The 113,198-nt window shown below is 64.4% G+C and carries 111 protein-coding genes and 1 tRNA gene (2 of these 112 running past the window's edge); 42 read left to right on the forward strand and 70 right to left on the reverse strand.

Translation table 11 applies throughout. The features are described from left to right. Positions 1–601: the 5' portion of a DNA-binding transcriptional regulator CsiR gene (gene csiR / locus GFD32_RS06270; RefSeq protein ID WP_163575701.1), read on the reverse strand. 86 nt of this gene lie to the left of the window's left edge; the window shows 601 of its 687 coding nt (coding positions 1–601); it begins with the start codon at positions 599–601; its stop codon lies beyond the left edge, outside the window. Positions 602–685: 84 nt separating this feature from the next. Beyond that, positions 686–2,398, reverse strand: a complete 1,713-nt coding sequence (locus GFD32_RS06275) for a SulP family inorganic anion transporter (RefSeq protein WP_163575702.1) — start codon at positions 2,396–2,398, stop codon at positions 686–688. A 125-nt stretch (positions 2,399–2,523) separates the two neighbouring features. Between GFD32_RS06275 and GFD32_RS06280 the strand changes: the two genes are divergently transcribed. Next, on the forward strand, positions 2,524–3,798 hold the full coding sequence (locus GFD32_RS06280; RefSeq protein ID WP_163575703.1) for an O-acetylhomoserine aminocarboxypropyltransferase/cysteine synthase family protein: 1,275 nt from the start codon (positions 2,524–2,526) through the stop codon (positions 3,796–3,798). A 177-nt stretch (positions 3,799–3,975) separates the two neighbouring features. Continuing rightward, entirely contained in the window at positions 3,976–5,568 is a 1,593-nt protein-coding gene (locus tag GFD32_RS06285; RefSeq protein WP_240455561.1) for a methyl-accepting chemotaxis protein, read from the forward strand. A gap of 67 nt (positions 5,569–5,635) precedes the next feature. On the opposite strand, the gene rarD is transcribed toward GFD32_RS06285, so the two are convergent. Beyond that, a complete protein-coding gene (rarD, locus tag GFD32_RS06290; protein WP_163575704.1) occupies positions 5,636–6,598 on the reverse strand; it encodes an EamA family transporter RarD in 963 nt (320 codons plus the stop codon). Between the two features lie 140 nt (positions 6,599–6,738). Between rarD and GFD32_RS06295 the strand changes: the two genes are divergently transcribed. Together GFD32_RS06295 and GFD32_RS06300 are read left to right on the forward strand one after the other, a co-directional pair. Then, positions 6,739–7,554, forward strand: a complete 816-nt coding sequence (locus GFD32_RS06295; protein ID WP_163575705.1) for an amidohydrolase — start codon at positions 6,739–6,741, stop codon at positions 7,552–7,554. Beyond that, positions 7,554–8,252, forward strand: coding sequence for a pseudouridine synthase (locus GFD32_RS06300; protein ID WP_163575706.1), 699 nt, complete (start codon positions 7,554–7,556; stop codon positions 8,250–8,252). Before GFD32_RS06295 ends, GFD32_RS06300 begins: the two co-directional genes overlap by 1 nt. Positions 8,253–8,603: 351 nt before the next feature. Here GFD32_RS06300 and GFD32_RS06305 read toward each other — a convergent pair whose 3' ends face one another. From GFD32_RS06305 to gloB, 6 genes are all read right to left on the reverse strand, one after another. Beyond that, positions 8,604–10,217: an ABC transporter ATP-binding protein gene (locus tag GFD32_RS06305; protein WP_163575707.1), complete on the reverse strand. Its 1,614-nt coding sequence runs from the start codon at positions 10,215–10,217 to the stop codon at positions 8,604–8,606. Next, entirely contained in the window at positions 10,210–11,289 is a 1,080-nt protein-coding gene (locus GFD32_RS06310; RefSeq protein ID WP_163575708.1) for an ABC transporter permease, read from the reverse strand. Before GFD32_RS06310 ends, GFD32_RS06305 begins: the two co-directional genes overlap by 8 nt. A gap of 3 nt (positions 11,290–11,292) precedes the next feature. Further along, entirely contained in the window at positions 11,293–12,366 is a 1,074-nt protein-coding gene (locus tag GFD32_RS06315) for a microcin C ABC transporter permease YejB (protein WP_163575709.1), read from the reverse strand. A 21-nt stretch (positions 12,367–12,387) separates the two neighbouring features. Continuing rightward, positions 12,388–14,235: an extracellular solute-binding protein gene (locus tag GFD32_RS06320; protein ID WP_163575710.1), complete on the reverse strand. Its 1,848-nt coding sequence runs from the start codon at positions 14,233–14,235 to the stop codon at positions 12,388–12,390. A 95-nt stretch (positions 14,236–14,330) separates the two neighbouring features. After that, positions 14,331–15,491 (reverse strand): transglycosylase SLT domain-containing protein, encoded by a 1,161-nt coding sequence (locus tag GFD32_RS06325; RefSeq protein WP_163575711.1) that lies wholly within the window; start codon positions 15,489–15,491, stop codon positions 14,331–14,333. A 46-nt stretch (positions 15,492–15,537) separates the two neighbouring features. Beyond that, a complete protein-coding gene (gloB, locus tag GFD32_RS06330) occupies positions 15,538–16,305 on the reverse strand; it encodes a hydroxyacylglutathione hydrolase (RefSeq protein ID WP_163575712.1) in 768 nt (255 codons plus the stop codon). Positions 16,306–16,439: 134 nt separating this feature from the next. On the opposite strand from gloB, the gene GFD32_RS06335 reads away from it, so the two are divergent. Genes GFD32_RS06335 through nudC form a run of 4 tightly spaced genes read left to right on the forward strand, consistent with a single transcriptional unit; the run spans position 16,440 to position 19,234 of the window. Further along, positions 16,440–17,213, forward strand: coding sequence for a class I SAM-dependent methyltransferase (locus GFD32_RS06335; RefSeq protein ID WP_163575713.1), 774 nt, complete (start codon positions 16,440–16,442; stop codon positions 17,211–17,213). Then, positions 17,206–17,694, forward strand: a complete 489-nt coding sequence (gene rnhA, locus GFD32_RS06340; RefSeq protein WP_240455578.1) for a ribonuclease HI — start codon at positions 17,206–17,208, stop codon at positions 17,692–17,694. Before GFD32_RS06335 ends, rnhA begins: the two co-directional genes overlap by 8 nt. A 5-nt stretch (positions 17,695–17,699) precedes the next feature. Then, positions 17,700–18,458, forward strand: coding sequence for a DNA polymerase III subunit epsilon (gene dnaQ / locus GFD32_RS06345; RefSeq protein WP_163575715.1), 759 nt, complete (start codon positions 17,700–17,702; stop codon positions 18,456–18,458). Beyond that, a complete protein-coding gene (nudC, locus tag GFD32_RS06350) occupies positions 18,458–19,234 on the forward strand; it encodes an NAD(+) diphosphatase (protein WP_163575716.1) in 777 nt (258 codons plus the stop codon). Before dnaQ ends, nudC begins: the two co-directional genes overlap by 1 nt. Positions 19,235–19,255: 21 nt before the next feature. Here nudC and GFD32_RS06355 read toward each other — a convergent pair whose 3' ends face one another. Next, entirely contained in the window at positions 19,256–19,567 is a 312-nt protein-coding gene (locus GFD32_RS06355; protein WP_163575717.1) for an SCP2 sterol-binding domain-containing protein, read from the reverse strand. 169 nt (positions 19,568–19,736) lie between these two features. Here GFD32_RS06355 and sohB point away from each other — a divergent pair, with 169 nt between their 5' ends. Next, positions 19,737–20,777: a protease SohB gene (gene sohB, locus GFD32_RS06360; RefSeq protein ID WP_163575718.1), complete on the forward strand. Its 1,041-nt coding sequence runs from the start codon at positions 19,737–19,739 to the stop codon at positions 20,775–20,777. Positions 20,778–20,787: 10 nt separating this feature from the next. Here sohB and GFD32_RS06365 read toward each other — a convergent pair whose 3' ends face one another. Beyond that, positions 20,788–21,108: an ArsR/SmtB family transcription factor gene (locus GFD32_RS06365; protein ID WP_163575719.1), complete on the reverse strand. Its 321-nt coding sequence runs from the start codon at positions 21,106–21,108 to the stop codon at positions 20,788–20,790. A 317-nt stretch (positions 21,109–21,425) separates the two neighbouring features. On the opposite strand from GFD32_RS06365, the gene GFD32_RS06370 reads away from it, so the two are divergent. The 3 genes from GFD32_RS06370 to GFD32_RS06380 all read left to right on the forward strand — a co-directional run bounded on the left by GFD32_RS06370 (position 21,426) and on the right by GFD32_RS06380 (position 25,006). Then, the gene (locus GFD32_RS06370; RefSeq protein WP_276208792.1) at positions 21,426–23,366 is read left to right on the forward strand and encodes a propionyl-CoA synthetase; all 1,941 of its coding nucleotides are present in this window, start codon (positions 21,426–21,428) and stop codon (positions 23,364–23,366) included. Positions 23,367–23,527: 161 nt separating this feature from the next. Then, positions 23,528–24,199, forward strand: coding sequence for a 7-cyano-7-deazaguanine/7-aminomethyl-7-deazaguanine transporter (locus GFD32_RS06375; RefSeq protein WP_163575721.1), 672 nt, complete (start codon positions 23,528–23,530; stop codon positions 24,197–24,199). 24 nt (positions 24,200–24,223) lie between these two features. Continuing rightward, on the forward strand, positions 24,224–25,006 hold the full coding sequence (locus tag GFD32_RS06380) for an alpha/beta fold hydrolase (RefSeq protein ID WP_163575722.1): 783 nt from the start codon (positions 24,224–24,226) through the stop codon (positions 25,004–25,006). Between the two features lies 1 nt (position 25,007). Here GFD32_RS06380 and GFD32_RS06385 read toward each other — a convergent pair whose 3' ends face one another. Next, complete coding sequence (locus GFD32_RS06385; RefSeq protein WP_163575723.1) at positions 25,008–26,276, reverse strand: ABC transporter substrate-binding protein; 1,269 nt, start codon at positions 26,274–26,276, stop codon at positions 25,008–25,010. A gap of 127 nt (positions 26,277–26,403) precedes the next feature. On the opposite strand from GFD32_RS06385, the gene GFD32_RS06390 reads away from it, so the two are divergent. The 9 genes from GFD32_RS06390 to GFD32_RS06430 all read left to right on the forward strand — a co-directional run bounded on the left by GFD32_RS06390 (position 26,404) and on the right by GFD32_RS06430 (position 31,730). Further along, positions 26,404–28,110 carry a potassium/proton antiporter gene (locus GFD32_RS06390; RefSeq protein ID WP_163575724.1) on the forward strand — a complete coding sequence of 569 codons (1,707 nt, stop codon included), beginning with the start codon at positions 26,404–26,406 and terminating at the stop codon, positions 28,108–28,110. Positions 28,111–28,183: 73 nt separating this feature from the next. After that, positions 28,184–28,273: transfer RNA gene (locus GFD32_RS06395), tRNA-Ser, on the forward strand. Between the two features lie 109 nt (positions 28,274–28,382). Beyond that, a complete protein-coding gene (locus GFD32_RS06400) occupies positions 28,383–28,850 on the forward strand; it encodes an NUDIX hydrolase (RefSeq protein ID WP_276208793.1) in 468 nt (155 codons plus the stop codon). A gap of 92 nt (positions 28,851–28,942) precedes the next feature. After that, complete coding sequence (locus GFD32_RS06405; RefSeq protein ID WP_163575726.1) at positions 28,943–29,611, forward strand: Bax inhibitor-1/YccA family protein; 669 nt, start codon at positions 28,943–28,945, stop codon at positions 29,609–29,611. A gap of 70 nt (positions 29,612–29,681) precedes the next feature. Further along, positions 29,682–30,074: a sulfurtransferase complex subunit TusD gene (gene tusD, locus GFD32_RS06410; protein ID WP_163575727.1), complete on the forward strand. Its 393-nt coding sequence runs from the start codon at positions 29,682–29,684 to the stop codon at positions 30,072–30,074. Between the two features lie 12 nt (positions 30,075–30,086). Beyond that, on the forward strand, positions 30,087–30,464 hold the full coding sequence (gene tusC / locus GFD32_RS06415) for a sulfurtransferase complex subunit TusC (protein ID WP_163575728.1): 378 nt from the start codon (positions 30,087–30,089) through the stop codon (positions 30,462–30,464). A 21-nt stretch (positions 30,465–30,485) separates the two neighbouring features. After that, entirely contained in the window at positions 30,486–30,776 is a 291-nt protein-coding gene (gene tusB, locus GFD32_RS06420) for a sulfurtransferase complex subunit TusB (RefSeq protein ID WP_089686022.1), read from the forward strand. Then, entirely contained in the window at positions 30,776–31,129 is a 354-nt protein-coding gene (locus tag GFD32_RS06425; protein WP_163575729.1) for a TusE/DsrC/DsvC family sulfur relay protein, read from the forward strand. The genes tusB and GFD32_RS06425 overlap by 1 nt, the downstream gene beginning before the upstream one ends. 34 nt (positions 31,130–31,163) lie before the next feature. Beyond that, positions 31,164–31,730: an acyl carrier protein phosphodiesterase gene (locus GFD32_RS06430; RefSeq protein ID WP_163575730.1), complete on the forward strand. Its 567-nt coding sequence runs from the start codon at positions 31,164–31,166 to the stop codon at positions 31,728–31,730. Between the two features lie 18 nt (positions 31,731–31,748). On the opposite strand, the gene GFD32_RS06435 is transcribed toward GFD32_RS06430, so the two are convergent. The 11 genes from GFD32_RS06435 to GFD32_RS06485 form a co-directional block, all read right to left on the reverse strand. Beyond that, on the reverse strand, positions 31,749–32,969 hold the full coding sequence (locus GFD32_RS06435) for a molybdopterin molybdotransferase MoeA (RefSeq protein ID WP_163575731.1): 1,221 nt from the start codon (positions 32,967–32,969) through the stop codon (positions 31,749–31,751). After that, a complete protein-coding gene (moaB, locus tag GFD32_RS06440) occupies positions 32,962–33,483 on the reverse strand; it encodes a molybdenum cofactor biosynthesis protein B (RefSeq protein WP_163575732.1) in 522 nt (173 codons plus the stop codon). Before moaB ends, GFD32_RS06435 begins: the two co-directional genes overlap by 8 nt. Further along, positions 33,480–33,803, reverse strand: a complete 324-nt coding sequence (locus GFD32_RS06445) for a DUF1244 domain-containing protein (RefSeq protein WP_163575733.1) — start codon at positions 33,801–33,803, stop codon at positions 33,480–33,482. The genes moaB and GFD32_RS06445 overlap by 4 nt, the downstream gene beginning before the upstream one ends. A gap of 97 nt (positions 33,804–33,900) precedes the next feature. Then, complete coding sequence (locus GFD32_RS06450) at positions 33,901–34,959, reverse strand: formate dehydrogenase subunit gamma (protein ID WP_163575734.1); 1,059 nt, start codon at positions 34,957–34,959, stop codon at positions 33,901–33,903. Between the two features lie 11 nt (positions 34,960–34,970). After that, positions 34,971–35,621: a formate dehydrogenase FDH3 subunit beta gene (fdh3B, locus tag GFD32_RS06455; protein WP_163575735.1), complete on the reverse strand. Its 651-nt coding sequence runs from the start codon at positions 35,619–35,621 to the stop codon at positions 34,971–34,973. 25 nt (positions 35,622–35,646) lie between these two features. Then, positions 35,647–38,502 (reverse strand): formate dehydrogenase subunit alpha, encoded by a 2,856-nt coding sequence (locus tag GFD32_RS06460; protein WP_163575736.1) that lies wholly within the window; start codon positions 38,500–38,502, stop codon positions 35,647–35,649. A 24-nt stretch (positions 38,503–38,526) separates the two neighbouring features. Next, positions 38,527–38,730 (reverse strand): twin-arginine translocation signal domain-containing protein, encoded by a 204-nt coding sequence (locus GFD32_RS06465; RefSeq protein ID WP_089686005.1) that lies wholly within the window; start codon positions 38,728–38,730, stop codon positions 38,527–38,529. A 28-nt stretch (positions 38,731–38,758) separates the two neighbouring features. Continuing rightward, the gene (locus tag GFD32_RS06470; RefSeq protein ID WP_163575737.1) at positions 38,759–39,367 is read right to left on the reverse strand and encodes a TorD/DmsD family molecular chaperone; all 609 of its coding nucleotides are present in this window, start codon (positions 39,365–39,367) and stop codon (positions 38,759–38,761) included. Between the two features lie 4 nt (positions 39,368–39,371). Continuing rightward, the gene (locus GFD32_RS06475; RefSeq protein ID WP_163575738.1) at positions 39,372–41,084 is read right to left on the reverse strand and encodes a 4Fe-4S binding protein; all 1,713 of its coding nucleotides are present in this window, start codon (positions 41,082–41,084) and stop codon (positions 39,372–39,374) included. Positions 41,085–41,157: 73 nt separating this feature from the next. After that, positions 41,158–41,733, reverse strand: a complete 576-nt coding sequence (locus GFD32_RS06480) for a DUF3306 domain-containing protein (RefSeq protein ID WP_163575739.1) — start codon at positions 41,731–41,733, stop codon at positions 41,158–41,160. After that, on the reverse strand, positions 41,730–42,161 hold the full coding sequence (locus GFD32_RS06485) for a DUF3305 domain-containing protein (RefSeq protein WP_163575740.1): 432 nt from the start codon (positions 42,159–42,161) through the stop codon (positions 41,730–41,732). The genes GFD32_RS06480 and GFD32_RS06485 overlap by 4 nt, the downstream gene beginning before the upstream one ends. A gap of 99 nt (positions 42,162–42,260) precedes the next feature. On the opposite strand from GFD32_RS06485, the gene GFD32_RS06490 reads away from it, so the two are divergent. Then, positions 42,261–43,127 carry a formate dehydrogenase accessory sulfurtransferase FdhD gene (locus tag GFD32_RS06490; RefSeq protein WP_163575741.1) on the forward strand — a complete coding sequence of 289 codons (867 nt, stop codon included), beginning with the start codon at positions 42,261–42,263 and terminating at the stop codon, positions 43,125–43,127. Positions 43,128–43,135: 8 nt separating this feature from the next. Here the strand turns inward: GFD32_RS06490 and GFD32_RS06495 are convergent, their stop codons facing one another. After that, positions 43,136–43,765, reverse strand: a complete 630-nt coding sequence (locus tag GFD32_RS06495; protein ID WP_163575742.1) for a helix-turn-helix domain-containing protein — start codon at positions 43,763–43,765, stop codon at positions 43,136–43,138. 101 nt (positions 43,766–43,866) lie between these two features. Further along, the gene (locus GFD32_RS06500) at positions 43,867–44,802 is read right to left on the reverse strand and encodes a histone deacetylase family protein (RefSeq protein ID WP_163575743.1); all 936 of its coding nucleotides are present in this window, start codon (positions 44,800–44,802) and stop codon (positions 43,867–43,869) included. Between the two features lie 109 nt (positions 44,803–44,911). On the opposite strand from GFD32_RS06500, the gene GFD32_RS06505 reads away from it, so the two are divergent. Next, complete coding sequence (locus GFD32_RS06505; RefSeq protein WP_163575744.1) at positions 44,912–47,659, forward strand: bifunctional acetate--CoA ligase family protein/GNAT family N-acetyltransferase; 2,748 nt, start codon at positions 44,912–44,914, stop codon at positions 47,657–47,659. 84 nt (positions 47,660–47,743) lie between these two features. Here the strand turns inward: GFD32_RS06505 and pdxH are convergent, their stop codons facing one another. The 5 genes from pdxH to GFD32_RS06530 all read right to left on the reverse strand — a co-directional run bounded on the left by pdxH (position 47,744) and on the right by GFD32_RS06530 (position 50,442). Next, positions 47,744–48,385: a pyridoxamine 5'-phosphate oxidase gene (gene pdxH, locus GFD32_RS06510; RefSeq protein ID WP_163575745.1), complete on the reverse strand. Its 642-nt coding sequence runs from the start codon at positions 48,383–48,385 to the stop codon at positions 47,744–47,746. 10 nt (positions 48,386–48,395) lie between these two features. Further along, complete coding sequence (locus GFD32_RS06515) at positions 48,396–48,818, reverse strand: DUF2069 domain-containing protein (protein ID WP_163575746.1); 423 nt, start codon at positions 48,816–48,818, stop codon at positions 48,396–48,398. After that, entirely contained in the window at positions 48,815–49,435 is a 621-nt protein-coding gene (gene wrbA / locus GFD32_RS06520) for an NAD(P)H:quinone oxidoreductase (protein WP_163575747.1), read from the reverse strand. The genes GFD32_RS06515 and wrbA overlap by 4 nt, the downstream gene beginning before the upstream one ends. A 98-nt stretch (positions 49,436–49,533) precedes the next feature. Beyond that, positions 49,534–49,995: an MgtC/SapB family protein gene (locus GFD32_RS06525; protein ID WP_163575748.1), complete on the reverse strand. Its 462-nt coding sequence runs from the start codon at positions 49,993–49,995 to the stop codon at positions 49,534–49,536. Between the two features lie 30 nt (positions 49,996–50,025). Continuing rightward, entirely contained in the window at positions 50,026–50,442 is a 417-nt protein-coding gene (locus GFD32_RS06530) for a gamma-glutamylcyclotransferase family protein (protein ID WP_163575749.1), read from the reverse strand. A 132-nt stretch (positions 50,443–50,574) separates the two neighbouring features. Between GFD32_RS06530 and smrA the strand changes: the two genes are divergently transcribed. Next, positions 50,575–51,168: a DNA endonuclease SmrA gene (gene smrA, locus GFD32_RS06535; RefSeq protein ID WP_163575750.1), complete on the forward strand. Its 594-nt coding sequence runs from the start codon at positions 50,575–50,577 to the stop codon at positions 51,166–51,168. Positions 51,169–51,372: 204 nt separating this feature from the next. Here smrA and GFD32_RS06540 read toward each other — a convergent pair whose 3' ends face one another. The 4 genes from GFD32_RS06540 to metH form a co-directional block, all read right to left on the reverse strand. Continuing rightward, positions 51,373–51,906 carry a DUF934 domain-containing protein gene (locus GFD32_RS06540; protein ID WP_163575751.1) on the reverse strand — a complete coding sequence of 178 codons (534 nt, stop codon included), beginning with the start codon at positions 51,904–51,906 and terminating at the stop codon, positions 51,373–51,375. Then, positions 51,899–53,551 (reverse strand): nitrite/sulfite reductase, encoded by a 1,653-nt coding sequence (locus tag GFD32_RS06545; protein WP_163575752.1) that lies wholly within the window; start codon positions 53,549–53,551, stop codon positions 51,899–51,901. Before GFD32_RS06545 ends, GFD32_RS06540 begins: the two co-directional genes overlap by 8 nt. A gap of 139 nt (positions 53,552–53,690) precedes the next feature. After that, the gene (locus tag GFD32_RS06550; RefSeq protein ID WP_276208794.1) at positions 53,691–55,019 is read right to left on the reverse strand and encodes an MATE family efflux transporter; all 1,329 of its coding nucleotides are present in this window, start codon (positions 55,017–55,019) and stop codon (positions 53,691–53,693) included. 32 nt (positions 55,020–55,051) lie between these two features. After that, a complete protein-coding gene (metH, locus tag GFD32_RS06555; RefSeq protein WP_163575753.1) occupies positions 55,052–58,759 on the reverse strand; it encodes a methionine synthase in 3,708 nt (1,235 codons plus the stop codon). Between the two features lie 249 nt (positions 58,760–59,008). Here metH and nfuA point away from each other — a divergent pair, with 249 nt between their 5' ends. Then, positions 59,009–59,599: a Fe-S biogenesis protein NfuA gene (gene nfuA / locus GFD32_RS06560; RefSeq protein ID WP_163575754.1), complete on the forward strand. Its 591-nt coding sequence runs from the start codon at positions 59,009–59,011 to the stop codon at positions 59,597–59,599. A gap of 117 nt (positions 59,600–59,716) precedes the next feature. Here nfuA and GFD32_RS06565 read toward each other — a convergent pair whose 3' ends face one another. Beyond that, on the reverse strand, positions 59,717–60,715 hold the full coding sequence (locus GFD32_RS06565; protein ID WP_163575755.1) for a DNA-binding protein: 999 nt from the start codon (positions 60,713–60,715) through the stop codon (positions 59,717–59,719). Positions 60,716–60,938: 223 nt separating this feature from the next. Between GFD32_RS06565 and GFD32_RS06570 the strand changes: the two genes are divergently transcribed. Next, positions 60,939–62,135: a tyrosine-type recombinase/integrase gene (locus GFD32_RS06570; protein WP_163575756.1), complete on the forward strand. Its 1,197-nt coding sequence runs from the start codon at positions 60,939–60,941 to the stop codon at positions 62,133–62,135. A 27-nt stretch (positions 62,136–62,162) separates the two neighbouring features. Next, entirely contained in the window at positions 62,163–62,588 is a 426-nt protein-coding gene (locus tag GFD32_RS06575; protein WP_163575757.1) for a SufE family protein, read from the forward strand. A 27-nt stretch (positions 62,589–62,615) separates the two neighbouring features. Here the strand turns inward: GFD32_RS06575 and yidD are convergent, their stop codons facing one another. The 10 genes from yidD to gorA form a co-directional block, all read right to left on the reverse strand. Beyond that, entirely contained in the window at positions 62,616–62,891 is a 276-nt protein-coding gene (yidD, locus tag GFD32_RS06580; RefSeq protein WP_407081075.1) for a membrane protein insertion efficiency factor YidD, read from the reverse strand. A 69-nt stretch (positions 62,892–62,960) separates the two neighbouring features. Beyond that, on the reverse strand, positions 62,961–63,404 hold the full coding sequence (gene hisI, locus GFD32_RS06585; protein WP_163575759.1) for a phosphoribosyl-AMP cyclohydrolase: 444 nt from the start codon (positions 63,402–63,404) through the stop codon (positions 62,961–62,963). Positions 63,405–63,423: 19 nt separating this feature from the next. Continuing rightward, positions 63,424–63,876, reverse strand: coding sequence for a Fur family transcriptional regulator (locus GFD32_RS06590; RefSeq protein WP_163575760.1), 453 nt, complete (start codon positions 63,874–63,876; stop codon positions 63,424–63,426). Positions 63,877–63,910: 34 nt separating this feature from the next. Further along, on the reverse strand, positions 63,911–64,909 hold the full coding sequence (locus GFD32_RS06595; protein WP_163575761.1) for an alpha-L-glutamate ligase-like protein: 999 nt from the start codon (positions 64,907–64,909) through the stop codon (positions 63,911–63,913). Between the two features lie 4 nt (positions 64,910–64,913). Beyond that, complete coding sequence (locus tag GFD32_RS06600) at positions 64,914–66,419, reverse strand: UUP1 family membrane protein (protein WP_163575762.1); 1,506 nt, start codon at positions 66,417–66,419, stop codon at positions 64,914–64,916. A gap of 33 nt (positions 66,420–66,452) precedes the next feature. Continuing rightward, a complete protein-coding gene (locus GFD32_RS06605) occupies positions 66,453–67,244 on the reverse strand; it encodes an ATP-dependent zinc protease family protein (RefSeq protein WP_163575763.1) in 792 nt (263 codons plus the stop codon). 271 nt (positions 67,245–67,515) lie between these two features. Then, positions 67,516–67,935, reverse strand: coding sequence for an ectoine synthase (locus GFD32_RS06610; RefSeq protein WP_163575764.1), 420 nt, complete (start codon positions 67,933–67,935; stop codon positions 67,516–67,518). Positions 67,936–68,027: 92 nt separating this feature from the next. Beyond that, positions 68,028–69,293 (reverse strand): diaminobutyrate--2-oxoglutarate transaminase, encoded by a 1,266-nt coding sequence (gene ectB, locus GFD32_RS06615; protein WP_163575765.1) that lies wholly within the window; start codon positions 69,291–69,293, stop codon positions 68,028–68,030. Between the two features lie 84 nt (positions 69,294–69,377). Continuing rightward, a complete protein-coding gene (gene ectA, locus GFD32_RS06620; RefSeq protein ID WP_163575766.1) occupies positions 69,378–69,956 on the reverse strand; it encodes a diaminobutyrate acetyltransferase in 579 nt (192 codons plus the stop codon). Between the two features lie 231 nt (positions 69,957–70,187). Further along, a complete protein-coding gene (gene gorA / locus GFD32_RS06625) occupies positions 70,188–71,549 on the reverse strand; it encodes a glutathione-disulfide reductase (RefSeq protein ID WP_163575767.1) in 1,362 nt (453 codons plus the stop codon). Positions 71,550–71,708: 159 nt separating this feature from the next. Here gorA and can point away from each other — a divergent pair, with 159 nt between their 5' ends. The 9 genes from can (at position 71,709) to GFD32_RS06670 (ending at position 81,753) form a co-directional block, all read left to right on the forward strand. Next, on the forward strand, positions 71,709–72,362 hold the full coding sequence (can, locus tag GFD32_RS06630; protein WP_163575768.1) for a carbonate dehydratase: 654 nt from the start codon (positions 71,709–71,711) through the stop codon (positions 72,360–72,362). Between the two features lie 160 nt (positions 72,363–72,522). After that, the gene (locus GFD32_RS06635) at positions 72,523–74,100 is read left to right on the forward strand and encodes an ABC transporter substrate-binding protein (protein ID WP_163575769.1); all 1,578 of its coding nucleotides are present in this window, start codon (positions 72,523–72,525) and stop codon (positions 74,098–74,100) included. Between the two features lie 98 nt (positions 74,101–74,198). Further along, on the forward strand, positions 74,199–75,245 hold the full coding sequence (locus GFD32_RS06640) for an ABC transporter permease (protein ID WP_163575770.1): 1,047 nt from the start codon (positions 74,199–74,201) through the stop codon (positions 75,243–75,245). Then, complete coding sequence (locus GFD32_RS06645; protein ID WP_163575771.1) at positions 75,242–76,198, forward strand: ABC transporter permease; 957 nt, start codon at positions 75,242–75,244, stop codon at positions 76,196–76,198. The genes GFD32_RS06640 and GFD32_RS06645 overlap by 4 nt, the downstream gene beginning before the upstream one ends. Positions 76,199–76,308: 110 nt before the next feature. Then, positions 76,309–77,331, forward strand: coding sequence for an ABC transporter ATP-binding protein (locus tag GFD32_RS06650; protein WP_163575772.1), 1,023 nt, complete (start codon positions 76,309–76,311; stop codon positions 77,329–77,331). After that, complete coding sequence (locus tag GFD32_RS06655; protein WP_163575773.1) at positions 77,328–78,380, forward strand: ABC transporter ATP-binding protein; 1,053 nt, start codon at positions 77,328–77,330, stop codon at positions 78,378–78,380. Before GFD32_RS06650 ends, GFD32_RS06655 begins: the two co-directional genes overlap by 4 nt. Positions 78,381–78,439: 59 nt before the next feature. After that, positions 78,440–79,345, forward strand: a complete 906-nt coding sequence (locus tag GFD32_RS06660; RefSeq protein ID WP_163575774.1) for a LysR family transcriptional regulator — start codon at positions 78,440–78,442, stop codon at positions 79,343–79,345. A gap of 20 nt (positions 79,346–79,365) precedes the next feature. Further along, positions 79,366–80,673 carry a Xaa-Pro dipeptidase gene (gene pepQ / locus GFD32_RS06665; protein WP_163575775.1) on the forward strand — a complete coding sequence of 436 codons (1,308 nt, stop codon included), beginning with the start codon at positions 79,366–79,368 and terminating at the stop codon, positions 80,671–80,673. A gap of 42 nt (positions 80,674–80,715) precedes the next feature. Next, positions 80,716–81,753 carry a hydrolase gene (locus GFD32_RS06670; protein ID WP_163575776.1) on the forward strand — a complete coding sequence of 346 codons (1,038 nt, stop codon included), beginning with the start codon at positions 80,716–80,718 and terminating at the stop codon, positions 81,751–81,753. Here GFD32_RS06670 and msrA read toward each other — a convergent pair. The 6 genes from msrA to GFD32_RS06700 all read right to left on the reverse strand — a co-directional run bounded on the left by msrA (position 81,737) and on the right by GFD32_RS06700 (position 91,499). Further along, positions 81,737–82,348: a peptide-methionine (S)-S-oxide reductase MsrA gene (gene msrA / locus GFD32_RS06675; RefSeq protein ID WP_163575777.1), complete on the reverse strand. Its 612-nt coding sequence runs from the start codon at positions 82,346–82,348 to the stop codon at positions 81,737–81,739. The genes GFD32_RS06670 and msrA overlap by 17 nt on opposite strands. A 71-nt stretch (positions 82,349–82,419) precedes the next feature. Then, positions 82,420–86,436 (reverse strand): autotransporter assembly complex protein TamB, encoded by a 4,017-nt coding sequence (tamB, locus tag GFD32_RS06680; RefSeq protein ID WP_163575778.1) that lies wholly within the window; start codon positions 86,434–86,436, stop codon positions 82,420–82,422. Next, positions 86,436–88,307: an autotransporter assembly complex protein TamA gene (gene tamA / locus GFD32_RS06685; protein ID WP_163575779.1), complete on the reverse strand. Its 1,872-nt coding sequence runs from the start codon at positions 88,305–88,307 to the stop codon at positions 86,436–86,438. The genes tamB and tamA overlap by 1 nt, the downstream gene beginning before the upstream one ends. 61 nt (positions 88,308–88,368) lie before the next feature. Next, positions 88,369–89,223, reverse strand: a complete 855-nt coding sequence (locus GFD32_RS06690) for a hypothetical protein (RefSeq protein ID WP_163575780.1) — start codon at positions 89,221–89,223, stop codon at positions 88,369–88,371. Between the two features lie 75 nt (positions 89,224–89,298). Then, complete coding sequence (locus tag GFD32_RS06695; RefSeq protein ID WP_163575781.1) at positions 89,299–90,603, reverse strand: UDP-glucose/GDP-mannose dehydrogenase family protein; 1,305 nt, start codon at positions 90,601–90,603, stop codon at positions 89,299–89,301. Between the two features lie 5 nt (positions 90,604–90,608). After that, positions 90,609–91,499 (reverse strand): UTP--glucose-1-phosphate uridylyltransferase, encoded by an 891-nt coding sequence (locus GFD32_RS06700; protein WP_163575782.1) that lies wholly within the window; start codon positions 91,497–91,499, stop codon positions 90,609–90,611. Positions 91,500–91,653: 154 nt separating this feature from the next. Here GFD32_RS06700 and ubiG point away from each other — a divergent pair, with 154 nt between their 5' ends. Further along, complete coding sequence (ubiG, locus tag GFD32_RS06705; protein WP_163575783.1) at positions 91,654–92,376, forward strand: bifunctional 2-polyprenyl-6-hydroxyphenol methylase/3-demethylubiquinol 3-O-methyltransferase UbiG; 723 nt, start codon at positions 91,654–91,656, stop codon at positions 92,374–92,376. After that, positions 92,373–93,035: an HAD-IA family hydrolase gene (locus tag GFD32_RS06710; RefSeq protein WP_163575784.1), complete on the forward strand. Its 663-nt coding sequence runs from the start codon at positions 92,373–92,375 to the stop codon at positions 93,033–93,035. The genes ubiG and GFD32_RS06710 overlap by 4 nt, the downstream gene beginning before the upstream one ends. Positions 93,036–93,061: 26 nt before the next feature. On the opposite strand, the gene GFD32_RS06715 is transcribed toward GFD32_RS06710, so the two are convergent. The 14 genes from GFD32_RS06715 to GFD32_RS06780 form a co-directional block, all read right to left on the reverse strand. Next, complete coding sequence (locus GFD32_RS06715) at positions 93,062–93,820, reverse strand: YciK family oxidoreductase (RefSeq protein WP_163575785.1); 759 nt, start codon at positions 93,818–93,820, stop codon at positions 93,062–93,064. A gap of 25 nt (positions 93,821–93,845) precedes the next feature. Further along, positions 93,846–94,613, reverse strand: a complete 768-nt coding sequence (gene ybgF, locus GFD32_RS06720; RefSeq protein ID WP_163575786.1) for a tol-pal system protein YbgF — start codon at positions 94,611–94,613, stop codon at positions 93,846–93,848. A 33-nt stretch (positions 94,614–94,646) separates the two neighbouring features. Further along, complete coding sequence (pal, locus tag GFD32_RS06725) at positions 94,647–95,183, reverse strand: peptidoglycan-associated lipoprotein Pal (RefSeq protein ID WP_163575787.1); 537 nt, start codon at positions 95,181–95,183, stop codon at positions 94,647–94,649. A 22-nt stretch (positions 95,184–95,205) separates the two neighbouring features. Next, positions 95,206–96,495 (reverse strand): Tol-Pal system beta propeller repeat protein TolB, encoded by a 1,290-nt coding sequence (gene tolB, locus GFD32_RS06730; RefSeq protein ID WP_163575788.1) that lies wholly within the window; start codon positions 96,493–96,495, stop codon positions 95,206–95,208. After that, positions 96,495–97,661, reverse strand: a complete 1,167-nt coding sequence (gene tolA / locus GFD32_RS06735; protein WP_163575789.1) for a cell envelope integrity protein TolA — start codon at positions 97,659–97,661, stop codon at positions 96,495–96,497. The genes tolB and tolA overlap by 1 nt, the downstream gene beginning before the upstream one ends. Positions 97,662–97,677: 16 nt before the next feature. After that, complete coding sequence (tolR, locus tag GFD32_RS06740) at positions 97,678–98,115, reverse strand: protein TolR (protein ID WP_163575790.1); 438 nt, start codon at positions 98,113–98,115, stop codon at positions 97,678–97,680. A 12-nt stretch (positions 98,116–98,127) separates the two neighbouring features. Beyond that, on the reverse strand, positions 98,128–98,817 hold the full coding sequence (gene tolQ, locus GFD32_RS06745) for a protein TolQ (protein ID WP_163575791.1): 690 nt from the start codon (positions 98,815–98,817) through the stop codon (positions 98,128–98,130). Positions 98,818–98,828: 11 nt separating this feature from the next. Beyond that, on the reverse strand, positions 98,829–99,236 hold the full coding sequence (gene ybgC / locus GFD32_RS06750) for a tol-pal system-associated acyl-CoA thioesterase (protein ID WP_163575792.1): 408 nt from the start codon (positions 99,234–99,236) through the stop codon (positions 98,829–98,831). After that, positions 99,233–100,270 carry a Holliday junction branch migration DNA helicase RuvB gene (gene ruvB, locus GFD32_RS06755; RefSeq protein ID WP_163575793.1) on the reverse strand — a complete coding sequence of 346 codons (1,038 nt, stop codon included), beginning with the start codon at positions 100,268–100,270 and terminating at the stop codon, positions 99,233–99,235. The genes ybgC and ruvB overlap by 4 nt, the downstream gene beginning before the upstream one ends. A 67-nt stretch (positions 100,271–100,337) precedes the next feature. Beyond that, positions 100,338–100,952: a Holliday junction branch migration protein RuvA gene (gene ruvA, locus GFD32_RS06760; RefSeq protein ID WP_163575794.1), complete on the reverse strand. Its 615-nt coding sequence runs from the start codon at positions 100,950–100,952 to the stop codon at positions 100,338–100,340. 157 nt (positions 100,953–101,109) lie between these two features. Beyond that, on the reverse strand, positions 101,110–101,649 hold the full coding sequence (gene ruvC, locus GFD32_RS06765) for a crossover junction endodeoxyribonuclease RuvC (RefSeq protein WP_163576066.1): 540 nt from the start codon (positions 101,647–101,649) through the stop codon (positions 101,110–101,112). A 9-nt stretch (positions 101,650–101,658) separates the two neighbouring features. Continuing rightward, positions 101,659–102,408 (reverse strand): YebC/PmpR family DNA-binding transcriptional regulator, encoded by a 750-nt coding sequence (locus tag GFD32_RS06770; RefSeq protein ID WP_163575795.1) that lies wholly within the window; start codon positions 102,406–102,408, stop codon positions 101,659–101,661. Between the two features lie 81 nt (positions 102,409–102,489). Continuing rightward, positions 102,490–104,271 carry an aspartate--tRNA ligase gene (gene aspS, locus GFD32_RS06775; RefSeq protein WP_163575796.1) on the reverse strand — a complete coding sequence of 594 codons (1,782 nt, stop codon included), beginning with the start codon at positions 104,269–104,271 and terminating at the stop codon, positions 102,490–102,492. 56 nt (positions 104,272–104,327) lie between these two features. Beyond that, positions 104,328–104,594, reverse strand: a complete 267-nt coding sequence (locus GFD32_RS06780) for an FmdB family zinc ribbon protein (RefSeq protein ID WP_163575797.1) — start codon at positions 104,592–104,594, stop codon at positions 104,328–104,330. Positions 104,595–104,751: 157 nt separating this feature from the next. Here GFD32_RS06780 and GFD32_RS06785 point away from each other — a divergent pair, with 157 nt between their 5' ends. The 3 genes from GFD32_RS06785 to GFD32_RS06795 all read left to right on the forward strand — a co-directional run bounded on the left by GFD32_RS06785 (position 104,752) and on the right by GFD32_RS06795 (position 107,721). Next, positions 104,752–105,687: an NAD(P)-dependent oxidoreductase gene (locus tag GFD32_RS06785; RefSeq protein ID WP_163575798.1), complete on the forward strand. Its 936-nt coding sequence runs from the start codon at positions 104,752–104,754 to the stop codon at positions 105,685–105,687. A gap of 138 nt (positions 105,688–105,825) precedes the next feature. Next, on the forward strand, positions 105,826–106,731 hold the full coding sequence (locus tag GFD32_RS06790; protein WP_163575799.1) for a ribokinase: 906 nt from the start codon (positions 105,826–105,828) through the stop codon (positions 106,729–106,731). 45 nt (positions 106,732–106,776) lie between these two features. After that, on the forward strand, positions 106,777–107,721 hold the full coding sequence (locus GFD32_RS06795) for a nucleoside hydrolase (RefSeq protein WP_163575800.1): 945 nt from the start codon (positions 106,777–106,779) through the stop codon (positions 107,719–107,721). 10 nt (positions 107,722–107,731) lie between these two features. Here the strand turns inward: GFD32_RS06795 and yccX are convergent, their stop codons facing one another. Together yccX and GFD32_RS06805 are read right to left on the reverse strand one after the other, a co-directional pair. Next, positions 107,732–108,004, reverse strand: a complete 273-nt coding sequence (gene yccX, locus GFD32_RS06800) for an acylphosphatase (RefSeq protein ID WP_163575801.1) — start codon at positions 108,002–108,004, stop codon at positions 107,732–107,734. Positions 108,005–108,125: 121 nt separating this feature from the next. Next, on the reverse strand, positions 108,126–109,025 hold the full coding sequence (locus GFD32_RS06805; RefSeq protein WP_163575802.1) for a YihY/virulence factor BrkB family protein: 900 nt from the start codon (positions 109,023–109,025) through the stop codon (positions 108,126–108,128). 133 nt (positions 109,026–109,158) lie between these two features. Here GFD32_RS06805 and GFD32_RS06810 point away from each other — a divergent pair, with 133 nt between their 5' ends. Beyond that, positions 109,159–110,235: a bifunctional nicotinamide-nucleotide adenylyltransferase/Nudix hydroxylase gene (locus GFD32_RS06810; protein WP_163575803.1), complete on the forward strand. Its 1,077-nt coding sequence runs from the start codon at positions 109,159–109,161 to the stop codon at positions 110,233–110,235. Positions 110,236–110,274: 39 nt separating this feature from the next. Here the strand turns inward: GFD32_RS06810 and GFD32_RS06815 are convergent, their stop codons facing one another. The 3 genes from GFD32_RS06815 to GFD32_RS06825 all read right to left on the reverse strand — a co-directional run. Further along, positions 110,275–111,192 carry a LysR substrate-binding domain-containing protein gene (locus tag GFD32_RS06815; RefSeq protein ID WP_163575804.1) on the reverse strand — a complete coding sequence of 306 codons (918 nt, stop codon included), beginning with the start codon at positions 111,190–111,192 and terminating at the stop codon, positions 110,275–110,277. A 97-nt stretch (positions 111,193–111,289) separates the two neighbouring features. Next, positions 111,290–112,708: a cardiolipin synthase gene (gene cls / locus GFD32_RS06820; protein ID WP_163575805.1), complete on the reverse strand. Its 1,419-nt coding sequence runs from the start codon at positions 112,706–112,708 to the stop codon at positions 111,290–111,292. 104 nt (positions 112,709–112,812) lie between these two features. After that, positions 112,813–113,198, reverse strand: partial view of a fumarate hydratase gene (locus tag GFD32_RS06825; protein WP_163575806.1) — the 3' portion only. Its footprint extends 1,120 nt past the window's final position; 386 of the gene's 1,506 nt are visible here — the last part of the coding sequence; the start codon falls outside the window, past its right edge; the stop codon is at positions 112,813–112,815.

The following is a 113,198-nucleotide window of genomic DNA, read 5'->3' on the forward strand; positions in this document are numbered from 1 at the left end:
CGGCATCGCGGCGGAGGATGATGTCGACCAGAGCTGCGTGTTCGCGGCGCTTGCCTTCCAGTGCTGCTTCGGAGAGGGCGGTTTCCCGTAACCACAGATGGCGATAGCGCTCGACCTGATCGAACAGGCTCTGGCGCAGCTGAAGCAGATGCGGCGATTCGCAGCCACTGGCGATGGCCGTATGGAAGGCCTTGTGGCGCGTGTCCCAGACGTCGAGGCGTTCGTCGGACGTATTGACCTCCACCACCTTGGCGAGTGTGTGTGCGGTGGCAAGAATTGCCGCTTCCCAGGCATCGTCACCGCGTTCGATGGCCAGCCGCAGAATCAGCCCTTCCAGTTGGGCGCGGGCATCGTAGAGATCGGCCAGCTCGGCCAGCGACATCGGAGCCACTCGGTAGCCACGCTGACTGATCGCGACGACGAGCCGTTCGGCAACCAGTTGCGACAAGGCTTCACGAAGTGGGCCGATGCCCAGCTCGTAGCGCTCCTTCAACCGGCTCATTAGAAGCTTCTGGCCGGGCTGGAAGACGCCGCGAATGATGTCGCGTTTCAACGAGTGATAGGCGCTGATGCCCAGGTTCTGGCGCGGGGCGTGATCCATGGGGATGCCATCCTTTGTCGACATTCCTGATATTTGTCGAACAGCATAACCAAAGTCGGGTACTGACGTCATTGCCGGCGCAGCTCATTGCGACGGGTTGGCCAGCTCACGCCATGCGGCATAGGTGCTGAGAAAGACGCGTCCCGTCATGGCATCCAGAAAATCACTGCGTTTCAGTTGGTCCATCACCGGCCCTTTCACCTCGGCCAGGTGCAGGGTGACGCCGGAATCCTTGAGTCGGGCATTGATGGCATCGAGGCTTTCCAGGGCCGAGGCATCGACCAAGTTGACGGCAGAGCAGATCACGACGACGTGTTCCAGCTCGGGGTGCGTGGCCACCAGGTCGTAGACGGTGTCTTCCAGGTAGCGGGCATTGGCGAAATACAGGCTTTCGTCGATGCGCAGCAGTGCCAGGTGAGAGCTGGTCTCGGTGTCGTGGCGTACCACGTTGCGAAAGTGCTCGGTGCCGGGGATTCGGCCCACCAGGGCACTGTGAGGGCGGCTGGTTCGGTACAGAAACAGGCCGATGGAGAGAGCGACGCCCCCTATGATGCCGGCTTCGACGCCCTCTCCCAGGGTCAGCACGATGGTCACGGCCATGGCGGAAAAATCGCTACGCGAATAGCGCCAGGTCTGGCGGATCATCGGCATGTCCACCAGTGTCAGGATCGATACGGTGATGGTGGCTGCCAGGGTCGCGATGGGCAGATGATACAGCAGCGGCGTGAAGAACAGCGTGACCAGGGCAATGCCCGCCGCCGCGAACATTCCCGCCATGGGAGAGCGAGCGCCAGCATCGTAGTTGATGACGGTGCGTGACAGCCCACCGGTGACCGGCATGCCTGCTGAGAAGGCTGCTGCCAGGTTGGCGCCTCCCAGGCCGAGGAGCTCCTGGTTGGGCGAGATACGTTCGCGCCGTCGGGCAGCCAGCATCTGACCCATGGACACGGACTCGACGAACCCCACCACGCTGATCAGGAAGGCAGGCACGAGCAGGCCCCGCCATAGCGACGCATCGAACTGCGGCAGGGTGATCGGAGGCAAGCCGCGGGGAATGTCACCGATGACGGCTACGCCATGCCGGGCAAGATCGAACTGCCAAGCGAGCGACGTGGTGACGGTCACCGCTAGCACGGGCCCGGCCCGGGTGAGCAGCTCCGCCAGCCGGGTCGGGACCCCGAGCTTCTGCTGTAACGGTGAGCCGTAGCGTCGCATGAACAGCAGAAACAGCAGGGTGCCGATACCGATGGCGAAGGTCGGAGCGTGCAGTTGGGGCAAATCCCGGCCGATCTCGGCAAGGTGCGGCAACAAGCCAGCAGCATCGACGTCGATGCCGAACAGGTGGCCGGCCTGACTGGCCGCAATGAGGATGCCGGACGCCGAGAGAAAGCCGCCGATCACCGGGTGGCTGAGGAAGTTGGCCAGAAAGCCCATGCGCAGGAGTCCCATGGCGATGAGCATCAGCCCGGAGAGCAGCGACAGTACCAGCGCCGCGTGCAGGTATTCGGGCGTGCCCGGTGTTGCTACCTTTGCCAGGGCCGTCCCGGTCATCAGCGCGACGATGGCGACCGGACCCACGGCCAGCGTTCGACTGGTGCCGAGCAGAGCGTAGGCGAGCAACGGGAGCAGGCTGGCATAGAGCCCGACCTCAGCGGGCAGACCGGCCAGGATGGCGTACGCCAGCGACTGAGGGATGACCATCACGGTGACGATGACACCGGCCAGCAGGTCGGCGCCGCACAATCGGCGATTGTAATGGGGTAGCCAGCTCAGAATCGGCAGGTGGCGTTTCAGCATCCGCGTTCGTCGGTGGTAGAAAGGGAGGGGCGTCATGGCCCGCGAGACCTTACCAGACTAAACGATATTGGTCTGCGGGTTGAGACTTGGCTAGCATCGAAGCGACCGATCAACGAGGATTTTCCATGAGACCCGAAACCATCGCCTTGCACCACGGCTATGCCCCCGACGAGCAGAAGGCCGTTGCGGTGCCCATCCACCAGACCACGTCATTCGCTTTCGATGATGCCCAGCATGCGGCGGATCTCTTTGATCTCAAGGTCGAGGGCAACATCTATTCGCGCATCATGAATCCCACCTGTGCGGTACTCGAACAGCGTGTGGCGGCGCTGGAGGGAGGTATCGCGGGCCTGGCGGTGGCTTCGGGGATGGCGGCCATCACCTATGCCATCCAGACGATTGCCGAAGCCGGCGACAATATCGTCTCGATCAGCGAGCTCTACGGCGGTACCTACAACCTCTTCGCCCATACCTTGCCGCGCCAGGGCATCGACGTGCGGTTTGCCGACAAGGACGACCCGGCCGGTATCGAGGCGCTCATCGACGAGCGAACCAAAGCGGTATTCTGCGAGACAGTCGGCAACCCTTCGGGCGGCGTCGTCGATCTAGAACGCCTGGCCGAAATCGCTCATCGGCATGGCGTGCCGGTCATCGTCGACAATACCGTGCCGACACCTTTTCTGTGGCGTCCCATCGAGCACGGTGCCGATATCGTCATTCATTCGGCCACCAAGTACATCGGCGGTCACGGTACCACCGTGGGCGGTGTGATCGTCGATTCCGGCCGGTTTCCCTGGGCCGACCACCCCGAACGTTTCCCGCTGCTCAACGAGCCGGACGTGTCCTATCACGGTGTCTGTTACACGCGTGATTTGGGGGAGGCCGCTTTCATCGGCCGAGCCAGGGTGGTGCCGCTGCGCAACATGGGAGCCGCGCTCTCGGCTCAGGCGGCGTGGAACCTGTTGCAGGGGCTGGAGACGCTATCGCTGCGCATCGAGCGCATCAGCGACAATACCCGCCGCGTGGCCGACTTTCTCGACTCGCATCCGTCCGTCACCTGGGTACAGTATGCCGGCCTGTCCAGTCACAAGGACCACGAGCTGGCACGCAAGTACATGGGCGGTCATGCCTCCGGGATTCTCAGCTTCGGCATCAAGGGCGGCAGAGAGGCGGGTGCAAGGTTCTACGATGCGCTGAACATGATTCTACGCCTGGTCAATATCGGCGATGCCAAGACCTGTTCCTCCATACCCGCGGCTACCACGCACCGTCAGCTCAACGATCAGGAGCTCAAGGCTGCCGGTGTGACGCCCGATATGGTTCGCCTGTCGATCGGCATCGAACACATCGATGACATCCTCGCTGACCTCGATCAAGCATTGCTTGCCAGCCAGCGCTGATCGCAGGACTCCCTGTCATGGCCGGCCGGTCGATGGCCATGGCAGGGAGTCGGGAATGCCTTATCTTTCAGACGCCTAAGTCAGACTAGGCTTTGGTCTGACAGTCCAAAGTGCTAAGGGGGTCATCGTTCTGACACGGTAAGCTTGTCGCGACATCGACAACAAAAGAGACGTGTCATGCAGATTCTGATCGCACTGGCCGGCCTGGTACTGCTGGGTATCGGCTCGATTCTCCTTGTCATTGCCGAAGCGGGCGTTGTGGGGGCCATCATGCTTGCCATAGGGGGCGCTGCCGGGGCGCTACTGGCACTCACCGGAATGATGACCATCTTCTCCGCCAGTGCAGAGCGCCTGGAAAGCGGGCGCATTTCGGCCTGGTTGCCCATGACCCGCGACTATCTTTCCCTACGTCGCATGGCCCATGGCCTGATCGAACAAGCGAGCAACACCGCCATTGCCTCGGCGGAAGTCTCCCACCATGCCGATCAGATGGACCGCCGCCTGGATCGCCAGGAAGAGATCGTGCGTGAGGCTTCCTCGAGCATGGCGGCCATCACCTCGGCGATCGAGCAGGTGGCTTCCAGCGCCGGCAATGTCGCGGCGCTGGCGAGCCGTTCGCGCGACGCCAGCCACGTCAGTCGCGAATCGCTGGACCAGGTGATTCAGGAAATGCAGGCCTTGGCGGATCGTTCCGAGGAAGCCCTGGAGCTGCTCAATCTACTGGGCGAGAAAGCCGACCGGGTGCGCCATGTGACGTCGTTGATCGAGGAGATCGCCGAGCAGACCAATTTGCTCTCGCTCAATGCGTCCATCGAGGCGGCGCGAGCCGGCGAGCACGGGCGTGGCTTTGCCGTGGTGGCCGGCGAGGTGCGCGAACTGGCCGGGCGAACGTCGGACGCCACGCGCAACGTGGAGGAACTGGTCGGAGATATTGGGGACAGCAGCCATCGTGTGGTGGATACCATCGGCCACCTGATGCAGCGGGTCGGTGACCGTGCCAAGGAAATGGGCAAGGTGGGCGAGCAGCTCACCAGCATGACCGGCGACTTCGATCGGGTCGAGAGCGAGATCCGCTCCATCGCCGATGGCATGGAGGACACCAACCGGCATACCCAGCGCGTCGCCGGAACGCTGACCACCCTGGAAGACGAGACCGAACAGGGCAATCGCGACATGCACGGCCTGGCGGGACAAGCCCGCTCGCTAATGCAAGCGGCCGAGGGGGTCGACGGCGCTCTGGCGCAGCAACGCCTGGAGGGCCGTCACCAGCAGGTGCTGGTCGCCGCACGTCAGGCCGCGGCGCAGGTCGGCAAGCTGCTCGAAGCGGGCGTGCAGCGCGGCGAGATCGATGCGCGTGGCTTGTTCGACCCCGACTACCGGCCAGTGCCGGGCACCAATCCCGTGCAGTATCGTACCGCATTCGACGATTACACCGATCGGCACTTTCCCGACGTGCAGGAGCCGTTGCTCACCGCTCAGGGGCTCGCCTACGCGATCAGCACCGACCGCCGAGGGTACGTACCGACGCACAATCGCCATGTCAGCGAACCGCCCAACGGGGATTACGAGCACGACCTGAAGCTGAGCCGCAGCAAGCGCATCTACGACGATCCCACCGGCAGCCGTTGCGGGGCGCACGAGAAGCCGCTGCTGTTGCAGACCTACAAGCGCGATACCGGAGAGATCATGCATGATCTTTCCGTACCGGTGTACGTCAATGGCAAGCATTGGGGAGGCTTTCGCGTAGGGTACAAGCCCGAGATCGCATGAGCGCGTATGGTTCCGTCCTGTGCGATCGGCAGTGAGAGCGGCTTATTAGCGTCGTGGCAGGCGTCCCTCATGGGTCGGCCTGGCGATGGCGACGGGGTTTCGTTGAAGATGTCGCTCCTCGTCGTGACGAGATCTCCGAGCGTGACCTGTCGTGCCAGGCCGACCAGGAATAGAGGGCGAGCCCCGTCCAGATCAATAGGAAGGTGGCCAGTTGAGACGGCGCCAGAGGCTCTTGGAAGACCAGCAGGGCTAGGAAGAACTGGATGGAAGGGTTTAGGTACATCAAAAAGCCCAGCGTTGCCAGTTTCAGTCGTCGCGCCGCGCCAGCGAAGGCGAGTAGCGGCAGGGCCGTGATGATGCCGCTGGCGATCAATAGTGCCGTGGTGCGCGGCGTGTCGTGGAAGTGCGACTCGTCCACCGCGCTCAGCCAACTCAACGTCATCAGCCCGAACGGCAGAAGCAGCAGCGTTTCGACGAACAGCCCCGACAGGCCATCCAGCGGCACCTGCTTGCGCAACAGTCCGTAGGTGCCGAATGAGAAAGCAAGCACCAGGCTGATCCAGGGAAGCTCGCCCAGCGTCATCAGTTGGATGGCAATGGCCACACCGGCGATCGCCACGGCGATGCCCTGCAGCATGGCCATGCGTTCACGCAGTACCAGCATGCCCAGAGCCACGTTGACCAGGGGGGTGAGGAAATAACCGAGGCTTGCCTGGAACACTCGGTGGCTCTCCACGGCATAGATGTAAAGCCCCCAGTTGGTGGCGATCAGCAAGGCACAGCCGAGTACGCGACCCAGTCTTCGCGGTTCGGACAGCGCTTGGCGAATCGGTTGCCAGCGGCGCATCAGCGTGATCAGCCCGGCCAGGAACACGCATGACCAGATGACGCGGTGGGTGAGAATCTCGAAGGCCGGCACACCCTGGAAGAGTGCAAAGAAAAGAGGAAAACAGCCCCAACTGACGTAGGCGGCGAGCCCGAAGGCGATCCCTCGTGAGATTTCACGGTCCATCGTGGGTTGGCGGGTCATGCCGTGCTCCTGGCAAAACGTTCAACTTAGCAACCTATTGGTTTTCTCGCCATGCCCGGGCCGAGCCTTTGATGCCGGCTGACGTGTCCGGCTGCCTGCGTTACGCTGATGACGTTGGCCACCCGCGATAGGATCCCGAGATGAGTGAACTGAGAACCACCCTGGTGCAGTGCGACCTGCGCTGGGAAGACCCCGAAGCCAACTGTCGTATGCTCGAGGACACCCTGGGAGCGCTCGGAAACGACGATACCGACCTGATCGTGCTGCCGGAGATGTTCGCTACGGGGTTCACCATGAACTCCCGAGAAATGGCCGAACCCATGGCAGAAAGCCGCACGGTGGCTTGGCTTCGCGACCAGGCTCGGCAACGCGGCTGCGTGGTGACCGGCAGTGTCGCCGTGGTGGAAGAGGGCAACTACTACAATCGTCTGATCTGGGCGCGCCCCGATGGCAGTCTCGTTCACTACGACAAGCGCCACCTGTTCCGCATGGCCGGCGAGCACGAGCGCTATGCCATGGGGCACGAGCGCGTCATCGTCACTCTGAAGGGCTTTCGTATCCTGTTGAGTGTCTGTTACGACCTGCGGTTTCCAGTGTGGCTGCGTCAGCAGCCGGGCCCCGACGAACACTTCGAGTACGATGCGCTGTTGTGCGTGGCCAACTGGCCGGCGCCGCGGCGCCATCCCTGGCGTATCCTGCTTCAGGCACGGGCCATCGAGAACCTCTGCCCGGTGATCGGTGTCAATCGCGTCGGCGAAGACGCCAAGGGGCTGGGCTATGCCGGAGACTCCATGCTCGTCGACTTCAAGGGCGAAGCCCTGATCGACGAACCCCGCGACCAGCGCTTCGTCAAGACCGGCCGACTGTTGCGGGACGAACTCGAGGCCTTCCGTGAGAAGTTTCCCGCCTGGCGCGATGCCGATCACTTCAGCGTTGCCGATGGCGTCGGCTTCTGATGCGTCTCGATCGTTTTCTGGCCGAAACCACGCCGTTGTCGCGTAGCCAGGCCAAGAAGGCACTCGCCCAGGGCGAAGTGACCCTCGACGGCGATGTCGTGAAGCAGGCGGCGTCGCAGGTGGCCGATGACGCGCGGGTGGCCTGGCGCGGCGAGCGCCTGATGTTGGTGGGATTGCGTTACGTCATGTTGCACAAGCCGGCCGGCGTGGAGTGCAGCGCGCGACGCGGACTCTATGCGCGTGCCGTGGATCTCATCGACCTGCCCAAGGCGGAGCGACTCCACCCGGTGGGAAGGCTCGATGTCGATACGACGGGGCTAGTGCTGCTCAGCGACGACGGTCAATGGGCGCATCGTGTCACGTCACCTCGGCGGGGCTGCCCCAAGACCTATCGAGCCAATCTGGGGCGGCCCCTGGCGGGCGAGGCTCTCGCCAATGCGGTCGCAGCCTTTCGCGAAGGGATTCTTCTCGATGGCGAGACGACCCCGACCCGGCCGGCCGAGCTGAAGTCCCTGGGCCCGCAAGACGTGCGCCTGACGATTCACGAAGGACGCTATCATCAGGTTCGTCGCATGTTCGCCGCCATCGGCAACCATGTCGCAGCGTTGCACCGTGAGACGGTGGGACCGCTCACCCTGGGCGACTTACCCGAGGGGGGCTGGCGGGAGCTTACCGAGGCTGAGGTCGCGGCCTTCTGAGGTTCACGTCCAGGACCAGGTGATGCTGCGGTCGCGGCCGTGGTGTTTGGCGTGATATAGCGCCTGGGTGGGTTGGAGGGAAAGCGATGGTCCGCCAGGCAGAGTCGTCCCAGCGGTATTCCCATCCGGTCAGGTCCAGTGGCGAAGCAGCCAGGAGGGACGGTGCCATGCCAAAGCCGAGCAGAAGCCCTAACAAGAGCTGGATGGTCGGTAAGCGCATGGGGCTCGCTGGTCAGGGAGAGTCAGACGCAGTATAGACCAATGCCGAGTAGCATCGTTGGCGATCGCCAAATAGTTATACCGTTATCTTATAGTCTGTAATTCAACACAAACCAATCTGACACTTTACCGTCAATCAGTTCCACTGAACCGGGAATTCTGGAAGGATAGGCCAGCGGCAGTGACCAGTCGGCGCGTGTAATCGGTACGAGGCTCTTCCAGTACTGCCCGACAATCGCCCTGTTCCACGACCTCACCATCCTTCAAGACCATCACGCGGTGTGCCATGGCCCGCACTACCGCCAGATCGTGACTGATGAAGAGGTAGCTGATGCCCCGCAGTCTCTGCAACTCGCGGAGCAGCTCGACGAGCTGTTTCTGCACGGTACGGTCAAGCGCGGAGGTGGGCTCGTCGAGGACCAACAGTTCGGGCTCCAGGATGATGGCACGCGCCACGGCAATCCGCTGGCGCTGCCCACCGGAGAATTCGTGAGGATAGCGCGCCGCGCAATCCTCGGGCAGGCCGACTACGCGCAGTGTATCGACGACACGTCGCTCGACCTCGGCGGTATCCAGCTCGGGATAATGAAACTTCAGCCCCTCGCTCACGATCTCCGAAACGGGTAATCGGGGCGACAGTGAGCCGTAAGGATCCTGAAAGACGACTTGGAAACGCCGCCGTCGGCGACGTAGAGCGGCACCACTCAGTCGATCGATCCGCTCGCCGGAAAAATCGATCTCTCCTCGGCTTTCGGTCAGGCGCAGCAGAGCATGGGCGAGGGTGGTCTTGCCGGAGCCGGATTCGCCGACGATCCCCAACGTTTCCCCCGGGGCCACCGAGAGGTCGAGCGGGCACAGCGCCTCGAAGGCAGGAGGGCGCTTGGCCAGCAGGCGTCGTGGCCGTGCATAGCTTACCGCCAGGCCTCGCGTCTGGAGCAGTGGCGAGCCCGCCGGCACCGGCGCCGGACGACCGCGGGGCTCGGCGTCCAGCAGGGTACGAGTGTAGCTGCTCTGCGGTGTCTGGAAGACGTCGGCGACTCGCCCCGTCTCCTGCGCGCGGCCGTTGTAGAGCACGCAGACCCGGTCGGCGTGGCGGCGTACCAAGTTGAGGTCATGGGTGATGAACAGCATGCCCATGCCGTGGCGGTCACGCAGTTCGGCGAGAAGAGCGAGAATGTCCTGTTGCACGGTGACATCGAGCGCCGTCGTCGGCTCGTCGGCGATCAGCAACTCCGGATCGTTGGCGATGGCCATGGCGATCATGACGCGTTGGCGTTGCCCGCCGGAGAGCTGGTGCGGCCAAGCGTCGAGCAGCTCGTCGGGCCGCGGCAGCTTGACCTGGCCGAGCAGCTCGCGGCTGCGTTCGCGGGCATCGCGTCCAGAGAGCCCCTGGTGCAGCCGCAGCGTCTCGGCGATCTGCTTGGCCACCGTGTGGAGTGGATTGAGCGAGGTCATCGGCTCCTGGAAGATGAAGCCGACGCGCCCGCCACGTAGCCCTTGCCACTCGCGTGGCCGAAGCCGGGCAAGATCGGTGTCACCCAGGAAACGCCCCCCCTCGACCCGGGCGTTGGGTGGCAGCAAGCTCATGGCGCCGAGCGCGGAGACCGACTTCCCGGAGCCGGACTCGCCGACCAGGGCCAGGGTTTCTCCACGCCGGACAGCGAGCGACAGGTTGTCGACCACGGTCACGCCGTCGAAGGCGACGGAGAGCGAATCGAAGCGCAGCAGCGGGCTGGCGTCAGGCATCGGTCTGTCTCCTCGGCGGTGTGGCGGCGCCGTGCTGCACATGGCGTGGGTCGAAGGCGTCACGCAGCCCCTCGCCGATGAACACCAGCAGCGAGAGCATCAGCGACAGGCTGACGAAGGCAGTGATGCCCAGCCAGGGGGCGTGAAGGTTGTTCTTGCCCTGGGCCACCAGCTCGCCCAACGAGGGCGAGCCTGGGGGTAGGCCGAAGCCGAGGAAGTCCAGGGCGGTGAGGGTGGTGATAGCCCCGGTGAACAGGAAGGGCACGAAGGTGAGGGTCGCGACCATGGCGTTGGGCAGCACGTGACGCCACATGATCAGACGTGGCGGCAGGCCCATCGCCTTGGCGGCGCGCACGTACTCGAGGTTGCGTGCGCGCAGGAATTCGGCGCGCACCACGTCGACCAGGCCCAGCCAGGAGAAGAGCAGCATGATGCCAAGCAGCCACCAGAAGCCCGGCTGCACGAAACTCGCCAGGATGATCAGCAGGAAGAGCACCGGCAGCCCCGACCAGATCTCGGTGAGGCGCTGGCCGATGAGGTCGGTCTTGCCGCCGAAGTAGCCCTGGATGCCACCGATGAGCACGCCCAGCATCAGTGAACCGGCGGTCAGTACCAGGGCGAAGGCGACCGAAAGTCGAAAGCCGTAGATCACCCGCGCCAGGACATCGCGCCCCTGGTCGTCAGTGCCGAGCCAGTGGCGTCCATCCGGTGGGGCCGGAGACGGGTGCATCATCTGCATGTCGAGCGTCTGGTAGGAGAAGGGAATCGGCGGCCACAGCGCCCAGCCGTTCTCCGCCAGCTGCTCGCCAATGAAAGGGTCGTGGTAGTCGGTGCCGGTCGGCAGGAAACCGCCGAACTCGGTCTCGGGGTAGTCCACGAGCAGTGGGACGTACCACTGGCCGTCGTAGCGCATCACGAGCGGCTTGTCGTTGGCGATCAGCTCGGCGGCAAGACTCACTGCAAAGAGCGCCAGGAAGACCCACAGCGAAACCCAGGCGCGCCGGTTGCCGCGAAATACTGCCAGACGGCGCCGGGTAATGGGCGACAGACGCGAGGTGACAGCAAGGTCCATGGCTCAGGACTCCCGGGTGTCGAAGTCGATGCGCGGATCGACCCACACGTAGGTGAGGTCGGAGACGAGTTTGAGGAGCAGCCCGATCAAGGTGTAGAGGTAGAGCGTGCCGAAGATCACCGGATAGTCGCGCTGCATGACGGCCTCGAAACCGAGCAGACCCAGCCCCTCCAGCGAGAAGATTACCTCGATCAACAGCGACCCGGTGAAGAAGATGGTCACCAGCGCGCCGGGCAGGCCGGCGATGATGATCAGCATGGCGTTGCGGAACACGTGGCCGTAGAGGATACGCTGATCGCTGGCCCCCTTGGACCGAGCGGTGAGCACGTACTGCTTGTGAATCTCGTCGAGGAAGCTGTTCTTGGTCAGCATCGTCAAGGTGGCGAAGCTGCCGATGGTCATGGCGATAACCGGTAGGGTGATGTGCCAGAGATAATCCTTGACCTTGCCCCAGGCGCTGAGCTGGTCGAAGTCTGGCGATGTCAGGCCGCGTAGCGGAAAGAGATCCCAGTAGCTGCCACCGGCGAAGAGTACGATCAGCAGGATGGCGAAGAGGAAGCCGGGAATGGCGTAGCCGACGATGACTAGCCCCGAGGTCCAGACATCGAAGCGCGAGCCATGGTGCAGCGCCTTGCGAATGCCCAGTGGGATGGAGATCAGGTAGACGAGCAGCGTGGTCCACAGACCGAGCGAGATGGACACCGGCAGCCGCTCGATCATCAGTGCGACCACGGGGCGGTCGCGAAAGAAACTGTTGCCGAAATCGAAGGTGGCGTAGTCGGCCAACATCCCCAGGAAGCGCTCATGAGCCGGTTTGTCGAAGCCGAACTGCTGCTCGAGCTGTTCGATGAAGCGCGGATCGATACCGCGGGCACCGCGCGACTCGTCACGCACCACCACCTCGCCACCGCCGGTGTCTAGCCGGGTGCTGGCCATGCTGTCGGCGCCTTCGAAGCGGGCCAGCATCTGGTCGATGGGCCCACCGGGGGCGGCCTGAACGATGATGAAATTGAGCAACATGATGCCCACCAGGGTGGGAATCATCAGCAGCAGTCGGCGAAGAACGTAGCGGCTCACGGGCGGATCCTCGTGCTGGAGTCAGCGACCATGCAGACGCTGGTCGATTACGGCTTCGCGTTGGGTGTCGACCCACCAGGCGGACAGGTCGAAACCATACTCGGGAAACGGCTCGGGATAGCCGAATTTGTCCCAGAGTCCGAGGCGGGTCTCGCCAGAATGGTAGTGGGGGATGGTCACGAACTGCCAGCGCAGCACTCGATCCAGGGCGCGGGTCGCCGCATTGAGTTCCGAGCGGCTGTCGGCACGGATCAACTGGCCTACCAGGTCGTCGACGGCGGGGTGGCTCAACCCCATGAGGTTACGGCTCTGCGGAGCCTCGGCATAGTCGCTGGTCCAGTATTCGCGCTGTTCGTTGCCTGGGTTGTTGGACTGCGGAAACTGGCTTACCACCATGTCGAAGTCGAAGCGGCGCAGTCGGTTGAGGTACTGGTTGATGTCGACGATGCGAATGCTGCCCGCGATGCCCAGACGCGACATGTTGCGCAGCATCGGCTGCACCACGCGCTCCATGCCGGTGTCGTGAAGCAGAACTTCGAGGGTCAGGGGCTGCTCCGTCTCCGCATCGATAAGGCGCCCCTCCTCGACGACATAGCCCGCTTCGAGCAGCAGGTCGTAGGCGCGACGCAGGCGCTGGCGAAGATCTTCGGGATGGTCGATGGGGAGCGGCTTCGTGAAGACCTCTGACGGCAGCTCGTCGCGGTGCGGCTCCAGCAGTTCCAGTTGAGCCTCGCCCGGCAGGCCATCGGCGGCCATTTCGGAGTTCTGGAAATAGCTTCGCGTGCGACGATAACTGTCGTAGAAGAGATTGGCGTTGAGCCAGGGAAAGTCGAAGGCCAGCGAGAGCGCCTCGCGTACGCGGCGGTCCTGGAACTTGTCACGGCGCAGGTTGAAAACGAAACCCTGCATCGTCGCCGGTGCACCGTCGGGGACCGTGAGGCGCTTGACCAGGCCGTTGTGGTAGGCGGGAAAGTCGTAGCCGATGGCCCAGGTGGCGGCCCGGGCATCGGTGCGATAGTCGATGATGCCTGCCTTGAAGGCCTCCCAGGCGATGTCGCGATCGCGATAGTAGTCGTGTACCAGGCGGTCGATGTTGTGGCGTCCGCGGTTGACCGGCAGGTCGCGGCCCCAGTAGTCGGGGTCGCGCTCGTAGACGATGCGCCGCCCCGGATCCACCTCGGCGATGCGGTAAGGGCCGGAGCCCGGGTGTTTTTCCAGAGTCGGAGCACTGAAGTCGCGCTTGGCCCAATAGTGCTGGGGCAGGATCGGTAGCTGGCCGACGATCAGCGGAAGCTCGCGCGATTCGTTGGAGCTGAAGCTGAAGCGCACGGTGTGGTCATCCAGCGCTTCGACCGCCGACACCTCGGCGTAGTAGCTGCGGTAGAAGGGATTGCCCTCTTCGATCAGCAGGTCGAAGCTGTAGACCACATCCTCTGCGGTGACCGGTTCCCCGTCATGAAAGCGGGCCTCCGGGCGCAGATCGAACTCGATCCAGTGACGCTTGGGATCGAGCCGGACGCCCTCGGCAAGCAGTCCGTAAACGCTGAACGGTTCGTCGAGGTTGTTCTCGAGCAGAGTGTCGTAGATCGCACTGACGCCGGCCGCCGGGGTGCCCCGTATGATGAAGGGATTGGTCGAGTCGAAGCTGGACCCGACGGCAGCTCGTGTCAGGCTGCCGCCCTTGGGCGCCTGAGGATTGACGTAGGGGAAGTGCGTGAAGTCAGCGGGCAATGCGGGGTCATCATAGAGTGCCAGGCCATGCTGGGTGGCTACCGGCTCATCCGCGATAGTAACGGTGGCGACCAGCAGAGCCGCCAAGCTCAGAAGGCGTTTTTGTAGGCCACGGGTGATGATAGAACTGGCTGACATCCTTGACGGAATCCTGTGCTTCCTGGGAAGGCGACCGTCATAAGGTGTCAGGCGCGCTGCACCTTGTAAACTGCCATGAGCGTTTTTACCGAACGTCAGCGATATGCGAGGCTCTGCCCCGGCATATCGAGATTCTGGCCGACCTGGATGATGTCGCCCTGCAAGCCATTCTGGCGACGCAGTTCGTCGACGCTGACGCCGTGGTGCCTGGCAATGCGTGAAAGGGTATCGCCTCGTTGCACCACGTACTCGGTGACGTCACCTTCAGTCGGCTGAGGGGCGGAGTCGCTCAGGCGGGCCTGAATCATTGATTCATGCTCGCGGGGAACCAGTACGACGTCGGCGGTACCCGGATGCACCCGGCCGCCGGTGAGCCCCGGATTGAGTGCCGTCAGCTCGGACTGAGGGAGACCTGCCATGTCGGCCAGCCGGGCAAGATCGATGGTCTGCTCCACTGGCACCTCGGCAATGGCCGGAGAGACATCGATGGCCGGCAGTTCGATGTTGTGCGCCTCCGGGGCGGCGATGATGGCTGCGAGAGCATGCAGCTTGGGAAGGTATTGCATGGTTTCGCCGGGGAGGTCGAGGTTCCAGTAATCTCCCCGCTCGCCACGACCCAAGGCGGCATTGCGTGCCCGATTGACGGTGCCGGCGCCGGCATTGTAGGCGGCCAACGACAATTCGATGTCACCGTTGTACCACTGTTCCGCCTGAAGCTCGATGTAATCCAGCGCTGCACGCGTCGAGGCGGCCACGTCCAGTCGTCCGTCATACCCTTGCTGACGCAGGAGTCCTAGTGCGTCGGCAGTGCCCGGCATGAATTGCCACATGCCCGCTGCTCCCCGGTGGCTGCGAGCCTGCGGATCGAAAGAGCTTTCGATGAAAGGCACCAGGGCGATCTCGCCGGGTAAATCTCGCTGCTGGAGTTGAGCATTGATCCATGCCAGCCAGGGGCGGGCGCGTTCGGTGATCTCGCGCACATTGTGAGGGCTGGCGCGGTAGTGCTCGATCCAGCGCTGAACGCGGGGATCATCGGTATGGTGATCCCACTGCATCAGTCCACGCAATTGCTCCCAGGCGTCTGCAGCCTGCGGCTCGAGCTGCAATGCGTCCCAGAAAGAGTGAATCCTGGGCGTTCCGGAATGGGGCGATATGGTGGTTGCCTGACTGGTGGTGGTGGCCAGCGCCAAGGCGCCTGTCAGAGCGAAGCTACTGACCAGACCGATTGCCTGTCGTCGCGCCGTTCGATGGATCATGCGTTCTCCTTCTGGTTGCTGCGTTCGCAACATGCCGTGTCGTCGATCAGAAGCGATCTTTCCAGGCGCGCAGGGTGGTAAAGGTGGCTAGATCCGTGTCGGTATCCCCATGTGCAGCGGCGGCGGCGCGCACTTCGGGGTCCGCGCAGCGCAAGAAGGGGTTGATGCGTCGTTCTCGACCCAGATGGCTGGGCAGGGTGGGGCGGCCCAGTTCGCGAGCGCGCTCGGTCTCGACCAGTACCGATGCCACATCGGGATTGTGGGGGTCGGCGGCGCTGGCAAAGCGCAGGTTGGCCTGGGTGTATTCGTGGCCGGCAAAGACCAGCGTGTCGTCGGGCAGTTCGGCCAGGCGTTGCAGCGACTGGTGCATCTGTTCGGGCGTTCCTTCGAACAGTCGGCCGCAGCCGGCCGAGAACAACGCATCGCCACTGAACAGCAGTGGTGGTATGCCTGGCGTGAAGAAGGCGATATGGTCGAGAGTATGCCCGGGAACCGCCAGAACGTCGAAGCGGCGCCCCATGACGCGGCAGGTATCCCCGTCGCCCACGGCCTCGTCGATGCCCTTGATGTGGGGATTGTGAGGCCCTATGACGTGGGGTGAATAGCGCTGTATGAGCTCTTCCAGACCGCCGGTATGATCGTGATGGTGGTGGGTGATCAGCACTCTGGTCAGTTTCAACCCCTCACGCTCCAGCACCTGTATGACGGGGTCGGCATCGCCAGGATCCACGACGCAGACGTCGGGGCTCGTATCCTGGCGTAGAAGCCAGATATAGTTATCGCCAAAAGCGGGAATCGGTGTCACGCTCAGCATGGGCAGGATGTCCTCGTCGCGTCGTCAACCGAATGAGCACAATGGCGCCGGCCTGGCTCGCTGGCCTGCACGCTGTGTGAGCGCGGTGTGCCCGTGGCTTGCAAAACCCACAATCCTGGAGGCGACGCTCGACGATGTCAAACGCGCAGGACGCGATCACCCTCGCACGACTCTTCAGGGAAGGGCGACGCTACTGGGCAAGTGCCGACGGCACTGCGCACTGGCGCACCGAGAGAGCTTGCCTTGGCCCGATCTGCGAGCGCCTGCATGGCGGCCATCGCCTGGAACTGAGCATGGCACCGACTCTCACCGATATGTGTCCGATACGCCATGGCTTGCGTTGGGCGCCCACGGCCGAACTCGCCGAGTCTGCATCGACCTTGGTGTGTCCTCCCGATGCCCTGGCGCTACCCGACGAATGCCTGCATCTGGTGGTCATCCACCATCTGCTCGAGGTGGTACCCAATCCCCATCACTTGCTTCAGGAAGCGGCACGGGTCACGGCGGATGATGGGCGCCTGATCATCTTCGGCTGGGCACCGCTGGGCACGGCAGGACTGGGGCGCCTGTGGCCCGGTCGCCGCCAGAGGTTGCCGTGGCGCGGACGATGGCGTACGCCTGCCGGGTTGCGTGACTGGCTGGCGTTTGTCGACTTCCAGATCGAGCGGGTAGACTACTGCGGCTTTCATCTGCCCGGCAGCCTGCCGAGCAACGCGACGCTGGAAACCCTCGGCAGACGGCATAACCTGCCATTGGGCGACAGTTACATCATCCGCGCACGACGCCGGAGCCGGCTGGTCCATGTCCAGCGCCCTCAGTTGAGCCTCGGCGGCGCGCTCGGTGGCAATGCGCTGGGACATGCTTCTCGCGTCGGCCGCCAAAGTGAAAGGGCTCGTGACGTTGTCTGATGTTCACCAAGAAGGTTCGCTGCCCCGGGTCGTCGTCTACACCGATGGCGCCTGTCGTGGCAACCCGGGACCGGGCGGCTGGGGGGCCGTTCTCCGGAGCGGTCATCACGAGAAGACCCTGAACGGCTTCGAGATGCGGACAACCAACAACCGCATGGAATTGATGGCGGCCATCATGGCGTTGCGCGCTCTGAAGCGTCCTTGCGACGTCGCGCTGTGGACCGATTCCGAGTATCTGCGCCGCGGCATCACCGAATGGATCTACGGCTGGCAGAAGCGCGGCTGGAAAACGGCCAACCGCCAGCCGGTCAAGAATGCCGAGCTGTGGCGGGAGTTGCTGGAAGAGACCCATCGCCACCACATCCAATGGCAATGGGTGAAAGGACATAGTGGCCACCCCGGTAACGAGCGCGCCGACGCCCTGGCCAACGCCGCTATCGATGCACGGGCGGCAACCGCCGTCCCCGCCAACCACGAGTGAGTTTCATGCGACAGATCGTTCTGGATACCGAAACGACCGGCATCGATCCACGTGAAGGACATCGGCTCATCGAGATCGGTGCCGTGGAACTGATGAACCGTCGTCTTACCGGCAATAATTACCATCAGTTCATCAATCCCGAACGCGAGATCGAGGCCGAGGCGATCGAGATTCATGGCATCACCAACGAGCGGGTCGCCGCAGAGCCACGCTTCGCCGAGATAGCCGATGACTTCTGGAGCTTCATCCAGGGCGCTGAGTTGGTGATCCACAATGCCGCCTTCGACGTCGGTTTCATCGATCACGAATTTCAGCGGCTGGCCGAGCACGGAGGCGCTCGGCTCGGGCCGGTGGCCGAGCATTGCCGCATTCTCGACACCCTGAAGCTGGCACGTGACCGTCATCCTGGCCAGCGCAACAACCTGGATGCGCTGTGCAAGCGTTATGACATCGACAACGGCCACCGGGTACTGCATGGCGCGTTGCTCGATGCGGAAATTCTCGCCGATGTCTACCTGGCCATGACCGGCGGGCAGACCGCCTTGACGTTGGATGCCGACGAGGCCAGCAGCAACGAGGCGGTGGCGGGGGGGCTGGCCATTCGCCGACTGTCGCTCGCCCCCGGCAGCCTGCGCGTCGCCGTGCCGAGCGATTCCGAGCTGGAATCGCATCGCGCCAAGCTCGAGCGAATCCGCCACGCGGCAGGCCACTGTCTGTGGGATGGCCACGACGAACCGTCGGTCAGTCTTTCGGGGAACGAGTGATGCTGCGCCGTGAGCTGCCCATCGGTGCGACAGCGGGAAGGGTGGTGCGCATCGCCGAAGGGCGGATCGCACCGGCAGCTGACGGCACCCCGTTGCAACCTTCGCAGCCATGGCGCGATGCCTGGCAACCGCTGGGCTACTGGAATGACGAGGCCGTTGCTCTGGCCATGGATGAGAGGCCGGATGCTGACTGGCCGGACGGCCGTCACTGGCTGTCCGCGCTTCCCGAATACTGGTTTCCGTTGCTTTCCACCGCCCTGCAAGTGGCTGCCTGGCTCCGCAACCACCGCTTCTGCGGACGCTGCGGCGCACCCGCCACGCGACTCGATACGGAGTTCGCCATGGTCTGCAAGGGCTGTGGCCACCGCAACTATCCGCGCATCTCGCCGTGCATCATCACCTTGGTGACCCACGGCGAAGCGCTGTTGCTGGCTCGTAGCCCACGCTTCCCGCCTGGACGCTACTCGACTCTGGCCGGCTTCATCGAGCCCGGTGAGTCGGCCGAGGATGCCGTACGGCGCGAAATATACGAAGAAGTGGGTCTGACGGTCGGGAGAGTGCGCTATTATCGCAGCCAGGCGTGGCCGTTCCCGCACTCGTTGATGCTGGGCTTCTTCGCTGAGGCAGCGAGCGAGACGCTGAACATCGACGGCGTCGAGATCGTCGATGCCGCCTGGTTCCGGGCGGGCGAACTCCCTAGGCTGCCCCCTCTGTATTCGATTTCCCGTGCGCTGATCGAGACGCACCTGGCCGACGTGGCAACGGCCGGCCGTTAGAGAGCATTGCCGGCGTGACGATCAGTGGGAGGGAAACAGGCTGGTGAGCTTGGTGGCCAGCATGACGTTTCCGGTAGCCTTTAGCTTGCCCGTCATGAAGGCGCTCATGCCATTGATGTCGCCGTTCATGACGCCCTTTAGGGTCTCGCTGCTCATGCTCAGGGTTACCGTGGGGTCATCGTGCTCCCCTTCGTGAACGCCCAGCGTGCCATCCTTGACGATCAGGTAGTGGCTACCGGCATCGTCGAAGTGGAATTGGAAGACGTCGTCCATGCCCTTGGCGGCTTGGGGGTCGAAACGTTGCTGCAGTTTCTGGAGCGTGGTACTGGACATGGAGAATCCTCCTGCGGTGTCGTTGGGGAGCTGGTGTCATGGGGGCGGCAGGCAATGCCCGAACCTGGGCCATGAGCGTATTTCGAACGATTGTTTTAATCAAGGGCATTGTACCGATTCCTACCCAGGGGCAGGATATTAGCATCAATCGGGCAGCGGAGATTTCAGGGTGGAGGAGTGGGTGACCGAGCTAGGGCTGTTCGTGGCCCGACTGGCGATTCTGGCACTGGTGATCGGCCTGGCACTGGCGCTGATCGCTCGTTTACGAAACGATGATGGCAGCCGTTTGCGCTTGCGTCTCGAAGCGCTCAATGACCGCTACGAATATCGTCGTCGGCGTCTGGCACTGGCCGCCAGCGAGCCCGGCGCGCGCAAGCGCATGCTCAAGGCCTTCCGACGTGATGACAAGGCACGTGGGCGTCGCGAACGGCAGGCATCGCCGACGAAGAACCAGACCGTCTGGGTGCTCGACTTTCATGGCGACATCCGGGCCAGTGGCACCGGCCGCCTGGCGGAAGAGATATCGGCGGTTCTGGCAAGTGCCGAAGATGGCGATGAAGTGGTGCTGCGGTTGGAGTCCGCCGGCGGACTGGTTCATGCCTATGGCCTGGCAGCCGCGCAGATGGATCGACTGCGCGAGGCCGGCCTGACGACCACCGTGTGCGTCGACAAGGTCGCGGCCAGTGGCGGCTATCTGATGGCCTGTGCCGCCGACCGCTTGCAGGCTGCCCCCTTCGCCGTGGTCGGCTCGATCGGCGTCGTGGCCCAACTGCCCAATCTCCATCGCTTGCTCAAGCGCCATGACGTCGACGTGGAACTGCTCACCGCCGGCGAGTACAAGCGCACCCTGACCGTATTCGGCGAGAACACGCCGGAAGGACGCGACAAGTTTCAGTCCGACCTCGACAATACCCACCGCCTTTTCAAGTCGCATGTTGCCGAGCGGCGACCGACTCTGGACATCGAGGCCGTGGCCACCGGCGAGATCTGGTACGGCCGGGATGCCCTGTCGCGTGGCTTGGTCGACTCGCTGGGTACCAGCGAGTCCTACCTCGTCTCGCGCATGGATGAGGCACGGGTCATCAGCGTTCGTCTGGAACCACGACGCTCCATGGGCGAGCGCCTCGGCATGGCCGTCTCCTTCGGCGTAGAGCGCAGCGTCGACCGGTTGCTCGAACGTCTCGATGCCGGCCGCTGGGAAAAGCGCTGAGCCAATACGTTCACAGACGCTGCAAGCGAGCCAGCGTCTCGACCAGTGCGCGGGCCTGTTCGCCGTGAAGCGAGTAGAAGATGGTCTGGGAGGCGCGCCGCGTCGTCACCAGTTCTTCTCGTCGCAAGATGGCCAGGTGTTGCGAAAGTGCGGACTGGCTCAGCGCAAGACGGCGGTTGAGCTCGGTGACGGACAGTTCGGTGTCATCGAGCAGGCAGAGAATCCTCAGTCGATTGTCGTTGGCGACGGCCTTGAGCAGGGCCGTCGCTTCGTCTATGGCCTCATCGCCTGCCGAGAGCAGGCGTGCGGCGGCACTCTGTAAGGTGCTCATCTCGGTCTCCCCGTATTGGCTCGCCGGGCGCGTCGTATTGGGTCGTCGTCAGGGGCCTCGGGAGCCTGGTCGAGCGGCCGCACGAAAGGTGCGGAGCGACTCACAGCCAATATCGGTCTTCGTGGCATTGCTCATTTAGTCATCTTTGATAGTGGCTGAACTTCTGTCAAACGCCGAGTCAACGCAACTTCTGCGGTCGTCGCCATGCAGTAGCCATTTTGTCGACAATATGGACGCCCACGACTATCGATCCAGCATCGTTAGCCGATGGTATGAAGGAAATTCACTAGAAAACCTCTAAAGTGTCAACAATTACCGTGGCAACTCGGACGTCGGACAGCAATCACATGACCACCTACAAGACCGAATTCCAGCGCTCCATCGAACAGCCCGATGCCTTTTGGGCAGAACAGGCTCGCCGCATTCCTTGGTTCACGCCGCCTTCGACCATTCTCGAATACGACGAGCAAGATCATGCCCGCTGGTTCGTCGATGGCGAGCTGAACATCTGTCATGCCGCTCTCGATCACCACGTGGCTGACGGCCGCGGCGACCAGCCAGCCGTGTTCTGGGACTCGCCGGTTACCGGCAGCAAGCGCACGCTGAGCTACCGCGAGATGCGCGACGAGGTCGCTCGTGTGGCGGGAGCCTTGCGCGATCTGGGTGTCGAAAAAGGCGACAGGGTCGTCATCTACATGCCCATGGTGCCCGAGGCACTGATGGCCATGTACGCCTGCGCTCGGCTGGGGGCGGTGCACTCGGTGGTGTTCGGCGGCTTCGCGCCCCACGAGCTGGCCGTGCGCATCGACGACGCCAAGCCCAAGGTCGTGATGGCGGCTTCCTGTGGCATCGAGATCGATCGCGTGATTCCCTACAAGCCGATACTCGACGAAGCCGTTGTCCAGAGCGAGCACCAACCCGATGCCTGCATGATTCTGCAGCGCGAACGTCAACCAGCGACGCTGGGCCCCCGCGACCATGACTGGTCGGCGTTGGTGGCCAAGGCCGAGCCGGCCGACTGCGTACCCGTCAAGGGCAGTGATCCGCTGTACGTGCTCTATACCTCGGGTACCACCGGCAAGCCCAAGGGCGTGGTCCGCGATACCGGAGGCTACGCGGTGGCCCTGCACTACTCCATGGAGACGGTCTACGACGTGGCGCCGGGCGACGTGTTCTTCTCCGCCTCGGACGTGGGCTGGGTCGTTGGCCACTCCTATATCGTCTACGCGCCGCTGCTGCGCGGTTGCACGACGGTGGTGTACGAAGGCAAGCCGGTGAAGACGCCCGATGCCGGTGCCTTCTGGCGTCTGATCAGCGAATACCGCGTCAAGAGCTTCTTCACGGCCCCCACGGCTTTTCGTGCCATCAAGAAGGAGGACCCAGACGGCAAGCTGCTCGATCAGTACGACATCTCCTGCCTCAAGGCACTGTTCCTGGCGGGGGAGCGCCTCGACCCGCCGACCTTCCATTGGCTGGACGATCTGCTCGACGTGCCGGTCATCGACCACTGGTGGCAAACCGAGACCGGTTGGCCGATCGCGGCCAACCTCCAGGGGCTCGAACCCATGCCCACCAAGGCCGGCAGTGCCACCGTGCCAGTACCGGGCTTCGACGTGCGAATCCTCGACCGGGAAGGAGAACGCGCCAAGTCGATGGAGCAGGGCAGCGTGGTCATCAAGCAGCCTTTGCCGCCGGGCTGCCTGACCGGCATCTGGGGCGATGCGCAACGCTTCCACAGTGCCTACATGGCGGCGTTCCCCGGTTACTACCTCACCGGTGACGGGGGTTATTTCGACGAAGACGGCTATCTCTTCATCATGGGGCGCACCGATGACGTGATCAATGTCGCTGGGCATCGCCTCTCTACCGGCGAGATGGAAGAGGTGGTCGGCGCCCATCCCGCGGTTGCCGAGTGTGCCGTCATCGGCATTCACGATGCACTCAAGGGCCAGGTACCCGTGGGCCTGGTGATACCCAAGGACGGGTTCGAGGGCGACGAAGTCGCCTTGGAAGAGGAACTGATCGATCGGGTCCGGCGGCAAATCGGCCCCGTTGCCTGTTTCAAGCAGGTATTGGTCGTCAACCGCTTGCCGAAAACCCGTTCCGGCAAGATCCTGCGCAAGTTGCTGCGCAATATCGCCGACGGCAAGGAGTACGGCGTGCCATCGACCATCGACGATCCGGCCAGCCTGGAGGACGTCCACGAGGCCATGAAAGAGCGCTCGGTGGGTGCTTCCCATGATGCCCGACAGCTCTGAATCATAACAAGGCACTAGCCATTGCGACGCCGCCTCCGGGCGGCGTCGCGTCGTTCGCTGCCTTGGCCTGGCGGCGACGCCTGCGTATACTACGCCACTTCCATTCACGAGGGTTCCCTCACCCCTCCTGCGCCGCCGGGCGCCTGAAAAAGGATCCATCGATGTTCGCGCTTTCCCCTGCCCAGTATCGCCGTTGCCTCGTCCTGCTGGTGAGCTTCCACATCTTGGTGATCACCGCCAGCAACTATCTGGTACAGATACCTTTCACTCTCTTCGGTTTTCATACCACCTGGGGGGCCTTCAGTTTCCCCTTCATCTTCCTGGCGACGGACCTCACCGTACGGCTGGTCGGCAAGGAGCCGGCGCGCGCCATCATCTTCCGCGTCATGCTGCCGGCGCTGGTGATTTCCTACTTGGTTTCGGTGATCTTTCCGCGCGGCAGCTTCGCCGGACTCGAAGCACTCGCCGAACTCAACCTGTTCGTCGCCCGCATCGCCGTGGCCAGTTTCATGGCCTACGTGCTGGGGCAACTGCTCGATGTCCAGGTGTTCGATCGGCTGCGCAGGCTGCGCGCCTGGTGGGGCGCGCCAGCCGTCTCGACCCTCTTCGGCAACCTGGCCGATACGGCGGCGTTCTTTTCCGTGGCATTCCATAACAGCCCGGATCCCTTCATGGCTGCCAACTGGATCGAGATTGCCTGGGTCGACTACGCGATCAAGCTGACCATCAGCCTGCTTTTCTTCCTGCCGCTGTACGGGGTTCTGCTTGCCTGGCTGAGTCGCCGTCTGGTGGCACTCACCGGGCAGCAGGATCTGGCGCCACAGCGAGCCTGACATGCCACCGATACGGGAGGTCCGATGACCGTCGATCTCAACCATGTGGACACGGGCGGGGAGGGCATTCCCCTCGTCGTGATACACGGGCTGCTGGGTAGCGCCGACAATTGGCGCTCCCACGTCAAGCAGTGGCAGCAACGGTGCCGCGTCGTCGCCGTCGATCTGCGCAACCACGGTCGCTCGCCCCATGCCGATGGCATGAGCTATGCCGCCATGGCCGCTGATCTGGAGGCGCTCCTCGATCGGCTGGGTATCGAGCGTGCCCATTTGCTGGGGCACTCCATGGGCGGCAAGGTCGCGATCAGCGTGGCGCGGCTCCACCCCCAGCGGGTTGCCTCATTGATCATCGCCGATATCGCTCCACAAGCGTACGGACACGACCATGACGCGGTATTCGCCGGCCTGCGACGCGTCGAGCAGGGGCAGCCCGGCAATCGCCGCGAAGCCGATGCGCTGTTGGCAGAGCACGTGGAAGAACGCGCCGTTCGGCTGTTTCTCGCCACCAACCTGGAGCGCGATGACGATGGCATATTGCGGCTGCGAATCGGGCTCGATGAAATCGAAGGTGACTACGACGCCATCATGCAGGCGCCGGCAGGAGAGGGCAGCTATGACGGCCCGGTCTTGGTGCTGCGCGGCGACCGCTCGCCCTATGTGACCGACGCCATGCTGCCAAGGCTTCACCAGGTGTTGCCGCAAGCGCAGCTGGTGGCCTTGGAAAATGCCGGGCACTGGCTGCATGCCGAGCAGCCCGAGGCATTCCAGACTGCCGTCAACGATTTCCTCGGCTCCCTCGAGGCGTGAATCAAGGAGCGGGAGCGCCCAGATCGACGGCTAGGCGCTCCACGGGGCTCGCGCTGTCGATCAATCCCGCTTCCAACAACATTTCCTCGAATCGAGCATACCGCCCTTGGTCCACGGCGGCAGGTCGCTGAGCGAGACGTGGAAAGACATCCTTCCACGCTTCATGCATGACGGGGTCATCCAGGGCCGGCTCGGCTTCCGTCATTAGCTCCCAGGCTTCCTCGCGGTGATTGACGATCCAAAGCGTGGCTTTTTCGAGTGCGGTTACGAGCTCTCGAATGGCTTCGCGCTTGCTGCTCAAACGGTCGCGATTGGCCATCAGGATCAAGCCATCATGGCCCAGCAATCCATGCTCTTCGAGGCGCAGCATGCGCGTAGGAATGCCCTCATCGGCAAGTTGACGCGGCACCAGGTGACGCTGGTGGACTACCACGCCATCCAGGCTGCCCTCGCGCATGGCATCCATTACCGCGTAGCTCACATCCTCGAGCTCCATGCCATCCGGGAGGCCATTGGTCGTCGCGAGCGGGGAATTCAGCAGGGTGGCGCTGTCTTGCACGGTATAACCGAGGTGTAGCTGCGGCAGAGCCCGTGGCGAATCCTGGCTTTCGTTTTCACCTTCGGCTTCCGTCTCGAATAGCGCTTGTCGCAGTACGATGCCCGTGACGGGGGAGTCGATCAGCGTGGCCACGCGCACCAACGGCATCCCCTGATCGACCAGTAGATGTAGCAGGGGCTGACGTCCGAGTGCCAGGTCGGTACGCCCGGCGGCCAACAACTTGGCGGGCACGTTAGGATCGGCAGGGTTGATCAGTGTCACCTCCAGCCCCTGGCGCTTGAAGAACCCTTTCTCGCGAGCCACCAGCAGGGCGGCGTGCTGCGGGTTGAGATACCAGTCGAGGGTGATGGTGAGCGGTGTCACCGGCGGTGGCGCAATGGGTTCAGCCGGCTCGAACGCCACCGAGGGCACTTCCGGAATGAGCGTATCGGGCGACACGGCATCGGTAACGGGGGCATCCAGAAACGAGGGTCCCTCGACGACGGGGGGAACTTCAACGATGGCTGGTGCCTCGATCAGTGGCGTGCCGGCTGCCGCAGGCTCATCGGGCATGCCGACATGCGGCGGTGGCAAAATCGCTGCTGAATCCTGTGGCTGCGGCATGGCGTTCTCGCCGTCAGCCGGCGCGGCGAGGGTCGGTGGCAAGGCCAGGAAAATCAGGGCCGCAACGAGCCAGGAAGCGAAAGCGAAGGAAGTACGAGCCTTGATCATGGGTGGGGCAGTGCTCCAGCCAGTGGTGAGGCGCCAGTTTATCCTCGCCCCCTTGGCGAAGCCAGCCGGCCCACCAACGCGAAGCCCGCGAGCATGGCATAATGGCTCCCCCGGCTGAGAGGAGCCTATGGAGACCATCAACACGCTTTTTCTGCTCAGCGGTTTTCTGATCGCGCTGAGCGTCGTCGCCAGTCGTCTTTCCAGCATGGTAGGGCTACCTCTGCTGCTGATCTTCCTCGCCCTGGGCATGCTGGCGGGCGAGGAAGGCGTGCTGGGCATCCAGTTCGACGATTACTCGCTGGCGTTCTTGATCGGTCACCTCGCGCTGGCCATGATCCTGCTCGACGGCGGCTTGCGCACGCGCCTCAAGACCTTCCGGGTTGGCTTCAGACCGGCACTCTCGCTGGCCACGCTGGGCGTCTTCGTGACCAGCGCGCTGGTCGGCGTGATTGCCATGTGGGTCTTCGACCTGACGATCGTGCAGGGGCTGCTGGTCGGTGCCATCGTCGGTTCCACGGATGCCGCAGCGGTATTCTCCATGCTCAGTGGTCGCGGCGTGCATCTCAACGAGCGGGTCAGTGCCACCCTGGAAATCGAGTCGGGAACCAACGACCCGATGGCCATCTTCCTCACGCTGTTGCTGGTCGAACTGCTGGTCGGCGACCTGGGCGGCGTGCCCGAGACGCTGATGTTCCTGGTCAGCCAATTCGGTCTGGCAATGGTCATCGGGCTGGGCGGGGGATGGCTCAGCGCACGGTTGATTCGTTGGCTGGACCTGGCGCCGGGTCTCTACTCGCTGCTGGCCCTGGCGCTTGGTTTCGCGGTGTTCGGGTTGACGGGATTCCTGGGAGGCAGCGGCTTTCTGGCCATCTATCTGACAGGACTGATGATCGGCAACCAGCCGGGCCGTCATCTCAACTTCATCCTTCCCGTGCATGACGGCCTTGCCTGGCTCAGCCAGATCGGCCTCTTTCTGATTCTCGGGCTACTGGTGTCACCCTCCGAGCTTCTCAATTACGCACTACCTGCCACCTTGGTCGCCATGGCGCTGATTCTCGTGGCACGCCCTGTGGCGGTACTCGTCAGCGTCAAGCCGTTCTTCAAGTTTCGCTGGCGGGAGCTCTTTTTCATTGCCTGGGTCGGGCTGCGTGGTGCCGTTCCCATCGTGCTGGCCATCTTCCCGGTGATCGGGGGGGTGGACAACGCTTCGCTCTATTTCAACGTCGCCTTTGCCGTGGTACTGCTTTCTTTGCTCATCCAGGGCGGCAGCCTGCCGCTGATGGCGCGCTGGATGAAAGTGGAAATCCCCAAGGGGGTGACGCCAAATCACCGCGGTCCGCTGGGCATCCTCCCGGAGAACGATTACGAAATGTTCGTCTACCAGGTCGACAACAGCGACCTGGATGACGTACCCATTCGTCTGTTGCGCTTTCCTTCCGGTGCAGTGATCTCGGCGCTGTTTCGCGAGCACGCCATGCTGCACCCCAAGGGCAGCACCCGCCTCAAGCTGGGCGATGTGATCTGCGTGATCGGTCGCGCCGACGACCTGCCAGCGCTCAATCGTCTGTTCAGTGGCGATACCAAGCTCAAGCAGGAACGTGCCTTCTTCGGTACCTTCACCTTCGACGGCGATGCGCGGATGGGCGACATCGCCAGTGCCTACGGTCTGACGTTGAGCCCTGGCGAAACCGACATGACACTGGGTGAATTCGTCTCGCTGCGCGTGGGGGGGCATCCCGTGGTCGGCGACGACGTCGACTGGCACGGCATTCATTGGGTAGTGAGCCAGATGGAGGGCAACAAGGTCACGCGCGTTGGCTTGCGGCTCTACTGACCGTGGTAAGGCCTTGATCGCACACTGCTCTTGACCTTGGCGGAAAAGCTGATAAGATGCATCGCCGTGAGCCGGAGGGATGGCAGAGCGGTTGAATGCACCGGTCTTGAAAACCGGCGAAGGTGAGAGCCTTCCCTGGGTTCGAATCCCAGTCCCTCCGCCACTCACTCGAATTGCCAAGCACCCCGCACGTTCTTGCCGTTGGCAAGCAACCTGCGGGGTGTTTTCGTAGGTGACCGTGTAGCGTTGCCCAAGCATGGTAGAATAATGCAATGAACACTAACGTGAACCATGCCCATGGGGTTCGCCCGATCGCTTCGGTATCCGCTGTGGTGGTCCGTGATTCCCGAATTCTGATGGTTCGCCGTCGCAACCCGCCCAATGCCGGTCGGCTGGCGTTGCCGGGCGGCAAGGTCGAACCGGGAGAAACCCTGCGAGCCGCAGCGGCGCGCGAACTCCGCGAGGAAACCGGCGTAGAGGCCGAGCCTCGCGAGGTATTGACCGCCATCGACGTGCTCAGCCACGACGCGGAAGGGGAGTTGCTCTCGCATTACGTGATCGTCGTGATTCGTCTGCTGTGGCGTGGTGGTGAAGAGGCCGCTGCCGACGATGCCAGTGAACTGGTATGGCTGGACCTGGCGGATCTGGAGGAAGCTGGTGACGATGTCTGCGTGACTGCCGCCCGCGTGGCATGGGAGACCTTGCACGCGGGTGAGAAGGGAAAAGTAGCGTTGAAGTGAGGTCGAACGACACCTTGCGTGGGGAACCCGGAGTGGGCATTCTAGGTCAATTCCAAGGTCAACCCAGATCAATCATAGGGAGCTCTGCACCAATGGCCTATCAAGAGACTCATGTAACGCAGCGGACGTCTCAGGCGGTCAGCACCAACAAAGTGCTCCGCAACACCTACGGCCTGCTGGCCATGACGCTGCTGTTCTCTGCAGCGACCGCTGGCGCCGCCATGGCCATGGGTATCGAACGGATGAACATCCTGGTGTTCTTCATCGGTGCCTACGGTCTGATGTTCCTGGTACACAAGACTGCCAACTCCGCCATGGGGCTGCTGTCGACCTTCGCTTTCACCGGTTTCATGGGCTTCACACTGGGGCCGATCCTCAGTGCCTATCTCGCCATGCCGAATGGCGCGGCGCTGATCATGAACGCCCTGGCCATGACGGGCGCGACCTTCGTGGGCCTCTCCGCGGTGGCCTTGGTGACCAAGAAGGACTTCGGTTTTCTAGCCAACTTCCTGATGGCCGGTGCCATCGTGCTGATCCTGGCCATGGTGGCCGGGCTGATCTTCCAGATTCCCTCGTTGATGCTGATGGTTTCCGCCGGCTTCGTGCTCTTCGCCTCGGCGGCGATTCTCTACCAGACCAGCGAGATCGTGCACCGTGCCGGAGAAACCAACTATATCCTGGCCACCATCACGCTCTACGTCTCCATCTACAACCTGTTCGTCAGCCTGCTTTCGCTGCTCGGCATCATGAGCAGCGACTGACACGGCCTGAACGTATCGGTAGACGGGCCCCGCCAAGGCGGGGCCCTTGCATTTGAGGCAGCGGACATCCATGCGCTACGCACTGCTCGTCCAGGGAGCCCCCTACAGCCACCAGGCTTCGCACTCCGCGCTGCGTTTCGCCCAGGCCGTGGTAGCACGCGGCCATACCCTCGACAGCGTCTTCTTCTACCACGATGGCGTCTACAATGCCGCACGCCTGGCAGCCCCCCCCCAGGACGAGCCGCATCTGCCGGACGCTTGGTGCGATCTGCATGCTCAGCACGCCACGGCGCTTCTGGTATGCATTGCCTCTGCCTTGCGCCGCGGTTTGCTCGACGAGCGCGAGGCGGTGCGGCATGGCAAGGTGGGGCACAGCCTCGAGCCTCCCTTCGAGCTGACCGGCCTTGGCCAGTTGATCGACCTGGGCCAACGCTGCGATCGCCTGGTGACGTTTTCACCCTGAGGAGATCATCCCATGGAGCCGCAAGCTGCATCTCGGGACGACCTCTTGGTCATCCTGCGCCACTCCCCCCACGGCACCAGCTGGTTGCGCGATGGGCTCGATGCCGCTCTGGTCGCTGCCGCATTCGGCCAAACGGTGAGCCTCTTGTTCCAGGGCGACGGTGTCCTGGCTCTTCTGAGGGGGCAGGGCAGCGGTGCGCTGGGCCAGAAAGGCACGGCGGCGACCCTCGAGATGCTTTCCCTGTATGATATCGATGCGCTGTTCGTCGACGCCGAAGCCCTTGCCCGGCTAGGGTTCGCAGCCAACGAGCTGATGCTCCCCACCGACTCCGTCGATGCGGCACGGACCGCGGCATTGCTCGCCTCACACCGGCAAGTGCTGGTCTTCTGACGAAAATTCCGAGGTCACTTGATGATCCTGCACATACTCAATCGCGCGCCGGGCACCAGCCTGGTCTACCGCGAAGCGCTGGCCGGCATGGGACCCGAGGACCGCCTGTTGCTGATCGAGGACGGCGTCAACGGTGCGCTACCTTCCCAAGTACGCCATTTCGAGCCGGTGTCGAATCGACTTTTCGCCCTGCGAGAGGATCTGGCTTCGCGAGGCCTGGTGGGCCGCTGCGACGAAACCGTCCAGGTGGTGGACATCGACGGCTTCGTCGAGCTGACGGAAGAAGCGGACAAGACAGTGAGCTGGTTCTGATGGCAACCACGGAGATTCACCGTTATCTCAGCGTGGGCGAGCGCCGTATCGCACTCGATCCCGAAGGCTATCTGGTGACGCTCGATGACTGGACGCCCGAGGTGGCCTCGGCACTGGCCCAGGAAGAAGGCCGCACACTTACCGAGGAACACTGGGAAGTCATCGCAGTACTGCGCGATTTCTATGCCCGCTTCGAGCATGTCCCTGCCATGCGCCCGCTGGTCAAGGCCGTCGGTCTGACGCTCGGGCCGGAGAAGGGGTGTTCGCTGCACTTGATGAAGCTCTTCCCCGACAGCCCGGCCAAGGTCGCCGCGCGCCTGGCCGGGCTGCCCAAACCCACCCACTGCCTGTGAGCGGACTTTCGCAAGGCATGCAGGGATTCTTCGCGTGAATTTTCTCGCCCATGCCTGGCTGGCTCGCGGCGGCAGCGACGACTTTCTCTACGGCAACCTGATCGCCGACGGGGTGAAGGGGAGCGACCTCTCGGCCTGGCCGACGGCGATCGCCCACGGCATTCGTCACCACCGGCGCGTCGATGCTTTCGTAGACCGCCATCCAGCGGTCGTCTCGGCACGGCGACGCGCCCCGGCGGGGCTGCGTCGCTATTCTGGCATCGCGCTGGATCTGGTGTGGGACCACTTCCTCGCCGTTACGCTGTGGCGAGAGGGGCAGGATGTGATGCTGATTCCGCGCTGCTATCGGCTGCTCGCCTCACGGCCCGCGCCGGCACGGCTGGCGGCGATGATGCCGCTGCTGGTCGAGCAGGACTGGCTGCGCCGCTATCGCGACTTCGACTTCACCTGCCAGGCCGTGAAGGGGATCGGTCGACGTCTGTCCGGGGCCAATCGACTGGCCGAGCTGACGCCCTGGCTGGCAGATGACTACTCCCGCCTGGCGATCGACTTCCAGCGGCTGTGGCCGGAACTGGAAGCGGCACTGGGCGATGAGTCCTGACCTGGGGCGGAGAGAGCCTCACGGCATCTGCAGCCACAGGCAACGCACCGGTTCTCCCTCGTTCACGCGACCGCGCTCCGGGATGACGGCCAGGGCATCCGCCTCGATGCAGGACGTGAGCACCGCCGAGTTCTGGTCGCGAAAGGCGTGCGCCATGATGCCTTCGCTACCGAACTCGAGGCGCACGCGCATGAAGTGACGGCGTGGGCCGGTCTCGGCAGCGAAGGCGGCCCGGGCGGTGAGCGCCGGCAGTTCGGCTAGCTTCGGACAGTCGAGCAGGGCGCCCAGCAGCGGCCTCAGAAAGAGCCAGCCGCCTACGAAGGTCGAGACAGGGTTGCCGGGCAGTCCCACGAACCGTGCTTCGCCAGTTGGGTGGACGCGTGGCAGTCGCCCGAGTGCCAGTGGCTTGCCGGGACGCATGGCGATGCGCCACAGGTCCAGTTGGCCCAGCTCGCCCACCGCTGCCTTGACGTGATCCGCCTCGCCCACGCTGACGCCGCCGGTGGTCACCACCACGTCGGCCGTTTCGGCCGCCTCGCCAAGCAGACGGCGCGTTTCGCCGGCGTTGTCGGGCACCGTCACGGGTGGCAGTACCTCGGCACCAAAGCGTGTGAGCAGGCGCGCCAGCATGGGCCGGTTGGAGTTGTAGATCTGCCCCGGTCCCAGCGGCTCGCCAGGGGCCACGATCTCATCGCCAGTTGAAAGCAGTGCCACCCGAGGCCGGCGTCTCACCGCCACTTCGGTGATGCCTTGGCCGGCGAGATGGCCGAGAGCTGCCGCCTCCAGCCACTGGCCGGCCGGTAGCAGAGGCGTACCCGATGCCACGTCGCGACCGCGCCGGCGCACGTTGTTGCCTTCGGCCACCTCAGCGGGAAACTGCACGTCCCGCTCGGTAAGCGTGACGGCCTCCTGCATGACGACGCAGTCGGCGCCGGGCGGTATCTCTCCGCCAGTGAAGATGCGCGCGCACTCGCCGCGCTTCAGCGGGGCCGGCGAGGCGCCGGCGGTGATGCGCTGGGCAACCGGCAGCACCCGGCCGGCATCGGCGTGATGCAGGGCGTAGCCGTCCATGGCGCTGTTGTCGAAGGGCGGCACGTCCAGCGTGGCCGTCACCGTCTCGGCCAGGACGCGGCCAGCGGCGCAGTCGCACTCGATGCGCTCGGCCTCCAGGGGGGCGACATCGGCCAGCATGGCAGCGAGCGCCGCTTCCACGCTCTGTAGAGGATGGCTGTCAGCCATGCTGACCTCTCTCGGGGATTACCAGGTTGGCAAAGTTGCATGGCTTGTGACGGCTGTCGAGCTGCTCGACGAGCAGACCGTCCCAGGCGGTACGGCAGGCGCCGCTGGAGCCCGGCAGGCAGAACACCACGGTCGCGTTGGCCAACCCACCGAGGCAACGGCTCTGAATGGTGGAGCTACCGATCTCGGAGAAGGAGAGCTGACGGAACTGCTCGCCGAACCCCTCGATGCGCTTGTCGAGCAGCACCGACACCGCCTCGGGGGTGGAGTCGCGGCCGGTAAAGCCCGTGCCGCCGGTGGTGAGGATCACCTGGATCGCCGGATCGGCGATCCAGGCGGACACCGCGGCGCGGATGTGGTAGATGTCATCAATGACGATCCGCCGTTCGGCCAGGCGATGCCCGGCAGCGGTCAGCCGCTCGGTGAGCAGGGCACCGCTGCGGTCGGTGCTTTCGTCACGGGTGTCGGAGATGGTCAGCACCGCGATGCTGAGCGGAATCATGCTTTCGTTCATCGGGCATTACGCTCCTGCTTCTCCGCCTGGCGGGCGGCGAAGGCAGCTTGCTGCTCCGGCGTCGCCTCCTGCTGGTACTTCGTCTTCCACTCAGCGTAGGGCATCCCGTAGACGTACTCCCGGGCGCTCTCGTAGTCGAGTTCGGCACCGCGTTCCTCGGCAGCGGCCACCAGCCACTTGGAGAGGCAGTTCCGGCAGAAGTCGGCCAGGATCATCAGATCGATGTTCTGCACGTCCTTGTGGGCATCGAGGTGATCGAGCAAACGGCGAAATGCTGCCGCTTCCAGTTCGGTGCGGGTCGTTTCGTCGAGGTGTTGCATGGCGTCGCTTCCTGGGTCAGCAGAGTGGAACCTATGCGGGCAGCATAACAAAAGACACCGCCTCACGGCGGTGTCGAATGGCATGATGGAAAAGCGTTCAACTGGAGCGGGTTGGCGCGGCATCGCCGCTGTCGCTCTCCTTCTCGCGGGCAAGCTGCTCCTCGGTCACGGCTTCGTCCTTCACTGCCTCGTACCACAGGTTGTGATGGTCCTTGGCCCAGGTCTCGTCCACGTAGCCGGTGGTCATGCCTTCCAGCGATCCCTCCGAGCCGATGGTGCCGATATAGATATGGCCGAGCGCAAGAGCGGTGAGTCCCAGCGCTCCCACGGCATGTAGGATATTGGCCCACTGCATGGTATCCCGCCCCTGGCCATAGTTGGGGAAGTCCATCACCAGCCCCGAGACGATCACCACGATCCCCACCGTGGCAAGCACCCAGAACCAGGCTTTTTCGCCGCCATTGGCGAAACCGGCGTCGACATGCGCTTTGCCGACCAATCCACCGCCCTTCATGAACCAGACGATGTCGTGCTTCTTCGGCCAGTTGTGCTTGAGCACGCGTGCCAGCAGCACGATCAGCAGGATGCCGAAGAGGGGACCCAGGTAGTTGTGCGCCAACTTGGAGGCGGAAATCAGGCTGGCCCAGAACGCATCGCCGAACAGCGAACGGAAGACGAACTTGCCGTACAGCAGGTTGAGTCCGGTCAGCGCCAGGACGATGAACAGCGTGGCCACGGTCCAGTGCAGCGAGCGCACCACCAGCGGCCAGCGCAGCAGCTTGCGGCCGGTGCGCGGGGCACTGAGATCCTTGCGCCCGATGATCACGTAGAACAGTGCGATCGCCACGATCATGCCGCCCACGGCGATCAGGCCGAAGGGCGATACCCAGCGGTTGCGCAGCTGCCGCCAGGTTTCGCCGCTGGCGTTGATCAAGTTGTAATCGCTGTCCGCCCGCGAGTCGCGGAAGTAGGGGCCCGTTTCGCCACTGCGCACCTGGCGCCAAGTGTCGGCATCCAGCGCCGGTACCGCCGTGGCCGCTTCGCGCTCGGGATCGGCCTGTGCCAGCACGCTCGAGGAGACGGCGAGGCCGACCACCAGCAACAGGGCGAGCAGTGGCAATCGCCATAGCGACTGCCGGTCGATGAAGTGCCTCATGCATCACCTCCTCAGCCCTGGCGGGCGGCGTCATAGGCCAGCGAGTCGGCCGCGGAAAGGTCGTCACCCTGACCGGCGCGCGTACGCTCGCGGCGCTGGTTGTCGGACCAGCCGCCGTCGCGATGGCCGCGCCGTACCACCCGCTGGCGGAAGATGTCGGCCACTTCCTGTGCATCGCCGGCCAGCAGCGCCTTGGTGGAGCACATTTCGGCGCATAGCGGCAGTTTGCCCTCGGCAATGCGGTTGGCGCCGTACTTCTGGTACTCCTCTTCCTGGGTTTCCGCCGGGCCGCCGGCGCAGAAGGTGCACTTGTCCATCTTGCCGCGCTCGCCGAAAGCGTTCTGCTTGGGGAATTGCGGCGCGCCGAAGGGACAGGCGTAGAGGCAGTAGCCGCAACCGATGCACAGGTCCTTGTCGTGGAGCACGATGCCGTCGTCGGTCTTGTAGAAGCAGTCGGTCGGGCAGACGGCCATGCAGGGGGCATCGTCGCAGTGCATGCAGGCCACCGAGATCGACACTTCCTCGGGCATCCCGTCATCGAGGGTCACCACGCGTCGGCGCTGGATGCCCCACTCCACATCGTTGGCGTTCTTGCAGGCGGTGACGCAGCCGTTGCACTCGATGCAGCGTTCCGCGTCGCACATGAATTTCATCTGAGCCATGGGAATCTCCTGGTACCGGGTGCCGTCAGCTGGCCCGCTCGATGCGACACAGGGTGCACTTGGTTTCCTGCATCTGAGTCACGGTGTCGTAGCCATAGGTGGTCGCCGTATTGGCCGCCTCGCCGAGCACGTAGGGGGCTGCGCCTTCCGGGTAGCGATCGTGCAGGCTCTCGCCCAGGAACATGCCGCCGAAGTGGAAGGGCATGAATACCACCTCGCGCGCAACGCGGGGCGTGACCAGCGCCTTGACGCGCACGCGGCCGCCCTCGGCGCCTTCGACCCAGACGTCCTCGCCCTCGGCGATGCCCAGGTCGTTGGCCAGCGCCGGGTTGATCTCGACGAACATCTCCTGCTGCAGCTCGGCGAGCCACGACATGGAGCGCGTCTCTTCGCCGCCGCCCTCGTATTCCACCAAGCGCCCCGAGGTGAGGATGATCGGGTAATCGCCGGTGACATCGTTCTCCTGGATGCTCTTGTAGAGCGTCGGCAGACGGTAGTGAGAGGCCACGTCGTCCCAGGTGGGGTAGTCGGCCACCAGGTCGCGGCGGCTGGTGTAGAGCGGCTCGCGATGTTTGGGGATGGGGTCGGGGAAGGTCCAGACGTTACAGCGCGCCTTGGCATTGCCGAAGGGAGCGCACTCGTGGGCAATGGCCACCCGCTGGATGCCGCCGGAGAGGTCGGTCTTCCAGTTCTTGCCTTCGGCCTCGGCCTTTTCCTCCTCGCTGAGGTCGTCCCACCAGCCGAGGTCCCTGAGCATCTCGGCGGTGAACTCCGGGTAGCCGTCCTCCAATTCGGAGCCGGCACTGTAGGAGCCGTCGGAGAGGATGTTCTCACCGTTGCGCTCGATGCCGAAGCGCGCGCGGAAGGTGAGGCCGCCCTCGGAGACGCGTTTGCTGGTGTCGTAGAGGATCGGCGTGCCCGGGTGGCCCATCTCGGCATTGCCCCAGCATGGCCAGGGTAGGCCGTAGTAGTCGCCGTCGGCCGGGCCACCCTGGGCCTGCAGCGTACGGAAGCTGAAGGTATGCCAGTTCTGCTGGTGGGCCTTGAGACGTTCGGGGCTCTGGCCGGTATAGCCCACCGTCCACATGCCGCGATTGAATTCGCGGGTGATGTCCTCGATCAGCGGCTCGTCGCCGTTCATCTCATAGTTCTTGACCAGTTCGTCGCCGAAGCCCAGCTTGCGGGCCAGCAGGTACATGATCTCGTGGTCGGGTTTCGATTCGAACAGCGGCTCGATCACCTTGTCGCGCCACTGCAGCGAACGATTGGTCGCGGTCACGCTACCGTAGGTCTCGAACTGAGTGGCCGCTGGCAACAGGTAGACACCGTCGCTACGCCCATGCATGACGCCGGCCACGGTGGGGTAGGGGTCGACGATGACCATCATTTCCAACTGCTGCATGGCCTTCTGCATCTCGGGACCGCGGGTCTGGGAGTTGACCGCATGGCCCCAGTAGAACATCGCCTTGAGCCGGGTGTGCTGGGAGATCGCCTCTTCCTCCTCGAGCACCCCGTCGATCCAGCGCGACACCGTGATGCCGCTGGAATACATGGGCTGGCCGTCGGCGTACTCGGTCGAGTCGAAACGGCTCTTGAGCCAATCGAGATCGAGATCCCAGACGCGCGCCCAGTGGGCCCAGGCGCCCTCGGCCAGGCCGTAGTAGCCGGGCAGGGAGTGCGACATCAACCCCAGGTCGGTGGCGCCCTGGACGTTGTCGTGGCCACGGAAGATGTTAGCGCCGCCGCCGGATTTGCCGATGTTGCCCAGCGCCAACTCGAGGATGCAGTAGGCGCGGGTGTTGTTGTTGCCCGTGGTGTGCTGGGTACCGCCCATGCACCAGACGATGCACCCTGGGCGGTTCTCGGCCAGACGCCGGGCAGTGTCACGCATCTGTGCTTCGGGCACGCCGGTGATGCGTTCCACTTCGTCGGGGGGGAAGTTGGCGACCTCGGCACGCACCTCGTCCATGGCGTAGACCCGTTGATCGATGTATTCCCGGTCCTCCCAGCCGTTCTCGAAGATGTGCCACAGCAACCCCCAGATGAAGGCCACATCGGAGCCGGGTCGAATGCGCACGTAGCTGTCCGCCTTGGCGGCAGTACGCGTGAAGCGCGGGTCGACGACGATGATCTGGGCGCCACTGCGCTCCTTGGCCAGCAGGATGTGCTGCATGGCCACCGGGTGCGCCTCGCTGGGGTTGGAGCCGATGAACATGATCGCCTTGCTGTTCTGCAGGTCGTTGAGCGAATTGGTCATCGCCCCGTAGCCCCAGGTATTGGCCACCCCTGCGACCGTGGTGGAGTGGCAGATGCGTGCCTGGTGGTCGGTGTTGTTGGTGCCGGCCAGCGCGGCGAACTTGCGCAGCAGGTAGGCCTGCTCGTTGTTGAACTTGGCCGAGCCCAGCCAGTAGATGCTGTCGGGGCCGTGCTGGTCGGTGAGTTCGAGTACCTTGTCGCCGATCTCCTCGATGGCGTCTTCCCAGCTCATGCGCTGCCATTCGCCGCCCACCAGTTTCATCGGGTACTTGAGACGCCGACTGGAGTGGCCGTGTTGACGCAACGAGGCGCCCTTGGCGCAGTGAGCGCCGCGGTTGATGGGATGATCGAACGCCGGCTCCTGCTTGGTCCAGATGCCTTCCTGAACCTCGGCATAGACACCGCAGCCTACCGAGCAGTGGGAGCATATGGTACGTCGGGTCTCCACTGGGGAGTCGAGCACCGGCGTTTTGTCGGCGGCGCGAGTGCGCTGCATCATCGGCGCGCCCATGAAACCGGCGGCGGCCAGGCCGCCGGTGGCGGCACCGCTGCGCTTGAGGAACTGGCGTCGAGAAATACCCAGGCCGCCCGTCTTGGGATCGTTGGATTTCCGGGTCAGTCGCATGGCGATGGTCTCCTGGCTCTGTCGTCAGTCACGCAGGGTGGCGTAGAAGGTGCGGACGTGTTCGGTCTCCCGGTAGCGAGTCTCGCGCTCCGCTTCGGCAGGAGCGGACTTCGCTTCGGCCTGTACCAGGGTGACGTGTCCGACGGCGCCGGCGGCACCGGCTGCCGCCGTTCCCAGGCCCAGCTGTTTCAGGAAACGGCGTCGTTGTGGGTTGCGTGTGGTAGGCATGGTGGTCTCCTCGGTTTTGCGCCTCGCGTCAGGGCTCGACGACTCGCAAGGGTTCGTGGGCGGCCTCGTCCTCGAGCTGGCGTCGTTCATGGGCCAGGAAGGCGTTGCCCAGCTCGCCGAGCCGGGCATAGAAGGGCGTGTCGACGCATGACAGGTCGGCCAGGCACCTCGGTGCCCAGGGCGCCAGGTGTGCCATGAAAAAGCGCGCTTCATCACCGCTATCGTCCTCGATCAGCAGCGCCATGGTTTCGCACAGGGCGGCGAGATGATCCTCGGGGTCGGGCTCGGCCTCGCGTCGTGCGATGCCCAGCGCCTTCAGGTCGCGGCGCAGAGCGAGCAGCGCTTCATCCATCAGCTCGCCGTTGCGATACCAAGAGGCGTACGGGGTGACATCGCCCTGAATCACGCCGACCAGATGGCGGAAATGCGCGCGCGCCAAGTCCTCGGGCTCGGCCTGCTGGGCGGCCGAGGCCAGCGCTGCCCAGCGGGCGGCAAGCTCGCCATCGTCGACGTCGACCTCGAGTCCGGCCAGCCAGTCGAGTTGCTGCCGGCCAGGTGCCTCGCGCAGCAAGCCAGCCAGCAGGCGATAGATGTCGGCACGCAGGGCTCGGGTCTCGTCGCGGTTTGCATCGCTCATCGGCTCATACCTTCAACTGGGACTCGGGGTCACGCGCCATCGCCTGCCAGACGTCGCGCACTCGGCAGTCCTCGCACATCTCCAGGCGCATGCTGGCCTCGCCGGCGAAGTAGGGATGGTCGGCGAGCTTGGCCTTGATCGTCGCGATGGTGCTCGCCGTGGCGAATGGCTTGCCGCAGCGGATGCACTCGAACGGCGCCTCCTCGTGGCACACTCGGCGCTCGCGCCGCGCGGCATCGCCGAGAAAGCCGGGAACCAGGCGAATGGCGTCTTCCGGGCAGGCCTCGGCGCACAGGCCGCACTGCACGCAGTCGGCCTCGCGGAAGCTCAGTTCCGGGCTGTCGCTGCCGGCAGCCAGTGCCGGAGTAGGGCAGCTGGCCACGCAGGCCATGCATAACGTGCATGCGGCACTGTCGACCTCGAGGCCGCCGTAGGGAGATTCCGCGGGTAAAGGATGGCGCTGCCGGCTTGGGGTGCCCAGCGATGCCAGGCGCTCGAGAACCGCCTCGAGACGCTCGCGCTTGTCACCCTCCTCGAGAGCCAAGGGTGACTTGGTGAGCACCGCATGGTGCGGCAGTGCATCGCGCATGGTCGTGTCGTTCGGTGCCAGATCCCGAATTCGCTCGGGTGCATGCCCCATTGCGGCAAGCAGCCCGCGGGCGCGTTCGAGCTCGGCATCGAGGAAGCGTTCCAGGCGCGGCGGCATGGCCGCGTGACGCTGCACCCGAACCTCGGCCGCCCCTGCCGCCAGAGCGGTGAGCCAGAGATCGTGACCGGCGGCGCCGAGCTCTTCGAGCGGCACGTCCAGCACATGACCGGCCGGTTCGTCGCCGCCATGCGACGAACCCGTCGTGGTGAAGCGAACCACCGGCGTGGTACCGCCGGCCTGACGATAGGCGTCGAGCCAGGCGGCGAGAGTCGACTGCAGTCGCAGCGTCTCTGGCTGACGGAACTGGATCGCCCCGGTAGGACAGGCACTGCTGCAGCTGCCCACGCCGTGACAGCGGTAGGGATCGATCTCGATCCAGGCGTCGATGCGCCCCTGGCGGCTAGCGATGGCATCCGCCGGGCACACCTCGAGGCAGCGGGTGCAGCCGGTATTGCCGTTGGCCGAATGGGCGCACTGGTCGGCGTTGACCTGGAAGTAACGTGGCTTGTCGAACTCGCCGATCAACTCGCCGAACTCATCGAGACGGGCGACATGGTCGGCGGCGTCGCAATATGTGGTGACATAGCCCGGCGGCGGCAGCTCGAGGGCCAACGCCGGGTGCTTGCCGAGGTCGAGCACGCAGTCGAAATGCTCGCGGCCGGCGAGTGCTCGTGCCAGATCGAGCCGCTCGCCATGGTGCTCGACGCTGGCCGTGAATTGGCCCAGATGGCCCTCCAGGCGTAGCGTGCGCGCCTGAGCAGCGGTGAGGGCGTGACTGGCAAGATGCTGGGTAGCTCCCAGCAGAACCGGGTCATCGTCGTCACTCGATTCTTCGTCCACTGGCTCGCTGAACAGTAACGACAGGCTGGCCAACTCGCTGCCCGCCAGGGAGCGCGCAGCACGGCGTACCGCCCGCTCGTCGCCCAGCAACAGGGCATGGCCGCGGCTGACGTAGTCGACGCTGGGCGACAGCAGATTGACCGGCCAGGAGATACGGTCGAAGGCTTGCGCTCTGGCGTACCGGTTCGCCGGCTCTGCGTCCGGTACCAGTTCGATACGTTGGTTCATGCTCTCTCACGGTCTGGGAGTGTCGTCGTTTTTATCGTTGTCGCCATGCGTCGATCGATGGCTTGCTAATGTTTCAGTGTTGGTCGCTTTTGGCGTTCTCGCCACTCCATCCTTGGTCTAATGCCCGTCGGTCGGCGGTGGATTCGCGATGGGCGGCAACGGTCTCATCGTCGCTGGCATCGCATTCGTTCCCTGACGCCTGCGCAGCGGCGTCACGTCCCTCGGAGGTCGATTCGGTCATCTCCTCGTCGCTCTCGCCAACGGCCTGGCGCGTCCATTGACGAACCCGTTGGGCCAGCTCGCCGGCCATGGGCTTCAACGTCTGTCGATAGTCGTCGTCGTAGTCGTCCAGGCCATCACGAACGCCGTAGCGATCGGCGGCAAACAGGCGACGCAGGGCACGGCGACGCAGGCCGGTGCTCACTCCGGAGGACAGAAACGCCTTGATGTCGCTGCCGGGCGGCAGGCTGTCAGGGTCGGGCAGGGTGTGATCGAGGCTACCGGGTTCGAGGGGGGCGGCCAGGTCGGAATCCATCTCGTTCGTCGCGGCCGCATCATGGTTCGTCACGGCTGCGTCGAACGCATCGCTCGTCGAGTCGTCCTCGATGATAGCTCGCTTGCGCTCCGACCAGCGGCTCAGGCGGCTCATTGGCTCATCTCCCGGGCGCGCCCAGCGCCTTTGCGCTTCTTGTTGCGACCTGCATCGGGTGCTTCGCCGTGGCGAGCGAGATACGCTTCCAGCCAGGCCTGGATGGCCAGCGGCATGGCGACTTCCAGGACTTGCTGTTCGCCGTCGAGCCAGGCTGCGGCAACGTCCTGGCTGGCGGTGATGGCGCTCGGGCGAGGCCGTTCGCCGGCATCGCCGGCACGCACGAACAGGCGCGGCACGCCGCCGCTGAGGTTGAAGCGGTAGGCCGCCCGCTCGGTGAGGTAGAGCTGCAGCTCGAGCGTCCAGGGACCGGAGTCGTCGAGGCGCAGTTCCACGATTCGCCAACGCGTGGCGGTGAAGCCCTTGATGCGTTGCGACTCGCCAACGAGGGCGAAACTCAAGGGGCGTCGGCTGACGCTACCCGTCATGTCCAGATCTCCGAAGTGAATGTCCCAGTCGTTTTCAGTAAAGACGTCCCTGTCGGAGAATGCCATCATGAAACTCAACGCAGCGCCGAGGAGCCGGAGATGACATCGCTGAGCCTGAGTCGGGCGCGTCTGCCCGCCACGGTCGAGATCGAGGTGCTCGACGAGTTCGGAGCGCCACAGTCCCGGCCCATTGCGGCTGAACGCTCGCTGACGCTCTATCTCAACCGGCGCGAGATCGTCACCCTGATGACGCTGGGGGCCGACCCCGAAGCGCTGGTGGTGGGTTACCTGCGCAACCAGGGCTTGCTCGGCGCCGTCGAGGATCTCAGTGCCGTGCACGTCGACTGGCAAGTCGAGGCCGCTGCGGTGGTGACTCGCCATCTGCCGGTCGATCTGGAGGAGCGCCTGGGAAGCCGCACCGTGACGACCGGCTGCGGCCAAGGCACGGTGTTCGGCCGCCTGCTGGAATCTACCGCCCTTAGCGCGCTGCCCCAGACCCGGCTGCGCCAGTCGGTACTCTATGCGCTGCTCGAGCGCCTGAGCGACTTCAACGAAACGTACAAGAGCGCCGGGGCGGTGCACGGCTGCGCGTTGTGCCGACAGGCCGACGTGCTCGATTTCGTCGAGGACGTGGGGCGTCACAATGCCGTGGACACCCTGGCGGGACGTCAGTGGCTGGCAGCCTGCGGCGCCGGCGGCGTGGATTCGTCGGGGGCCGACATCTTCTACACCACCGGCAGGCTCACCTCGGAGATGGTGCTCAAGGTCGCCCAGATGGGGATCAGCGTGCTGGTGTCTCGCTCGGGCGTGACCCAGAAAGGCGTAGAACTGGCCGACCGCTTCGGCGTGCTGTTGATCGCCCGGGCCAAGGGGCGCCGCTTCCAGGCGATCCATGCCGACGGCCGCCTCGAGCTCGACGCCATTCCCACGCGGCGGCCAGGCGACCGCCAGCGAGTCAAGGCCTAGCTCTCGGTCTAGGCATCTGCTGGGGTGCAGACCGACAGCACCACTGCATCGTCATCGCTCACCGACACCAGGGCGTGTCCCATGTCGCTGTCGAAGTAGATGCTATCGCCGGCGGTCAACGTCAGAGGCTCGTAGAACTCGGTGTAGAGGCATATCTCGCCGTCGAGCACCATCAGGAACTCTTCGCCATCGTGGCGCACCCATTCGCTGAATTCGTCGAAATGGCGGGCGCGCACGATCGTCTTGAAGGGGATCATGCGCTTCTGGGCGAGCTCGCAGCTCAGCAGCTCGTGTTCGTAGGTGGGGGTGGGGTGGTGCTGGCCGTCGCCCCGGCGGGTAAGGTCGCGCCGCCCCATGGTGCGCGGCTGGCTACGCGGCGGGGTCAGCAACTGGGGCAGGTCGATGCCGAGGCCGTTGATCAGCTTCTGCACGGCGGTGAAGGTGGGCGATATCTGGTCGTTCTCGATCTTGGAGAGCGTGGAACGCGCCAGTCCGGTGCGCTGGCTGACGTCTTCCAGCGTCCACTGGTTGGCCAGGCGCAGCTCCTTGAGGCGCTCGCCCAGACGCAGCGGCTCCACGAAGGGTTTGCGACCGGATGCGATGCGCAGGGCGGCCTCCTGATCGGTGGTCGTGGTCATCTAGGCGTTCACTATCGGAAACGGAATTTCCCGAAAGCGTACCATACATGGCCATGCTGGCACTGCCCGAAACGACCAGGTCGTTTGCCGTTCGCGGCGGATCACCCCTCGAAGGGCAGGCCGAGTAGGGCCTTGACGTGCGCCTCGGTGCTGCGACCCAGGGAGTCGAGGTCGTACCCTCCCTCCAGCACCGAAACCAGTCGCTTGTCGGCATAGAGAGCGGCGATCTCCAAGGCCATGTGGGTGACCCAGTGATAATCCGATTCATCCAGGCAGAGCTCGGCCAGCGGATCGTCACGATGCGCATCGAAGCCGGATGACAGCAGCACGATCTCGGGCTTGAAGGCGTGCAGAGCGGGCAGCCAGTCGTCTTCGATGGCGCGGCGGAAGGCGGCGCTGTCGGTGCCTGCCTCTAGCGGCGTGTTGACCACGTTCTGCCACTCGCTGCGCAGATAGCGCCAAGGGTAGAAAGGATACTGGAAGCTGGTGCAGACCAGCACCTCGGGGTCACCCTTGAAGATGTCGATGGTACCGTTGCATTGGTGCACGTCGAAATCGAGAATGGCGATGCGCCGTGCACCGTATTTGGCGCGTGCGTGGGCAGCGCCCACGGCGACGTTGTTGTAGAAGCAGAACCCCATGGCATCGGCGGCCTCGGCGTGGTGGCCAGGCGGGCGCACCGCGCAGAACACGTTGTCGGCCTGGCCGCGGAACACCTGATCGACGCCGCGGATCACCGCTCCAGCGGCCACGCGTGCCGCGTTCAGGCTGTCGGGATTCATCATGGTGTCACTGTCGAGAGTGACGATGCCATGCTCTGGCACGCACTTGTCCAGCGCGCGCAGATGACGCAGAGGGTGCACGCGCGCCAGCTCCTCTTCGCTGGCTGGGCGTGCCTCGGACTGCATGGTCTGTTGCAACACGCCGGCCAACGCCAGCCGGGCGCGGATGGCTTCCAGCCGCCGCGGGCTCTCGGGATGCTCCGGGCCCATATGATGCAGGTAGCAGTCCGGATGAGTGATGTAGGCCGTGATCATGCGCGCGCTCCAGGATGATTGAGATCACCTTAATGCGCGCAAGCTCTTGCACGACAGTCGCAATAAGTCGTACACAGGGGGGAGCCACTGACCTGTTGGAGGGCACGACTTGGGCACCCGATTTCTGCGGCACTTCTTCGAACCTCGTACCGTGGCGGTCGTCGGCGCCTCGGAGAAGGCACACTCCATCGGCGGCCTGGTGATCCGTAATCTCGACGATGCCGGCTTTCGTGGTTCGGTGTGGGCGGTCAACCCCAAAGGCTATTCCACGGTGTTCGGCCATCCTTGTGTGTCACACATTCGCGACCTGCCGGAAACGCCTGACCTGGCGGTGGTGGCGTCGCCACCGCATACGCTGCCCAAGGTGATCGGTCAACTGGGGCGGGTGGGCGTCAAGGCCGCCCTGGTGCTCTCGGCGGGCTCCTATCTCGACGATGCCCGAGCCGGCCACGAATCGATTCGCGACCGCATGCTCGCCGCCGCGCGCGAGTCCGGCATTCGCGTACTGGGGCCGGAGTGCATGGGGCTGATCGTGCCCGGACGCAAGCTCAACGCTTCCTACGCCAGCCAGCTCGTCAAGGCAGGCAAGGTCGCCTACCTGGGGCAGTCCGGCATGCTCGGCAACGCCATGATCGATTGGGCGGCCGGGCGCGGCATCGGCTTTTCGCACCTGATCACCGTCGGTGACAGCGTCGACGTGATGCTTCCCGACTTGCTCGACTACATCAACCAATATGCGCCGACCCAGGCCATCCTGTTGCATCTCGAACGCATCCAGGATGCTCTGCACTTCATGACGGCTCTGCGGGATGCCTCGCGCCACCGCCTGGTCCTGACCATCAAGAGCGGCCGCACCCCCGAGTCGGATCTCTCCAACCTGCCGCCCACGCCGGGCATCGCCAACCGCGACGTGGTGTTCGATGCCGCCTTCTCGCGAGCCGGCGTGGTGCGCGTCAACGACTCCGACGAGCTGTTCGACGCCCTGATGACGCTGTCGCAGATGAAGCCGCTCAAGGGCGACCGACTGGCCATCGTCTCCAACGGTCTGGGGCCGGCGATGCTGGCCATCGACAAGCTGATCAGCGCCGGGGGGCGCCTCGCGGCGTTCAGCGAAAAGACCCATGACGCGCTCTGCGAGGGCGACTTCGACATGAGCAAGCCTGGCGAGAACCCCGTGGACCTGGGCGGTAACGCCACCCCGGAAACGTTCGTCGAGGCGTTGGAAATCGTCGCCGCCGACCCGGGCGTGGATGCCGTGCTGGTCGTGCATGCGCCAACCCGGCTGGCCCCTTCCAAGGCGACGGCGGAGGCGCTCATCGACAACCGCAAGCGCTTCCGTCGTAATCTGCTGACCAGTTGGATGGGACTGGAAAGCGCGCTGGATGCGCGTCACGCCTGCAGTGTGGCCGGCATTCCCACCTACGTCTCGCCGGAGAAGGCCGTCAAGGCGTTCATGCACATGGTGGACTACCAACGCGTCCAGGCGCTGTTGCAAGAGACACCGCCGAGCCTGCCGTTCGCCACCACTTCCGACATCCGCGGCGAATGCCGCGAGTTGATACGGCTGGCCAAGGCCGAGGGGCGCGACAGCCTTTCCCACTCGGAGACGGCACAGGTGCTGGAAGCCTATGGCATTCCCGTGGCGCCAGGGCAGTACGTCCAGACGCCGGAGGAAGGGGCAGCGTCGGCGGCTCGAGTCGAAGGCCCCATGGCGCTCAAGGTGGTTCACGAGGGCAACTGCGTGCCGTTTCGCTACCGCCGTCATCCGCACAAGCTTTCCGCCGGGCTGCTGCAGGATCTGACCAGCCCGGAGCAGGTTGCCGCGGGCATCGCTCAGTTGGGCGACAAGGTACGCGAGAAATTCCCCGATACCGACGTCCGGGAGTTCTGCCTGCAGCCCATGCAGCGTGGCAAGCATTCATTGCAGGTCTGTGCGGGCATCACCCGCGACCCGGTGTTCGGTCCGGTCATCGTCTTCGGTATCGGCGGCTACAAGGTCAACGTGCTGGCCGACCGTCAAGTGGCACTGCCGCCGCTGAACATGACGCTGGCCGCCGATGTGGTGGGACGAACCCATGCGGCCCGCCTGATACGCGAACACTCCAGCGACCCCGAACGCGACCTGGACCGGCTGTGCGAACTGCTCGTCAAGCTTTCGCAGATGGCCTCGGACCTGCTCGAACTGCGCGGCCTCGAGCTCAACCCGCTGCTGCTGAACCGCGATGGCGTGATCGCGGTGGACTTCGCCATGGATCTGGGGACACCAGCGCGCTTCGCGATCATGCCCTATCCCGAAGAGCTCAGGGAGTGGGTGACGCTGAAAAACGGCATGGAAGTCGAGGTTCGCCCCATCCGCGCCGAGGATGCGCCGCTGATCACCAGCTTCCACACCCAGCTATCGGAAGAGAGCATCCGTTTCCGTTACTTCCACAACAAGTCGGACTTGACCCAGCGCGACCTGTCGATCCTTTCGCACATCAACTACGACCGACAGATGGCCTTCATCGCCGAGCACCAGAAACCGGACGGCGGCAAGGAGATGCTGGGCGTGGTGCGGGTATGGAACGATCCGGACAACATCCGCACCGAGTTCTCGATCATCGTGCGCGACGACATGAAGGGACAGGGACTCGGCAGCCTGCTGATGAACAAGATGATCGCCTACTGCAAGAGCGTCGGCACCCTGGAGATGATCGGCAAGATCATGGTCGACAACCATCCTATGCGGGCCCTCATGAAACACCTGGGGTTCCGCTGCCGCTACAACATGGAGGAGCAGGTGGTCGATGCCGTGCTGCGCCTCAACGAGCCTCAGAGCGAATGGCAGCGGCATCGACTCGAGAGCCTGCCGGACTGAACGAGCCCTTGCTTCGCTACGGCACTCAGGACGCTGTGGGCGGCGAGTCGTCGGCGCGCCCCGAGATGCATCGAAGCGTCCACGTCAGGGCGCCAGTCGAAAACGCTGCCAGCGGCCGTCACGCCGTTCGAAGCGCAGCCGATCGTGCAGACGGCTGGGTTGCCCCTGCCAGAACTCGAACATGTCGGGAATGACGCGATAGCCGCCCCAGTGCACCGGACGGGGGACTGCCTGACCTTCATAGGCCTGCTCGAAGCGCTGCCGGCGCTCCTCGATCCATTGGCGGCCGGGAATCACCACGCTCTGGGTGGCGATCCAAGCGCCCAGTTGACTGGCCCGCGGCCGGCTCTCGAAGTAGGCGTTCGACTCATCGGTCGAAACCTGTTCGACGCGCCCCTCGACGCGCACTTGGCGTGCCAGCGACGGCCACCAGAAGACCAGGGCGGCATACGGTACGTTGGCCAGTTCGCTGCCCTTGTGGCTGTGATAGTTGGTATAAAAGACAAGGCCCTGCTCGTCATGGCTCTTGAGCAACAGCACGCGGGCATGCGGCAGCCCTTGGCTGTCAACGGTGGCCAGCGTCATCACGTTGCCATCCTCGCCTTCGCTCTCCAGAGCCAGCGACATCCACTCGTCGAACAGCACCGTGGGCTCGTCGGGTACCTGATCTTCTTCCAGCCGTCCGCCTTCGTAGTCGCGGCGGATATCGGCGATGTTGCGTGTCATGGCGCTCTCCTCATCGTTTTTCGCTATGGTCGCCGCTGGGCGAATGGAGCACAAGCTGGCGGCTGCGGAAACGCGCATAGAACATGCTGCCGGTAAACAGCGCCAGACCGCTCAGAGCCTCCAGCGCGCCAAGCAGGCCCTGGCCGGGCAGGGTGGCGAGCATGACTCCCTGAGCGAAATAGAGCAGGCTGACGAAGGCCAGCCAGACGTGCCCCCGCGGCCGTTGCCCGATGACCGAGGGCAGGAACAGCACGAGCGGTAGTGTGCGAATCAGGATCGGCGCCACGGGATTGTCACCCGCCTGCATCGACAGCCCGCCCCATATCAACAGGACCATCAGCACTGCCAAGCTGCCAACGACCAGTCGGCGGGCACGCTCGGTCAGGACATCCACACCATGCTCGGCTTCCATGGCCTCCAACCAGCGTTTCATGACGTCTCCCGCAGAGGGCGAAGGGACAGGGCAAGGCGCGCGATGCGGTGCCCTTGAGCGTGGATCAGCTGGCGCTCCTCGTCAGTCACGACGCGATCGCTGCGTTGGCCGGCGAGGTGGCTTGCGCCGTATGGCGTGCCGCCACCAGCGGTCGTCATCAGAGCCGTTTCGCTATAGGGGATGCCGGCATAGACCATGCCATGGTGCAGCAACGGCAGCAGCATCGACAGCAGCGTTGTCTCCTGGCCGCCATGCAGGCTGGCGGTGGAGGTGAAGGCGGTGGCGGGCTTGTCGATCAAGGCGCCGCCCAGCCACAGTTCGCTGGTGCCGTCGACGAAATGCTTGAGCGGTGCGGCCATGTTGCCGAAGCGGGTGGGGCTGCCCAGTGCCAGCCCCGCGCAGTGGCGCAAATCGTCGAGACTGGCATAGATCGCGCCTTCGGCGGGAATGTCGGGATCGACGGCCTCGCAGGTCGGCGAAACCGACGGAACGGTGCGCAGGCGTGCCTCGACGCCCGGACAGGACTCGACCCCTGCGGCAAGCTGCTCGGCCATGGCACGGGTAGCGCCGTAGCGGGAATAGTAGAGAATCAGTACATAAGGCAGGGCGTCACGCATCCGGGCTCCTCGATCGGTGGTGCCAAACGCCCATTGTATCAGCGCAGGCCCGCAGCACCACACTCGTTCGTCGGGGCGCCCGCAGGGGCCCGGGGCCGTCAGCGCCTGGAATCCTTCTCGATGACCTCTCGCTCGAAATGGCCCAATACGATCACGATGATCAATGCCAGCACCGTCACCATGATCGCCAGGGGGAACTGCCGCACTCCCGCGGCGATGCCGATGGCTCCGGCCAGCCAGATGGAAGCGCCGGTGGTGATCCCCTGCACGCTGGCCCCGCTGCGAATGATGGTACCCGCACCGAGAAAGCCGATACCGCCTATCACCCCTTCGATGATGCGCGTCGGGTCGATGCGCGCGGCGTCGTCGCCTTGTGGCATGGTATGCAGTATTTCCATGCCGACGATGATGAACGCGGCCGCGCCCAGCGCCACGAGCATGTGTGAGCGAAGTCCGGCGGGCTTGCCGCGCAGTTCTCTTTCGAGTCCCACGGCAAGCGCCAGGCCGGTGGCCACGCCAAGTCGCGAGAGGATGTCCAGCAAGGGCAGTTCGGTTTCCATGGTCTTGACTCTCCGGTCGCGGATCTCGGCCTAATCAGTTCGCAGACGACGGTAGACCCAAGCCCGGTTTCCGTCGGATAGGGACACCTCCCGGCGCTCGTAGCGCATGCCCAGACGTTCATAGCGATCCAGGCGGGCCAGTTCCTTTGCCGATACCTCGAGGATCAGGCCCTCGACGCGACCTTCAGGCGCCGCGATGAGGTCGAGCCCGTCACGCCGATAACCTTCCAGCACCGCCGTCTCGGGATCGCCGACACGGCCATACACGAGCCAGCGCACCGGAGCATAGCGAAGCGTGCCGTAGACGAACACCTCATGCGTGCCCGACTGAATGGCAGGCAGGTGGTCTGGACGGTCATAGGTGTAGGGGCTGAGCAGGGTCCACCACAGCCAACCGGCGATCCCGATCGGTGCAACCAGCAGAGCCGTGGTGAGCCAGCGCAGCATGTGGTTCGTTCCTTTCCGTCTGCCAAATGAAAACGTTGAGAAAGACATACTGCCACGACGAGCTCGGCGCCTTAAGCCCATGCCGGCGCTCTGCTAGGATGGCATTTCCCCTGAGACGACCCCGGAGGCACCATGACGCAGTCGGCACGCGACGATCAGGACTTTCGGGCAATGATGGGAGACGTACGCCCCCTGAGCTGCAACGGCAACCGCGCCGATCCCGGCCGATCACGACGCTCGCCCACGGAAGCTCAACTCGCCCGACGCCAGCACGCCGAGACCGAAGGTGAGGGCGACAGCTTTCTTTCCGACGACTTCGTCGATCTGATAGCGCCTTTCGATCCGCTCGAATACCGTCGCGACGGTATCCAGCAGGGAGTGGTCGACCGCCTGCGCCACGGCGGCTATACGGCCCAGGCACGGCTGCACCTGCTGCGCCGACCGCTCGCCGAGTGCCGCCGCATACTGCCCGGTTTCATCCAGGAAGCGTACGCCCACGACCTGCGCTCGGTGCTGATCGTGCACGGCCGCGGCCGCGAGATCGACAGCGCCCCCAACGTGCTGCGCTCCTACCTCGCCAAGTGGCTGGCCCAGTTCGAGGAGGTACAGGCCTTCGTCTCGGCCCAGCAGGCCGACGGCGGCCTCGGCGCCACCTGGGTGATGCTGCGCAAGAGCGAGCGGGCGCGGGCGGCCAACCGCGAGCGCCAGCAGAAGCGGCGCGGCTGACGTCGCATCAAGACGACGCCGACGGCCCGGGGACCGGCGATGTTGGCGGTGTCGTCTCGGGGCTGACCCGTGGACAGGTCTGCGCGGAGGCGCTGTGAACCCTTCCCTGGGCGCTACATTTGCCATCCCTGGCAAATGACCTCCTCTGCGACCTGTCCACGGCGCCCCTTGTCATGTCTCCGCTCGATGAGGTTGGCTATGCGCTCAGGCCAGGGCCGGTTCAGCCTCGTGAATCGCCTCGCGCAGGCGATGGCGGAACAGCGGCTCGGGCTCGTCCACGGCCGGCTGATAGGCGCGGCTGAAGGCGTTGAGCGCGTGCAGAGCGTCTTCCAGCCACTGGTCCTCGCGCAGCGAGAGGGCATCGAAACCACAGCGGGTCAGGTAGAAGCACTGGTCGACCAGCACGTCGCCGATGGCACGGATCTCGCCCGTGTAGCCGTAACGCTCGCGCAGCAATCGTGCCAGGGAGTAACCGCGACCGTCGGTGAACTTGGGAAAGTCGACGGCGATCAGCGGCGCCTTCACCAGCTCGGCGGCGAGTTCCGGCGTCAGCTCGGTGTCGCTGGCCAACCAAGGCGCCAGGGCATCGCTGGCCGACGTTTGCTGCCACAGCGACAGTGGCACAATGGCCGGCGATGCCGGCCGTTCGGCATCGGCGTCACGGACCAGGGTCCAGCGATCAGCGGCCGGTGCACCCTGACGAATGAAGGGGCGTGAGGCAGTGGCTTGATCAGGCATAGACCCGCTCCTTGAAGGGTTTGAGACCGATACGGCGATAGGTGTCGAGGAAGGTTTCTCCATCGTGGCGCTCGCCGACGTAGACCTGGAGCACCTTGTCGATGACCTCCGGCACGCTGTCGCGGTAGAACGAGGGGCCGAGGATCTTGCCCAGCGACGACTCGTTGCCCTGAGCCCCGCCCAGCGATATCTGATAGAACTCCTCGCCTTTCTTGTCGACGCCGAGGATGCCGATGTGGCCGACGTGGTGGTGCCCGCAGGCATTCATGCAGCCGGAGATGTTGAGATCCAGCGGCCCCAGGTCGTAAAGGAAGTCGAGGTCCTCGAAGCGTTCCTGGATCGCCTGGGCGACGGGGATCGACTTGGCGTTGGCCAGGGCGCAGTAGTCGCCGCCGGGGCAGCAGATCAGATCGGCGAGGGTGCCCACCGTGGGGTTGGCCATGCCGAGCGCTTCCAGCCGGTGCCACAGCTCCTCGAGGCGATCCAGCGGCACATCGGAAAGCACCAGGTTCTGCTCGTGGGTGACGCGCAGTTCGCCGAAGCTGAACTCGTCGGCCAGATCGGCCACCTGATGCATCTGCTCCCAGGTCACGTCGCCGGGAGAGTGGCCGCGTCGCTTGAGCGACAGGGTTACCGCCTTGTAGCCGGGCACCTTGTGGCCCTGCACGTTGTTGGTGACGAAACGAGCGAAGGCGCGATTTTCTTCGCGCAGCCGCTCGAAATCAGCCTGTGCCGATCCCGGTACCTCGCGACGGTCAGGATCGACGAAGTGCGTTTGCATCGTCTCGACCGCCTCGCGGGTCAGCGTCTGGGGGCCGTCCTTGAGGTGGGCCCATTCCGCCTCGACCCGGCGGCGGAACTCGTCGACGCCCAGCGCCTTGACCAGGATCTTGATGCGTGCCTTGAACTTGTTGTCGCGGCGGCCGAACTGGTTGTAGACCCGCACCAGCGCCTCGAGGTAGGTGAGCAAGTGCTGCCAGGGCAGATCCTCGCACACCACCTCGCCGATCATCGGCGTACGCCCCAAGCCACCGCCAGCGAGCACCTTGATGCGCACCTCGCCATGCTCGTCGCGCCACAGACGCAAGCCTACGTCGTGGACCTGGATGGCCGCTCGGTCCTCAACGGCACCGGTGACGGCGATCTTGAACTTGCGCGGCAGATAGGCGAACTCGGGATGGAAGGTCGACCACTGGCGGATCAACTCGCACCAGGGGCGCGGATCGACCTCCTCGTCCTCGGCCACGCCCGCGAACTGATCGGCGGTGGTGTTGCGGATATCGTTGCCGCTGGTCTGGATCGAGTGCATCTGCACGCTGGCCAGCTCCGCCAGCATGTCCGGCACCGTCTCCAGTTTCGGCCAGTTGAGCTGCAGGTTGGTGCGGGTGGTGAAATGGCCGTAGCCGCGATCGTAGTCGCGCGCCAGGTCGCCCAGCTTGCGCAGCTGATAGGAGGCCAGCATGCCGTAGGGAATGGCGATGCGCAGCATCGGGGCGTAGCGCTGGACATAGAGGCCGTTCTGCACGCGCAGCGGCAGGAACTCCTCCTCGCTGAGCCGCCCGGCCAGATAGCGGTTCATCTGGTCGCGAAACTGGGCGACGCGTTCATTGACCAGGGTTTGATCATGGGTGTCGTAGCGATACATTCGGCCGGTCCTGCTGCAGAGAGAGTGGCGAATCGTCAGGGGCACCATAACGCCCCGGCTTTATTCTATGAAAGAATAAATATTTATACTTTTTATTCAAAAAAGAATATATGGCGGAATCATCCTGCCAGCCTCGGTGCTAGACCTCAAGACGTTGCCAGTGGCGGCGCTGCCAAATCAGGGCGAACCACAGCGAGTTGAGGCAGCGATAGCCGAGCTGCACCCACCAGATGCCGAGCAGTCCCTGATCCAGGGCCACTCCGACCCACCAGGCGAGCGGCAGGAACACCAGCCACTGCAGGGTGAGGGTGGTGGTCATCACGGTGCGGTTGGCACCGGCGCCCAGCAGCGCCTGGCCGAGCACCAGGGCAGCGGCATCGAGCACGATCATGACGGCAGTGAGCTGCAGCGGCAGGCGCCCCAGGGCCACCAGGGCGGGGTCGTGCAGGAACAACGCCAGCACGGCATCCGGGAACAACGCCATGGGCAGGGCCAGCGCCGCCAGGCACAACCAGGCCAGGCGTACCACGTCCCAGCCCCAGCGGTGGGCATCGCCGTGGGCCTGGCGTCCCAGCGCCTGGCCGACCAGGCTCATGGCGGCCATGCCCAGGCCGACACCGGGCAGGATCAACAGCAGCGAGAGGTTCACCAGCACGTGGCCCACGGCCACGCTGGCCGTGTCGACCTGGCCGAGGATCCAGAACAGCACGGCATAGCCGGCAGCGAACCACAGCTGCTGGAAGGAGTGCGGCGTGGCCAGGCGTAAAGTGGTGACGACGGTGAAGCGCTGCGGCAGGGTGTCGAGAAAGCCGCACCGCCGCGCGTGGCGGGCACTCACCCAGGCCCAGATGGCCACCCCGGCATAGAGCGACAGGGTAGTCCCGGCACCGGCACCGGCAGCGCCCATGGCCGGCAGGCCCAGATAACCGAAGATCAGCACCAGACTCGCCGCCACGTTGACGACATGCATCATCAGCAGAATGCGCAGATAGATGGCGGTATCCTGGATACCGTTCCAGTAGCCGCGAAAGCAGAAGATCATCGCCACTGCAGTGAGCGACACCACCCGCCAACGGAAGTAATCGACCGCCTCGGCCTGCACCGCGGCATCCGGGTTGATCCATGCCAGCAAGCCAGGAGCCTGCCACAAGCAGAGCAGGGCGAGGGGAATGGACGACAGTAGCGCAATCAGCAAACCGGCATTGAGCGGCACTGCCAGGCGCGACCAGTCCTCCTCGCCGTGACGTCGGGCCGTCTGGGCCTGCACGCCCGAGGAAAGACCGAACACCAGGGCGGTCACCAGGAACATGGCGTAGCCGCCGATGCCCACGCCGGCCAGCGGTACCTCGCCCAGCGAGCCGACCAGCGCTGCGTCGATCAGATTGATCAGACTCTGCGACAGCATTCCGGCAACGATCGGTAATGCCAGGCGCAGGATGCGCTGGCGTCGCTGCGGATCGAGTCGCAGACGATCCAAGCGTTGGTTCCGGCTCAGCGACATCATGCCGGATCGTAGGAGAGTACCGGGGCGAGCCAGCGTTCGAGTTCTGCGAGCGACATGCCCTTGCGGCTGGCCAGCGCCTCGACCTGATCGCGAGTGATCTTGCCCGTGGAGAAGTACTTGGATTGCGGATGCGAGAAGTACCAGCCCGAGACCGCCGCGGCCGGCCACATGGCGAAGTTCTCGGTGAGTTCGATCCCGGCATTGGCGGTGGCATCGAGCAATCGGAACAAGGCGGGCTTTTCCGTGTGATCGGGACAGGCGGGGTAGCCCGGTGCCGGGCGAATGCCCTGATACTTCTCGGCGATCAGGGCATCGTTGTCGAGCGTCTCGTCGGGCACGTAGCCCCAGAATTCCTTGCGCACCCGCTCGTGCATGCGTTCGGCGAAGGCCTCGGCGAGACGGTCGGTGAGTGCCTGAACGAGGATGGCGTTGTAGTCGTCGCCGGCGGCCTTGTAGCGCTCCGCGAGCCGCTCCACGCCATGCCCGGTGGTCACCGCGAAGCCGCCGATCCAGTCGGGCTTGCCGCTCTCCCTGGGGGCCACGAAATCGGCCAGGCTGTAACAGACGCCGTCGCGGTTCTTGGTGGTCTGTTGGCGGATGTGGTTCAGTCGCTCGACGACCTCGCTGCGCGATTCGTCGGCATACACCTCGATGACGTCATCGTCGATGCTGTTGGCCGGCCACAGGCCGATGACGGCGCGGGCCTGCACCAGACGTTCGTCGATCAGCTTGCGTAGCATCGCCTGGGCATCGGCGAACAGCTGACGCGCCGCCTCACCGACCTTGGGGTCGTCGAGAATCCTGGGGTACTTGCCGGCCAGTTGCCAGCTCATGAAGAAGGGCGTCCAGTCGATGCGCTCGACGAGCTCCTCGAGGTTGTAGTCGTCGAACGTCACGAGGCCGGTGATATTCGGACGTGGCGGCGTGTAGCCGGCCCACTCGATGGGTAACTTGCGGCGCCGCGCCTCGGCGTAGCCGAGATCGGCGGCTTTGGGCCGGCGCTTGGCGTTGCGCGCGCGCACCTGCTCGTAGTCAGCGCGGATCTCGGCGACATAGGCCTCCTTGAGGTCCGCCGAGAGCAACTTGCCGGCCACGCCCACGGCACGCGAGGCATCGGCCACGTAGATCACCGGCGAGGCGTAGCCGGGTTCGACCTTGACTGCAGTGTGCGCCTTGGAGGTGGTCGCCCCACCGATCAGCAGCGGGATGGTGAAGCCCTGGCGCTGCATCTCCTTGGCCACGTGCACCATCTCGTCCAAGGACGGCGTGATCAAGCCGGAAAGGCCGATGATATCGGCGTTCTCCTCGCGTGCCGTCTGCAGGATCTTCTCCGCCGGTACCATGACGCCGAGGTCGACCACTTCATAGTTGTTGCACTGCAGGACGACACCGACGATGTTCTTGCCGATATCGTGCACGTCGCCCTTCACCGTGGCCATGACGATCTTGCCCTTGGCCCGCGTGTCCTGATTCCTGGCTTTCTCCGCCTCGATGTAGGGAATCAGGTAGGCTACCGCCTGCTTCATGACGCGGGCCGACTTGACCACCTGGGGCAGGAACATCTTGCCGTCGCCGAACAGGTCGCCGACCACGTTCATGCCGTCCATGAGCGGCCCTTCGATCACTTCGATGGGCCGCTGCGCCCGTTGGCGGGCCAGCTCGGTGTCTTCCTCGATGTAGGCGGTGATGCCCTTGACCAGAGCGTGCTCGATACGCTTCTCGACTTCCCAGCTGCGCCACTCCAGGTCTTCTTTCCGGGCGCCGCCGGAGCCGTCTCCCTTGTACCTCTCGGCCAGGTCGACCAGGCGTTCGGTGCTGTCGTTGCGGCGGTTGAGCACCACGTCTTCGACGGCCTCGCGCAGTTCCTCGGGGAGGTCATCGTAAACGGCCAATTGACCGGCGTTGACGATGCCCATGGTCAGTCCGGCACGAATGGCGTGATAGAGGAACACCGAATGGATCGCCTCGCGCACCGGGTTGTTGCCGCGAAAGGAGAAGGAGACGTTGGAGACGCCGCCCGATACCAGCGCATGAGGCAGGTGCTCGCGGATCCAGCGCGTCGCTTCGATGAAGTCGACGGCGTAGTTGTCGTGCTCCTCGATGCCGGTGGCGATGGCGAAGATGTTGGGGTCGAAGATGATGTCTTCCGGGGGGAAGTCGAGTTCATCGACCAGGATCCGGTAGGCGCGCTGGCAGATCTCGGCCTTGCGCGCGAAGGTGTCGGCCTGGCCATGCTCGTCGAAGGCCATCACCACCACGGCGGCCCCGAAACGGCGACAGGCCGTGGCCTGCTCGCGGAAGGCGTCTTCGCCCTCCTTCATCGAGATGGAGTTGACCACCGCCTTGCCCTGCACGCACTTGAGGCCTGCCTCGATGATCTCCCACTTGGAGGAGTCGATCATGATCGGCACCCGGGCGATGTCCGGCTCTCCGGCGATCAGGTTGAGGAAGCGGACCATCGCCTCCTGCGACTCCAGCATGCCCTCGTCCATGTTGACGTCGATGATCTGGGCCCCGTTCTCGACCTGCTCGAGAGCCACCTCTAGCGCCGTGGTGTAGTCTTCCTCGACGATCAGCCGCTTGAAGCGCGCCGAACCGGTGACGTTGGTACGCTCGCCCACGTTGACGAACAGCGAGTCGGCGGCGATGTTGAACGGCTCGAGGCCCGACAGGCGGCAGGTACGGGGAATCGTCGGCACCTCGCGGGGCGGCATCCCACGCAGTGCCCGGTGGATGGCGGCGATGTGCTCGGGCGTGCTGCCGCAACAGCCGCCGATGATGTTGACCAGGCCGCTCTCGGCGAATTCGGCGACGATGCCCGCCATCTCTTCCGGCGTCTGGTCGTACTCGCCGAATTCGTTGGGCAGGCCGGCGTTGGGGTGCGCGGAGACGAAAGTATCCGCCTTGGTGGCCAGCTCCTTCAGGTAAGGGCGCAGCTCCTCGGCGCCCAGCGCGCAGTTGAGGCCGATGGAAAACGGTTGCGCGTGTCTCACCGAGTTCCAGAAGGCCTCGGTGGTCTGGCCGGAAAGCGTGCGCCCGGAGGCATCGGTGATGGTCCCGGAGATCATCACCGGCAGGCGCTCACCGCGAGCCTCGAAGAGCTCCTCCAGCGCGTAGATGGCCGCCTTGGCATTGAGGGTGTCGAAGATGGTCTCGATCAGGATGAGGTCGGCACCGCCTTCGATCAGCGCCTCGGCGGCCTCGTAGTAGTTGTCGCGCAACTGATCGAAAGTGACGTTGCGCTTGGCCGGATCGTTGACGTCGGGCGACAGCGAAGCGGTGCGCGAGGTCGGCCCGAGTACCCCGGCCACATAGCGCGGCACACCGGTTTCGGCTGCCACGGCATGGCAGACCTCGCGAGCCAGTCGGGCCGCTTCGCGATTGAGCTCGGGCACCAGGTCTTCCATGGCGTAGTCGGCCTGGGAGAGACGCGTACTGTTGAAGGTGTTCGTCTCGATGATGTCCGCGCCCGCCTCGAGGTACTCACGATGAATGCGCGTGACCAGGTCGGGGCAGGTGATAGCCAGCAGATCGTTGTTGCCCTTGAGATCGCAATTCCAGTCGGCGAAGCGCTCGCCGCGGAATTCCGCCTCGGAGAGCCCGGCGTTCTGAAGCATGGTCCCCATGCCCCCGTCGAGCATCAGTACGCGCTCGCCGAGGCGTTCGGTAAGGGAGGCAGTCAGGGCAGTGGGAACGGCAGCCATGGGTCGGTTCGATCTCCAGCGCAGTATCACGTCGAGGTTGGGCAGGCCGCCCGACACCGGGAGGCGTCTTTCTGGACATGGGCGGCACAAATAGGGCCGTATGGTAGCAAATGCACCGTAGCGAGGGCAGGGCAACGGGCAAAGACCGACGAAAACGGTCGGGATTGTCTCTGCCTCGGCTTTTGCTTACCATGAAGGAAGACCAATGACGGCTGCCTTTCCCACTGCAGCCAGGCTAGCGAGAATACCATGAGCGAGATCATCGAGATTACCGACAGCGCCCAGGATTACCTCGCCGAACTGCTCGCCAAGCAGAACGTCGAGGGCATTGCCGTGCGCATCTTCATCACCCAGCCGGGCACGCCCTATGCCGAGACCTGCCTGGCCTACTGTCGGCCCGGCGAAGAAGAGCCGACCGACGAGCGGCTGGATCTCGACAAGCTGGCCGTTTACGTCGATAAGCACAGCATTCCTTTCCTCGAGGAAGCCGTGGTCGACTTCAACGCCGACCGCATGGGCGGGCAGCTCACCATCAAGGCGCCCAATGCCAAGATGCCCAAGGTCAACGCCGACAGCCCACTGGAGGATCGCGTCAACTACATTCTCTACAGCGAGATAAACCCGGGCCTGGCCGCCCACGGCGGTGAGATCAAGTTGATCGAACTGACCGAGAACCAGGTCGCGGTGCTCGCCTTCGGTGGCGGTTGCCAGGGTTGTGCCGCCGTCGACCTGACTCTCAAGGAGGGCGTCGAGCGTACCCTGATGGAGCGCATCCCCGAGCTCGCCGGCATCCGCGATGTGACCGATCATACGGACACGACCAACGCCTACTACCGTTAGGAACCGCTGATTTCCTGCTGCGCTCCGGGGCGGCCAGCCTCTCATCGCTCGCGACGTCAATCAGCGCTTCCCGGCACCATCTGACGTTTTCTCGGAAGGCTCCGCATCGGCGGGGCCTTAGGTGTTTTCGTCGGGTTCTCCGTCGTCAACGTCGCGTGCTGGCATTTGCCACAGCCAGTGGTCGAGCTGGGCCTCGAGCTCGCGCAGGCGCCGTGCCTGTTCTTCTAGCAGACGCTTCTGCTCGTCGACCCGCTCCTGCAGCAGACCCTGTTCGCGCTGGCGAGTCGCGGCCTGCTCCTCGGCACGACTGCGCGCCCAGTCGCTTTCCCGATAGCGCTTTTCCTCCTCGGCAAGAGCGCCACGCGTCTCCTCGAGCTGCTTCTGCAATGCATCCAGGCGTGACTCGAGTTGGCGTTCGCGGGCGGCACGCGCCTTCTCCACTGTCTGCCGTTCCTGTCGCGCTTCGTCGAGCAGCCCCATCAGGCGTGCTTCGGCGCTTTCATGGCGCTGCTCCTCCTGGGCGAGTCGCTCACGGTGCTGTGCTTCACGTTGCTCCAGCGTTGCACGTCGTTCGGCATCCTTGCGCTCGTGCTCGGCTTGCAACTCTTCGAACCGTTCGTTCAGGCGACTCAGATGTCCGCTCAGCCGGTTCGCATCCTGCCGCCACTGATCGCGTTCGGCTTCGATGGTGGCCAGATCGGCACTGCGGGCTTCCAGTCGCTGCTGAATGTCGGCCAGATGCTGAGCCAACGCCGCTTCGCGCTGAACGGCATCTTCCGCCTTGCGCTGAGCTTGCTGCGCGGCCTCCTGGGCTGCGGCCATCTGCCGATCCGCCTGCTCGCGATACTCGCCCAGCGCTTCGTTGGCCGCTTCCTGGGCGTGCTCCCAGACCCGTTCGGCAAGCGTCGCCACGCTCTCCGGGATGCCCAGGCCGGATAACGCATCGCGCGTTTCGTCGCGTCGAGCTCGCCACGCCCTCAGGTGTTCGCTGAGGGTGGTGAAGCTCCCCGTGCCGAGCACCTCGCGCACTTTCTGCACGCTGGGGGTCTCGCCCTGAGCGAGCAGCGTGTCGACGGCACGCTCCACGTCCTCGTATCGCACTCCGCTCCGCGCCATGTCGCTCTCCTCGCTGAATCATGTGATGGGTGACGTCCTGTGAGGCCATGCCTGGTCGACAGGTATTCGTTGAAGGCGATTACATTATACGTAATATGCTATATACATTACACCAATACCAAAAAGTCAAGATTACGCGGCAAATCTTGATAATTTGCCGTACACCCCTGACAATCATTGCGGATAGGGGTAAAGCCCCGAAACCGTGAGCAAGGAAGGGTAGATGCCAGACAGCAAAGAGAGCGGGGGTTACCCTGGTACGGTACGGATTTCAGCCCCGCTTGATGCCTTCGGCAGAGAGACGCTCGAGCCGACGGCAGTCGCATCGCCAGGTGGGCCGCACATCACGGCCAGCAGCGATGCCGAGGCCGTGGCCCAGTGGCTGGCCGAGTATCGGGACAGCCCGCGTACCCAGCGCGCCTACCGTCGCGAGGTGGAGCGGTTGCTGTTGTGGCTGGGCGAGCAGGGCAGGGAGCTTGGCAGCTTACGCCGCGAAGATCTCGATGCCTTCGAAACCTTTCTTTCCGATCCCAGGCCCCGGCACCGCTGGGTCGGCCCGCCGCGCCCACGCACCAGTGCCGAGTGGCGTCCATTCCGCGGCCCGCTGTCGGCGGCCAGCCGTCGCCAGAGCCTGGTGATCCTGCAGGGCCTGTTCGCCTGGCTCCGCGAAGCCGGCTGGGTCGCTCACAATCCGTTTCGCCTGATGCGCGACAAGCGACGGCGCCTCGACAATCGGGCGCCACGCATCGAGCGTTACCTGGAGCGACCGCTCTGGGAGTGGTTGTGGGCCTGGCTGAACGCGCCGATCGATGAGGATGCCTCAGCGCGAGTCCGCTTCGAACGGTCACGGCGACGCTTCGTGTTTGGCTTTGCCTATTTGCTGGCTCCACGGATCAGCGAAATGAGCGCGGCACGCATGCAAGATTTCCACCGCCGCGAGGGACGCTGGTGGTGGCGGGTCGTGGGGAAGGGCGACAAGGTCGCGGCGATTCCCGTGCCACCGGACATGCTGCAGTTGCTGGAGTCGTGGCGCGGCACTCTGGGGCTATCACCGCTGCCGGCAGCCGACGAAGAAGCGCCACTGCTGCGCACCCTCGGCGGTGGCCGTGCTCTCGGTACCAATCGACTCTATCGATTGATACGCGAGACTTTCCGCGAGGCCGCTGCCGCACTGGAAACGGAGCGGGGCGGAGAGGTGACCGAAGCAGTGGCGCGCCTGCGCCAGGCCACACCGCACTGGCTGCGTCACACGGCGCTGACGCACCAGGCTCAGGCCGGCGTGGAGCTGCGCTTCCTGGCTGCCACCGCTCGCCATGCGCGGTTCGACACCACGGCCCGCTACCTGCATGCCGAGGACGAGGAGTGGCACCGCCAGCAGACCGTGCACGGCCTCGTCGAAGCCGGGGGTAGAGGGCTATAATGGTCGCAACCCTTTCAAGGAGCCGCCATGAGCATCGAAGCCACTGCCGAGCAGGCCCAACAGGAACTGCTCGACGAGTTCGAAATGTTCGATAACTGGATGGATCGCTACCAGTACCTCATCGACATGGGCAAACAGCTGCCGGCCTTCCCCGACGAATGGAAGACCGACGAACGCAAGATTCAGGGCTGCCAGTCGAACGTCTGGATGCATCACAGCCGCGACGGTGAGCGACTCCACTTCGAAGCCATTTCGGATGCCGCCATCGTTTCCGGACTGATCGCCATTCTGATGCGCATCTACAACGACCGTCCGGCCGCCGAGATCCGCGATACCAGCCCCCATTTCCTCGAGGATCTGGGTCTCGACAAGCACCTGTCGCCGACGCGCAGCAACGGCCTGCACAGCATGCTGGCACGTATTTACGAGGTGGCGGAAAGAGAGGCTGCTTGACCAGAACGACGAAGCTCGCCGACGCCATCAGTGCGATGCGGGGTCGCGGTAGCGAAAACGTTCATCGAGTTCCGGGTCGGCCCGGCACAGCGCCTCGCTGGGTCCGCCGGGCACTGGGTCGATGCCGCCTTCGCAGCCGGGATGGCAACGCGCGATACGTCGTGACGCCAGCCAGCCGCCTTTGAGGGGCCCGTGTACGCGAACCGCCTCCAGGGTGTAGCTGGAACAGCTCGGCCAGTAGCGACAGCGGGGGCCGAGCAGGGGGCTCAGCGTGACCTGATAGAGCTTGACCAGAGCGATCATCACCCAGCCGAGCACTCTCGCCAGGCCGCGAAAGAGCCGACTGAGCCAAGCTGCCAGGCAGGGCATGGTTCAACGCCTCTTGCCGTAGAGCGTTTCGGGATCGACGAGCGGGGCGCTGCTCACCTGGGCTGCATCCCCCTCAAGCGCCACGTAGAAGCAACTGCGCCGCCCGGTATGGCAGGCGGGACCGGTTTGCTCGACGTGCAGCAGCAGGGTGTCGCCGTCGCAGTCGAGATGTGCCGCGCGCAGAAGTTGCTGTTGCCCCGACGACTCCCCCTTGCGCCACAGCTTTCCGCGCGACCGCGACCAGTAGCAGACGCGTCCGCTGCGTAACGTCTCTTCCAGCGCCTCGCGGTTCATCCATGCCATCATCAGCACTTCGCCGCTGTCATGTTGCTGGGCAATGGCCGGGAGCAAACCGTCGGCGTTGAAACGTATGGCATCGAGCACATCGACCAGCGGCCAGCGCGCCGCCTGGGCGGCACTCTCGAGTTGTTTGAACAGGTCGGGCATGGGCACTCCGCAAGGGATATCAGGCGTTGGCGGCGGCTAGCAGGCAAGCTTCGCAGCGCCCCAGCAGCTCGATGGTCTGGCGATCCACGCGAAACCCGAGATTGCGGGCGCGTTGGTCGAGCTGAGAATTGACGTCATCGAGATGCAGCTCTTCCACCCGGCCGCACTCCCGGCAGATCAGCAACTGGAAGCCGTGGGCGTGTTCCGGGCAGGGGCAGGCGACGAAGGCGTTGAGTGACTCGATACGATGCACGAGTCCTTGATCGATGAGGAACTCCAGGGCGCGATAGACCGTTGGCGGACGAGCCGCGGCATGTTCCGTCGCCAGGCGATCGAGGAGTTCGTAGGCCTTGAGCCCGCCACTGGCGCCCGCGATCATTTCGAGCACACGACGCCGAATGGGCGTGAAGCGCACGCCGTGGCGCTGACACTGCCGCTCGGCCTGCTGGAGCAGACTGCTGGAATCGGTCATGGCGGGTCCGCTGCGCTGAATACCGTAACCCATTCTACGCGTTAGCCGCCACACCGGCCAGCGGCGGGGCATCTTCGGGTGGTGGCAGTTCGCCACGACGGGCGAAGTGGTGCTGTGCAAAGTCGACCCGCGTGGCCACGTCGACCCCGTCCGCTCGACGCTCCACGCTGTCGAGGCGGCAGCGCAACCCTTCCCCGTTGGCCATCTGAATAGCGAGGCCAGGGCGAGCATTGAGTTCCAGCAGCATGGGGCCGCGGTCGCGGTCGAGCACCATGTCGGTACCCAGATAGCCGAGCCCGGTCATCTCGTAGCAGCTCGCCGCCAGCATCAAGAGGTTGCGCCAGTCGGGGATCATCAGACTGGCCAGCTCGTGACGGGTATCGGGGTGATCGTATCGCGCCCGGTCGAACTGCACGCCCCGCAAGGCCCGCCCGCTGGCAATGTCGAGTCCCACGCCGACGGCCCCCTGATGGAGGTTGGCCTTGCCGTCGGACGCCGCGGTGGAGAGCCGCATCATGGCCATCACGGGATAGCCGCGGAACACCACCACCCGAATGTCGGGAACGCCCTCGTAGGTGTAGGCGGAGAAGCGCTCGTCGAAGTTGATCAACGCCTCGACGACGGCCACGTCCGGCGAACCGCCCAGCGAATAGAGGCCCGACAGGATGTTGGAGACGTGACGTTTGAGATCCTCCAGGGTGAGCGCAACCCCGCTGGGCTTGATGTATCGATCGCCTTCGACGTGCTCGATGACGAGAATGCCCTTGCCGCCACTTCCTTTGGCTGGCTTGATCACGAATCCGGCCACGTTCGCCACCATGGCGCCGAGATGCTTGACGCCGAACTGGGTGGTGACGGTACCGATCAGCGCTGGCGTGGTGATGCCGTGGCGCTCGGCCAGAAGCTTGGTCTGGAGCTTGTCATCCACCAACGGGTAGAGCCTCCGATCATTATAGCGCCCGATGTAGCGAATGTTGCGGCGGTTCATGCCAATGATGCCGCGGCTGCTCAGTTGCTTGGGCCAGGCCCACATAACATCAGTCCTCAGTGACGGGCTTGAAGCGGCGCAGCTCGAGCAACCGGTAGCCGGTGTAATTGCCCAGGAGCAGGATCAGTGCCATGAGTATCAGCTGAACGCCAAGGAAGTTGAACGTGATGTGGCGAATCCAGGGATTGTTCATGGCCAGATAGGCAAGCACCGCCGTCAGCAGGCTGCCACCGCCCTGGATCAGAACCTCCTTGGGGCCTTCCTCTTCCCACAGGATCGACATCCGCTCGATGGTCCAGGCGAGGATGATCATCGGAAAGAACGTGATGGTCAGCCCGGCATTGAGACCGACGCGGTACGAGATCACCGAGAAGAGCGAAATGATGGCGATCACCGTGATGATCACCGCCGATACCCTCGCTACCAACAGCAAATTGAGGTAGGAAAGATAATTGCGGATGACCAGTCCCACCGCGACGACCATCAGGAAACCCACGATGCCGGTGAGCAGCGATGTCTGTATGAATGCCAGCGCGATCAGCACGGGCATGAAGGTGCCCGATGTCTTGATGCCCACGATGACGCGCAGCAGAACCACGACCAGGGCACCGATCGGAATCAGCAGTATCGTCTGAAAGAGCGCCTGTTCTTCCAGCGGCAGACTATGAATGGAGAAGTTGAGCAGGGTATCTTCCACGAGCTGGCTACGTACGGCTGAAGCTGCCGGCTGGTTGCGCGAGAGCATCGAAAAGTCGACGCGCGAATTGCTGCCGCCCTCGACCTCGAGCACCGCCTGGCCGGCCGACTCCCACAGCAGCAGGTTCTCGGGCTTGCCTTGCTCGCCGGTGCGCGGGTCGAAAAGTGCCCACTCGTTGCCATCGAATACCTGAATCCAGGAGGTGAGCCGCTGTCGGCGGCGGCCATCCTCGAGCAGCAGGCCGCTGACCTGGCGAGCGCTGACACCGGCTTGGTTGAGCAGGCGTACGAGCAGAGGGGTGCGGTCGAACTGCGTCAGCAGCAGGCGGGCGTTCTCGCCTTCGCGCTCGTCGGTGAAGTCGCTGATCAACTGACGCGCGAAGGAGTAAGCATCGGCACTGCGCGACCAGGCACGCTCGATGACCTGGCTGGCGGCCGTGTCGTAAGGTGATTCCCATACGATGTCGTTGCGCGCTTGGGGAGGCGCCACGTCGGCGTGTCGCGTAGAGGGCGACTCCAATGCCTGGACGCTGTAATAGAGCTGCTGATCGCCTTGAGCTTCGCGCGTGGCCCACTCGGCACGTCGGCTGCCATTGTCTTCGAGAAACGTCAGACCGTAGCCAGGGGAGGCCGTATGCTCGGTGAGAATGCGATAGCCATGCTGATTGGTGGGCAGCGCCATGTTGACCTTGGCGGGTCCGCCACCGGCGATGAAGCTGACCTGTGCCTGTATCTCCCAAACCTGACGTTGCTCGCCGGGGGTCCAGGGCACTTCGAACTGGACGTGTCGGTGTATCGTCAGAGCGGCCCCGGCGGTCACCAGCAAGGCGACGATCAAATAGAAAGAGAGTCGTGACATGAATCTTCCTTGAGCGAGGCAACGGACCCGTCTTCAGGCATCGTCGCTGGAGGCCTCGCCAGACTGGCCCTCGGCGCCGTACTGCGGACGCGGGTGCATGAACTGTTCAGCCACATCGATCAATGCAATATCCATGAAGAAGCGACGTCCGAGCAAGACGGGGTAGTCGAGATGGGTACGGTCATTCAGGGTGAACTCCACGCGCTCACGAATCGGCCCCAGCGACATCATCAGGCTCACCACGGGACGCGACTCCTCACCGGTCGACTGGATGACGCGCACGCGGCGCTCGACGGGCGCCTCGACCCTCTCGTCACGCACGGCCTCGACGACCGTATCGCTGTCGACCAGGCCCAGCTTGAAGCGAACCCAGTCCTCGCCATCGCGCTCGAATTCGGTGATGTCGACTGCGGAGAGGGAAGAGGTGTTGGCCCCCGTATCGATGCGCGCCTTGAGATAGGTACCCACGTCGGGCAGTCCGACCCATTCACTGCGACCCAGCACCACCTTGTCATTGAGCTGCTCCGACACCGCCTGGCAGGCGCTCAAGGCATCGAGAGCCTGGCTCGACTCGTCATCCTGCGTCGATACCTCGCTACGCAGTTGGCGCAGTAGACTGCCCAACTCGCGCACGTCGGCGACAAGCGTCTGCTGTGTGAGTTGCTGATCCTCGAGAGCCTGTCGGGAGACGCCGCAACTGCTCGACAGCGATGCTTCCAGTCGGTCCATGCGAGCTTCGAAGGCTTCGTGGGTCACCGGCGGAGGCGCCGGTTCGCGAGAAGGGGTCAGGCCACACCCCGCGAGCATCAGCGAGGCAAGTGACATGACGGCGGAAGATCGCAGAAGGTGGTGCATGAAAGGACTTCGCGGCGTGGAATGATCCATGATGATACGGAGTCGCCGCGCCGCTTGTCCAACGCCACGGGGCCGGCCTCTGGAGTGGCCGTTTCAGCAGATATCTAATTTAACATAATATACATTATGCGAATACATCGCCGGGCTTTCCGACCTATCCAGCCCCCTCGGCTCCGGTATGACGAACGACGCCCCGAAGATGGACTTCGGGGCGTATACGGCGGCCGCGATTACGGTGACGTCAGAGCGGTTTCTTGTCGTCGGCCTCGAGTTCTTCGGGCGGCGCATAGGAACCGTCCTCGCGATGCACCTCATTGCCGGTGATCGGCGGCGTGAAGACGCACGCCAGATGCATGGTCTTGTGCGCACGCAATAGGTGTTCGTCATGCTGATCGAGAACGTAGATGTCACCCGGCTTGATCGGCCAGATCTTGCCATCAGCCAGAGTCTCGACCTCACCTTCGCCCTCGATGCAATACACCGACTCGAAGTGATGCTTGTAATGGATATGCGTCTCGGTCCCTTCGTAGATCCGCGTGATGTGGAACGAGAACTGGCCGCCATCGTTGGCCAGCACCAGGCGCGTGCTGTCCCAGTTGCCGTTCTCGGCCTTGACCAGGCGATCGGTCTGCCGCGCTTCCTCGATATTGCGAACGATCATGGATGAATCCTCGTTGAATCGTTATCGGGCCGGTCGTGTCATCGCGACCGGCCGATGACCTATGGCCGTCTTCCGACCATCCTTGCAGACTATCAGCTCAGGGCCGACTTGGCGCTTTTCTCGAGAATGTCCAGCCCCTCGTTCAGATCCTCGTCGGAAATGGTCAGCGGACACAGGCATTTGACCACTTCGCCATCCTGACCGCTGGTCTCGATGACCAGACCGTTCTCGAAGGCCTTGCCGGTGATCTTGTCGGCGATCTCGCCGCTGCCCACGTCGATGCCGCGCATGAGCCCGCGACCTCGTTCCGAGGCCTCGATGCCCTGCTCGCGAATCCACGCAGCGATTCGACCGAAACGCTCGGCGACGATCTCGCCCTTGCGCTGAACTTCCTGGGCGAAAGCGTCATCGTGCCAGTAAGTTTCCAGGGCAGCCGCCGCCGTCGTGAACGCCAGCGCGAAACCGCGGAAGGTGCCGTTGTACTGACCGGGCTTCCAGACATCCAGCTCGGGACGCATCAATACCTGGGAGAACGGCAGGCCGAGACCGGAGAGCGACTTGGAGTTGGTGACGATGTCGGGCACCACGCCAGCATGCTCGAAGCTGAAGAACTTGCCGGTACGGCCGCATCCCGCCTGGATGTCGTCGACGATCAGCAGGATGTCGTGAGCACGACAGATGCCTTCCAGGCGCTTGAGCCATTCGAGGCCACAGGCGTTGATGCCGCCTTCGCCTTGCACCGTCTCCACGATGACCCCGGCCGGAACGTCGAGGCCGCCGGATTTGTCGTCCAGCAATTTCTCGAAGTAGTCGAGGGTGTCGGTGCCCTCGCCCAAGTAGCCGTCGTAGGGCAGGAAACTGCCGCCCACCGTTGGCACGCCACCGGTGGCCTCGCGGAACTTGCGGTTGCCGGTGGTGGCCAGGGCGCCCATGGTCACGCCGTGGAAACCGTTGGTGAAGGTCACGATGTTGTAGCGACCCTTGGCATGGCGCGCCAGGCGAATGGCTGCCTCGACGGCGTTGGTGCCGGTAGGCCCGGGAAACTGGACCTTGTAGGCCAGACCGCGCGGCTTCAGGATCACCTCATCGAGGGTTTCCAGATAACGGCGTTTGGCCGCAGTAAAGAAGTCCAGGCCGTGAATGATGTTGTCTTCGGCCAGGTAGTCCAGCAGAGCCTGCTTGATCTGCGGATTGTTGTGCCCGTAGTTCAGGGTGCCGGCACCCGCCAGAAAATCGATGTACTCGCGTCCCGCTTCATCGGTCAATCGGGCATTTCGGGCCTTGGTGAACACGACCGGAAAAGCGCGCGAATAGGTGCGAACGTTGGATTCCATGCGTTCGAGGGTCTGGGTCTGCATCGTGCGACCTCCTTGGGATGGATGACATAACGGGTTGGCGAATGAACGTACGAGATCATCCGGGCGTGCTGTTCTGGCGGGGTATCAGAGTCGATCGGTCTCGAAAGGACCGATGCGCACCAGGTTCTCGGGATCGTGCTCGCCGCCGAGCTGGTCCGTGGAGAAGTATTCACGACTGTTGAGCGGCGCTTGCCAGCGATCGGCGAGGCGCCGAAAGAGCCCCCAGGAGGCCTGGTTGTCGGGCGTGATGGTGGTCTCGAGGTGATGAACCTCGGCCAATTCGGGGCGCGTCATCACGGCCTCTACCAGGCGGCGGGCAAGTCCGGTGCCGCGCGCTTTCTCCCCGACCGCCACCTGCCACAGGAAGTAGGTGTCGGGCGCATTGCTTTTCACGTAGCCGGAAACGAAACCGACGATATCGCCCTCCTCGTCGGTGGCCACCGCACAGGTGTCTCGAAACTGGGTGGCGAGCAGCAGGTAGGCGTAGGCAGAGTTCACATCCAGCGGAGGGCAGGACTTGACCAGCTCATAAATGCCCCAGCCGTCATCGGGATTGGGCTTGCGAATGAACAGCGGCGCAGCATCACTGCCGACGACGGCATCCGCCACGCTGGGGCGGGCAAGGTCGGCGGAAGGCGTGAAAGGCTGTGGAGTCAGGTTCATGGTTTGGCTTCGCTGTAGCGATTTCGGAAAGCATGATAGCAGGGCTTGCTGCCAAATCAAAACGGGCATTATGACTCATGCCCTATTCCATAACAGCAGATTATGCTGATCGCCTGTATCTCGGGCATACCCTCAGTCTAGTCCAGCCGTTCCGGCTTCTCCTGCGCCATGGAGCATCGCATCCGCTGATGCACGGCCGCCATGGCCGCAAGGGAGCGCTGCCGAGAGACGTCAGGTGCGGCTCGGTGTACGCAGGGTCACGAACTCCTCCGCGCCAGTGGGATGGATGCCCACGGTGGCATCGAAATCGGCCTTGGTTAGGCCGGCTCGCACGGCGATGGCGATGCCCTGGATCACCTCTCCGGCCTCCTCCCCCACCATGTGCGCCCCAACCACCACATCGCTGGCATCGTCGACGATGAGCTTGATCAGGCAACGCTCTTGACTGCCGGAAAGAGTGTGCTTGAGGGGACGGAAGTCGGTGCGGTAGATGCGCACCGCACCGAGGCGCTCCCGCGCGGCCTCCTCGGAGAGCCCCACCGTGCCGATATTGGGATGGGAGAATACCGCCGTGGCGATACGCTCGTAGTCGAGAGGCGCCGGCGGCGTATCGCCGAAATGGTGCTGCACCAGTTGCAACGCCTCGGCCAGTGCCACCGGCGTGAGCTCGGGGCCGCCGGTCACGTCGCCCAAAGCTAGGATCGAAGGTACCGAGGTCTCGAAACGCTCATTCACCGACAGGTAATTACCATCGGTGAGTGCGACGTCCAGGACATCCAGACCCAGCCCGGCCAGATGTGGCCGACGCCCCGTGGCGGCCAGCACCGCATCCACTTCGAGGGTGTCCCCGGAGGTCAGGGTCACTGCCAGGCCGGTTTCGCGCTTGTCGATGCGCTCGATGTTGCTCCCGAAGTGCAACTGCACCCCTTTCTTGGCCATCTCGTCGCGGGTGAACTCGCGGACCTCCTGATCGAAACCGCGCAGGAACAGTTCGCCTCGATAGATCAGGTGCGCCTCGCTGCCCAGGCCATTGAAGATGCTGGCGAACTCCACGGCGATATAGCCGCCGCCCAGTACCAGGAATCGCTCGGGAAAGCGTTCCAGGTCGAAAACCTCGTTGGACGTCACCACATGCTCATTGCCGGGAAAATCCGGCACCCAGGGCCAGCCTCCCACGGCGACGAGGATCTTCTCTGCACTGAACGTTTCCCCTGCCACTTCCACGCGGTGGGCGTCGAGTACGCGCGCGCGACCATGCAGCAGATGCACGCCGGCACTCTCCAGCAAATTGTCGTAGATACCATTTAGTCGCTTGATCTCGCTGATCTTGTTGTCGCGCAAGGTTAGCCAGTCAAAGCGCGGCGCGACGGGGAGCGACCAACCGAAGCCGGCACTGTCGTCGAATGCATCATGGAAATGGGCGGCATGAGAGTAGAGCTTCTTGGGCACGCAGCCCACGTTGACGCAGGTGCCACCCAGGTAACGCTCCTCGGCCACGGCGACCCTGGCGCCCGTGGCAGCAGCGGTACGCGCCGCTCGGACGCCGCCGGAGCCGGCTCCGATGACGAAGAGATCATAGTCGAAGTCTGACACGGCAGTCTCCTTGCTTCAGTGGTATCGGGTACCGTCACGGCCCCGTCCGTCCAGCGCGATGGTACCAGCGATGCCCGGGGCGCGGGAGAGTGCGGTTGACGCAACCCATACCCGGGGTTACAAGGGCCACCCTACCGGTCGACAACAGGAACTGCCGAGATGAAACAGGAAATCGCCTCCCTGCTCGACAACAATCGCGCCTGGTCCCAGCGAATTCGCCAGGAGGATCCGGATTTCTTCGCTCGGCTGTCACGTCAGCAGAATCCCGACTACCTGTGGATCGGCTGCTCCGATAGCCGCGTGCCTGCCAATCAGATCGTCTCGCTGCCGCCGGGCGAGGTCTTCGTGCACCGCAACGTGGCCAACCTCGTTCACCACAACGATCTCAATGCCCTCTCGGTGCTGCAGTATGCGGTGGAGGTGCTCGACGTCCGGCACATCATGGTCGTCGGACATTACGGCTGTGGCGGCGTGCGCGCCGCCATGGAAGGCGGCGACAACGGCATGGTCGATCTCTGGCTGCATTCGGTACGCGAACTCCACTGCCAGCATCGCGACGAGCTGGCCGACTTGCCGCTGGATGATCAGGTGAATCGCATGTGCGAACTCAACGTTCGTGCGCAAGTCATGAACCTGTGCCACAACAAGATCATTCAGCAGGCATGGCAGCGCGGGCAGCGCCTGGCCGTCCACGGCTGGATCTACGGCTTAGACGATGGTCGCATTCGCGACCTGGAATGCAGCGTCACCGACCTGGATCAAGTCGCGACCCTCTATCGCATCGAACGAGTAACGGCGCCGCCGGAGGAGTGATCGACGTCCCCGCGCATCATCCAGCCATGCACCTCGCGCATGGCGCCTGTCGGAATTTCGATTGTCCAGTTCCCGCACGGATCCCTATGTTGTCTACAGTAGCATGCACGCGCGGTCATCCAGTCCGTGCGCCAACAACAACCCGACAAGGGAACCAGACATGACCTTCAAGAAGACCCTGCTAGCCGGCATGATCGGCGCAACCATGACCGGGGCGATGCTGCTGCCGAGCATGGCCGCGGCCGAAACCTCCCTGCGCATGGCCTACGACGCCGACCCGGTGTCATTGGACATCCACGAGCAGCTCTCGGGCGGTATCCTGCAACTCTCCCACATGACCCACGACCCCCTGGTGCGCTGGACGAGCGACCTCGATTTCGAGCCTCGCCTGGCCACCGCCTGGGATCAGGTCGATGACACCACCATGCGCATGACGCTGCGCGAAGGCGTCGAGTTTCACAGCGGCAACGCCTTCACCGCCGAGGACGTGGTGTGGACGGTGGAGCGCCTCAAGCGCAGTCCGGACTTCAAGGCGATCTTCACTCCCATCGAGAGCGTCACCGCCATCGACGAACACACCGTCGAATTCAAGACCGGCGAGCCCTATCCGCTGCTGCTCAACCTGGCCACCTACGTCTTCCCAATGGACAGCGCCTTCTACAGCGGTACTGCCGAGGACGGCGATCCCAAGGACGAGATCGTCAAGAACGGCAACTCCTTCGCTTCGTCCAACCTCTCCGGAACCGGTCCGTTCACCGTGGTCGAGCACCAGAAAGGGACTCGCATGGAATTCGAACGCTTCGACGGTTACTGGGACGAAGACTCCCCCGGCAACGTCGACCGTATCGTGCACACGCCGATCAGCGAGAACGCCACCCGGGTTGCCGCCCTACTCTCCGGCGACGTCGATTTCATTGCCCCGGTGCCGCCCAACGACCTCGAGCGCGTGCGCGAGAGCGATGATGCCGAACTGGTCACCATGTCCGGCACGCGCATCATCTTCTTCCACATGGACCAGAACCGCGTCGATGCCTTCCAGGACGAGCGGGTTCGCCAGGCCTTCGCCTACGCCGTGAACCAGGACGCCATCGCCGATCGCCTGATGAAGGGTTTCGCCACACCGGCGGCGCAGTTCTCGCCCGCGGGCTATGCGGGTCACATCGAGTCACTCGAGCGCCGCTATGACCTGGAGAAGGCGCAGGAGCTGATGGCCGAAGCCGGTTACGCCGACGGCTTCGAGATCACCATGATGGCACCCAACAACCGCTACGTGAACGACGCCAAGATCGCCCAGGCGGTGGCCACCATGCTGGCGCGCATCAACGTCGATGTGGACCTCAAGACCATGCCCAAGGCGCAGTACTGGGGCGAGTTCGACGACCGCGCCGCTGACATGATGATGATCGGCTGGCACGCCGACACGGAGGATAGCGCCAATTTCCACGAGTATCTGACCGCCTGTCCGGACGCCGACTCCGGCGCCGGCCAGTACAACGCCGGCAACTACTGCAATCCGGAACTCGACAAGCTGGTCGCCGACGCCAATCTGGAAGTCGACCTGGAGAAGCGTGCCGAGATGCTCCAGCAGGTCGAGCAGACGCTCTACGACGAAGCCGCCTTCGTGCCCCTGCATTGGCAGGATCTTGCCTGGGCTTCCGCTCCCAACGTCGATATCGAACCGGTGCTCAACGTGATGAACTTCCCCTATCTCGGGGATCTGGTCATCGAGGAAGAGTGATCCGCTCCGCCGGCCATCCGGCCGGCACTTCATGAACCTGACCCGGTGACACGCCCCGCGCGGGCGTGTCGCCTTGCGTTGCCAACAGGACGCCATCCATGATCGCCTTTCTGGTCAAGCGCCTATTCCATGCGCTGCTGGTGATGTTCGTCATCAGCATCATCGCCTTTTCCATCCAGGACAACCTCGGCGACCCCATCCAGCAGATGGTCGGCCAGTCGGTGCCCGAGAGCGAGCGCGAGGCGCTGCGCGAGGAACTGGGACTCAACGACCCCTTCCTGGTGCAGTATCTGCGCTTTGCCAAGAATGCCGCCCAGTTCGATTTCGGCTACTCGTACAACTTCAACCAGCCCACCACCGAGGTGATCGCCCGTCACCTGCCGGCGACGCTGGAACTGGTGGCGGCGGCCACCTTCCTGATCGTCGTGCTGTCGGTACCCATCGGCGTGTATAGCGCCATCAAGCCGCGTGCCTGGCTGTCGCGCTTTTTCATGGGCGTCTCCATCGTCGGCATCTCGATCCCCGTGTTTCTGACCGCCATCGTGCTGATCCAGCTGTTCGCCATCGGCGTCAGTTGGACGCCCTTCCCCATCGATACCGCCTGGGGCAGCTGGCTCAACGACCTGATCACCACCGAAGGCGGCATGCCGGCCTACGGGCGCGGCGATCCAGTCCACGTTTTCGGCACCTGGTACACCAACTTTGCCTCACTGCGCGGACTGATCTACCTGGTTCTGCCGGCCATCTCGTTGGCTTCGATCATGCTGCCGCTGTTCATCCGACTGATTCGCGCCGAGATGCTCGAAGTGTTGCAGTCCGAATACGTCAAGTTCGCTCGGGCCAAGGGCATTCGCCTGCGCCGCATCTACTTCCTGCATGCGCTCAAGAACACCATGCTGCCAGTGATCACCGTGGGCGGGGTGCAGATCGGCACGCTGGTCGCTTACACCATCCTCACCGAGACGGTCTTCCAGTGGCCCGGCATGGGCTTGATGTTCCTCGACGCCATCGAGCGTTCCGACATTCCGCTGATCATCACTTACCTGATGATCGTGGGGCTGATCTTCGTGATCACCAACACCCTGGTCGACCTGATCTATGGCCTGGTCAACCCCACCGTCAAGCTGACAGGGAAACCCGCATGAGCACCCCGAATCCTGCTATCGAGAGCTCTCCCGCGACGAGCCGCTGGGAACGTTTTCGCGACTCCTACCTGCTCTACAGCTTCAAGCGCGACCTGATCGCCCAACTGAGCCTGGTCGTGTTCATCGCCCTGGTGGCCTGCGCCGTGCTGGCACCCTGGCTGGCGCCGATGAACCCTTACGACCTGGCGCAGATCGATATCCTCGCTTCGGAACTGCCCCCCTTCTGGATACCCGGCAGCGAGGAGGCCTACCTGCTCGGCACGGACGCCCAGGGTCGCGATCTGCTCTCCACCATCCTTTACGGCGCGCGCGTGTCGCTGATCATCGGTTTCGGTGCCGTGGCTCTGCAGGCCCTCCTCGGCGTGTGCTTTGGTCTGCTGGCCGGCTACCTGGGCGGCCGCATCGATGCCTTCCTGATGCGTCTGGCCGATATCCAGCTCTCCTTCTCTACCCTGATGGTGGCCATCGTGGTGGGCGCGCTGGTCAAGGCGATCTTTGGCAGCGCTACCTTCAGCGCCTACGCCGTGCCGCTGCTGGTGCTGATCATCGGGCTCGCCGAATGGCCGCAGTACGCACGCACCGTGCGTGCTTCAGTGCTCGCTGAGAAAGGCAAGGAGTACGTCGATGCCGCCCGTACCATGGGCCTATCCAGTCGGCGCATCATGTTTCGTCACATTCTGCCCAATACCCTGTCGCCGATCTTCGTCATTTCCACGGTGCAGGTGGCCAACGCCATCATTTCCGAGGCGGCGCTCTCCTTCCTGGGATTGGGCATGCCGGAAACCCATCCGTCGCTGGGTTCGCTGATCAAGTCGGGCTTCGACTACCTCCAGTCGGGGTCGTGGTGGATCACCCTGCTTCCCGGCGCCGCCCTGGTGGTGCTGGTGCTGGTGATCAACCTGCTCGGCGACTGGTTGCGCGACGTGCTCAACCCGCGCCTCTACAAGGGCTGATCTCATGCCGAACCTCGATCCCCTGACTCTGCCCAACGCTGGCGGGCACGACGTGCTCAACCCGCTCCCCTTCATGCATCACAAGGGCTGACAACGCTTCTGGAGCCCCCATGTCACTTCTCGAAGTCAACAATCTGGACGTGCGTTTCGCCCTGCGCCGCGGTGATGTCAAGGCGCTACGCGACGTCTGTTTCACCCTCGACCGCGGCGAGCGGCTGGGTATCGTGGGCGAATCCGGCGCCGGCAAATCGGTGGCGGCGTTCAGCCTGCTCAACCTGATCGCCAAGCCCGGCTACATCGCCGGCGGTAGCGTTCGCTTCGACGGCCAGGAACTCACGTCGATGAGCGACCGGGCACTGCGCCGGATTCGTGGGCATCGTATCTCGATGATCTTTCAGGATCCGATGATGACGCTCAACCCGGTGCTCACCATCGGCGAGCAGATGGTCGAATGCCTCAAGGCGCACCGCCGCATCGCCAGCCGTGAGGCGCGCGCCATCTCCCTGCGCAAGCTCCAGCAAGTGCAGATACCCTCACCCGAGGCGCGCCTCGATCAGTATCCGCACGAGCTCTCCGGCGGCATGCGACAGCGCGTGATCATTGCCATCGCCCTACTGCTCGACCCGGACATCATCATCGCCGACGAACCCACCACGGCGCTGGACGTGACCATCCAGGCCGAAATCATGGCGCTGCTGCTGGAGCTGTGCGAGAAGCACAACGTCGGCCTGATCCTAATCACCCACGACCTCGGCGTGGTCAGCCAGGTGACCCAGCGCATGCTGGTGATGTACGCCGGCCGTGTGATCGAGCAGGGCCCGACCCGCGAGATCATCAACGATCCCCAGCACCCCTACACTCAGGGGTTGATGAACGCCCTGCCGCAGATGGCCACCCCGGGAGAGCGGCTCAACCAGATTCCCGGCAGCATGCCATCGCTGGACAACCTACCGAGCGGCTGCGCCTTCCACCCACGCTGCGCCTTCACCCGGCTTCCCGACGGCAGTGAACGTCCTGCCTGCTACCGCGAGGTACCCGAGTTCGTCACCTCGGGCAACTGTCGGGTAGCCTGCCACATGGTGGCCGAGATGCTCGAGCGCGAACGCATTCCGGCCGAGGAGAGTGCACGATGACAGCGACACAGACCGCGCCTTCACGCGACACCGAGACGAATCCGCCACTGCTGGAAATTCGCGGCCTCGAGAAGCGCTTCTCGCTCTCCGGCGATTTCCTCGAGCAGCTCAAGTTCAAGGGCGGCAAACTGGTTCGCGAACAGGAGCACGTGCACGCCATCAACGGCGTCGACCTGGAGATTCAGCGCGGCGAGGCGCTGTGCGTGGTCGGCGAGTCGGGCTGCGGAAAATCCACGGTGGCGCGTACGGTAATGGGATTGCTGCATCCGTCGGCAGGCGAGATCCGCTATGATGGCCAGCGCATCGATGATCTGTCGACCAAGGCGCTGATGCCCTACCGCCGTCGCATGCAGATGATCTTCCAGAATCCCTATGCGTCGCTCAATCCGCGCATGACCATTCAGCAGACCCTGGAGGAGCCGATTTACCTGCACCATCCGGATTGGTCTCGCCAGCAAGTCGCCGACAAGGTCGCCGAAGTGATGGCCTCGGTAGGCATCGCGGCGGACTGGGGCAAGCGCTACGGGCACGAATTCTCCGGCGGTCAGCGACAGCGCATCGCCATTGCCCGGGCACTCGCCGTGGATCCGGAATTCATCGTTGCCGACGAACCCATCTCGGCACTCGACGTCTCCATCCAGGCCCAGGTGCTCAACCTGCTGATGGATGCCCAGCAGCAGCACAACCTGACCTATCTGTTCATCACCCACGACCTGGCCGTGGTCGAGCACTTCGGCACCCGGGTAGCGGTGATGTACCTGGGCCGCGTCTGCGAGGTCGCCCCCACGGCCACGCTGTTCGCCAAGCCCCGCCACCCCTACACCCGCGCGCTGATCTCGGCGATTCCGCGTCTCGAAGACGACCGCCCCCAGCACATCCGCCTGGAGGGAGAAGTGCCGACGCCGGTCGACCTGCCCTCGGGATGCGTCTTCCATGCCCGCTGTCCCCACGCCAATGCACGCTGTCGCGAGGAGGTGCCGGCGTTGATCGCCTGCGATGACGGCGCACGGGTTGCGTGCCACGCCATCGAGGAAGGCCGGATCGACTGAACCCGTGCTGACTCTGGCATAATGGCGGGTTTGGCACCCCGCCCGTTCAGGGAGACGACATGGAACTACGCTGGCTGGAAGACTTCATCGCCCTGGCCCGCACCCGGCACTTTTCGCGGGCCGCCGAGCAGCAGAACGTCACCCAGCCGACCTTTTCACGGCGCATCAAGCTGCTCGAGGACGAGATGGGCACCACCCTGATCAACCGCCAGACGCTGCCGCTGTCGCTCACGCCGGCTGGTGAGGAGTTCCTCAGCCTGTGCCACGACGTTTCCCAGCGCGTCACCGAGGGACGCCGCCGCCTGGCCCAGCTCGCCGAGCAGCAGTCGGGGCAGTTGCGTCTGGCCGCGCCGCAAAGCCTGCTGATTCACTTCGTGCCTCACTGGCTCGCTCAGTGGGGCACGTCGTCCCCGGTCACCCCCTATCTACGCGCGACCGGCTGGCTGGTGGACGACTACTTCCGGGCGTTGGCCCGCGAGGAGTGTGACCTGGTGCTGTGCTACTGGCCGCCCACCCCCTGCGGCGTCGAACCCGACACCGAGGATTTCCCTTCCCGCCTGCTGGGCCAGGAGCGATTGATCCCCGTCTCGCTGCCGGAAGCGAACGGCCGCCCCCGGTTTGCCCTGGAGGGTGCCTCGCGCCTACCGTTGATTGCCTACCATCCGCGCGGACTGATCGATGCAGCGATTCGCGCCCACCTGGCGCGCCTCGGCGAAGCGCCGGAATTCAGCATCCTCAACGAAAGCATCCAGAGCGGCAACATCCGCGAGCTGGTGGCGCTGGGCTACGGTCTGGGCTGGCTTCCCGAGCGCAGCGTGCGTGACGCCCTCGACGCCGGCTCGCTGGTCCCCGCCGGAGGGGAACGCTGGCAGGTACCACTGGAGATTCGCCTCTATCGTCGTGCCGGTGACGAACGGTCAGCGGTAGCGGCATTCTGGGACGGCCTGTCGGCAGCCCCGTCCTGACCACTCGCAACGGAGCCCCCATGACCACCGACCTCGATGGCCTGCAGGCGCGCCACCTCGATGCGCTCGAGGCCGCCTACGCCGCCACCCTGCAGCGCAACGGCCTGGACGGCGTGCTGCTCTACAGCGGACGCCCGCATCGCCATTTCGCCGACGATCAGGAAGCGAGCTTCGCCACGTACGCACACTTTTTGCACTGGGTGCCGATGTCGGGCCTTGCCCACAGCTGGCTGCTGATTCGCCCCGGTCAGCGGCCGCAGCTCTACTTCCACGCTCCCGACGACTTCTGGCACCTGTCGGCCACACTGCCGGAGGAGGCCTGGGTCGAGCGCTTCGATATCGAGAGCGGTCGCTTCGACCGACCGCCCGCCCTGCCGCTGGGCCGTTTCGCTCTCCTTGGCGACGTCACCGAGGAGGTGGCGGCCTCACTGGGCGCACGGCTCAATCCGCCAGCATTGATCGCCGAGCTCGACGAGCTTCGGGTGCGCAAGAGCGACTACGAAATCGCCTGCCTCGTCGAAGCCAACCGTTACGCCATGAGCGGTCATTTGGCGGCACGAGACGCCTTCCTGGCCGGCGAGGCGGCCGAGCTCGACATCCAGCTCGCCTATCTCGCGGCTTCGCGGCAGCGCGAGAGCGAGGTGCCTTACGGTAACATCGTCGGTCTCAACGCCCACGGCGGCGTATTGCACTACCAGCACTACGATACCGCACCTGCAACGCAGCGCCGCAGTCTGCTGGTGGATGCCGGCCATCGCCATCGCGGCTACTGCGCCGACATCACTCGCAGTTGGGCTGGCCCCGATGCCGACTCCCTGTTCCCGCCGTTGATAGACGCGATGACGGCGCTCAAGCAGCGGTTGGTGGAAGCACTGGCGCCGGGAATGTCGTTTCGTGCCCTGCATGAACGCATGCATCACGAACTCGGCGCACTGCTCGTGGAACACCGCCTGGTCTCCTGCAGCGCCGAGGCAGCCGTGGCGAATGGCATCACCCGTGCCTTCTGCCCCCACGGGCTCGGTCACCTGCTAGGCTTGCAGGTACACGACGTTGCCAGTCGTCGCGCCACCGACGGTACTCCGCTGCCACCGCCCGACGCCGACCCCGCGCTGCGTCTGACGCGCGAACTGGAGGCGGGCATGGTGGTCACCATAGAACCGGGACTGTATGTCATCCCGATGTTGCTGTCGCCACTGCGCGAATCGCCGGTGGGCGCCGACATCGACTGGAGACGGGTCGAGCGACTGGCCCCTCATGGCGGCATCCGCATCGAAGACAACGTGCGGATCACCCGTGATGGAGCCGACAACCTGACGCCCGAGCCTTAGGCACCGCTCGGACAATGTCTGAGCGCAGCGAGTGATCACACGATGGCCGGCCACCTGCACACCGCCGATTTCCAGCCGCCGCGAGGGTTGAGCAATCCGCACGTGCAGACCCTGCTGCCGCGCCTCTTGCCCCGGCAGCGCCTGGCCTACGACTGGGAAACACTGGAACTCCCCGATGGCGACTTCGTCGAGCTGGCTTGGGCACGACCGGCGCCTCACGATGCTCAGACACCGGTCTTTCTGCTCTTCCACGGCCTGGAAGGCTCCATCGCTTCGCCTTACGCTCGCTGGCTGCTCGGCACGGCAGCCAAATTGGGCTGGCGGGCCGTTCTCATGCACTTCCGCGGCTGCGGCAGGCGCGCCAACCGCCTGCCGCGCGCTTACCACAGTGGGGATACGGCGGATGCCTACTGGCTGATCGGCCAGCTCGCCCACCGCTATCCCCACGCACTCAAGGTCGCTGCGGGAGTTTCTCTCGGCGGCAACATGCTGCTCAAGCTGGTGGCCGAGCAAGGCGGCGACGGATTGGATCTGGCAGGCGCCATCGTGATCAGCGCCCCCCTCGACCTCGCCGCCAGTGCCGATGCCCTGCACCGCGGATTCGCCAGGCTCTACGAGCGCCATTTGCTGCATTCGCTAAAGGCCAGGGTTCGTCGCCGGATTGCCGCCCAGACGCTCCCGCTGGCAATCAACGCTCGCGCCCTGGACGGGCTCGACAGCCTGCGGGCCTACGATGATGCCATCACCGGGCCCTTGCACGGCTTCGCGGATGCCGACGATTACTACCGGCGCGCCTCGGCAGGGCCCTTGCTCGGCGAGATCGAGCTGCCGACCCTCATCCTGCATGCCGAAGACGACCCATTCATGCCAAGCAGCCTCTACGATCGACTGCCGCCCGCTGGCGATGCCGTCCGCATCGAATTGGCTCGCCATGGCGGACACGTCGGTTTCATGGAGTGGCGCGAAGGACGCCTGCGTCCCTGGCTCGCCCGGCGCCTCGCTCAGGAACTCGAGGCGTGGACCACTCCAGCGGTCCCTTGCCAGGCGAGCACCGCGCAGCGCATCAAATCGGGCAGCTGACCCCGGTCCCCTTCAGCCCGCAGTAGCCCTGTGGGTTCTTGTGCAGATATTGCTGGTGATACTCCTCGGCCGGATAGAAGGTCTCGAGAAGAGCGATTTCGGTGGTGATACGCCCCTTCCCTGCGGCGTCCAGCGAGCGCTGGTAGGCGTCGCGGCTGCGCTCTGCCTCGCTGCGCTGCGTTTCGCTGGTGGCATAGATCGCCGAGCGATATTGGCTTCCCACGTCGTTGCCCTGGCGCATGCCCTGGGTGGGATCGTGGGCTTCCCAGAACACCCGCAACAGCGTGGTGAGGTCGAGCCGGGCGGGATCGAACACCACTCGCACCACCTCGGCGTGACCGGTCAGGCCGGTACAGGTCTCTTCATAGGTGGGATTGGGCGTCACGCCACCGGCATAGCCCACGGCGGTGACGTGGACTCCCGGCAGCTCCCAGAAGAGCCGTTCGGCCCCCCAGAAACAGCCCAGCCCCAGCACGATGACCTCGTGCCCCGAGGGGAACGGCGGCAGCATGGAACGTCCGGAAACGGCGTGTCTTCCGCTGATGGGCAACGGCGAGTCGCGTCCTGGCAGAGCGTCGGCGGGATCGATGATCATGGCGAGTCCAATCTCGTTGTCGGCAAGGGGAGCCCAGTATGCGCCATGGCCGAGAGGGCAACCAAGCCCTCTCAGCGGGATGGCTCGATGATGGGTGGCTCGCCGGGGCGGCTGAAGGCATAGATCAGGTCGACGGCCTGGGCGGCACCGGAGATGGCCTCCAGGTACAGGTTGCGCCACAGCGTATAACGCAGGGCCAGTTCGGCAATCGGCGAGAAGATGCCCACCCCGTAGCTGATCCGCAGGTCGTCGGTGAGATAGCCGCTCACTACCACCTGACTGTCTTCGCCGCCTCCCGCCGTTTCCAGACTGAGATCGCCGATGCCGAAGGCTTCGCCGATGGCGCCCACGGCACCGCCGGTCTGCCCCACCGTGAGGCCCACCAGTGCCGAGGTCAGAGCGCCGTCGGTATCGCCATCGCGAGGAGCCCTGCCGCGCAGCAGGTACGAGAGTGCACGCGCTTCGTCCATGGCGGGTTCGGAGAAGATGCTGAGATTCGGCGCGGCGGCGAAACCCTCGACGCGCAGGCCGGCCACCACGCCATCCTCGGTGACCTCGGGGTTGCGGATCGCCTCGAAATCGAGCAGCGGCTGATCGGGAGGGCCGCTGAACAGCAGTGCCCCCTGACGAATCAGCAAGTCCTGACCGAAGGCACGAAAGCGGCCGTCGGTCAGGTTGACATCGCCGAACAGCTGGACCGGCCCGTTCTGCTGACGGACCTCGAGAGCGCCATCGAGCCCCGAACTGAGTCCGTAGGCCTCGAGGATCATGTCCGGCCCCAGGTTCAGGTCGATACGTACGTCCACCGCCATGCCCGCTTCGTTCAGTGCTGTCCCGGTACCGGCGCCCTCCTCGGCGGCCCGCTCCGCCTCGCGGCGACGCTCATCCTCGCGCTCGCTGATGATCACCTCGTCGGGACTCGGACCTACCGCAGAAGCCGGGCGCTGCCCCACCTCGAGACGCGCCCAGGGCACCTGGACCTGACCGCGCACTTGCAGCAGAGACGGTGTGACGCGCACCTGGACGTCCGGCGCGACGCGCAGCCGCCCCACCCCCTGAAGTGCCATCTGCAGCGGTTCCGCCGTCGCATCCAGGTCGACGGCCACCCGCCAGTCGTCGGGGGCCGGCCAGGCAGCGTCGCCGGCAATGGTCAATCTCCCCTCCTCGGCCGCCACGAAACCCTCGATGCGTGTGCTGTCACCCGCGAAATCGACGTTCACTTCGCCGTCGCGCACGACCACCGGCACGTCGACGCCACTGACCTGCAAGTCGGACAGGCCCATCTGCCCATCGAGCGCGGGAGTGTGCCGCGTCCCGGCGATGCTCACCGCCCCGTCCAGCGAGCCCTCCAGGGTCTCGATGCCCACCACCAGGGTGCGGTAACGCGACAACTGGAGCGCATCGAGGCGTAGTTCGCCCTCCAGGCGCCCTTCCTCCAGCGGCTCGGCAATGCCCAGGTCCAGCGACACGTTGCCCGATTCGGCCAGCTCCAGCGTCAGATCCAGATCCGCGCGGGTCGGGTCGGCCTCCAGCGTGGCGTCGAGACGCGAGGGCGGCAATTCCCAGGGTTGGCCATAGGCATCCTCCCCCTGCAGGGCCAGGCGGCTGGCCAGGTCGGCCCGGGCCAGCCATTCGACGCCGCCACGACGCCATTCGGCGATCAGGCTCAGGTCGGTCTCTCCCTCGACCTGCCAAGCCTCGGGCAACCGGGGCTCGACGAGATCCATGGGCAGATCCCGCAGCGACAGTACCGCGCGCCCACGCTCGGCACTCGCCGTCATGGGCTCGTCGAGACACAGGCGGCCACCCCGCTCGCGGCGCAGGCAGAACGGCTCCACCCGGGATTCCGCCCGGGCAAGATCCACCTCGAAGGCCAGCGCCTCTTCCAACACCACATCGCCGTACTCGCTGGCGAGGTTCAGCGGATCGAGGGTGCCTCGGTAGCGCTGACGGTCCGCACCGAGAGCGCCCGACAGGCGCAGGGCCACGGCGCTCACCGGCTGCCCCTCGTCGCCGGTGACGTCGAGCGTCAGACGATGCTCGGATAGACGTCCTTCCAGGTTCAACGCAACGCTCTCGAGGCGTTGTCCGCCGACGGTAACGTCATCAACGCCGAGTTCGACGTCGAAAGCGGTATCCTCCAACCCACTGGCCTCCCCGGCCAGCCTCAATGACGACATGCGATTGTCGGCGAAGGCCAGTCCATCGCCATTCAAGGTGAGCTCGAGACGCGGCGCCTCGAGGCTTCCCGAGGCGATGAATTCACCGCTCAACGAACCGGACAGAGCCTCGTGCAGCGAGGCGAGCACCGGCATGTCGATCTCTCCTCTGAGATCGAGAGCCGTTTCGGCCACCTCGCCACTGGCGCTCAGGCGATTGTCCGCCTGGCGAAAATCGAAGCGCTCGATGGCCCAGCGCATGTCGCTGTCGCCCTTCAGCCGGGCCCGGAGGGAGAGCGCTCGCTCGGCCAGCTCGCCCTCGATGGCGACGTCGGGCACGTTCACCTGCCAACCGCCCGCCATCTGATGGAAGCTCACCTGGAGGTCGCCGCTCAGCTGCCCGTGCCCCCCGTCGATGAAACGTCCGGGATCGACATCGTCGAAACGCAGGTTCGCCTCGACGTCGAGGCCGTCTTCCCAGGCGACCCGCCCGCGACTCACCGCCGATGCCGGCCCCAGAGCGAGCGACAGCGGCGTCCAGGCGAACTGGCTGCGATCGCCGTTGCCTGACAGCGCCACCCGGGTGCGCGGAATCTGCGGCCCTTCCAATTGCAACGACAGTGCGGCGCGATAGTGGAGCAGATCGCCTTCCAGGTGCAGCGCCACGTCCTCCGCGAGGTAGGGGGCGGCCGCCCCCGGCTGGTCGTCCCGTGGCGTTGCCTCCGCAACGCTCGTGCGTGGCGGTAGCGGCCACTGCAGCAGCGAACTGTCCAGCGAGGCGGTGAATGGCAGCGTCGGATCAAGAACGTCGAACTGCGCGCGTAGCTCGGCATCGACCGGCCCACGGGCGGTCAACTCGGCGTCGAGCGCAGCCAGGCTGCCATCCAGTTCGAGCGTCAAGCGCTCGCCGGCCAGCTCCGGAAACCGCTCGGGCAACCACAGGTCGGTTTCCAGGCGGGCCTCGAGCGGATAGTCGTCGCGCAGCTCGACACGCGCCGAGAGTCGCGCATCGACATCCAGGCTCGTCACCTCGAGCGGCGCCACTTCCACCGTATGCTCGCTAGCCGTGAGCGTCAGATCGACACGTCGCACATGATAGTCGATGGGCCCCGTCAAGGTGATGTCCTCGACGGCCAGCTGAGGCACCGAGACATCCAGCGGCAGGTCGATGGTGGGCAGCGTCCGGCGCTCGCGCTCTGCCAGCGGCATGGCCGCCATGCCCTCGAGTTCAGCGGCGGCCGCTGCCGGCAAGGGCGACTGAGCGGCGATGGCCGCATCGATGGCCGACGCCGCGAGACGAGACTCTTCACTGTCGGTTTCGCTGAGTGCCAGTCTCGCTCCCGGCGACAGCGGCAGGATCAGGTGGAGGCCGGACAAGCGCGTGGGCGCCAGTTCGAACGATGCACCCTGGGCTTCGGCACCGCTGGTGAAATCGTCGATACGCACACGGGTGCCATCCGCCAGCCGAATGTCGACGTCGGCAAGCGCCAGTTCACGGATCACGAGCGGCAGCGGAAATGCGATCTCACCGAGCCCCTCGCCGGCGGCCTCCGACTCGTCACCGCTCTTCTCCTCGCTGCGGGGCAGACGAACGTCCACGCCTTCCACGGTCAGCCGGTCAATGCATAGGCGTCCACGCAGCAGGCAATCTTCGGCCCAGGCCAGTTCCAGGCGCTCGACGGACACGGCGGCCGGCCCCGCCTCGATATGCAAGCCATGCAGCATCAGGCGGTCCAGTGGTGCCCCTTCGGCAGCCTCGAGCTGGAAATAACCGCGTTTGACGCCTTCGTCCAGCAGCAGTCCGGTGCCCCAGGGGGAGAGAGCCAGACCCAGAGCGAAGAGAACGAGCCCCAGACACCAGACCGGCAGCGCGATGGCCAGTCCCAGCAGTGCACGACTCAGGGCACGGCTTCTTGCAAAACGACGCATCAGAACTCCGGACCGATGGCGAAGTGGAGGCGCCAAGAATCGTCTTCATCGTCGAAGGGATGGGCGATATCGACGCGGATCGGCCCCACCGGAGAGACCCAGCGGACGCCGACCCCGGCACCGGTATTGAGCGTTTGCGGCCACCAGTCGTCGAAAGCGTCGCCGGTGTCGACGAAAGCCGCGGCCCACCAGTCGCCGGTGACGCGGCGCTGGTACTCCAGGCTCGCGGTGAGCAGTTGCTCACCGCCGCGCAGTTCGCCCTCCTCATTGCGCGGTGCCAGGCTTTCGTAGGCATAGCCGCGCACGCTGCGATCGCCGCCGGTGAAGAAACGCAGCGATGGAGGAAGCTGCGAAAAATCGTCAGTAACGATGGCTCCCAGCCCGACACGGCCGACGAAACGATTGTCGTCACCCAACATGCGAATCCACTCGGTATCGCCGGTCAACCGCAGGAAGTCGGCATCGGACCCCCACAGCGAGTCGGAATACTCGATGCCGAAACGCTGGCGGTCACCCCAGGTGGGAAAGCGCGGATTGCGGCTGCGGATGCGCGACCAGCTGATGCCGGGATAGTAGACGAGCACGCTGTCGGCCTCGTTGCCCTGGGTGAAATCCTCGAAGGTGGCGCGCAGAAAGAGCGTCTGTACCCAACGGTTCTCGAACTCCCAGCGCCGCGCGAATTCCACGGTGCTTTCCAGCGTGCGCGTATCCTCGTTGTCGCGATGACGAAGACCGTACTGCAAGCGGTATTGATCGCGCAGCGGATTTTCCAGCGGCATCGTATACGTGCCGCTGAAACGCTGCTCGGGAGCCGACAGGTAGAGGTCGTGCTCCAGACTGTGGCCCAGGCGGTTGATCCACGGCTGTTCCCAAGCGAACCGCAACCGCGGCCCCACGTCGGTGGCATAACCCACGCCGACTTCGAACTGGTGACGATCGGCCGGGCTCACCACCACGTCGATGGGCATCTCCGGCTGCTCGGACGCCGTCAGATTGGCCACGGTTTCCAGGGCCGATGATGCAATGCGAGGCTCCAGTGATGCCGCAGCATCACTGCCAAGCACCGCGCCACCTTCGGTCGCCACGGCATTCCCCCAACCCAGTGTTGCGGGAGGCAGGGCCAGCTTGCGCTCGTCATCCAGTCGTGGGCGTACGCTAATCGAGTCGAACCACCCGGCCTGGCCCAGACGCTGGGAATAGACGGCGACATCACCGGCGCGATAAGGCTCGCCTTGGACGAATGGCGCCATGCGCCGCAGCCGTACCGGATCGATGTGGCTGCCGCGGATGGCGACGTTGCCGAAGCGGTAGCGAGGGCCGCTGTCCAGGGTCAGGTAGAGCCGCGCGCTGTGGGCGAAGGGGCGCACTTCCATGCGCCGGTCGACGAAGCGCCAGTCGAAATAACCTCGCTCCAGGGCGAGCCCGGCCAGGCGACTGCGCATGCGATCCCACGGGGCATGAGCCAGTGGGTCGCCTTCCGACAGCGGGAAGGCGTCCAGGACATCGCGAAACGGCGGATCGCTCTGGGCATCGCCGACGAGCTCGAGAGCCAATTCTTCGATACGTACCTGACGTCCGGGGTCAATGGTAAGGCTTACCTGGCGAGGGGGATCCTCGTCACCGAGCCGTTGCTCGATGACCGGATCGTAGTAGCCGTAGACGCGCATCGCCTCCCGGGTCCGGCGCCGAATCTCGCCCTCGAGGCGAGCGCGACCATACCGCTCGGCTTCCAGGTCGCTGAGGTAGTGGCGAACGTTATCGGCGGCCTCGTCGGACAGGCCGTCGATGCGTGCCTCGATGCCCATGGCTGCCTGGCCCATGCCGAACGCCAGGACCGCTGTTGCGCAGCGGCCAATTACGCGTCTTCCCATACTCAACGGCTTCCTGGCTGACAGCATCCCCGAACCGTTCCGCTGCAACGACTCGTTCCAGTCACGGCTGCAGGCTTTCCAGCTCAGCACTCAGTGCAAGCTGCGAACGGCGCAGTTCACGCAATTCGCTCTCGGCAGAGGAGAGGCGATCCTGTACGTCGGCCAATGCGTCGACATCATCGCTGTGCTGATTCTCCAATGACTCGATACGGCCGTCGACACGATCGAGCGTCTCGCTCAATGCCGTGAGACGCTCCTGAGAGGCCTCATCCCGTGCCTGCAAGTTCTCCAGGGCCGCGGCATGCTCATCCTGCTGCTCGGCCAGGCTCTCGAGCGCCTCGTCGCGCCGCGGGGCGGCCGACTCCAGCGAATCCAGACGCGCCGCAAGAGCCTGGCGACCTTCGTCGCCGGTACGCTCCAGCGCATCCAAGGAAGCCCCTAGAGCTGCCAGCAACGCATCACGCGTGGCCGCCTCCTGATCGACGGTAGCGAGTTGCTCGGCCAGCTCGTCTAGGCGTGCGTCGAGGACATCGACGCGCTCGGCATCGCTGCCCGAACGCTGCTCCAGCTCGATCTCCAAGCCCGTGGTACGTGCATCGAGGGCATCGTTGCGCCCCTCCAGCGTATCGAGGCGCGTTTCGAGATGCTCGAGCCAGTCGCCACGTCCTTCCTGGGCGTCGAAACGAGCATGCACATTGGACATTTCACCCGACAGACGCCCCCATTCGGCCTCCAGCCGCAGTCGTTCCTGCCAGCCGAACCAGGCCAGCGCGCCAAGGCCAGCGACCAGCATGAACAATAGCAGGTAGATCGGCCACAACCGGGGAGCGGGCGACACGGAACGGGCAGAACGCGAGACGCTGGCCTCAGGGTCCGGCACGATGGGGCGTCGCTCGGTAGGACGCGCTTCGGGCATGGCTAACTCCTTGTCACCGGGACGACGGTCCCGCTCATTGTACGCAGAGGCACCGCCTCTGCGCACGTCAGGGCATCAACGTCGTGAACGCTGTTCGCGAGGATCGGCGCGCCGGCCGATACCACGGTAGGTCAACCCCCATTCCGCCACGTGGTGGGGATCGTAGATATTGCGCCCATCGAGCACCAAACGCTCATCGAGCAAGTCAGAAAGACGTTTCCAGTCAGGGTTCCAATAGTGCTTCCACTCGGTGACGAGCATCAGCGCATCGGCTCCCTGGCAAGCCAGATAGGGATCGCCGTCGAAGAGGGCCAGTTGCGGGTGGTCACCGACCGCCGCGCGCAGGGACGGCGTCGCGACCGGGTCATGGAGCCGTACGCTGACGCCCTGGGCCCACAGGGCTTCGAGCAAGGTGAGCACCGGGGCATGATCGATGCGCGCCGACCCGGGCTTGAAAGCCGCTCCCCAGACCGCCACCGTTCGCCCCTCCAGGCGACCGTGGAAATGCGTCCACAGCTTGCGAAACAGGGTTTCCTTCTTCTGCTCGTTGATGTCGAGAACCTGCTCCAGCAGTGCCGAGTGCCGCCCGCTGGCTTCCTGGACATCGGCCAGACGCATCAGGTCACGCGAAAAATTGGGACCGCCGAAGCCGCAGCCGGGATAGAGATACTCGTAGCCGATGCGCGAGTCGGCCCCCATCCCCTGTCGAACGAACTCGACATCGACGCCCAGAGTATCGGCCAAACCGGCGATCTCGTTCATGTAGCTGATGCGCGTCGCCAGCATGCCGATGGTGGCCAGCTTGGTGAGTTCAGCAGCACGCCGCGGCATGCACTGAAATACATCGCGCCGTCGATTGAAGGCACGCAGCAGTTCTCGAACCTGGGCTTCCGACCAGTCATCGTCACGGCCCAGTAGCCAGCGTCCGGGACGAGTAAAGCTTTCCCAGGCACGCCCTTCTTCGAGGGTATCGACTAGAGCGACCGCGTGGATCGGCTCGCCGAGGCTGCCCAGGCGCTCGGTCTCACCGACCGGAAACGTCGAATTGTTCACCAGCAACAGCGGCCGCTTGCGCTCATGAATCGCGTCGACGACCCGCGTATCGGCATCGCCACGCTGCTCCGGCGACAAGGCCAGCCACAGGGCGTCGACGATAGCGGGGCCGACGTCGTCATGCCCCGCCACCGTGAGCGTGCCCTGCTGGCGGCCTTCTTCCAGACGAGCCAGCAGTTGCGGCTCGCGTACCAGCCAACCGGCCTGTGCCAGCGACGTCCAGGGCATGCTCGCATGGGGCACCCAGTGAACGCGATGCCCCACCCATGCCAGGGCCGCGGCTGCGGTCACTGCTGGCAGTTCGCTGCCATGAATCTCGACGCGCATCGCACTCACTCCGACCGGGCGTAGCGGGCGAGTAGCTCGCGAAAGCCCGCACCCAAACGCGGATGGCGCCGGCCATAAGCCAGCGTTGCCTCGAGGTAGCCCAGGGGTTGGCCGCAGTCGAAGGTCTGGCCGCTCATGCGCCACGCATCCACGCCTTCGGCGGCCCGCAAGGTTTCGATGGCGTCGGTCAGTTGAATCTCGTTGCCTGCCCCGGGCGGCGTCTCGGCGAGCAGCGCGAAGATCGCGCCGGGCAATGCGTAGCGGCCGATCACGGCGAGGTTGGAAGGCGCGGCCTCACGCCTGGGTTTTTCGACCAGGCCGCTCAGTGGCGCCGACTGCCCTGCTGCCGGCACATCGCGTTCGGGCGCGACGATGCCATACCGGTCGACGCGATCCCATGGCACTTCCTCGACCATCAGTTGGCTACGCCCGGTCGCCTCGAAGGCATCGAGCATGCCGGCCAGATCGCTCCGTTCCAGGCCCTCGTTATCGACCAGCACGTCGGGCAGCAGCACGGCGAAGGGTTCGTCATCCCCGATCACCGGCCGTGCACGGAGCACGGCATGGCCCAGCCCCAATGGCTCCGGTTGGCGCACGCTGATGACGTTGACGTCATCCGGGACGATGCGGCGCAGCTCTTCGAGTAGATCCCACTTGCCTTTGGCCTCGAGGGTCGCTTCCAGTTCGAAATGCTTGTCGAAGTGGTTCTCGATGGCGCTCTTGCTGGTATGGGTGACCAGCACGATATCGCGTATGCCGGCGGCCACCGCCTCCTCCACCACGTACTGAATCACGGGGCGGTCGACGATGGTGATCATCTCCTTGGGAATCGCCTTGGAGGCCGGCAGGCAGCGAGTGCCGAGCCCGGCAACGGGCAGAACGGCCTTGCGTATCATGGAATCGTCCTTGTCAGCGGGCTCCGCAACGCCTGTGCGCGTTCGAGACCCCGAATCATGGGAATGCCGCATCGGCTACGGGTACAATACGCGCATGATACCGAAGGAGCCTGCCGATGCTAATGGCGGCTCGCCAAACACAGGGAGAGCCCCGATGAGCACAAGCGTCCCACAGCCCAACGTCGACCCCGCGGAAGTCGCCAAGTTCGAATCCCTGGCCAGCCGTTGGTGGGATCCGGACAGCGAGTTCAAGCCACTGCATGACATCAATCCGTTACGCCTCGACTTCATCGATGCGCGCTGCGGGCTGGCCGGCCGACGAGTGATCGACGTGGGCTGCGGCGGAGGCCTGCTTGCCGAAGCCATGGCTCACCGCGGAGCCAGCGTGACCGGCATCGACATGGGCGAAGCGCCACTGGGGGTGGCCCGCCTGCATGCGCGACGCAGCGAAGTCGACGTGGACTACCGCCTCGCCAGCGCCGAAACCATGGCCGAGACCCGGCCTGGCGAGTTCGACGTGGTCACCTGCCTGGAGATGCTCGAACACGTGCCCGACCCGGCTTCGGTGATTCGCGCCTGTGCAACCCTGGTCAAGCCCGGCGGACACGTGTTCTTCTCCACCCTCAACCGCAACCCCAAGGCCTATGCACTGGCGATAGTGGGGGCCGAATACCTGCTGCGCATGCTGCCCCGCGGCACCCATGACTATGCCAAGTTCATTCGCCCTTCGGAGTTGGCCGAGTGGTGTCGTGAAGCGGAACTCGACGTGCGCGAGCAGAGCGGGCTGGTCTATAACCCACTGACCCGCCGTTACCGTCTCTCGGCCAGCGATGTCTCGGTCAACTATCTCATGCACTGCCGCCGGGAGCAGCCGTGAACGCTCGCCCCGATGCCCTGCTCTTCGACCTGGATGGCACCCTGGTGGATACGGCGCCAGACCTGGCTCGGGCCACCAACGCCCTGCGCGCCCATCATGGATTGTCGCCGCTTCCCTATGAGGTCATCCGCGCCCAGGTTTCCAACGGTGGCAGCGCGCTGGTCACCCTGGCGCTAGGGCTGGAAAAGACGGCCGAAGGTCACGACGACGCCCGTGACTTCTTGCTCGCTGCCTACGGCGAGTCGGTTGCCGCCGAGAGTCGGGTGTTTCCTGCACTGACTTCGTTGCTGACGAGCTGGCAGGCGGCGACTCGTCCCTGGGGCATCGTCACCAACAAGCCGCGCGCCTACGCCGCCCCGCTGGTGGCTGCCCTGGCCCTCCAGCCCGGAGTGCTGGTTTGCGCCGACGATCTGCCGGTTCGCAAACCCGATCCGGCCCCGCTATGGCATGCCGCCGAACGACTCGGTGTGAGCGCAGAGCGGTGCTGGTACATTGGTGACCATCGCCGCGACATGGAAGCGGCCCGCTACGCCGGCATGGTCGGCGTAGCAGTGGGCTACGGCTACATCGCGCTGGACGAGGACTACCGCGACTGGCCTGCCGATCGGTGGTTCGCCACCGGCGAGGCGCTGACCGCCGCCCTATTGGCCCCTGCATGACCTGTACGGTCGTGCGCAGCCATGCGTCACCTGGGAGGCTGGGCGTCGAAGCGCTCGCCGTTGTGCCCGCGGCTGTCGGGACCCAGCAGCCATAGATAGGTGGGCATGATCGCCTCTGGCGTCAGCAGTGCTTCGGGATCCTCTCCCGGATAGGCATTGGCGCGCATTCGGGTACGGGTGGCCCCGGGGTTGAGGCTGTTGACGCGGATGTTGCCCAGATGCTCGACCTCGTCGGCCAGCACCTCCATGAAGCCTTCGGTGGCATACTTGGATACGCTATAGGCGCCCCAGTAGGCTCGCCCCTTGCGCCCCACCCCTGAAGAGGTGAACACCACCGAAGCGTCTTTCGAGGCCTCGAGCAACGGCATCAATGCCTGGGTCATCCAGGTCGGCCCATTGATGTTGACCTGCATCACCTGCTCCCACAGCGCCGGGTCGTACTGCACGAAAGGCGTGATGTTGCCCAGCAAACCGGCATTGTGCAGCAACCCATCGAGACGCCCGAACTCCTTGTCCAGCGTCTCGGCCATGTCGTGATAGTCTTTGAGCGTTGCCCCTTCGAAGTTCAGCGGAAAAATGGCCGGCTGGGGCAACCCCTCCGCTTCGATCTGGTCATAGACCGTCTCCAGCTTGGCAAGGGTGCGCCCCAACAGGATCACCGTGGCCCCATGGCGGGCGAAGGCCAGCGCCGCTGCCCGGCCGATGCCGTCACCGGCTCCCGTTACCAGCACGATCCGCTCTTTCAGCAGGCCGGCGGGCGCCTGGTAGTCGATCTTGCAGTTCATGGCTGTTCCTTTGTCAGCACGCGCATCATAGCGACTGGCGGAGGAAATCGTCAGCAAGCCCGGCGGCGCTGCTGTCGGGGTGATCGTCGCGGACTCGCTCCAGGAGAGCCCGACTCTCCTCGGGTTCGCCCTGGCGTGCCTTGACCAGACCCAACTTGTAGAGCGCATCGGGCAATTTGCTGCTATCCGGGAAGTCATCGATCACTCGCCGGAAGGCGACATCCGCCGCTTCGAGATTCGCTTCTGCCGAATGCAGCTCACCCAGCCAGTAGTAGCCGTTGGCCGTCAGACGGGTGTCGGGATGCTCTTCCACGAACCTCTCGAAGGCGCTGATCGCCTGCTCGAACTCGCGCGACTGGACGTGGGCGAAAGCGGCTTGATAGGCGGCCTGGGCCTCATCGCTGGTACCGCTCGGTGAGGGGGTCTCGGCAACCTGGCGAGCGGCCTGTTCATCCACCTCGGGCGATTCCATGCCGGCATCCTCGGCCATCAGCCGCTCGTCCAGATCCATGTACTGTTGTCGCGTCTGATTGCGAAGCTGCTCCAACTGGTGGCGCAACTCCTCCACCTGGCCGCGCAGCTGGCGGATCTCCTCCTCGTGCTGCTGAACCTGGTTGAAGATCACCAGGTTGCCGCCGGATTCCTCGCGCACCGCCGTCTGGTCCATGAAAGAGCCCGACCCGCCGCGCAAATCTTCCACGACGGGGCCCTGCTGGGCCACCGCCGGCAGCCATACGGACAACGGGAGCACCAGGGCTCCCGCGCCGCACAGCCGTTTCAGACTGTGTTTCATGCATGACTCCATCGACGCATGGCGCCGAGCCGATCAGTAGTCGAAGACGACGCGGCGATTCTCGGCATACGCTTCTTCATCATGGCCCTGTACAGCGGGACGCTCCTCGCCGTAGCTGACCACTTCGATTTGCGACGGCGAAACGCCTTGCACTTCCAGGAATCGACTGACCGACCCGGCACGTCGCTCGCCCAGTGCCAAGTTGTACTCGCGGGTACCGCGCTCATCGGTATGGCCCTGGAGTACCACCCTGGCATTACCGTTGCTGCGCAGGTAGCGCGCATGCGCCGTCAACACTGGCTCGTACTGGGACTTGATGGTATCACTATCGAAATCGAAGTAGATGGTACGCACCTCGGGGATCCGACCATCGGCTTGCTGGCCGGCGCGATCACCGGTGGTACCAACGCCACTGCTGCTGACCTGTCCGGTGCCCGCGACTCCGCTATCGGTTCCGCTGCGGCTGCCGTCCGTCATGCCGTCCTGGGTACCGCCGGTGCTGGAACAGCCGGCGATCAGGGCCAGCGAAAAGGTCACGGCCAGCAACCTGGCATGCGATTGGAAAGGCATCGTCAAACTCCTTGATGGCATATCAGTTCAGAAACGGAGACCAGGCAGGCTCCCGTACGTCACCCTGGGCCGATGGCAGGCGATAGGACGCGCGACCGTCGGCTGACACGGCGCTCAACACGCCATTATCACCCTGCCGGGTGGCGAAGATTACCATGGTCCCGTTGGGGGCAACACTGGGCGATTCATCCCAGCGCGTTTCGCTGAGGGTTACCAGGCGACCCGAATCGAGGTCCTGTCTCGCCACCTGGTAGCCATTGCTGCTGCGATGAATCAGAAAGATCGCATCGCCATCCGGGGCAAAACGGCCACGAGCATTGTAATTGCCGGTGAAAGTGAGGCGATCCTGCTCGCCGCTCGCCAGATCGTAGCGATAGATTTGGGGGCCCCCGCTACGGTCCGAGGTGAATAGCAGGCTTTCTCCATCGGGCGCCCAGTCCGGCTCGGTATCGATGCTGGAGCTGTTGGTGAGGCGCTCGACGCTGCGGTCGCCAACGCTCATCACGTAGATCTCGGGACGTCCATCCTTGGAGAGCGACATGGCCAGACGCCGCCCGTCAGGCGACCAGGCCGGGGCGCTATTGAGACCTTCGAAAGATGTCATGCGGATACGCTGCCCGGAAGCCAGATCCTGGACATAGATGGCCGGACGCTCGCTTTCGAAGGAGACATAGGCCAGCTTCTGACCGTCTGGCGACCAAGCCGGCGACAGAATCGGCTGCCCGGACTCCAGCACGCGCTGGCTATTATGGCCATCGGCATCGGCGACATAGAGGCCGAACTGTTGATCATCCGCCACGCCTTGTGCCGTCACGTAGGCAATTCGCGTCGAGAAGGCACCGCGAATGCCGGTGATCTCCTCGAAGACCTGATCGCTGATGAAGTGGGCTCCGCTACGCAGCTCACCATTGCCGGCCGTGACGGTTTCGCCAAGCATGCGCTGGCTACCGCTGACATCCATCAGCTCGTAACGAATTCGGTAGCCATCACCGTCACGGCTGACTTCACCGACGACCAAGTAGCGCACGTCCAGCGCGCGCCATTCTCCATAGCTCACGTCGTCGCTGCGCGACGGACGGTCGAACATGTCATCGCGAGCCAGCGGCGCGAAATGGCCGCTGCGCTCCAGGTCGTCACTGATCACCCGTGCCACGTCCTCGGGCAGCTGTTCGCCATTCGTGGCGAATGGCACTACCGCAATGGGCGTCGCACGGTCACTGCCGCGGGTGATTTCGATGGTCAATTGGGCCTGGGCCAGTGTCGTGACGCACAGCATCACGATACCTAGCCAGGCAGTCGTCAGGGCTTTCATCAGCGGATATCCCCCGGTGTGAATCGCAGGTTGAAGTCTCGGAAACGGCGTTGCGCACTGCCCGGTAGCTGGCGCAGCTCGTTGAACGGCTGGGCAGCTTCGACGGCCTGAATCGCCGAGCGGTCGAAAGAGCTGTTGCCACTCCCTTGGGTAATGGTAGCCGCGAACAGTTCACCGGATGGCCCCAGGCGCACCTGGACCGTAGCGGCCAGATCATCGCTCGACCCCGGCGGAATCACCCAGGCCTGCTCTACCGCACGGCGCACCAGATTGATGAAGCTGTTGGCCGCCTCTTGGGCTTGTTCCGCATTGGCCACCGCATCGCTTTCACCCTCGATGGCACGATCCAACCCCTGATTGGCAGCTTCGGCAGCTTGACGTTGACGCGCAGCCTCTTGCTCTTCGCGACGGCGCTGTTCTTCCTCTTGCTGACGCTGGCGCTCGGCTTCCTCCTCGCGACGACGCTGCTCTTCCTCTTGCTGACGCAGGCGCTCGGCTTCCTCCTCGCGACGACGCTGTTCTTCCTCCTGCTGGCGCTGGCGTTCGGCTTCCTGCTCGCGACGACGCTGTTCTTCCTCCTGCTGACGCTGACGCTCGGCTTCCTGCTCGCGGCGACGCTGCTCTTCCTCCTGCTGGCGCTGGCGTTCGGCTTCCTCCTCGCGGCGACGCTGCTCTTCCTCCTGCTGGCGCTGGCGTTCGGCTTCCTGCTCGCGTCGGCGCCGTTCGGCTTCAGCTTCCTGCTCCTGGCGCTGCTGCGCCTGACGCTCAGCCTCTTCAGCACGCCGTTGGGCTTCGGCTTCCGCAGCGCGGCGAGCCTCGTCGAGGGCTTCGGCTTCCTCAGCGGCTTGCGAATCGATCTCCGGCGTCTGCTCGGATTCCTGGGGCTCTTCCTGCTCGGGCGCAGCGGCATCCTCCGCGTCGGCCGCCTCTGCCTCGCTCTCCGGCTCTTGGCGCTGCGCGGCTCGGGTCCGCGCCTCTTCGGCGCGCTGAGCCTGGTCAGTCGCCGTTTCGGTGCTGACCAGGGTAGCCTGCACGATAGCGCTGGACGGCGGTTCGTCGTCGCTGCCAGGCAGGCTGACGACACTGATGACCACCACCAGGGCATGCAGCCCCAGGGCCAGTATCAACGGCAGACCGTATCCAACGCGCTGATCGTGTCGGGCCATGGTGTCCTTGTGCTCCTCAATCACCCGACGGCGGCTCGGATATCAGGCCGACGTTGGCCACGCCAGCGATCTGAAGGCGACTCATCAGCGTCACGACCTGACCATAGGCGACGTTGCGATCGCCGCGCACCAGCACCGGCGTACCCGGCCGCCGCCCCAGCAGTGTGATGACACGATCGGTCAGTTCATCGAGCGTCAATTGACTGTCGTCATCGCCCAGCGTGAGGTAGTAATCGCCCTCCCGGTCGACTGACACGATGATGGGATCGCTGTCCTGAGAATCGTCGATGGGCTCCGAGCTGGCCTGCGGCAGTTCGACTTGGACGCCTTGAGTCAGCATGGGAGCGGTAATCATGAAGATCACCAACAGCACCAGCATGACGTCGATGAAAGGCACGACGTTGATCTCGGCCATGGGTTTGCGGCGGCCACCGCGGTTGAACGGTCCATGCATGGGGTGACTCCCTCAGGCGCTGCCGACTTCGCTGCGGCCCTGCAGGTTGCGGTGCAGGATGGAATGGAACTCTTCGGCGAAGTCCTCGTACTTGCCGAGCAGCCGCCCGGACTCGTTGGAGAGCCGGTTATAGAAGATCACCGCGGGAATGGCGGCAAACAGCCCCATCGCAGTGGCGATCAAGGCTTCGGCGATCCACGGTGCCACGGTGGCAAGCGTTGCCTGCTGCGCCATGGAAAGCGACTGAAAGGAGCCCATGATCCCCCAGACGGTACCGAACAGCCCAATGTAGGGGCTCGCCGAAGCGACGGTGGCAAGAAACACCAGATGCAGGGTCAGGCGGTCTTCTTCCCGTGACCAGGCCACCCGCATGCTGCGCTGCACGCCATCGAGGATCGCTTCGGGGCTGCGAGTCTTGGTCAGCAGACGATTGAATTCGCGAAATCCGGCTCGGAAGACGTGCTCAGCGCCTTGGGTTTCCTGTTCGGCGGGCGTTTCGCGGTAAAGCTCGTTGAGGTCGACGCCGGACCAGAAGCGCTCTTCGAATTCCTGGTGGGCCTTGCGTGCGCGACGCATGATGAAGGTGCGCTGGAAAATCACCACCCAGGAAAGAATCGAGCCGATCACCAGGATCAGCATCACCAGTTGCACCACGGTGCTGGCGCTCATGATCAGGTGGGGAATGGACATGGAGTCGTTCACGGGCATCCTCGTCAGTCGTGCTGTGTTCCGTGGAGAGCCGCGGCAAGCGCCGGCGGCCATGGCGTGGGCTTGAGACGGATGGCATCCAGGCAAGCGATGTCGACCTTGGCCTCGCACAAGGGTTCCCCGCATCGCGCCACCGTCTGTGCAAAGCTCAGCCGGCAACGTCCGTGAGACTGGACGGCGGCGTCGACGACTAGCTCATCGTCCAGCCGAGCGGGCTTGGCATAGCGGCATTCCAGACGGTGCACCACCAGTTGGACGCCTTCCGCAAGGAGCTCGCTCTGGCTGATGCCGTGCTGGCGTAGCCATTCGCTACGCGCCCGCTCCATATACTTGAGATAGTTGACGTAATACACGATACCGCCGGCATCGGTGTCCTCGATGTAGACCCGGAGCGGAAAACGAAACTCGCTCACGGCCGCACCTCCCCGGCGGCATCCTGGGCCGTTTCATGCGGCACCAAACCGAAATGTTGCCATGCCTGCCGGGTCACCATCCGACCTCGCGGTGTTCGCATCATCAGCCCCTGCTGGATCAGGTAGGGCTCGATGACGTCCTCGATGGTATCGCGCTCCTCACCAATGGCCGCCGACAGCGAGTCGACGCCCACGGGACCGCCGTCGAACTTCTCGATCATTGCCAGCAACAGGCGCCGGTCCATGTGGTCGAGACCATGATGGTCAACGTGCAGCATGTTGAGCGCCTGATCGGCAATGGCCGCATCCACCCGCCCGCTGCCGCGCACCTCGGCGAAATCGCGTACCCGGCGCAGCAGCCGGTTGGCGATGCGTGGCGTGCCACGCGAGCGGCGAGCCACCTCGGTGGCGCCGGCCACGTCGGTTTCGACGCCTAGCAGACGCGCCGAACGGCTGACGATCTCGGTCAACTCGTCGGTAGCGTAAAACTCCAAACGCTGCACGATCCCGAATCGGTCGCGCAGTGGCGAGGTGAGCAGCCCGGCTCGTGTCGTGGCGCCCACCAGGGTGAAGCGCGGCAGGTCCAGTTTGATGGAGCGCGCCGCCGGCCCCTCACCAATGACGATGTCGAGCTGGAAGTCCTCCATCGCCGGATAGAGAATCTCCTCGACTACCGGTGAGAGGCGGTGAATCTCGTCGATGAACAGTACGTCGCCCGGCTGCAGGTTGGTGAGCATGGCCGCTAGGTCACCGGCACGCTCCAGTACCGGCCCGGAGGTCGACTTGAGCCCCACGCCCATCTCAGTGGCGATGATATTGGCCAGGGTCGTCTTGCCGAGCCCAGGGGGACCGAACACCAGGGTGTGATCGAGACTCTCGTCGCGGCCACGCGCGGCGCTGATGAAGATATCCAGCTGCTCGCGCACTCGAGGCTGGCCGATGTACTCGGCCAGCCGTTGAGGACGGATGGCATAATCGATGCGGCGTTCGCCCTCGCGTTCGTCGGCGGCAATCAGTCGGTCATTGTCGATCATGCCACTCCTCGCTTCCACGCAGGATCGCTGGCACCCAGGCTCCCACCATGCCTCGCCATCACTACGCTCAACCTGCCAACCGGCGCGTCAGCGCCGCCTTGATCATCGCCTCGGTGGAGAGATCGTCCTCCAGGCCGACCAGCATCTTGGCAGCCTCGGCTGGCTTGTAGCCCAGGCTCACCAGCGCGGCTTCGGCATCGGCCTGCGGATCCGATCCAGGCAAGTCCATGGACGCACTGGCAGGCTGCGTGGGCAAGACCACACCCTCCTGACGTTCCCAGTGAGGAAAGCGGTCGCGCATTTCGATGATCAATCGCTCGGCCGTTTTCTTGCCGACGCCCGGCAGGCGAGTGAGAGCCTTGGCGTCGTCATCCATCACGCAATGCATGAAGGCTTCTTCGTCCATGCCGGAAAGGATCGCCAGGGCCAGCTTGGGGCCAATGCCATTGACGCGAATGAGCGCCCGGAACAGGGCGCGTTCCTGCTCCCGGGCGAAGCCATACAACAGATGCGCATCGTCGCGTACCACCAGATGGGTGTAGAGCGAGACTCCCTCGCCCACGCCGGGCAAGGCCACCAGGGTGGTCATCGAAGCTTCGAGTTCATAGCCGACACCGCCAACGTCCACCACCAGCCACGGGGGCTGCTTGTCGAGAAGGGTGCCGCGCAGACGTCCTATCATGGGCCGAGTTCCTGTCTCTGCTCAGGCGGGTCGCGGCAATACGAATCACTGCCGCCGTACCGATGCCATGGCGCCACTATACTGGCCCCCCAAGCGGCTGGCCAGCCCTTACCAAACAGCGTTCACGAACCACTTCCGTGCTTGGCCGGTAACGATTTCAAGGCTTATAGTCACGCCATGAGTCGCCACGCCGCCGACGGCGATGACCACCGAAGCTGCCAGCATTGACCAGTCCTCTGCGCGCATGTGCGTGGGTCAAGGCGATGGCCAGCGCATCCGCCGCATCTGCCTGAGGCGTACCGTCGAGCCCGAGTATGGCCGTGACCATATGCTGTACCTGGGATTTGTCGGCGCTGCCGGTGCCAGCAACGGCTTGCTTGATCTGGCGTGGACCGTATTCGCTGACCGGCAGGCCGTGATTGGCGGCACAGACGATGGCCGTGCCACGGGCCTGGCCCAGTTTGAGCGCCGAGTCGGCATTCCTGGCCATGAAAACCTGCTCGATGGCGAACTCCGCGGGGCAGTGCACGGCGATGAGCTCGCTGATACCCGCGTACACCTGGGCCAGCTTCTGGGCCAGGTCGTCGGCTTGTATGCGAATGCACCCACTGGCCACGTAACGGGGCATGGCCGTCGCCACATCCAGCACACCATAGCCAGTGATGCGAGACCCGGGATCGATACCCAGGATCAGCATGGCCACGGCTCACTCGAGCGCATCGAGCGCCTCATCGCTGAAGTCCGCGTTGGTGTAGACGTTCTGCACGTCATCCAGATCCTCGAGCCTATCGATAAGCCGGACCACCTTACGAGCCAGCTCGACATCCTCGATGGGCGTGTAGGTCTCCGGATAGAGCCCCACGTCGCTGTGCTCCGGCTCGATACCGGCCGCCACCAGCGCATCTTTCACCCGACCGAAGGCCTCAGGGCTCGTCACCACTTCCAGACGCCCATCATCCCGCGCCTCGATCTCCTCGGGTTCCGCTTCCAGGGTCGCTTCCATGGCCTCCTCTTCCGCCACGCCTTCGGGCAGCAGCAAGCGGCCCTGCTTGCGGAAAAGGAAGGCGACCGAGCCACTGGTGCCGAGATTGCCGCCGCACTTGTTGAAGGCGTGGCGTACGTCGGAAACGGTACGGTTGCGGTTGTCGGTCATGCATTCCACCAGCATGGCCACGCCCTCGGGGCCGTACCCTTCGTAGACGCAATCCTCCATGGCATCGCCATCGGCGTTACCGGCGCCACGATCCACGGCGCGCTGGATGGTGTCCTTGGTCATGTTGTTGGCCAGCGCCTTGTCGATGGCCGCCCGCAGCCGCGGGTTGTCGTCGGGCTCCGGCCCGCCCAGGCGAGCTGCCACGTTGAGTTCGCGGATCAGCTTGGAAAATATCTTGCCGCGCTTGGCGTCCTGGGCCGCCTTGCGGTGCTTGATGTTGGCCCACTTGCTGTGGCCTGCCATCGCATCCTCCGGGTCGGGTGGGTTCCAGACGACACCGGCGCCTCCAGGCGCCGGTGTCGGGACGAAAGCGTCGACGACGCACTACTCGCCGGCGGTTTCGGGCTTGACTTTCTGGCGCAGGCGAATGTTGAGCTCACGCAGCTGCTCGCCGCTCACCACGCCCGGCGCGTCGGTCATCAGACAGGCGGCACTTTGCGTCTTGGGGAAGGCGATGACCTCACGGATGGTCCGTGCGCCGGCCATCAGCATCACCAGTCGGTCGAGGCCGAAAGCCAGGCCACCGTGGGGAGGAGCGCCATACTGCAGCGCATCCAGCAGGAAGCCGAACTTCTCACGAGCCTCGTCTTCCCCGATGCCGAGAATCTCGAACACCGTGTTCTGCATGGTTTGGTCATGGATACGAATCGATCCGCCACCCAGCTCCGTGCCGTTGAGCACCATGTCGTAGGCGCGTGACAGTGCCGACGCCGGGTCGGCCTTGAGCGCATCCGGGCTGCATGAAGGGGAAGTGAAAGGATGGTGCAACGGACTCAGGCTGCCGTCGCTCTCCTCCTCGAACATCGGGAAATCGACGACCCACAGCGGCGCCCACTCATGGGTGTAAAGATCGAGATCCTCGCCCAACTTGACGCGCAACGCACCGATCGCCTCGTTGACGATGCGTGCCTTGTCGGCACCGAAGAAGATGATGTCGCCATCTTGGGCGTCGACCCGGTCGAGCAACGATTCGACCACGTTCTCCATGAACTTGACGATGGGCGACTGCAGCCCTTCGAGCCCCTTGGCCCGCTCGTTGACCTTGATCCACGCCAGCCCCTTGGCCCCGTAGATGCCAACGAACTTGGTGTAGTCGTCGATCTCCTTGCGCGAGAGCTTGGCACCGCCCGGCACCTTGAGCGCGGCGACGCGACCGTCTTCGGCGTTGGCCGGGCCGGAAAAGACCTTGAAATCCACCTGCTGCATCAGGTCGTCGACATCGCTGAGCTCCAGAGGGATGCGCAGGTCCGGCTTGTCGGAGCCGTAGCGTTTCATCGCCTCGTGCCAGGTCATGCGCGGGAACTCGGGCAGTTCGACGGACAGTACCTCTTGGAACAACCGACGCGTCATACGCTCGCTGATGCGCATGATGTCGTCTTCCTCGACGAAGGAGGCCTCGATGTCGATCTGGGTGAACTCAGGCTGGCGATCAGCACGCAGGTCCTCGTCACGAAAGCACTTGGCGATCTGATAGTAGCGGTCGAAACCGGCCACCATCAGCAGCTGCTTGAACAACTGAGGCGACTGCGGCAGAGCGAAGAAGCTGCCCGCATGGGTCCGGCTCGGCACCAGATAGTCACGGGCGCCTTCCGGCGTGGCACGCGTGAGGATCGGCGTCTCGATGTCGAGGAACCCCTCGCCTTCCAGAAAGGCCCGCACGCTGTGGGAGATACGCGAGCGCAGGCGCAGCTTGTCGATCATCTCCGGGCGGCGCAGGTCGATGTAGCGATGCTTGAGTCGCACTTCCTCGCCCACTTTGCCATGCTCGTCGAGCTGGAATGGCGGCGTCGCGGCGGTGTTGAGCACCTCGACGTCCTTGGCCAGCACCTCTACCAGGCCGGTGGGCATGTTGGGGTTCTGGGTACCTTCCGGACGCAGTCGAACCCGGCCCTGGATGCGCAGTACGTACTCGCTGCGGGCACGGTCGGCATTCGCGAAAGCCTCGGCGGTATCGGGGTCCACCACGACCTGAGCGATGCCGTCACGATCGCGCATGTCGAGGAAGATCACGCCCCCGTGGTCACGGCGGCGGTGAACCCAGCCGCACAGGGTGACCGTCTGGTCCACCAGGGTTTCGTTGAGCTGGCCGCAATAATGGCTGCGCATGTCGTATCCTGTGTTCTCGCGTTATCGATTGGGTGTCGTTGGTCGGCGGCGCGGCCTCAGGCCGCGGCACCGTCCTTGGCCGGCGGCTTGCCACCCGCGGCGGCATCGCCCCCCGCGTCACCGGCCAGATTCTTCTTGCCGCCGGACTTGAAGTCGGTTTCGTACCAGCCGCCGCCTGCCAGACGGAATCCGGCCGCCGAGATGAGGCGGCCCAGCTCGGGAGCCTGGCAAGCGGGACAGTCGGTCAACGGAGCGGCACTGACCTTCTGGAGCTTCTCCAGACGGTGACCGCAAGCCTTGCACTCATATTCGTAGATGGGCATGGTTTTTCTCACTCTGATTAGACAGCGCAACCACTGGCGAAGATATAAGGCCGGACCGAATACTTTCCAAGTCTGCCATCAAAGCCCGATAGTATAGCCTGACAGTCGGGGCCTGTCCCAGCCCCGACGACCACGCCTCGAAAACAAGGAAACCGCCATGAAAGCCGTGATTCTCGATGCCGCCAGCCTCGGCCCCGATGTCGACCTTTCCCCCATCCGCCGCCAGCTGGACAGTCTCGACGTCCATGACCTGAGCACGACGGCAGAAAGTCGTGAGCGGCTGGCGAACGCTCAGGTCGCCATCGTCAACAAGGTGGTGCTGGATGCACCAACCCTCGAGGCGCTTCCCGAACTCGAGCTCATTTGCGTGCTCGCCACGGGCACCAACAACATCGACATGGCGGCAGCGGAACGGCTGAACATCACGGTGAAAAACGTCACGGCTTATGGAACGGCGAGCGTTGCCCAGCATACCTTGATGCTAATGCTGGCCCTCGCCAACCGACTGCCGCTCTATCAGCGCGACGTGGCCGCCGGCCGCTGGGGCGAGTCGCCTTTCTTCTGCCGCATGGATCATCGCACCCTGCAGCTTGAGGGCAAGCAGTTGGCCATCGTCGGACAAGGGGAACTGGGCAAGCGCGTCGGCCAACTGGCCGAGGCCTTTGGCATGCGTGTCACCTATGCCGCACGGCCGGGCAACGAATCTGCCGACAGCCGACCTGGGATTGCCGAGCTGGCCCCCGAGGCGGACGTGATCAGCCTGCACTGCCCGCTCAACGATGCCACGCGCCATCTGTTCGATGCCGCCCGCCTCGCCACCCTCAAACCGGATGCCCTGCTGATCAACTGTGCACGCGGCGGCATCATCGATGAGGAAGCCGCTCTGGACGCGTTGCGCGGTGGGCGCCTGGGTGGCCTAGGTGTCGACGTTTTGCCGGTGGAACCGCCGCGTGACGGCCACCCTCTGATCGATGCGCTGACCGAGCCGCTCAACCTGATCGTCACCCCCCACAGCGCCTGGATCACTCCGGAGGCACGCCAGAACGTCGTGGCTTTGACGGCTGACAACCTGCACGATTACCAGCGCCGCTGATTCTCTGCTGATGTCGTGGTTCGGTGAAGAGGTATTCATGCGCCAAAAAAGATAACGGTATAAATTGTCTCGAGGTTGCAGCCAGCGCTTCACGACTCGATACTCGGAACAGCACTCCAATCAACCAGGGAACGGGCCATGCTGCACAATTTCGGTTCGATCAACCTCGATCATGTCTATCGCGTCCCCCACCTCGTGCGTCCGGGCGAGACACTGGCAAGCAGTGATTACCACGTCGGCCTGGGCGGCAAGGGAGCCAACCAGTCGCTGGCCGTGGCCCTGGCCGGCGGAGAGGTATCGCACTGGGGACGCATCGGCCGCCAGGACGCCTGGGCTCGCGACATTCTTGCCCGGGCCGGTGTCAACGTCAGCTTTACGGAGCTGGTCGATGTGCCCAGCGGTCACGCCATCATCCAGGTCGACGACCACGGCGAGAACGCCATCCTCCTCTTCCCGGGAGCCAACCAAGGTTTCTCGCCGAGCGATATCGACGCACTGCTCGATGCCTGCAAGCCAGGGGACTGGATTCTCACCCAGAACGAATGCAGCGCTCTGCCCGAGCTCTTCTCCCGCGCTCGAGAGAGCGACGTGCATCTCGCCTTCAACCCAGCACCGATGAGCGATGCCGTGCATCGCCTCGCCTTGTCTGCCTGCGACCTGCTGTTCGTCAACCGCGGAGAAGCCGCCTGGCTGGCGGACGTGGCGGAAACCGAGCCGGCCGAACGACTGCTGGATGCCCTGGGCGAGCGCCTGCCGGATACCGCCACCGTGTTGACGCTGGGCCACGGCGGTGCCTGGTACCAGCAGGGCTCGACACGTCACCACCGGCCGGCGTTGGCGGTCGAGGCCGTCGACACCACTGCCGCAGGCGACACGTTCATCGGCTATTTCCTGGCGCGACGACAGGCCGGCGATGACGTACCCCGCTGTCTGGAAGTGGCTGCCACGGCGGCGGCTCTCGGCGTCATGCGCCCCGGAGCCGCGGAGAGCATTCCCGGCAAGAACGACGTCGAGAAGGCACTGCGCGACGGAATCGCCGGCTGAAATTCCGTTCGCTCATTCGCATCACCCAACGACCAAGGAGCCAACGTGCCGCACTCCATCATTTTCGATACCGACCCCGGCGTCGACGACGCCCAGGCCATCGCCATCGCACTGCGCCACCCCGAGATCGAGCTGCTCGGCCTGACCACCACCTATGGCAACGTCGACGTAGACACGGCCACTCATAATGCCCTGCTGCTCGCACAACTCGCCGGGCGTGACGACGTCCCGGTGGCTCAGGGAGCCGCTGGGCCGCTGGTCAAGGCGCGGCACCCGGCACCGGCCCATATCCACGGGGCCAACGGTCTGGGCGATATCCAGCTGCCCGAGGTGACGGGACAGGCCGACCCGCGCAGCGCCGCTCAGTTCATCGTCGACACAATCAACGCCCGCCCCGGCGAGGTGACCCTGGTGGCCGTGGGACCGGTAGGCAACTTGGCCGCGGCGCTGCAGCTCGACCCGGCCATCACCGAGAAGGTCGAGCGCGTGGTGATCATGGGCGGCTCGATCCGCGAAGGCGGCAATGTCACCCCGGTAGCCGAGGCCAACATGTTCAACGACCCGGATGCGGCATCCCGGGTACTGACGGCAGGCTGGCCGCTGACCCTGGTGGGTCTGGACGTGACCCACCGCTGCGTGCTGAGCGAGTCGCACATGGAACGTATCGCTGCCGGACAGGGCGAGCTGGGTCGCGTGCTGGCCGACAGCTACGCCTTCTACCGCGACTTTTACCGGGAATTCCTCGGCATCGACGGCTGCTGCCCCCACGACAGCTGTGCCCTGGCCTGGCTGCTGCGCCCCGAACTGTTCACCACTGCCCCCGGACATCTCAATGTGGTGACGCGCGGCGAAGCCGAGGGGCAGACCATTTTCGCGCCGGAAGGTCGCGCCTTCATCGCCCCGCGCTGGTCGCAGACACCGTTGGTCGAAGCCTGTCTGGAAGTGGACGGCGATGCCGTGGTGGAGTGGATCGCCGACACCCTGGCGTAAGCGTTGCGCATCACAGGGTGACGAAATTGTCCGGGTCGCGCGGCTCGAGGGGTTCGAGCTCGACGTGGGTGACTCGGGCATTGGGAGGCCCCTTCCACAACCAGGCCGCCACCTGATTGACAGCGTCACCATCGCCGCACAGCAGCACCTCGACCCGGCCATCCGGCAGGTTCTTGGCATAGCCGGTCACGCCTTGCTGCAGCGCCTGCTCCTGGGTGGCACGCCGATACCACACGCCTTGCACTTTTCCGGTAACCAGCGCCTTGACACAACGTCGACTCATCGTCGTTCCTCCCCGATGGATTCAGCCCCCCTTCTAGCATTCCGCCTCCCTTCCCGGCCAGAGGTTCCCGGCCGGATAAGGGAGGCTCTACGCTTGTCCCGAGCGGCATGCGCCGCCTCGTTCACTCCTCTCGCAATTCGCGATGCACCACCACCGCCGAGTTGCGCGGCACGATGGCTCGCCCACCGACGACCAGTTGGCTACGCGTCAAGGCGGCACCGAACAGCAGGATGAGCGAGCTGTAGTAGACCCACAGCAAAATCACCACCACCGAGCCGGCAGCTCCATAAGCAGAGGCGGTGGCGGTGTAGGCCAGGTATGTGGCGATGAGACTGCGCCCGATGGTGAACAGTAGTGCCGTGACGAACGCACAGACCAGCACATCTCGCCAACCCAGCACCACGTCCGGCAGTATCTTGAAAACGGTCGCGAAAAGCAGCGTCGCCGTGGCCACGGCCAGAAGAAACTCGGCTCCCTGAGTCAGCCAGCCGGTATAGGGAATCAGCTCGCCCGCCAATTGCAGCACCGTTCGGACCACCACGCCGAGCACCAGGGTGATCAAGAGAATCAAGCCGATGGACAGCACTACGACCAGCGACAACAGCCGCTTCCTGAGGAACATCAGCAGGCTGTTGCTGCTCGGCCGAGCCGTGACTCCCCACAGGGTATTGAGCGAGAACTGCAACTGGGCGAAGACTGCCGTCGCCCCCACCAGCAGGGCGCCAGCCCCCAGAATGCTCGGCAGCAGGCCACTCTCTTCGATGCGCGAGGCCGACACCGCCTGCTCGATGGCCAGCGCCGCCTCGTGACCCAGCATCTCCTGCAGCTGAGCAACCAACTGCCCCTGTGCCGCCTCCTCTCCCAGTACCACGCCGATCACCGTAACGGCGATGATCATCGTCGGGGCCATCGAGAACAGCGTATAGAAAGCCAGCGAGCCGGCATAGCTGAAGGCATTGCACTTCACCCAGTGAGCAGCGGCATTGCGCGCGACCTGCCAGCAAAAACGTATGCACTCCATTCCCGTGTCTCCCTGCAGGCGGGCTCGCCAAGCGAACCGAAGTCGACGCCGAAACGAGCGATGTGGCGCATTGCAGCATGCTAACCGGACGGCCATAATGTCGCCCACTCACGCCACCGTAAAGGAAGCGCCGATGCCCACTGAGGTCCCGGAATTCGACTGTCTGGTTTTCATCGGTCGTTTCCAGCCGCCGCACCTGGGACATCTTGCCGTCATCCACGAAGCGCTGCGCCAGGCACGTCAGGTGATCGTGCTGGTGGGCTCGGCCTGGCAAGCACGCTCGTTACGCAACCCCTGGCGCTTCGACGAACGCCAGGCCATGCTGCGCGGCTGCTTCGATGAGGACGACAACGCTCGCCTGGCCATCGTGCCGCTGCTCGATGCGCTCTACAACAACGATGTCTGGGTGCGCGACGTACAGCGCAAGGTCCGCGACATTGCCGGCCCGGACCACGCTCGCCTCCCCCGCATCGGCTTGATCGGCGCCAGCCGCGGCCAATCGAGCTACTACTTGTCGCTCTTCCCGCAGTGGGAATCGGTGAGCGTTTCCCTGGTCGAGGGCATCACCGCCAGCCGGATCCGCGAACGCCTGTTCCGCTCCATTTCCTCCGCCGCCGACTACCTGAGCACCGGCGCCTGCCACGATCTACCTCCCAGCGTCTGCGAAGCACTGCGCGGCTTCGTCGATGGCGAAGCCCACCGTCAGCTGCTCGAGGAGCAACAACTGCTCGATCAGTACCGACAGGCCTGGGCCCAGGCCCCTTACCCACCCATCTTCGTCACCGTCAACGCCGTGGTAGTGCAGTCGGGTCACGTGCTGCTGGTCAAGCGCACCGCGGCCCCGGGCAAGGGCCTGCTCGCCCTGCCCGGCGGCTTCATCAATCCTCATGAGCGGCTGCTCGACGCCTGCCTGCGCGAGCTGCGCGAGCGAGTACGCCTCAAGGTACCGGAGCCGGTGCTCAAGGGGTCGTTGCGCGGCCAACGCCTGTTCGACGAGCCCCACCGCAGCTGGCGCGGCCGCACTCTGGCCGAGGCTTTCTATTTCGCCCTGCGCCCGGACCAGCAGCTACCGCGCCTCAAGCCAGTCAAGGGCGGCGATCACGCCCGCTGGGTGCCGCTGGCCGAACTCGAGCCGGAGAGCCTGTTCGAGGATCACTTCTTCATCATCCAGAACTTCCTCGGCCTACCGGCCGATCTCGGTAGTGCGTGACGCAGGGTCGGTCAGGCTAGATTCAACAGGCTACCCGAACTAGGCTTCCAGGAAATCGCGCGGCAGCTTCATCATCTGCCGCCACAGCTTCTCCACGCCAGGCTTGTGCACCAGCGAACAGCGATAGAGGCGAATTTCCAGCGGCACGTCCCACTTCTCGTCACCAGCCCGCACCAGGCGCCCGCTGTTGAGCTCTTCGCGGATGCAGAAATCGGGAATCCAGGCGAGCCCCACTCCCTGCAGCACCATGCCTTTGAGGCCTTCGGCCATGGCCGTCTCGTAGACAGTCCGCAGCCGCAGACGCAGAGGATCGTTCTTGAGCAGCATGCGCACGCTGCGCCCCAGGAATGCCCCCTGGGTATAAGCGAGGTAAGGAATCGGTGATTCGCTATCCAGACTGAAGCGAGGCGCTCCGTCCGGGCCGGGCAAACTCACCGGCACCATCTTGACCTGGCCGATGGAAAACGAGGGAAAGACTTCGGGGTCGAGCTGCATGGTCGCATAGGGGTCATGGTAGGCGAGCATCAGGTCGCAATTGCCTTCGCGGAGTACGTGAATCGCTTCGCCCACGTTCATGGCCACCAGACGCGTGGGCAGCTCGCCGAGTCCCTCCTGAAGACGCGATATCCAGGGCGGATAGAAGCTCAGGGCCAGCGAATGGGCCGCCACGATGTCCAACGCCTCGCGAGCCATGGAGAGGCCGCGCAGGTGCCCCAGACACTCGTTGAGCTGCTCGACGAGGTTGCGTGCAGTGACCAGGAACAGCTGACCTTCGGGGGTCAGCGTGACGGGCGTGGTGGAACGGTCCACCAGAGTCACGCCTACCGCCTGCTCCAGCGAGCGAATGCGTCGACTGAAGGCCGGCTGGGTGACATGCCGCTGACGGGCTGAGGCAGAAAAGCTACGACTGTTGGCCAGAGCCACGAAGTCTTCCAGCCATTTGGTTTCGAGGTTCACCGCAACTCCGATGAAGGGCTTTGACGAAGGAAAACAGGGGCCCGTCGGGCATCAAGCATCGCCTAATGTACCCCAGCCACATCACGAACCCAAGCGGCTACTGAATCGGCGAGGTCAGATAGGCAGCCCGCGATACCAGCTTGCGCCACAGGGGTCGGTTCTTGAGCTCGTCGTAGTCGATGCGGCGACAGGCGGCGAAGTCGCGCTCGAGCATCAGCCGCACCTCGGCGGCGAAACGACGATCGGGAATGAAGGCGGTGATCTCGAAATTGAGCCGAAAAGAGCGGTTGTCCAGATTCACCGTGCCAACGCTGGCGGCACTGTCATCGATCAGGATCACCTTCTGATGCAGAAACCCCGGTTGATAACGGTATACCTTGACGCCGGCTCGCACCATCTCGGGCAAGAAGGCGAAGGCCGAGAGAAATACCAGCAAGTGGTCGGGATGCTCTGGAATCATGATGCGCACGTCCACGCCGCGCATGGCCGCCAAACGCAGGGCATCCTGCACGCCCTGATCCGGCACGAAGTAGGGGCTGGTCACCCATAGCCGCTGGTTGGCACTGTGGATGACATGCTGTACCAACAGGCTGGCCGTCTCTTGAGGATCCGCTGGGCCGGACGGCACTATCACCACGTGCTGAGACTCCGGGCAGATCACTCCCGGCTCCCAGTTCAGGCCGATCACCTCACCGGTGGCCCAGTGCCAATCCTCCCAGAATGCCTCTTGAAGCCCCAGCACGCTGGGTCCGGTGAGCTTGAGGTGGGTGTCTCGCCAGGGCCCATGCCGCGGATGCTGGCCGAGATACTCGACACCGACATTGAAGCCCCCCAGCCAGCCCTCATGGCCATCCACCACCAACACCTTGCGATGATTGCGAAAATTGAGCTGGAAGCGGTGCTTGAAGCCACGTGACGAGCGGAAGGGGCTGACCTGCACCCCGGCTTCGGCCAGCTCGCTCAGATACCCTTCGGGTAGTTTGCGACTACCCACCTCGTCGTAGAGGAAGTAAACGCGCACTCCACGCTCGACGCTGCGAATCAGGCGTTCCTTGAGCTGACGACCCAGCGCATCGTTGCGGACGATGAAGAACTGTACCAGCAGGTACTCCTCGGCAGATTCGATGCCGGCGAACAGGCTGTCGAAAGTGGATCGGCCATCGATCAACAGCTCGGCACGGTTGCCACTCGTCAACGGCATCATGGCCAGTTGCTCGACGGCCCGCAAATCCGGGTCGCGGGCATCGGCCAGATAGGGGACGACTCGCTCTCGGTAGCGGGCCAGCACGCGACGCAGAACGGAATCGCGCTCGCCCCGCGCCGAGACATAACCATAGAATCGCGGCCGCCCAAAGAACCAATAGGCCGGCACGGCCAGGTAAGGAAAGGTCACCAGCGAAATGATCCAGGCAATGGCACCTTGAGACGTCCGACTGGACATCAAGGCCATCACCGCGGAGACGATGCCCAACACGTAGGTCAGTAGAATCGCCAGGCCAAGCAACCAGGAGGTCATGCTCACTCCCTGAAAAACAGTGTTCTGCAGCATAACCAAACGTCGGCGGCCCCGCCAGATGGCGGGGCCGCGAGGTCATCGCTGCGGGCAACACCGCGACAGGATCAGGCACGCTCGGCGATGATCTCCTTCCACTTGGCCGGGCCGGTCTGGTGCACCGAGGTACCCTCGCTGTCTACCGCCACGGTGACCGGCATGTCCTCCACCTCGAACTCGTAGATGGCTTCCATGCCCAGATCCTCGAAGCCGACCACCCTCGCCTTCTTGATCGCCTGGGCGACCAGGTAGGCCGACCCGCCCACCGCCATCAGGTAAACCGCGCGGTTGTCGCGAATCGCTTCGATGGCCGCCTCGCCACGCTCGGCCTTGCCGACCATGCCCAGCAGGCCGGTCTCCTCGAGCATGGTGCGGGTGAACTTGTCCATGCGCGTCGCCGTCGTAGGGCCGGCCGGACCCACCACCTCGTCGCCCACCGGATCCACTGGCCCCA

The organism is Halomonas faecis (assembly GCF_010993975.1).
In the GTDB taxonomy this organism is placed as follows: Bacteria; Pseudomonadota; Gammaproteobacteria; order Pseudomonadales; family Halomonadaceae; genus Halomonas; species Halomonas faecis.

Coding starts and splice junctions, on each gene's coding strand:
- GFD32_RS06445 (WP_163575733.1), bottom strand. CDS start 33,803: ATGCAACACCTCGACGAAACGACCCGCACCGAACTGGAAGCGGCAGCA.
- GFD32_RS06470 (WP_163575737.1), bottom strand. CDS start 39,367: ATGAGCGATGCAAACCGCGACGAGACCCGAGCCCTGCGTGCCGACATC.
- GFD32_RS06530 (WP_163575749.1), bottom strand. CDS start 50,442: ATGCTGCGCTGGCTCACCACGGCTCTGCTGGTTGCACCGATCGGGATC.
- GFD32_RS06610 (WP_163575764.1), bottom strand. CDS start 67,935: ATGATCGTTCGCAATATCGAGGAAGCGCGGCAGACCGATCGCCTGGTC.
- tamB (WP_163575778.1), bottom strand. CDS start 86,436: ATGCGTCGTTTTGCAAGAAGCCGTGCCCTGAGTCGTGCACTGCTGGGA.
- GFD32_RS06700 (WP_163575782.1), bottom strand. CDS start 91,499: ATGATACGCAAGGCCGTTCTGCCCGTTGCCGGGCTCGGCACTCGCTGC.
- GFD32_RS06285 (WP_240455561.1), top strand. CDS start 3,976: ATGCAGATTCTGATCGCACTGGCCGGCCTGGTACTGCTGGGTATCGGC.
- tamA (WP_163575779.1), bottom strand. CDS start 88,307: ATGGGAAGACGCGTAATTGGCCGCTGCGCAACAGCGGTCCTGGCGTTC.
- GFD32_RS06465 (WP_089686005.1), bottom strand. CDS start 38,730: ATGCCTACCACACGCAACCCACAACGACGCCGTTTCCTGAAACAGCTG.
- GFD32_RS06305 (WP_163575707.1), bottom strand. CDS start 10,217: ATGCCTGACGCCAGCCCGCTGCTGCGCTTCGATTCGCTCTCCGTCGCC.
- tolB (WP_163575788.1), bottom strand. CDS start 96,495: ATGAAAGCCCTGACGACTGCCTGGCTAGGTATCGTGATGCTGTGCGTC.
- GFD32_RS06770 (WP_163575795.1), bottom strand. CDS start 102,408: ATGGCAGGCCACAGCAAGTGGGCCAACATCAAGCACCGCAAGGCGGCC.
- GFD32_RS06570 (WP_163575756.1), top strand. CDS start 60,939: ATGCCAGACAGCAAAGAGAGCGGGGGTTACCCTGGTACGGTACGGATT.
- metH (WP_163575753.1), bottom strand. CDS start 58,759: ATGGCTGCCGTTCCCACTGCCCTGACTGCCTCCCTTACCGAACGCCTC.
- GFD32_RS06390 (WP_163575724.1), top strand. CDS start 26,404: ATGGAGACCATCAACACGCTTTTTCTGCTCAGCGGTTTTCTGATCGCG.
- aspS (WP_163575796.1), bottom strand. CDS start 104,271: ATGCGCAGCCATTATTGCGGCCAGCTCAACGAAACCCTGGTGGACCAG.
- GFD32_RS06655 (WP_163575773.1), top strand. CDS start 77,328: ATGACAGCGACACAGACCGCGCCTTCACGCGACACCGAGACGAATCCG.
- GFD32_RS06575 (WP_163575757.1), top strand. CDS start 62,163: ATGAGCATCGAAGCCACTGCCGAGCAGGCCCAACAGGAACTGCTCGAC.
- GFD32_RS06690 (WP_163575780.1), bottom strand. CDS start 89,223: ATGCCCGAAGCGCGTCCTACCGAGCGACGCCCCATCGTGCCGGACCCT.
- GFD32_RS06785 (WP_163575798.1), top strand. CDS start 104,752: ATGAAAGCCGTGATTCTCGATGCCGCCAGCCTCGGCCCCGATGTCGAC.
- GFD32_RS06380 (WP_163575722.1), top strand. CDS start 24,224: ATGACCGTCGATCTCAACCATGTGGACACGGGCGGGGAGGGCATTCCC.
- pdxH (WP_163575745.1), bottom strand. CDS start 48,385: ATGACACGCAACATCGCCGATATCCGCCGCGACTACGAAGGCGGACGG.
- GFD32_RS06480 (WP_163575739.1), bottom strand. CDS start 41,733: ATGAGCCGCCTGAGCCGCTGGTCGGAGCGCAAGCGAGCTATCATCGAG.
- msrA (WP_163575777.1), bottom strand. CDS start 82,348: ATGATCATCGATCCCGCCGACGCTCTGCCAGGACGCGACTCGCCGTTG.
- GFD32_RS06475 (WP_163575738.1), bottom strand. CDS start 41,084: ATGAACCAACGTATCGAACTGGTACCGGACGCAGAGCCGGCGAACCGG.
- GFD32_RS06460 (WP_163575736.1), bottom strand. CDS start 38,502: ATGCGACTGACCCGGAAATCCAACGATCCCAAGACGGGCGGCCTGGGT.
- tusD (WP_163575727.1), top strand. CDS start 29,682: ATGCGCTACGCACTGCTCGTCCAGGGAGCCCCCTACAGCCACCAGGCT.
- GFD32_RS06600 (WP_163575762.1), bottom strand. CDS start 66,419: ATGTCACGACTCTCTTTCTATTTGATCGTCGCCTTGCTGGTGACCGCC.
- GFD32_RS06565 (WP_163575755.1), bottom strand. CDS start 60,715: ATGGCGCGGAGCGGAGTGCGATACGAGGACGTGGAGCGTGCCGTCGAC.
- pepQ (WP_163575775.1), top strand. CDS start 79,366: ATGACCACCGACCTCGATGGCCTGCAGGCGCGCCACCTCGATGCGCTC.
- ectA (WP_163575766.1), bottom strand. CDS start 69,956: ATGAACCTGACTCCACAGCCTTTCACGCCTTCCGCCGACCTTGCCCGC.
- GFD32_RS06695 (WP_163575781.1), bottom strand. CDS start 90,603: ATGCGCGTCGAGATTCATGGCAGCGAACTGCCAGCAGTGACCGCAGCC.
- GFD32_RS06275 (WP_163575702.1), bottom strand. CDS start 2,398: ATGCTGAAACGCCACCTGCCGATTCTGAGCTGGCTACCCCATTACAAT.
- can (WP_163575768.1), top strand. CDS start 71,709: ATGAAACAGGAAATCGCCTCCCTGCTCGACAACAATCGCGCCTGGTCC.
- GFD32_RS06500 (WP_163575743.1), bottom strand. CDS start 44,802: ATGATCACGGCCTACATCACTCATCCGGACTGCTACCTGCATCATATG.
- ruvC (WP_163576066.1), bottom strand. CDS start 101,649: ATGCTGATCCTGGGTATCGATCCCGGGTCTCGCATCACTGGCTATGGT.
- hisI (WP_163575759.1), bottom strand. CDS start 63,404: ATGCCCGACCTGTTCAAACAACTCGAGAGTGCCGCCCAGGCGGCGCGC.
- GFD32_RS06365 (WP_163575719.1), bottom strand. CDS start 21,108: ATGAGCACCTTACAGAGTGCCGCCGCACGCCTGCTCTCGGCAGGCGAT.
- gloB (WP_163575712.1), bottom strand. CDS start 16,305: ATGCTGAGCGTGACACCGATTCCCGCTTTTGGCGATAACTATATCTGG.
- GFD32_RS06490 (WP_163575741.1), top strand. CDS start 42,261: ATGACATCGCTGAGCCTGAGTCGGGCGCGTCTGCCCGCCACGGTCGAG.
- GFD32_RS06355 (WP_163575717.1), bottom strand. CDS start 19,567: ATGTCCAGTACCACGCTCCAGAAACTGCAGCAACGTTTCGACCCCCAA.
- GFD32_RS06595 (WP_163575761.1), bottom strand. CDS start 64,909: ATGTGGGCCTGGCCCAAGCAACTGAGCAGCCGCGGCATCATTGGCATG.
- GFD32_RS06320 (WP_163575710.1), bottom strand. CDS start 14,235: ATGTCAGCCAGTTCTATCATCACCCGTGGCCTACAAAAACGCCTTCTG.
- pal (WP_163575787.1), bottom strand. CDS start 95,183: ATGCCTTTCCAATCGCATGCCAGGTTGCTGGCCGTGACCTTTTCGCTG.
- GFD32_RS06805 (WP_163575802.1), bottom strand. CDS start 109,025: ATGGAGTGCATACGTTTTTGCTGGCAGGTCGCGCGCAATGCCGCTGCT.
- fdh3B (WP_163575735.1), bottom strand. CDS start 35,621: ATGGCTCAGATGAAATTCATGTGCGACGCGGAACGCTGCATCGAGTGC.
- GFD32_RS06515 (WP_163575746.1), bottom strand. CDS start 48,818: ATGAAACGCTGGTTGGAGGCCATGGAAGCCGAGCATGGTGTGGATGTC.
- GFD32_RS06405 (WP_163575726.1), top strand. CDS start 28,943: ATGGCCTATCAAGAGACTCATGTAACGCAGCGGACGTCTCAGGCGGTC.
- yidD (WP_407081075.1), bottom strand. CDS start 62,891: ATGATCGCTCTGGTCAAGCTCTATCAGGTCACGCTGAGCCCCCTGCTC.
- GFD32_RS06450 (WP_163575734.1), bottom strand. CDS start 34,959: ATGAGGCACTTCATCGACCGGCAGTCGCTATGGCGATTGCCACTGCTC.
- GFD32_RS06295 (WP_163575705.1), top strand. CDS start 6,739: ATGAGTGAACTGAGAACCACCCTGGTGCAGTGCGACCTGCGCTGGGAA.
- GFD32_RS06435 (WP_163575731.1), bottom strand. CDS start 32,969: ATGGCTGACAGCCATCCTCTACAGAGCGTGGAAGCGGCGCTCGCTGCC.
- nudC (WP_163575716.1), top strand. CDS start 18,458: ATGCTGCGCCGTGAGCTGCCCATCGGTGCGACAGCGGGAAGGGTGGTG.
- yccX (WP_163575801.1), bottom strand. CDS start 108,004: ATGAGTCGACGTTGTGTCAAGGCGCTGGTTACCGGAAAAGTGCAAGGC.
- GFD32_RS06375 (WP_163575721.1), top strand. CDS start 23,528: ATGTTCGCGCTTTCCCCTGCCCAGTATCGCCGTTGCCTCGTCCTGCTG.
- rarD (WP_163575704.1), bottom strand. CDS start 6,598: ATGACCCGCCAACCCACGATGGACCGTGAAATCTCACGAGGGATCGCC.
- GFD32_RS06650 (WP_163575772.1), top strand. CDS start 76,309: ATGTCACTTCTCGAAGTCAACAATCTGGACGTGCGTTTCGCCCTGCGC.
- GFD32_RS06645 (WP_163575771.1), top strand. CDS start 75,242: ATGAGCACCCCGAATCCTGCTATCGAGAGCTCTCCCGCGACGAGCCGC.
- GFD32_RS06545 (WP_163575752.1), bottom strand. CDS start 53,551: ATGTATCGCTACGACACCCATGATCAAACCCTGGTCAATGAACGCGTC.
- ruvA (WP_163575794.1), bottom strand. CDS start 100,952: ATGATAGGACGTCTGCGCGGCACCCTTCTCGACAAGCAGCCCCCGTGG.
- moaB (WP_163575732.1), bottom strand. CDS start 33,483: ATGAACGAAAGCATGATTCCGCTCAGCATCGCGGTGCTGACCATCTCC.
- tusC (WP_163575728.1), top strand. CDS start 30,087: ATGGAGCCGCAAGCTGCATCTCGGGACGACCTCTTGGTCATCCTGCGC.
- GFD32_RS06525 (WP_163575748.1), bottom strand. CDS start 49,995: ATGGAAACCGAACTGCCCTTGCTGGACATCCTCTCGCGACTTGGCGTG.
- tusB (WP_089686022.1), top strand. CDS start 30,486: ATGATCCTGCACATACTCAATCGCGCGCCGGGCACCAGCCTGGTCTAC.
- ubiG (WP_163575783.1), top strand. CDS start 91,654: ATGAGCACAAGCGTCCCACAGCCCAACGTCGACCCCGCGGAAGTCGCC.
- tolR (WP_163575790.1), bottom strand. CDS start 98,115: ATGCATGGACCGTTCAACCGCGGTGGCCGCCGCAAACCCATGGCCGAG.
- GFD32_RS06605 (WP_163575763.1), bottom strand. CDS start 67,244: ATGTCACTTGCCTCGCTGATGCTCGCGGGGTGTGGCCTGACCCCTTCT.
- GFD32_RS06400 (WP_276208793.1), top strand. CDS start 28,383: ATGAACACTAACGTGAACCATGCCCATGGGGTTCGCCCGATCGCTTCG.
- ybgF (WP_163575786.1), bottom strand. CDS start 94,613: ATGAAACACAGTCTGAAACGGCTGTGCGGCGCGGGAGCCCTGGTGCTC.
- GFD32_RS06325 (WP_163575711.1), bottom strand. CDS start 15,491: ATGATCCATCGAACGGCGCGACGACAGGCAATCGGTCTGGTCAGTAGC.
- nfuA (WP_163575754.1), top strand. CDS start 59,009: ATGAGCGAGATCATCGAGATTACCGACAGCGCCCAGGATTACCTCGCC.
- tolA (WP_163575789.1), bottom strand. CDS start 97,661: ATGGCCCGACACGATCAGCGCGTTGGATACGGTCTGCCGTTGATACTG.
- GFD32_RS06335 (WP_163575713.1), top strand. CDS start 16,440: ATGTCAAACGCGCAGGACGCGATCACCCTCGCACGACTCTTCAGGGAA.
- GFD32_RS06635 (WP_163575769.1), top strand. CDS start 72,523: ATGACCTTCAAGAAGACCCTGCTAGCCGGCATGATCGGCGCAACCATG.
- GFD32_RS06790 (WP_163575799.1), top strand. CDS start 105,826: ATGCTGCACAATTTCGGTTCGATCAACCTCGATCATGTCTATCGCGTC.
- GFD32_RS06540 (WP_163575751.1), bottom strand. CDS start 51,906: ATGCCTGATCAAGCCACTGCCTCACGCCCCTTCATTCGTCAGGGTGCA.
- ectB (WP_163575765.1), bottom strand. CDS start 69,293: ATGCAGACCCAGACCCTCGAACGCATGGAATCCAACGTTCGCACCTAT.
- GFD32_RS06280 (WP_163575703.1), top strand. CDS start 2,524: ATGAGACCCGAAACCATCGCCTTGCACCACGGCTATGCCCCCGACGAG.
- GFD32_RS06715 (WP_163575785.1), bottom strand. CDS start 93,820: ATGAACTGCAAGATCGACTACCAGGCGCCCGCCGGCCTGCTGAAAGAG.
- cls (WP_163575805.1), bottom strand. CDS start 112,708: ATGACCTCCTGGTTGCTTGGCCTGGCGATTCTACTGACCTACGTGTTG.
- GFD32_RS06495 (WP_163575742.1), bottom strand. CDS start 43,765: ATGACCACGACCACCGATCAGGAGGCCGCCCTGCGCATCGCATCCGGT.
- GFD32_RS06425 (WP_163575729.1), top strand. CDS start 30,776: ATGGCAACCACGGAGATTCACCGTTATCTCAGCGTGGGCGAGCGCCGT.
- GFD32_RS06670 (WP_163575776.1), top strand. CDS start 80,716: ATGGCCGGCCACCTGCACACCGCCGATTTCCAGCCGCCGCGAGGGTTG.
- smrA (WP_163575750.1), top strand. CDS start 50,575: ATGACGCAGTCGGCACGCGACGATCAGGACTTTCGGGCAATGATGGGA.
- GFD32_RS06810 (WP_163575803.1), top strand. CDS start 109,159: ATGCCCACTGAGGTCCCGGAATTCGACTGTCTGGTTTTCATCGGTCGT.
- GFD32_RS06485 (WP_163575740.1), bottom strand. CDS start 42,161: ATGACGGGTAGCGTCAGCCGACGCCCCTTGAGTTTCGCCCTCGTTGGC.
- dnaQ (WP_163575715.1), top strand. CDS start 17,700: ATGCGACAGATCGTTCTGGATACCGAAACGACCGGCATCGATCCACGT.
- GFD32_RS06780 (WP_163575797.1), bottom strand. CDS start 104,594: ATGCCCATCTACGAATATGAGTGCAAGGCTTGCGGTCACCGTCTGGAG.
- ruvB (WP_163575793.1), bottom strand. CDS start 100,270: ATGATCGACAATGACCGACTGATTGCCGCCGACGAACGCGAGGGCGAA.
- wrbA (WP_163575747.1), bottom strand. CDS start 49,435: ATGCGTGACGCCCTGCCTTATGTACTGATTCTCTACTATTCCCGCTAC.
- GFD32_RS06310 (WP_163575708.1), bottom strand. CDS start 11,289: ATGGACCTTGCTGTCACCTCGCGTCTGTCGCCCATTACCCGGCGCCGT.
- GFD32_RS06300 (WP_163575706.1), top strand. CDS start 7,554: ATGCGTCTCGATCGTTTTCTGGCCGAAACCACGCCGTTGTCGCGTAGC.
- GFD32_RS06385 (WP_163575723.1), bottom strand. CDS start 26,276: ATGATCAAGGCTCGTACTTCCTTCGCTTTCGCTTCCTGGCTCGTTGCG.
- GFD32_RS06640 (WP_163575770.1), top strand. CDS start 74,199: ATGATCGCCTTTCTGGTCAAGCGCCTATTCCATGCGCTGCTGGTGATG.
- GFD32_RS06660 (WP_163575774.1), top strand. CDS start 78,440: ATGGAACTACGCTGGCTGGAAGACTTCATCGCCCTGGCCCGCACCCGG.
- GFD32_RS06590 (WP_163575760.1), bottom strand. CDS start 63,876: ATGACCGATTCCAGCAGTCTGCTCCAGCAGGCCGAGCGGCAGTGTCAG.